Source organism: Gellertiella hungarica, assembly GCF_014197145.1.
In the GTDB taxonomy this organism is placed as follows: Bacteria; Pseudomonadota; Alphaproteobacteria; order Rhizobiales; family Rhizobiaceae; genus Gellertiella; species Gellertiella hungarica.
On record NZ_JACIEZ010000002.1, the window covers coordinates 280,701 to 388,987 of the forward strand.

The window sequence follows — 108,287 nt, forward strand, 5'->3', positions numbered from 1 at the left end:
CCCGACGTGACCGCCGTCTCTCCGGCAGCGGCAGGCGCCGCCTTCGCGGTCAAGGGCGACGTCGCCAATCCCGTGACGCTCAACGGCATTCTGCCGGACGCCTTCTACCGCATCATCGATCTCCGCGAGAAGATCGTGCACGGTTCCGCCGATCTTGCGCCGGGAGGCATCCTGATCGGCACCGCGCTCGCCAGCGACCTCGGGCTCGGCATCGGCGAAAAGATCCGCATCCGCACCAACCGCAGCTCCACCGCTGGCGGCGACCAGACCTTCACCATCGACGGCATCTTCGATCTCGGCAACAAGGACGCCAACGAGCGCAGCGTCTATGTCCCGCTCCGTTCGGCGCAATCGCTTCTCAATCTGCCGGGCGGCATCACCAGCCTGAGTGTGGACATCAGCGATCCCTATGCGGCCGAGACGGTCGCGGACGAGCTCCGCTCTGCGCTGGGGGTCAACGCGGAAAGCTGGGTGAAAACCTTCGAGCAGGTCTTCACCGCGCTCAGCACCCAGTCGGTCGCGAACTACACCATCCAGTTCTTCGTCGCCGTCGCGGTGGCGCTCGGCATATCGAGCGTCCTTGTGGTCTCGGTGGTGCAGCGCTCGCGGGAGATCGGCATCCTGCGCGCCATGGGGGCCTCGCGGGGACGGATCCTGCGCATCTTTCTCACCCAGGGTGCTTCGATCGGCTTCCTCGGTTCCCTTGCCGGCTCGATCCTCGGGATCTTCTTCGTTCTCCTGTGGCGCACCTTTGCCCGCAATCCCGACGGCACGGAATTCTTCCCCGTGACCATGGAGCCGTCCCTTTTCATCCGCACGATTCTCGCAGCGACGGTGACGGGTGTGATTACCGCCCTCCTTCCGGCGCTGAGCGCGGCGCGGCTCAACCCGGTGGATGCGATCCGTGGCTAGCGATATCTCCCCCGTCCTGCGCCTCGAAGGCGTGCGCAAGAGTTTCGGCATCGGCACGCCCGCCGAAACCGAGGTTCTGCATGGCGTCGACCTGGTTCTGGAGCGCGGCGAGTTCTGCGCCCTCATCGGACCCTCCGGCTCGGGCAAGAGCACGCTGCTGAACATCATCGGTCTGCTCGACCGGCCGACCGCCGGCCGCATGGATATCGAGGGACAGGACACCTCCCTCCTCGACGATGCGGGACAGACCCGGCTGAGGGGGCACAGCATCGGCTTCGTCTTCCAGTATCACCACCTGATCCCCGCCTTCACTGCCGCCGAAAATGTCATGATGCCCATGCTGGTGGACAAGGGATGGCCCTCGGCTGCAATGCGCCAAAGGGCGGAAGAGCTTCTCGATCAGGTCGGCCTGCTGCGCTGGAAGGACAATCTCTCCAGCCACATGTCGGGCGGGCAGCAGCAGCGCGTGGCGATTGCCAGGGCGCTTGCCATGCAGCCATCGCTCATCCTCGCCGACGAGCCGACCGGCAACCTCGACACCCGATCCGCCGAAGACGCCTTTCAGCTGATGCGGCGCGTCAACCGGGAGCAGAAGACCGCCTTCCTCATCGTCACCCACAATCTGGATCTCGCCCGGCAGACGGACAGGATCATCCAGATCGTCGACGGGCGGATTGTCGAGGGCAATACCGGCCTCCTCGCCTGATCCGAAAGGGACCTTGCATGGCATCGCGTATGGGAGACCGCCTCATGGCGCATCGGCAGAAGGCTCTGGTGGCAATCGCCGCAGCCGGCCTCACGACAGGCGGCATCCTGTTCTGGAATGGCCGGCCGGATCTCGCCACCATCGCCTTCATGGCCGCGACGATACCCGTTCTCGCGGCCCTCGTGGTGGAGATCGTCTCCTCGCTTCTGCGCGGGGAGGTCGGGCTCGACATCGTGGCGGCGCTTTCGATGACGGCGGGACTTGCCTTCGGAGAGCCCCTCGCGGCCAATGTGGTCGCCCTGATGTATGCCGGCGGGCAGGGGCTCGAAGCCTTTGCCGCGGGCCGGGCCCGACGGGAAATGACGGCGCTGATGGGTCGCGTCGCCCGCACTGCCCTCCGGCTGGAGGCGGATGCGCTTGTCGAGGTGCCCATCGAGACGATCAGACCCGGTGACCGGCTGATGATCCGCCAGGGCGAGGTCCTGCCGGTCGATGGCGTGGTGGAGGGCGAGGGCGCCCGGCTGGACCTTTCGGCGCTCACGGGCGAATCCGTGCCCGTCGCCGTGGGCGATGCGGGCGAAGCCCTGAGCGGGGCGACCTCCGTCGGGTCTGCCTTCGTACTCCGGGCGGTCCGCCCGGCGGCGGAAAGCACCTATGCGGGGATCGTCCGGCTGGTCGCCGCTGCCGAGGCCAGCAAGGCGCCGATGGTCAGGCTTGCTGACCGCTATGCCATCTGGTTTCTGCTGCTGACGCTGGCAATTGCCGGTGCAGCCTGGTGGATGACGCAGGACGTGCGCCGCGTGCTCGCGGTGCTGGTGGTGGCAACCCCCTGTCCGCTGATCCTCGCCGTTCCCGTGGCATGGATTGCCGGCATGTCCCGTTCTGCCGGCATGGGCGTGCTGGTGAAGGGCGGGGCGGTTCTCGAGGCATTGTCGCGGGTACGCACCGTCATTCTCGACAAGACCGGAACACTGACCCACGGCCAGGCGGACATCGTCGCGGTGCATGCCGCACCGGGCTTTACCGCCGACGAGGTGCTTTCTCTTGCCGCAAGCCTCGATCAGGCGTCGGGGCATGTGGTCGCCGATGCGCTGATCCGGGGCGCCCGCGAACGGGGCCTCACACTTGCCATGCCGGAGGCCGTGACGGAGGAGGCCGGCACCGGCCTCGAAGGCGTCGTCTTCGGCCGGCGGGTGCGGATCGGCGGCATGGATTACGTGCGGGCAGGCTGCCACGAGGCCGCACCGATGCCCCTTGCCCCGGATTTTCCGGGACTGCGGGTGGCTGTCGCCGTGGACGAGGTGCTTGCCGGCATCATCGAACTCAAGGACCGCATCCGGGGAGATGCGGATGCGGTTGTCGATCAGTTGCGCCGGGGCGGCGTGGCGGAGGTCATTCTCGCCTCGGGGGACCGGAAGGCGGTCGCCGAGGAAGTCGGCGCAACGCTCGGTCTCGACCGGGTGCTGGCGGAGCTGACGCCCGAGGCCAAGGTCGCGGCTGTCCGGGAGGCTGCAGCGCGCGGGCCTGTCATGATGGTGGGCGACGGCGTCAATGACGCGCCGGCACTGGCTGCGGCGGATGTGGGGGTGGCCATGGGCGCGCGCGGCACGGTCTCTTCCTCCGAGGCTGCAGGCGTGGTGCTCTTGCTCGACCAGCTCGAGCCCCTCGTGAAGGCAATGGCCGTTGCCCGTCGCAGCCGGCGCATCGCGCTCGAAAGCGTGATCGCCGGCCTCGGGCTTTCGGTTGCAGGCATGGTCGCGGCGGCATTCGGCTATCTGGAGCCCGTCGAGGGCGCACTGCTGCAGGAGGCCATCGATGTCGCCGTCATCCTGAATGCGCTGAGGGCACTGCGCTAGAAGCGGATCGTGACGTTGCCGATTGCCTTGCCGCCTTCCACGGCCTCGTGCGCTTCGGCAACGCGGTCAAGCGTGAACGCCGGCCCAAGGTGATGTTTCAGAAGCCCCGCCTCCAGATAGGCGCTGAGGCTGCGGATCATGTTGCGTCTCACCGCCGGCACGAGTTCGTACACGATGAAGAAGCGCACCGCCGCGCCGATCAGGATCATCGGGCCGAAATCCAGCGGAACCTGCGGCCTGCCCGAGCCATAGACCACGCAGAGACCGTCGCGTGCCACGATCTGGGGCAGCAGGGCGGCGTTGGCGGCGGCATCCACCTCCACGATCCGGTCCACGCCCTGTCCGTCGGTGATATCCCTTATCCGGGAAACCACATCCTCCTGGCGGTAGTCGATCACCTCGTCCGCCCCGAAGCTGCGGGCGATCTGCGCCTTCTCGGGCGAGCTGACCGTCGTGATGATCCGTCCCGCGCCCATCAGGCGGGCAAACTGCAGGGCATAGGCGCCGACGGCACCCGCGCCGCCGGAAACCAGGACCGTCCGGCCCGCAACATCGCCATCGACCGTCATGGCGCGGAGGGCTGTCAGCGCGGGAATTCCCAGGCATGCGCCTTCCTCGAAGCGCGTCGCATCGGGAAGCCGCACGGCCTGATCCGCCGGCAGCACGATGTGCTCCGCCGCGGTGCCGAAAGGCCGTTTCCACTGGCCGTTCCAGATCCAGACGCGCTCGCCGAGCCGGGAGGAGGATACGCCCGGACCCACATCGTCGATGACGCCGGCGCCGTCGCTGTGCGGCACCACCTGTGGCCCGGCAAGGGGCCGGCCGGCGCGCGACTTCACATCGGACGGATTGACGCCCGACACGGCAACGCGCACCCGTACCTCGCCCGGGCCCGGCAGCGGGTCGGGAAGCGTCCCCACCTGCAGGACCTCGCGGGCCGAACCGTTCTTCTCGTACCAGGCGGCAAGCATGGGCGTCTCCTTGGCTGTTGCTGCGGCTGCAGGGGAGGCCTATGAGCCCCGTGCATGGCAGACTTGATAAATGCTCAAACCTTCTTGAGATATATCACCTTTACCGCCCGGTGCAGCGGCTCCTATAGTCCGGGCGACTGATTTTCCGGCTTATGCCCCTCCCGACATTCAACGGGTGCCGCCCCTGCGGACCCGCCCATTCCCGAACGGATCCCCGACCGTGACCGATGCCGTCTGCACCGAGACCTTCGACGATTCCAACGCCCGCCCGCTGACGGTGCTGGAACTGACCCTCGTCATTCTCGCCCTTGCCTGTGGCGGCTTCGGCATCGGAACGGGCGAGTTCGCCATCATGGGCCTCCTGCCCGATGTGGCGCGCAGCTTTGCCGTTACCACGCCCCAGGCCGGCTATGTCATCAGCGCCTATGCACTCGGCGTGGTGGTGGGAGCGCCGCTCATCGCCATTGCGGGGGCCAGGGCCTCGCGCCGGAACCTGCTGCTCGTGCTCATGACGGTCTTCGCGCTCGGCAATCTGGCAAGCGCCGTAGCGCCGGATTTCTGGAGCTTCACGCTGCTGCGGTTCCTCTCCGGCCTGCCGCATGGTGCCTATTTCGGCGTTTCGGCGCTGGTGGCGGCATCGCTGGTGCCGGCCCACCGCCGCGCCCGCGCCGTCGGCCATGTGATGCTCGGCCTGACGGTCGCAACGCTTGCCGGCACGCCGGTGATGGCGCTCTTCGGGCAGTTTCTGAGCTGGCGGGTCATGTTCTTCGCCGTCGGCGGCATCGGCGCGCTGACCGTGCTCCTGATCTGGATCTACCTGCCGCGCGATCGCGCACCGGAGGGAGCCGGCGTGATGCGCGAACTCGTCGCCTTCACCCATCCGCAGGTACTCCTGACGCTTACGCTTGCGGCCACCGGCTTTGGCGGGATGTTCTCGATCTTCAGCTATATCGCCGGCACTGCGACCGAGGTGGCCTCCATGCCGGTATCCCTCATACCGTTGATCATGATCCTCTTCGGGATCGGGATGAACGTGGGCAATGTCGTGGGCTCGAAGCTTGCCGACATGTCGCTGATGGGGACGATCGGCGGAATGCTGGTGTTCAACATAGCCATCATGACCCTCTTCGGCCTGACGGCGGAAAGCCCGGTCATGCTGTGCATCTCGGTCTTCCTCGTGGGCTGCACCTTTGCGGCCGGCCCGGCGGTCCAGACGCGCCTGATGGACGTTGCCTCCGACGGCCAGACCCTCGCCGCGGCCTCGATGCATTCGGCCTTCAACATCGCCAATGCCCTCGGCGCCTGGCTCGGCGGTCTCGTGATCGCCCATGGCTATGGTTATGCGGCAACCGGCTATGTCGGTGCCATCCTCTCCTTCTTCGGCCTCTTCGTCTTTGGCGCATCGCTTCACCTGGAGCGCAAGGCGCGGAGCCACGCCTGAAGAAAACGTCGCGAAATGGAGCGTCGCCCCCTGCGGAACAGCGCTCCATTGCCGGACAATTAAGGATTCACGGCCATTATTGAGAAAATAGCGCATGAACGCTTCTCAAAAGCCGCTGGATGGAAAGCCCGACTAACGCACTTCTTGCCGTCATCGCATTGTTCGTCATCGCTTTCTGGGCGGCAGCGGGCCTGTTTTTCGCCGTGCTCGGCGTCATGGTCTGGATCTGAACGCGCCTGCCTTCCGTCTCCGGATGGGGAACCCCACCGCGCCCTGCCGGGTTGAACCTTCAATGACGGAAGGAGAAACCCATGTTTTCAACCGACACCTGGCTGCGCATCATCGTTTCCATGCAGTTGAATGCCGTACTCTTCGGTGCGGGTGCCATCACCGTTCTTTCGGTTCCCGCGCTCGCCGAGCGCGCTGCGCTCCTGTTGCCGCTCGTGGTCGTGGCGAGTTTCGGTCTTGCGCCGTTCCTCTCCAAGGCCTTCTTCCCCCGCCTGCGGTTGCGGAACTGGGGGCGGACCGGCTGGCGGCGCGGCGACCTGATCTCCGGCTGATGCCGCCCGTCCTGTTACGGGAAGGCGAGCGGCGGCTGCATCCCTCGCGCGCTTGACAAGGAGAACGCGCTTTGATGCCAATGGGTGCGGAAGGCCGCACCCTCGCAAGGGCCCGGCCGATCGTCAGCGAAAGGATTGAAGACAATGGAGTATCGTCTCCTTGGCCGTTCCGGCCTCAAGGTCTCGACCATCACCATGGGCACCATGACCATCGGCGGCAAGGGCTGGGCCCGGACTGTGGGCGACCTCGGCGTCGCCGAAGCCCGCCGCCTCGTCGACATGTGCCTCGATGCCGGTGTGAACCTCATAGATACCGCGGATGTCTATTCCGAAGGGGTTTGCGAGGAAGTCCTCGGCGAGATCATCGGCGGGCCTCGCCGCAATGGGCTGCTGGTGGCGACCAAGGCCCGTTTCCCGATGGGCAGCGATCCCAATGACGTGGGTTCTTCCCGCTACCATCTGGTCCGCGCCTGCGAAGCCAGCCTGCGCCGGATGAAGACGGATGTCATCGACCTCTACCAGCTTCATGAATGGGACGGCCAGACGCCGCTCGAGGAAACCCTCGAGGCGCTCGATCTCCTCGTCCGGCAGGGCAAGATCCGCTATGTGGGCTGCTCCAACTTTTCCGGCTGGCACATCATGAAGGCGCTCGGCATCAGCGAACGCGACCGGCTGCCCCGGTTCATCAGCCAGCAGATCCACTACACGCTCGAGGCGCGGGAAGCGGAATACGAACTGTTGCCGATCACGGTCGATCAGGGTCTCGGCGTCCTCGTCTGGAGCCCCATCGCCGGGGGGCTGCTTTCGGGCAAGCATCGCCGCAACCAGGAAGCGCCTGCGGGCACCCGCCAGTTCGCCGGCTGGACGGAGCCGCCGATCCGCGACGAGGACCGGCTCTGGAACATCGTCGATACGCTGGTCGAGATCGGTAACGAGCGCAATGTTTCGGCCGCGCGCGTTGCGCTTGCCTGGCTTCTCGGCCGTCCCGGCATCACATCCGTCATCGTCGGCGGCAGAACGCCCGAGCAGTTCGCGGATAATCTCGCCGCTGCCGAGCTGAAGCTCAGCGATGAGGAACGCGCCCGGCTGGACAAGGTCAGCGCGCCGCCGATCCTCTATCCCTACTGGCATCAGCTGAACACCGCGCGGGACCGGCTGGGCGCCGCCGACCGGGTACTCCTCGGTCCGCATCTCAGTCAGGGGTGAGCGAACTGCCCGGGCGCCTGAAATCCGGTGCCCGGGCGAAACGGGCGAGCGTCAGCGGACGAAACGTCTTGCCGCGCCGGCGACGAGCAGCCCTGCGACAAGGGCAATTGCGCCCCGCCAGATCCACGGCGACTGGTTGATCATGAAGCTGGAAGCCGGATAGGGAAACACGCCCGTTCCCTGTCCGATCCAGATGAGACCGAGGAGCGCGATCAGGAGCCCGATGAATGTCAGGGCGCGTCTTGCAAGAACCACTTCCACCTCCATCCTGGCTCACGTGCCAGGTCAACGTCGTTCAGGACCGGCTCTCCCTCCCGCTCAGGCATGGGGTTCGAGCATGTCGACAAGGGATAGCCGGACGCGCAGCTTCAGGGCAAGAAGGGCCATCCCGGTTATCTTGCGCTGCAGAAACATCTTATCCGGCGACGGCAACGCCCAGAGCGAACGGTCCAGGAAGATCGGCTGGGCGCGGGCTTGCACCGCAACCAGCGGGCCGCGATCGCTGAAATCCACCTGCCCGCCGGGCGCCTTCAGAACGTGGTCGAGCACGGTCGAGATCATCTCGTCCAGCGCCTTGCCATGGCGTGCGACCTGCGCCGGGGAAAGGTAGCGCATGTCGAGAAGCGCCCCGCGCACCCGCTCGATCTCGCCGCTCAGGGTCGCACGAAGCAGGGCACGATAGGCTGCGGCGCTTTCGGGCAGGACCGGACGCACGGCCCCGAAATCGAGAAGGGCGATGCGGCCGCTTTCCCGCTGCCAGAGATAGTTGCCCAGATTGGGATCGGTCTGCATGGCGCCGAACAGGAAGAGTTCGCGAAGCGCCAGCTCGGCGAGCGCCTGCATAGCCCTGTCCCGCTCGGCCTGCGGCGCGGTTCCCAGCCGCTCGAGCGGCACGCCCTCGACAAAGTCCATCGGCAGGACGCCAGGCCGAAGCAGCTCGTCGACGGGGAGGGGAACGACAAAGCGGGGATCGTCTTTCAGGAGCAGGTGGAACCGACGCATTTCATCGGCTTCCCGCAGGTAATCGGCCTCTTCGCGCAACTGCCGCTTGGCCTCTGCAAGATGGGCGGAAAGATCGAGATGGCGAGGCACGAGGCCGGACAGCCGGAGCAAGGTCGCGACGTTGTCGATATCGGAATCGATGCTTCTGGCGACCCCAGGATACTGAACCTTGACCGCCACCGGCCGCCCGGAAGAGAGCACGCCGCGATGCACCTGCCCGATGGAGGCCGCTGCGATGGGCGTCATGTCGAAATGGCGGAAGTGCCGACGCCAGTCGGGACCCCAGGCCTCTGCCAGGCACCGCCCAAGCTGGGCCTGCGGCATGAAATGCGCCGAAGAACCGAGGCTCGAGAAGATCGCCTGCAGCTCCGGCGTCAGCAGCTCTCCGGGTTCGAGCGCGATCATCTGACCGAGCTTCATGGCCGCGCCGCGCATGCGCGAGAGGTGCTCCGCCGTCTTGAGTGCGTTGGACGGGGTCAGCAGAAGATCGCGCAGATGCGGTCTTTCCCCCTGCGCCAGGCGGTTCAGCCCTTCGGACACCACGCCGGATGCGATGCCGCCGACAATCTGCCCGAGCGCGCCGAGCCTGCTCAGGCGTCCCTGCGGAACCGCGCGGAAACGATCGCGGTCTGTCATGAAAGCCATCTCTGCAGCCGGGGGCGAAGCCGGAGGAAGCCCCTATAGGCCAGTTCAAGGATCGGACGCGTGAGGGGCAGATCCGCCACCACGCCGAGCGGTCTGAGGAGCGGGATTGCCCTCCACATAGCTGCAAAGGCACGCGCCCCGGAAAACAGGCGGCCGTTTTCGGAGGCGTGAAAGCGGGCAAGCAGTTCGGCCCGGTCGATGGGGCAGGCCTGGGCGGCATCGGAAACATCGATGAATCGGATCGCTCCCCGGCGATCCAGCCGGCGGATCAGCGCAATCTCGCGGCGGCAAAGAGGGCAGCCGCCATCGAAGTATACGGTCAGGGCGGACGACATCTCAGGCTCTTCCCCCTTCCACGATCCCCGGGATCTTCTCCTTCAGCGCGAAGAAGCCCTTCCGGCAATGGGGCCAGGTTCGCCGATCCCAGTCGCGCAGGTGTTCGGTAAACACGATGCCGTGGCTCTTGGGCTCCTGCAACCTCGGCAGCAGGGCATCGGCCACCGGCCCGGCGGGAATAAAGGTGCTCGTGACCTGCGTGCAGCCGGCCTCTGCCGCGGCCTCGAACACGCCGGCGGGATCGAGAGCGCCAAGATCCCTTGCGCCCGGCCAGGCCTGACGCGCCCTCTCCATCCCGTCTGCCAGCGGTGCCCCATCCCAGCGGTTCTTGCCGTCAACACAAGCGATTGCCCTGACAGGAAGCGCGCGCAACGCCGGAATTTCTTCCATCGACAGGTCTTCGGTGGTCACGAGGAGCAGGGTCGGCGCTGCCCTGTCGGGAGACCTTCTTTCACGGATCCCGGAAGGCGGGGGCGTGGAGATGCTGTCTGCCGGAATGACCGCCGACCGCGCCAGACCCTTCGGTGCAAAACGGCCGTCCGTCATGGCACGAATGCGTTCCGGATCGGCCAGATAGGCCTTTCCGACCGTATGCAGCCCGGCCACCCAGCGCCAGGACAGGGTATTCGATGCCGGATCCGCATCGAGGAGCCTCTCGAAAAAGAGGTCCGCGCCGAGCTCCCAGGGAAGGTTCAGCGTAAAGATCCAGATCGAGGCGATCTGCATCCGCGACCAGTTGTGGAGATAGCCGGTCTCGGCCAGTTCCGTGATGCAGGCATCGAAATAGTCGATACCCGTGCGACCCTGAACCGCCATCTCATGCCGCGCCTTGAGTTCCGGCTTGTCGTCGAGACGCGCGCGCGCCCGGGACAGGGCGGTGCGATACCCCTGCCACATCGAGGGGCGCTGCTCGAGCCAGCCCTTCCAGTAGCTCCGCCAGAAGACCTCGCTCACGAACTTTTCCGCGGAGGCAAGATCGTGATGGCCAAGGACCGCCCGGACCACTTCTTCCTCGCTCACCAGCCGCCGGCGCAGGGAAGCCGACAGGCGCGAGACATGCCGATGTCCTCCCGGCCCTTCGTCCCGATTGCGAAGCCGCGCATAGGCGCTGCCGGCCTGCGGGAGAAAGGACTTGAGACGATGGAGCGCATCCGCGCGGTTGAGGGGAAAACCGGTTTCCATTGTGCTGCGACCAAAGCAATCGAAAGGGATTTCAGGACGGCATGACGAGGTTCTTGATCGGGCGTGCCCGCTCCGTTTGCTCCGGAGGGCGCGCCCGTTCCGACGAAAGATGTTCGGGCCTTTCGAAAAGACAAGTTCCGGAAGCGGAAGTCCGGCCCCTCGGGGCTGCGACATTTTGGACCGCAGTCGCTGGCCGGCGTCGAGGCGAGGTGCCACCGGACAGACCGGCGGAACCCATGGCCCCGGCTGCGGCGTCAGCACTGACTGATACAGCCGACGGTCGGGGCTCCCCGAATCTCCCCGGCGCTTAACTCTTGGAAAAGCTCGTGCGGATCGGCAGATTGTGCTCCAGTCCGAGCCAGGGCGGATTTTCCGCATACATGTCCTGGATGAGCTGCTTGACCAGTTCGATATGGGGAGAATTGTCGCCGGTGCGGTGGCTGAGCACGACCGGGGAGGTGGTGCGTTCGCCGGCGAGCAACCGGTAATGCACGTCCGACCGCAGCTTGCGTGCGGATGAAGGCACCACGCAGAGGCCGGCTTCGGCTGCAACGAGACCCAGGGCTGTCTGGATCTCGCTCACCTCCTGGACCTCTCCTGCCCGGACGTCGTGATCGAGCAGGACGCCAAGGACCTGATCGGCAAAGCTCGGCCGCGGCTCGCGCGGATAGACGATCAGCTTCTCCCCCGCCAGCGCCTCGACCGGAAGCGGATCGCTGCTGGCGGCAAGCGCGGTTCCCTCGGGAATGGCGACTGCCAGGCGCTCCTCGCGCAGCACCGTGCTCACCACATTCGGGTCACTGTGGCGCAACCGCCCGAAGCCCAGGTCGATCCGGCCCTCCTTGAGAGCGGGAAGCTGCTGGACAGACATCATTTCCAGAAGCTGGATATCCACCTCGGGCGCGTGCTGGCGCAGCTTGCGCACCAGTGCCGGAAGCCCGCCGTAAAGCGTCGATGCGACGAAGCCGATGGACAGCACGCTGTTCTGGTTCAGCCCGACACGGCGGGTGGCGTTGCGCATCTGCTCCACCCGGCCGAGGATTTGCAGCGCCTGCTCGTAGAAGACCCGGCCCGCTTCCGTCAGCCGGACAGGGCGGCTGGTGCGGATCAGCAATTCCACACCGAGCTCTTCCTCCAGAAGCTGGATCTGGCGGCTCAGGGGAGGCTGGGCGATGTGCAGAAGCTCGGCGGCGCGGGTGAAGTTGCGCTCCCTTGCCACTGCCACGAAATAGCGCAACTGCCTGAGATCCATCCCGGTCATCGCCGACAACCCCGCATTCTGAGCATAATGAACGATTATTTCCGTCACAAATCCGGAGATTCCGGAAGAGTTTTCAATCACTATACCCTAGCGGTATCATACGAAATGTAAATGGTGTTGGACGGTCGGGCCTGACGAACGCAATCATGCGGTCATGAACACGAACCCCGCTCCCACTCTTCCGGCGCTTTCGCCCGCCCCCGTCGTCGAACGGATCGAGACCATGCTGGTCGACCTGCCGACGATCCGTCCGCACAAGCTGTCCGTTGCGACGATGAACGGGCAGACCCTCATGCTGGTCAAGATCCATTGCAGCGACGGCGCCGTCGGCATCGGCGAGGGAACGACGATCGGCGGGCTGGCCTATGGCGGCGAAAGCCCGGAGAGCATGAAGCTCGCCATCGACCGCTATTTCGCGCCCGTGATGATCGCACAGGACGCAACCCGCGTGCAGGCGCTCATGGCCCGGATCGGCAAGATGGTGAAGGAAAACCGCTTCGCCAAGAGCGCGGTGGAGACGGCGCTTCTCGACGCCCATGGCAAACGCCTCGGACTGCCGGTCAGCGAACTCCTCGGTGGCCGTCGCCGCGATCGTCTGCCGGTGGCCTGGACGCTGGCTTCCGGCGATACGGCGCGCGATATCGCGGAGGCGGAGACAATGCTGGATCTCCGGCGTCACCGCATCTTCAAGCTGAAGATCGGCGCCCGTCCCGTGCGGGAAGACGTAGCCCATGTGGCCGCGATCAAGCGCGCGCTCGGGGAACGCGCGGCCGTCCGCGTCGATGTCAACATGGCCTGGACCGAAACCGAGGCCGGCTATGGCATGGCCGCTCTCGCGGAGGCGGGATGCGAGCTGGTGGAGCAGCCGGTCGCCTCGGCGAGAGCACTGTCGCGGCTCGCCCGCCGCTTCCCCGTCGCACTCATGGCGGATGAATCCCTGCACGGCCCCGAAAGCGCCTTCGAGATTGCGCGCATCCACGGTGCGGACGTCTTTGCCGTCAAGGTCGAGCAGAGCGGTGGCCTCTACAACGCGCTGCGGGTTGCGGCCATCGCGGATGCGGCCGGCATCGAGCTCTACGGGGGAACCATGCTCGAAGGTGCCTTCGGGACGATTGCCTCGGCGCACGTCTTCTCCACCTTCGCCCATCTGCAATGGGGCACGGAGCTCTTCGGCCCGCTGCTGCTGACCCAGGAAATCCTCGAAACCCCGCTCGACTACAGCGACTTTTCGCTTGCCGTACCCGCCGGTCCCGGACTGGGCATCGATCTCGACGAGGACAAGGTCTCGGCTTTCGTGCGCGAGGGCACCCGCAAGATCACCGGCATCAAGGATTGAGGAGACAGAAGGATGCTTTTCCACGTCAGGATGGATGTGAAACTGCCCCGCGATCTCTCTGCCGAGGAGGCGGTCGAGATCCTTGCCCGGGAAAAGGCCTATTCGCAGGACCTGCAGAAGAGCGGCAAGTGGCGCCATATCTGGCGGATTGCCGGCCAGTACGCGAATGTCAGCATCTTCGATGTGACCGACAATGCCGAGCTGCACGAGATACTCTCGGGCCTTCCCCTTTTCAAATTCATGGACATCGAGGTCATGCCGCTCGTCCGGCATCCTTCCGCTGTCCGTGGCGACGACAGCTGAACCCAGCGACGGGGCCGAGGCGCCCCGATCCGCGATCCAGAGGAGGACATGACATGACAGTCAAGATTTTCAACCGCCCCGACATCCAGGACTTCCTGAAGGTGCTGAGCGGCCTTGACCAGAACGGCGGGAATCCCCGCGTCAAGCAGATCATCCATCGCATCGTTTCCGACCTGTTCAAGGCGATCGACGATCTCGACATCACCCCGGACGAATACCGGACCGGCATTGCATGGCTGAACGAACTCGGCGCGGCAGGCCAGGCCGGGCTGATCTCGCCCGGCCTCGGCCTCGACCACTTCCTCGACGAGCGCCTTGATGCGATCGACGAGGCGCTGGGTATCAAGAACGAGACGCCGCGCACCATCGAAGGGCCGCTCTACGTGGCCGGCGCTCCGGAAAGCAAGGGCTTTGCCCGTCTCGATGACGGTACCGATGCGGACGGTCATCCGCTGATCATGCATGGCACCGTCTATGGCTCCGATGGCAAGCCCGCGGCGGGTGCGAAGGTCGAAGTATGGCACTGCGACACGCGCGGCTTCTATTCGCATTTCGATCCGACCGGCAAGCAGGCACCCTTCAACATGCGCCGGACGATCATCACGGACGAAAACGGCCGCTACAAGTTCCGCAGCATCGTGCCCCATGGCTACGGCGTACCGCCGGGCAGCCCGACCGAAAAGCTGCTGTCTGCCCTTGGCCGTCATGGCCAGCGCCCCGCGCACATCCACTTCTTCGTCAGCGCCGAAGGCCACCGCAAGCTGACCACCCAGATTAATATTGCCGGCGACCCGCTGATCAATGACGACTTCGCCTATGCGACGCGCGAAGGCCTGGTGCCGGATCTGGTAGAGCGTACCGACGAGGCGAGCATCAAGGCCAACGGTCTTGCCGGCCCCTTCGCCGAAATCACCTTCGACATAAGGCTGACCGCGCTCGTCAACGGCGTCGACAATCAGGTCAACGCCCAGCGCAAGCGCGCCGCGGCCTGATCCGGAATGGCGGGAGGCGGCCTGCCGCGTCCCGCCTGACCATCCCTCGTTCCATTTCCCATCGACATCGTTGCAACGGCCGGGCGGCTGAGCCCCCGCCGGGGCGGGAGAGAAACCATGTCCAAGATCATCAACAAGGCAGAGGCGCTTCGCGAGCTGCTCGCCAATGCGGTGGAGGACGACAAGGAAGCCGGTGTCTTCCGTTGCCGCCGCGACATCTTCACCAATCCGGATCTCTTCGATCTCGAGATGAAGTACATCTTCGAGGCGAACTGGGTGTACCTGGCGCATGAAAGCCAGATCCCCGCCGTCAACGACTATTACACGACCTCCATCGGCCGCCAGCCGGTGGTCATCACCCGCGACAAGACCGGCGCGCTTCATGCGGTGATCAATGCCTGCGCCCATCGCGGCGCGATGCTCTGCCGGCGCAAGCACGGCAACAAGGGCAGCTTCACCTGCCCCTTCCATGGCTGGACCTTCTCCAATACGGGCAAGCTGCTGAAGGTGAAGGACGAGAAGACGACGGAATATCCCGCCGGCTTCGCCAAGGACGGGTCGCATGACCTGACCCGCGTCGCCCGCTTCGAAAACTATCGCGGTTTCCTGTTCGGCAGCCTCAATCCCGATGTCGAGCCGCTGGAGGACTTCCTCGGCGAAACGAAGGTGATCATCGACCAGATCGTCGACCAGGCGCCCGATGGCCTCGAGGTGCTGCGCGGCAATTCCTCCTACATCTATGACGGGAACTGGAAGCTCCAGATGGAGAACGGCTGCGATGGCTACCATGTCAGCTCCGTCCACTGGAATTATGCCGCCACCATGGGCCGCCGCAAGGAAGAGGGCACCAAGGCGGTCGACGCCAACAGCTGGAGCCGCTCGGTCGCAGGCGTCTATGGCTTCGAGAACGGCCATATCCTCCTCTGGACCAACACGATGAACCCGGAGGTTCGCCCGGTCTTCAACCGGCGCGAGGAGATCGTCGGACGCGTCGGCGCGGAAAAGGCGGACTTCATCGTCAACCAGACCCGCAATCTCTGCATCTATCCGAATGTCTTCCTCATGGACCAGTTCAGCACGCAGATCCGGGTTACCCGCCCGATCAGCGTGGACAAGACGGAAGTGAGCATCTTCTGCTTCGCGCCGAATGGCGAAAGCGCTGCCGACCGCGCCGTCCGCATCCGCCAGTACGAGGATTTCTTCAACGTGTCCGGCATGGGCACGGCCGACGATCTCGAGGAATTCCGCGCCTGCCAGACCGGCTATGCCGGCACAGCGGCGCTCTGGAACGATCTGTCCCGCGGCGCACCGCTCTGGATCGACGGGCCCGATGACAATGCCCGCCGCATGGGGCTCAACCCGCTTCTGTCAGGCGAGCGCAGCGAGGACGAGGGCCTCTTCGTCCGCCAGCACGAATACTGGGCGCGCGTGATGCGCGAGGCGCTTGCCGCCGAAACCGAAGGAGCCGTCGCATGAGCGCCGTTCACGACACCATCTCTGCCTTCGTCTACCGCGAGGCCAGGCTTCTGGATGATCGCCAGTGGGACGAATGGCTGACCTGCTATGCCGAGGACGCCACCTACTGGATGCCGGCCTGGGACGACGACGACCAGCTGACCGAGGATCCGCAGAGCGAGATCTCGCTCATCTACTATCCGGACCGGAGCGGTCTGGAAGACCGGGTCTTCCGCATCAAGACCGAACGCTCCGGCGCCTCCACGCCGGAGCCCCGCACCAGCCACATGATCGCCAATCTGGAGATCCTGGACGATCGCGGGACCGAGGTCGATCTCCGCTACAATTTCCATACGCTGAACCATCGCTACAAGATCACCGATCACTTCTTCGGAACGGTGTTCCTCACGCTTCGGCGCCAGGGCGAGGGATTCCTGATCGCGGCCAAGAAGATCGTCCTCAAGAACGACTACATCCGCCAGGTCATCGACATCTACCACATCTGACCGCCCGGCAGGGCAAGGGAAAACCATCGGGAGAGGCGCACATGACGAGCTACCGGATCGCATTGAACTTCGAGGACGGCATCACCCGCTTCGTCGAATGCCGGGCGGGCGAGAAGCTGCTGGACGCAGCCTTCCGCCACCAGATCAACCTGCCGATGGACTGTTCGGATGGCGTGTGCGGCACCTGCAAGTGCCGCGCCGAAACCGGCAGCTACGACCTTGGCGACGACTATATCGAGGATGCGCTCACCGCCGACGAGGCGGCCAGCGGTCTCGTCCTCACCTGCCAGATGAAGCCCACGAGCGACTGCATCGTCTCGGTGCCGACCACGTCGGCCGTCTGCAAGACGGGCCAGCAGAGGATTGCCGCCGCCGTCGCCGGTGTTGCCCAGCACCATGACGCCGCCGTCGTGCTGGAACTCGATATGGAAGGGTCTGGCCTCGCTTTCCTCCCCGGCCAGTATGTCAACATCGACGTGCCGGGCAGTGGCGCCAGCCGCTCCTATTCCTTCACCACCGCGCCGGGCGAAAACCGCCTCGGTTTCCTGATCAAGAAGCAGCCGGGCGGGCTGATGAGCAGCTGGCTGTCGCACGCCAAGACAGGCGACCGCCTGACGCTGACCGGGCCGATGGGAAGCTTCTACCTGCGCGATACGGACGGCCCGCTGCTCTTCCTGGCCGGCGGGACGGGCCTTGCCCCGTTCCTGTCCATGCTTGAGGTCCTGGCCCGCAAGGGGTCGACCCAGCCGATCCATCTCGTCTACGGGGTAACCCGGGATCTCGATCTCGTGCTTGTCGATGCCCTTGACGCCTATGTCGCACGTCTTCCGGGCTTCCGCTACACGACCGTCGTTGCCGACAGCACTTCCGCCCATCCCCGCACGGGCTGGGTAACCGACCACATGCCCGAGACCCTGCTCGGGGACGGCACGATCGACATCTATCTCTGCGGCCCGCCGCCGATGGTCGATGCCGTGCGCAGCTGGCTCGGCGAGAAGTCCATCACGCCGCGCAGCTTCCATTACGAGAAGTTCACGCCGAACCTGATCCTGAAGGAAAGCGCATGAGCGACGCGGTCTTCGAAGGACGGTTTGCCGGCAAGGTGCTTGTTGTCACCGGCGCGGCGCAGGGCATCGGCCTTGCCGTTGCAGCCCGCGCCGTGGCGGAGGGCGGACGGGTGCTTTTCGTCGACCGGGCGGACTTCGTCCATGAGGCCGCCGCCGCCGCCGGGCCGAAAGACCGTGCGGATGCCTGTGCGGTCGATCTCGAAAATCATGCGGGGGCCGCTGCCGCCATGCAGCAGGCTGCCGACCGGTTCGGCGGGATCGACATTCTGATCAACAATGTCGGCGGCGCGATCCGCATGCGTCCGTTCGAGGCCTTCGAGCCCGCGCAGATCGATGCCGAGGTCCGTCGCTCGCTGATGCCGACGCTTTATGGCTGCCACGCCGTCATCCCGCATCTTCTGGCGCGGGGCGGGGGCACCATCGTCAACGTGTCGTCCAATGCGACGCGCGGCATCCATCGCGTGCCCTATTCCGCGGCGAAGGGCGGCGTCAATGCGCTGACCCAGTCGCTTGCCATGGAGCTTGCGGAGCGCAACATCCGCGTCGTGGCCACCGCACCTGGTGGCACGGAAGCCCCGCCGCGCCGCATTCCCCGCAATGCCGAAGGGGATACGACGGAAGAAAGGGCCTGGATGCAGGAGGTCGTGGCGCAGGTGAAGCAGTCGAGCTTCATGAAGCGCTACGGCAGCATCGCCGAACAGGTGGCTCCGATCCTTTTTCTCGCCTCCGACGAGGCATCCTACATCACCGGGTCCGTTCTGCCGGTCGCGGGAGGCGACCTCGGCTGACCGTGCCCATCCGACAAACGGGAGGAGTGACAATGCGCAAGATCGATGTGAGTGAGGCAATAGACAGCGGCCCCTTCGGCCGCTTCCAGTGGATGGTGGTGGGCCTGTGCGGCCTGCTGCTGATCGTCGACGGCTACGATGTCTTCGTGGCGGGAACGGTTCTGCCCAAGCTGATTGCGGAATGGGGCCTCACCAAGCCTCAGGCGGGCACGCTGCAGGCCTGGGCCCTGTTCGGAATGATGTTCGGAGCGCTCGTCTTCGGCCCCCTTGCCGATCGGATCGGCCGCAAAAGGGGCATCGCCATCAGCTTCATGCTTTTCACCCTCTCCACCGTGATGACGGGTTTTGCCCGCTCGCCCGACGAATTCAAGATCTTCCGCTTCATCGCCGGTCTCGGCTGCGGCGGTCTGATGCCCAATGCCGTGGCGCTGATGAACGAATATGCCCCGAAGCGCCTGCGCGGCACCATGGTCGCCCTGATGTTCTCCGGCTATTCGATCGGGGGCATGGTTGCTGCCGGCCTCGGGATCGCCATCATTCCTGCGCTCGGCTGGCAGTGGATGTTCTTCATCGCCGCGCTGCCGCTCGCCATGCTGCCGGTCATTCTCTGGCATCTGCCGGAATCGCTCGGTTTCCTCATCCGTCAGGGGCGCGAGGGAGAAGCCCGCGCCGTTTACGCCCGGCTGCTGCCCGAGGCTCCGCTCGCGGGGGACGACCAGCTGGTCTTCGTGGAAAAGAAGCCCGCCTCCACCACGGTCCTCGAACTGTTCCGCAACCAGCGGGGCCTGCGCACCGCCATGCTGTGGCTCGCCTTCTTCTGCTGCCTGCTGCTCGTCTACCTGCTGTCTTCGTGGCTGCCGAAGGTGCTTCAGGAAGCCGGTTATGCCGAACGAGCGAGCCTGCTCAGCCTCTTCTCGCTGAATTTCGGCGGCATGGTGGGGGCCATCGCCGGCGGCTGGCTGGGTGACCGCTTCGGCCTGCCGAAGGTCGTGGTCTGCTTCTTCGCCGCCGCCGCCATCTCGATCGCGCTCGTCGGTACGGGCCTTCCCGCCTTGCTGCTCTTCCTCGCGGTCTTCGTGGCGGGTGCGACCACCATCGGCACGCAGATCCTTCTCTATGCCAGCGTCGCGCAGCTCTACACGCTGTCGATCCGCTCCACCGGTCTTGGCTGGGCCTCCGGGGTTGGCCGCATCGGCGCCATCGTCGGGCCGACGTTCGGCGGGTTCCTGCTCGCGCAGGAACTGCCGCTCCAGCAGAACTTCGCGATCTTCGCCATTCCTGCAGTGATATCCACCCTGGCCATGCTGGTCTTTGCGCTGGCGCGTCCGCGCGCAGAGCCAGAGCCCGGACTTGCCGCTGCCTGAACCCGATCCACCGCCAGGACGGCCCGCGACCGGCGCGGGCCGTCTCTTCCGGAGACAGACGCCATGCCGATACTGACCCTGCCAGAGCACAGCCTGCATTACCGGATCGATGGCGCCGGCCCGGGACGGCCTTGGCTCCTGTTCTGCAATTCGCTGGGAACCACGCTCGAGATGTGGGATCACCAGGTCGAGGCGCTCGGCCGATATTTCCGGATCCTGCGCTACGACCGCCGCGGACATGGCCTTTCAACTTCGCCGCCGCGACCCTTCGCGCTTTCGGACCTTGGCGAGGATGTCCTGAAGCTTCTGGACAGCCTCGGGATCGAAAGAACGCACTTCTGCGGCCTCTCGATCGGCGGGCTCGTCGGCCAGTGGCTCGCGATCAACGCGCCCCACCGTCTCGATCGCATCGTGCTTGCCGCAACCGCGTCCCGCATCGGCACGGCCGAAGGCTGGCAGGCGCGCCGGGAGTCCGTCGAAAGGGACGGCTTGGAGCCGCTCCGGGCAGCGACCCTCGAACGCTGGTTTTCTCCCGCCTTTGCCGCAGCCAATGGCGATCTCGTCGCCCCCGTGCTCGATGCCTTCGTCAAGACGTCCGTAGCCGGTTACGCTGGTTGCTGTGCCGCTCTCTCAGATGCGGATTTCACGCAAGCGCTGACGACCATACCGCATCCGCTCCTTGCCATTGCAGGGGAGAGCGATCCGGTCTGCCCGCCTGCCGACCTGGAAAGCCTTGCCCTGGGTGTCCGCGACGGGCGCAGCATGGCGCTTCCCGGCAGGCATATCGTCAACATCGAAGCGGCTGATGCCTTCAATTCCGCGGTTCTGGCCTTCCTGCGCGGCTGCGTCGGCGCGGCGTCCTGCATCCCGGATCAGCCGGTCGGTCATCCCGCGAACAACTGAGACTGCGGGCTGTCCTGCCTTGCGAGGCAGGCGCCCCGATACAAGAAGGAGAAGCTCATGGACAAGACGGTTGGCAGCCTCGCCGAGGCCGTGTCCCGCATCGGCGACGGAGCGCATGTGATGATCGGCGGCTTCGGCGGCTCCGGCGCGCCGATCGAACTCATCCACGCGCTGATCGATCGCTATCGCGCGACCGGTCACCCGAAGGACCTGACGGTCATCAACAACAATGCGGGCAACGGCCATGTGGGCCTTGCGGCGCTGATCGAACAGCGGATGGTGAAGAAGCTGATCTGCTCCTTCCCGCGCTCGGCCGATCCGAAGGTCTTCACCGACCTTTATCTCGCCGGCGAGATCGAGCTGGAACTCGTGCCGCAGGGGACGCTTGCCGAGCGCATTCGTGCGGGCGGGGCGGGCATTCCGGCCTTCTACACGCCGACCGCCTATGGCACCGACCTCGCCAGGGGCAAGAAGATCGAGGAATTCGACGGGCGTCCCTATGTGCAGGAGCGGTGGCTGAAGGCCGATGTCGCCATCGTCAAGGCGTATCGGGCAGACCGGCACGGCAACCTCGTCTATTCGAAGGCCGCCCGAAACTTCAATCCGCTGATGTGCATGGCGGCCGCCCACACCATCGTACAGGTCGAGGAGATCGTCGAGCCGGGCGGCATCGATCCGGAAGTCGTCGTCACGCCCGGCATTTTCGTCCAGTCCGTCGTGTGCGTCACCGATCCGCAGCAGGAAGAAGACCTCAACCGCCAGGGAGCCCACCATCCATGATACCGAAGCTTTCCAACGCCCAGATCGCCTGGCGTGCCGCGCAGGACATCGAGGACGGCGCCTATGTCAATCTCGGCATCGGCTTTCCCGAAATGGTCGCCCGCTATCAGCCGGAGGGCCGCGAGGCGATCTTCCACACGGAGAACGGCATCCTGAATTTCGGTGAACCGCCGGCCGAGGGCACCGAGGACTGGGACCTGATCAATGCCGGCAAGAAGGCGGTGACGCTGAAGCCGGGTGCTGCCTTCTTCCATCATGCCGACAGCTTCGCCATGGTGCGCGGCGGGCATCTGGATGTGGCGATCCTGGGCGCCTATCAGGTGGCCGAGAACGGCGATCTCGCGAACTGGAGCGTCGGCGCGGGCGGCGTTCCGGCCGTAGGCGGGGCAATGGATCTGGTCCATGGCGCAAAGCGCGTCGCCGTCATCACCGAACATGTGACCAAGAAGGGCGAACCGAAGCTTCTCTCCCGCTGCACGCTGCCGCTCACCGGCGTCGCCTGCGTCACGCGGGTCTATACGAGCCTGGCTGTGATCGACATCGAGGGCGGCCGCTTTGTCCTGCGGGAAAAGTTGCCCTCGCTGTCGCTTGACGCCCTGCAATCCCTGACCGGCGGAGAGCTTCATGTTCCCGGCCCTGTCACCGACCTCATCGTCCCGGAGCTCTGATCATGACCGACGCCTTCATCTGTGATTACGTGCGCACGCCCATCGGCCGCTTCGGCGGATCGCTTTCGTCCGTGCGGGCAGACGATCTCGGGGCGATCCCGCTCAAGGCGCTGATGGCGCGGCATCCCGGGCTCGACTTCGCCGCCGTTGACGAGGTCGTCTTCGGTTGCGCCAACCAGGCGGGCGAGGACAATCGCAACGTCGCGCGCATGTCCCTGCTGCTCGCGGGACTGCCGCTTTCCGTTCCCGGAACGACGATCAACCGGCTGTGCGGCTCTGGCATGGATGCCGTCATCACCGCAGCCCGTGCCATCCGCGCCGGTGAGGCCGATCTCGTCATTGCCGGCGGCGTGGAAAGCATGAGCCGTGCGCCCTTCGTCATGCCGAAGGCCGAAGCGGCCTTTTCCCGAGCGGCCGAAATTCACGACACGACCATCGGCTGGCGCTTCATCAACCCGCTGATGAAGAAGCAGTATGGTGTCGATTCCATGCCGGAGACGGGGGAAAATGTCGCCGAGCAGTTCAAGGTCAGCCGTGAAGACCAGGACGCTTTCGCGCTGCGCTCCCAGGCAAAGGCCGCGGCCGCGCAGGAAAACGGACGACTTGCCCGGGAAATCGTCCCCGTGACCATTCCGGTCCGCAAGGGCGATCCCGTCGTCATCGACCGCGACGAGCATCCGCGTGCAACGACCATGGAAGCGCTCGCCAGGCTCGGCACGCCCTTCCGGAAGGACGGCGGGACGGTGACCGCCGGCAATGCATCCGGCGTGAACGACGGTGCCGCAGCCCTGATCATCGCCTCGGAAGCGGCGGCACGGGTCCATGGCCTGACCCCGATTGCCCGGATCCTCGGCGGCACGACCGCCGGCGTCGAGCCGCGCATCATGGGCATCGGTCCCGCACCCGCATCGCAGAAGCTGATGGCAAGACTTGGAATGACGGAGAAACAGTTCGATGTCATCGAACTCAACGAGGCTTTTGCCAGCCAGGGTCTTGCCACGCTTCGCCTGCTGGGGATAGCCGACGATGACCCGCGTGTGAACCGCAATGGCGGAGCAATTGCACTCGGTCATCCGCTGGGGATGTCGGGTGCACGCATCACCGGCACGGCAGCGCTGGAACTGCAGCTCTCGGGCGGACGATACGCGCTCTCCACCATGTGTATCGGTGTGGGCCAGGGCATTGCCGTCGCGCTCGAACGGGTGTGAAGGCCAGGGATCGGTTACCGCGGCGATCGCTGCGGTTGCCAGCGACTGCCGGAAGGAGTGGATTTGAAGCGAACGGGGCCGCTGCCGGGTCAGGCGGTTCCGTTCCCGCTCTGGTGCTCCCGGTGGCCGTGTGCTTCCTTCAAGGGGAGTGCGGCAACGGGGAGGATCATCGGATCTCTTGGTAATTGCGGCCTCACCCGCCGGTCTTGACAGGCACAAAGCATCCATTATTCTGGATATATGGATGAGAATAGCGCCATCGCGGCCCTTGCCGCCCTTGCCCAGCCGACACGGCTCCAGACCTTCCGTCTCCTTGTGGAACGGGAACCCGAGGGCGTTCCGGCCGGAGAGCTGGCGCGCATTGTCGGCGTTCCGCAGAACACCATGTCCGCGCACCTGACCATTCTCTCGAACGCAGGCCTGATCTCGGGCGAGCGCCAGAGCCGCTCCATCCTCTATCGCGCGGATCTCGAAGGTTTCCGCTCCGTCATGCTCTACCTGCTGCGGGACTGTTGCGGCGGCAATGCCCGTCTCTGCGCGCCACTCCTGGCCGACCTCATCCCCTGCTGCCCTCCCAAACAGGCCGTTCCGGCCCAAAGCTGAACCGACGAAAGATCGCGCCATGACCAGGAACCGCAACCCGGCCTTCCTCAGCCTTCCCCTCCGATCCATCGACAAGCTCGCAAGGCAGGCGAAGCCGCGGCAGATCGCGGTCATGCAGGGTGCGGCATCCACCGAAGGGAGGGCGGCGTGATGTCGACCTTCGAACGCTACCTCACCCTGTGGGTCGGTCTCTGCATCGTCGTCGGCATCGCCCTCGGTCATGTCTTCCCAGGCTTCTTCCATGCCGTCGGAGCCATGGAAGTCTCCAGGGTCAATATCCCCGTCGCCGTCCTCATCTGGCTGATGATCGTGCCCATGCTCCTGAAGATCGACTTCTCGGCGCTCGCCGAAGTCGGGCGGCACTGGCGTGGTATCGGAGTGACGCTTTTCGTGAACTGGGCGGTGAAGCCCTTCTCGATGGCCCTGCTGGGCTGGCTCTTCATCGGCTGGCTGTTCCGGCCCTATCTGCCGGCAACGCAGATCGACAGCTACATCGCGGGCCTGATCATTCTGGCGGCCGCGCCCTGCACGGCCATGGTCTTCGTCTGGTCGAACCTCACCAAGGGCGAGCCGCACTTCACGCTCTCGCAGGTGGCGCTGAACGACGCCATCATGGTGGTCGCCTTCGCGCCCATCGTGGCGCTCCTGCTGGGTCTCTCGGCCATCACCGTGCCATGGGATACGCTGGTGCTCTCGGTCATCCTCTACATCGTCATCCCGGTGATCGTGTCCCAGATCATGCGGCGGTCGCTGATATCTGGCGGATCTACCGCACGTCTGGACGCCCTGCTGGCCCGGCTCCAGCCGCTTTCGCTTGTCGCGCTGCTGGCAACGCTGGTCATGCTGTTCGGCTTCCAGGGAGAGCAGATCATCGCCCAGCCCGGCGTGATCGCCCTTCTCGCCGTGCCGATCCTGATCCAGGTGTACTTCAACTCGGGGCTCGCCTATCTGCTGAACCGCATCTCTGGCGAACAGCATTGCGTGGCCGGACCATCGGCGCTCATCGGCGCCTCGAACTTCTTCGAACTCGCTGTCGCCGCCGCGATCTCGCTCTTCGGCTTCAACTCGGGCGCAGCGCTCGCAACCGTCGTCGGCGTGCTCATCGAGGTGCCGGTCATGCTCTCCGTCGTCTTGATCGTGAACCGCTCGAAGGGCTGGTACGAAAGCGCTCCAGCCGTTGCTCGCAACTCCGCTCACTCAAGGAATGCCTGACATGGACGTCACCATCTACCACAATCCCGCCTGTGGCACCTCGCGCAACACGCTGGCGCTCCTTCGCCATGCGGGGATCGAACCGGTTGTCATCGACTATCTGGCACATCCGCCTTCGGTGGCGGAGCTGAAGACGATGATCGCGGATGCTGGCCTGACGGTCCGCGAGGCGATCCGCGAGAAGGGAACGCCCTATGCCGAACTCGGGCTCGCCGATCCTGATCTCTCGGACGAGCAGCTGCTGGAGGCCATGGTCAAGACCCCCATCCTGATCAACCGTCCCTTCGTCGTCACGCCCATGGGTACGCGGCTCTGCCGGCCGTCGGAAGCCGTTCTCGACATCCTGCCGGCCGATGCCTTCAGCAGCGCCTTCGTCAAGGAAGACGGCGAGCCCGTTCTCGACCCGCAGGGCAAGCGCCTTGGCTGATCCGGAGAGTCTTCCTGCTGCCGGGCCGCGCCATCAGCGCCAGATCGCCCGCCGATCTCGTCCCGCCCTCCACGGCGAGCGGAAGGCGAAAGCAAAACAGCGGGTGGGCGGGGCAGCCTGACATCCCCCGCAACCAGCCGCTCGCGCGCATTTGACCGAAGTCAAGGCACACTTGCCCCGAAGGTGAAAGACATGCCGGCGAGGGGGGCAGTTTGCCCCTTTCCCCTCTGCCGCATCGGAAGGAGTGTCGTCATGCTGGAATACAATGTCAGCGCCCGCCGGATCGACGGGCATGGAAGCGTCGCCTTTGCCAAGCAGGCGGAAGTCGTTCTCGACACCGACATGGCGGGGCGCCCCGACGCCTTCAATCCGGCAGAACTGCTTCTCGCCTCGGTCGCCGCCTGCATGATCAAGGGAATCGAACGGGTCACGCCCCTTCTGAAGTTCGAACTCAAGGGTGTGAGCGTCAAGCTGCACGGCGTTCGACAGGACAGCCCGCCCAAGATGATATCCATCGACTACGAGCTGATCGTCGACACGGACGAGACGGACCAGCGCCTCGAGCTTCTTCACAAGAATGTCAGGAAATACGGCACCATATCCAATACGGTCGCCGGCGCACTCGAACTGACTGGCACGATCCGCCGCGCGACCGCATCCTGACCTTTTCGCCCGCTATTTCCAAAGGTATGGAAATAGCGGTTGACGCGGTGCGCGATATCCGGCATGTTATTTCCATGGTTATCGAAGAAGCGGCCTCTCAGCTCGAGGCGCTGGGCAACGAGTCCCGGCTGAAGATCTATCGCGTGCTCGTGAGGGCAGGCCAGACGGGCATCCCTGTCGGTCAGCTGCAGGAGCGCGTCGGCATCCCGGCATCGACCCTCTCGCATCATCTGAAGCGACTGGTGGATGCGGGCCTGGCCTCGCAGGAGCGGCAGGCAACGACGCTCATCTGCCGGGCAGACTATCGGAGCATGCGCGCGCTGATCGGGTTTCTGTCGGACGAATGCTGTGCCGAGGAGGGCTGCGTGGCGAGCAGCCGCTAAAGCGAGGCGGCGGCCTGGCCGCCCCTTTTTTTAACGTTATATTTCGATATTTCTAGAATCACAAAAGGAGAGTGCCATGCAAGATCTGAAGCTTCCCGTCGCCGTCATAGGAGCCGGTCCGGTCGGTCTGGCCGCGGCGGCGCATCTCGTCGAACGCGGCCTGCAGCCGCTCATCCTGGAAAAGGGAACATCGGTCGGAGCCGCCGTTCTCGAGTGGGGGCATGTCCGGGTGTTCTCGCCATGGATGTACAACATCGACGATGCCGCCCGGCGGTTGCTCGAGACCCGAGGCTGGAAAGCGCCTGACGCCGACGTGCTTCCGACCGGGAGAGAGATCGTCGAGCAATACCTCGCTCCCCTCTCAAGGGTCCCGCAGATCGCCAGCGGCCTGAAGCTCGGCTCGACCGTCACGGCGATCACCCGCAGGGGGCTGAGCAAAGTGGGTTCGAAAGGCCGCGATGGCGCCCCCTTCGTCATCCGCTACGAGAGGGACGGCATCACGGAGAACGTGCTTGTCGGGGCCGTCATCGACGCGTCAGGCACCTGGGACCAGCCGAACCCGCTCGGTATCGACGGCCTGCCGATCCCTGGCGAGGGGTGGTCCAGCCATCTTTCCTACGGCATTCCCGATGTCACCGGCGCGCGCCGTGCGGAGTTCATCGGCAGGCGGACTCTGGTCGTCGGCAGCGGCCACTCGGCCATCAATGTCGTCATGGCGCTGATGGAGCTGCAGAATGCCGATCCTGCCACGAAGATCTTCTGGGCGCTCCGGCACGACGGTGTCGAACGCCTCCTGGGCGGGGGTCTGAACGACCGGCTGCCTGCGCGCGGAGCCCTCGGCCTGGCGGCGAAGAAGGCGATAGCCGAGGGCCGGCTGACCCTGCTGACATCCTTCTCCGCGGACGCGATCACGGCTGATGGCGGCCCTGCTGTGCTGGCGACTGCGAATGGCGAGGCAATCCGGCTGCATGTTGATCAGATCGTCGTCGCCACCGGGTTTCGTCCCGACTTCTCCTTCCTGCGCGAGTTGCGCATCGCGGTCGATCCGATCGTCGAAGCCCCGCCGGCGCTCGCGCCGCTCATCGATCCCAACCTCCATTCCTGCGGGACGGTGCCGCCGCACGGCGTCTTGGAGCTTTCCCATCCGGAGAAGGACTTCTACATCGTCGGCATGAAGTCCTACGGACGCGCGCCAACCTTCCTGATGAAGACCGGATACGAGCAGGTGCGTTCGGTCGTCGCCGACATCGCAGGCGATCATGAGGCGGCGCGCCGGGTGGAGCTCGTTCTGCCGGAAACCGGGGTCTGCTCGGTCACCCTTTCCTCCGGCTCATCGGCAGGATGCTGCGGCGGCCCGGCAACGACTCGGTCCGACGCCTGCTGCGTCGCCGACGCGGTCGCCAAGGACGAGGGGAAATCCGGTTGCGGCTGCGGCTCGAAGGCCGCGCCGGAAAAGGCCGTGGAGCGCGCATAACCATGCCGGATGGAAAACTGCCCGCATGGGCGCTGGCCGGACTGGGCGCGACCCAGATCGTCGGCTACGGCAGCCTCTACTACTGCCTGAGCATCCTCGTGCCCGACATCGCGCGCCAGTTCGCGGTGTCGGAGCAGTGGGTCTTCGGATCCTTCTCCCTGGCGCTGCTGGCCGGAGCGCTTGCGGCCCCGCTATCGGGCAGGTGTGCCGACCGATGGGGTGCCGGGCGGGTCATGACCTTGGGCTCGATCGGTGCAGCCGCAACACTGCTGTTGGCGGCGCTGGCGCCGGGGCCCTGGTTCTTCGCGGGGGCACTTGGACTGATGCAGGCGGTTTCCGCGGCCGTCCTTTACCCGATGGCCTTCACGGCCATCGTTCAGGCAGGTGGACGAAGCGCGCAGACGTCGATCGTCCATCTGACGCTGATCGCGGGTTTCGCCTCGTCGCTGTTCTGGCCGCTGACGACATGGCTGCATGCGGCCATGTCGTGGCGCGATGTGCTGCTGATCTATGCGGCGCTCCATGTCATGGTCTGTCTCCCCGTCCACGGGGCTCTGTCGCGGCTGACCTCCGGCGCCGCCATTGCCGGGCGGCGCGGCGAAGCGCCTGTGGAAGAGGCGGTCGCCCGCGCCAATGGCAGCGCCGTCTTCCTGCTCATGCTTCTTGGCTTTGCCATCGAGGGCTACGCGCTTTCGGCGATGCTGGTTCACATGGTGCCCCTGACAAAGGCTCTGGGACTTGGCGCTGCGGGCCTGGCGGTGGCCTCGCTCTTCGGTCCGGCGCAGGTGGCGAGCCGCCTGGTCAATCTCCTTTTCGGTGCCGACCTCCCGCAGGTCTGGCTTGCCGTCATCGCCGCCCTGCTCATGCCGGTTGGGGGCGTCGTCCTCCTCTTCACCACGCCGTCGTTTGCAGGCGCGGTCGTTTTCGCCGTCCTCACGGGCCTCGGTTCGGGACTGACGAGCATCGTGGGCGGGACGCTCCCGCTGGAATTGTTTGGCCGGCGGGGCTACGGGGCGCGGCTCGGGTGGTCAACCTCCGCAAAGCAGGTGACGTCTGCGCTGGCGCCATTCGCGATGTCGGCCTCGATGGCCGGGATGGGGGTGCCGTTTTCCTTGTGGGTCATCGTGGCTGCCGGACTGGCGGGCGCGGGGGCGTTCGCGCTGATTTCCATGGCGGCAGCGGTCGAGTACGAGAAGATCGCCCCTGATGGGTAAGCGGCTCACGAGGCGCGGAAGAGGGCTCTCTCGACCTTTTCCTGATGTCACAGGCACAGCGGGCCGCTTGCAGGCCTTTGCTCGCGTTGAACGCAGAACGGCGGTAGAAACCGTCATCAGCCCGCAATCCGGCCTGACTGGCAAACTCAACTCGTGAAGTCTTGGGAAAAATGGTGCCCGGAGGCGGATTCGAACCACCGACACGCGGATTTTCAATCCTAAAGCCTGTTCTTCACCACTCAGCCAACTTTGTTTACAAACCTAGCAGACACTAGGCATCACCTCCACAAACTCCAACATTCTCAATACGTTGTCAACAATTACGCCCCTCTTGCATGTTTCGCGGATCTCGGTCACGCTAGTTCCTACCTGCCTTTGTCAACCAATTTGCAAACGGTATGGAGACGGTATAGACCCCGACGACGGTATGAAGCGTATGGAGAAGCGATATGGCGACTGAGAGGCTGGTGATCACGGAGAGGGAGATTATCCGGGCGAGGAAGATGGCAGAAACGGGCGAGACACCCGACGGTAAGGTGTTCATTTTCACGGACACCAAGTTCACCGGCCTCGGCCTGCGGGTGCAGGGGAAGCGAGCCAGCTGGGTCGTGAAGTGGAAAGACGTCACCGTGACCATCGGCTATGTCCATCCGGTCGGTGACCGGACGATGACAGCTCCGAAGACGGTACGCGAGCTGGCTGCGACCGTGCTGAGCCTCATGAAAGAAGACGGTTCCAAAGTGAAGCCGTTTCTCGACGCCCACTGGTCGGGACAGAAGAAGGAAGACGCTCTTAAAGCCGTTCACAAGAAAGCCGACACCTGGACGCTGCGCGAATGCGTCGAGGCCACGATCGAGGGTAAGACGTCGGCCCACGCGAAAGCGAAGATTACTGCGAACACGGTCAAGGACTACCGCGGCACTTTCTCGCGCGAATGTTTCGCGAAGATCATGGAGAAGCCAGCCGCACTCATCACGCGCGGTGACATCGAGAGCGTCCGCGATTACGTCAAGAAGCACATCGGCACCAGCCCGGCGATCAAGATCATTGCCTATACGCGGGCCGTCCTAGATTACTGCGCGAAAAACCACGCCGGGCAGTCCGGATTGGATCGCGTGGATCCATGGTGGCAGTTCCTGAATGCGCCCTACGCTGTCCAGCCGCGCAACCGGCGACCCGAGGTTCAGGATATCGTGAAGACACTCATACTCGCCGAAGAATATCTGACGCGGCCGCTGCCCGGCCGCGCAGTCACGAAGCCCGGCGTAAATCCCGGTACTCTCGCCGGACTTTGGTGGCTCGTTCTGACGTGCCAGCGAGCGACGGCTGGCATGTCTCTGCTGGCGCACGACGTCGTTCCTGACACCCAGTCGGAGGATTTCATGGTCGCGGCGTGGGCAGAAGACGTGATGAAAGCCGGACAAGCACACGTTCTGCCGATTCCGATCCGTGCATGGCAGCATATCAATCGCTTTCGGGATCAGGGTCGGCACGCGGGATCTCAGGAGTGGGCCTTCCCGAGCGAGAGAAAGTCCGACGTCCATGCCACGTCTTCCGGCGTATACCGGATCCTGTCTCGACTAGGCGCACGCGACGCGTTGGAGCAACCCCCGAAAGGGAAGAAGCCCCCTGTGCGTACCGAACGCCGCGACCTGCTTACCGAGGCAGGTATTCCGTGGTGGTCACCGCACGACCTCCGGCGGTCGCTGACCGCTACGCTAGACGAACACGGCATTCCCGGAGGGGCAACCGTCATCCTCGCTCATGATATCCATGAAAAAGAGGCACTGGCCGTCGGAGCGACCGAGCGCGAGCGGGAGAACTTCGTGAAGTTGAGGACGGCACGCATCACCAAAATGGCTTACGGCGGCAGTCAGTACATCTCTCTTAAGAAAGAGGCGATGCGCATCTGGTGCGACGTCATTCTCGACGAGTACGAGCGGCAGAAAGCCGAGAAGGAACAACAGCAGGCGGCTTAGTGCCGCCTGCTTGGATCCAGCATCTCGATCACAATCCGGACTTCCTCCGGGTCAGCCTCACGCAGCCCGGTGCCGTGACCCGCCTCCAGTGCTGCGTGATAGACGTCCGTGCGACCGATCCGGAGAAAGTCCGTCACGACACGCATAGGCACGATGCCTTCGCTCCACATCCGGAAGATCTCGGCCTTCTCGACATCAGCGTCTTCGGCACGAAAATACAGCTCCGGGTGTCGATCGCGGTCAATCTCGCTCACCAGACCGTCCATTGGATGCCGCTCTCCGACCAGACAGGCATGATCTTCGCAAAGCATGCGCGACCGCCTCACACCGATCCGAAGCCGTCCATCCCGTCCACAGGCTTCGCAGGTCATCATGCTGACGACCCGCGCGATACGCTGGATCGCTCCGATTGTCGACGTCTGGTCCCCGAGTTCTTCGGAACTGTCAGGGAGGTTCACCGCGACGTCGACCCGGAGAAGTCCGTGCATCCGATCTGCACGCCGGAGCCGCGCGTTCCATGCATCTGGCAGCTGCGAGATCTTTAAGACCGCGTCTAGCACGAGCGGATACCATCCGCGGCCGACGTCAATTTTCATCCCACCACCTTGTCTGTTCGTGCCATCGCCGCCCCCACAGATAGCACCACCCGACGTCCTGCGCATACGCATACTGCCGATCCGACGTCACCCGCAGCAGCCGATGCCACACGCGATCCGAATCCGGCCGCACGTGATCGCAGTCAGGAACGTCTCCGGACAGTATCCAATGTGCCGGAGCATCCCCTTCCTGAACCAGCAGGACATCCCAGTCGACCAGCACCGTAGCCGACATCATCTCGTCGTCAGTCAGAGTGGCACTGGGTGACAGTCTGTACGAAGGATGCGGCCACAACCCTTCTGGATACGCCAGATCCAGCAGCCGTTTTCCAACCCGAAAATGCCATCCGACCCGCTGCACGAGCAGCCGCCCCGCAAACGCGGCGTCGTCTTTCGTGATGCGCCGCCGGCGCGGATCGCCGAGGCCAGCGCGTTCGAAAAATCCACGCAGATCCCGATACGCTACCGAAACCGCCAGTTCGAGTGACATCTCCTCCGGATCCGGAAGCCGGGATGCCACCTTCCACGCTGTCGGTTCCGGGTACGAGTGGCACTGGGTGACAATCTTCAGCATGATTAGCCCTCCTCGGCATCGGGGTCGTACGGCACGAAGGTGTCGAGGTCAGGATCATACGCTTCCCATCCTGTCCCCTCCGCGCTGCCGATCTGAACGCGGACCGGTGGATCCGTCGGCGGCTCGATAGTGCCGTCTTTCGCAGTGGCGTGCTCGTCGCATGCGACGTAGTACCAGCCGCGGCCGCGCAGTAGACCTGGCTGTCCGCACTTTTCACAGACGAAAAACGACCGAGCTTCCGCTAGCTCGCGGGCTTCGTCGATGGCGGCGAGAACGGCTTTGTCGTTTGTCTGGACGCTGTCGTAGATGCGGAGACCGCCGAATTTTTCCTTCACCTGACGGATGTCGTAGGTCGATGCCCGTTTCACATAGTGGTCGACGACCGCGAAATATGCGTCCAGGATGTCGGCCCACCCCTCGCCGTGCTCGAAATACATGCCGTGTTTCCCGAACAGCCGCTTATACTTCTCATTCAGCTCTTTCAGCGTCATCGCTTCCACCTCTCCGGGACATCTACCTCTTTCAGGCTGTCGCTCTCGCGATCGTACTCGTACCAGCGTCCTCTCATCGGCCATGCCGGTGGACGTCGCGGCGGTAGCCAGTCGCGCATGAGATCGGGCATGTGGTCCGGGCACAGGCATTTGCGCCATCCAGCCTGCCCCGGCGGCGGCAACCGGATCTCGCCGTCACGGCCGCAGATTTCGCACGCGTAAGCGCTCCGGCTCTCGGCCAGCCGCTGGAGCAGGACGACCTCGTCGACGTCGGAGTCGTGCAGGATCCGGAGGGCACCGAACTTTTCTTTCAGCTCGACGACCTGAAGAGCGGGATCGAGCGGCAGCGCGTCGGTGATGAAGCGCCGGATGATGTCGAGCCAGCCGATTCCGACGTCGACGTATTCGGCGCTTTCGAATACGCTGGGAAACTCCTCGCAGAGGTCGTCGCGTTTCAGCGTCGGGATTTTAGTGCTGGACATTTGTCACCCCCATCGCTTCCATGGTCCTCAGCGCGGCGTGATTCAGAGCCGGGACGCACTCCTGGCAGATCGGCCGGTCCCACTTCCATTTTTCCCGGCGGAAGCGCGGGTGGAGCTGCTCGGCTTCCCAGAGCGTGACCCCGTTCTGGCTGCCGCAGTGCTCGCAGGTGCTCAGGCTGCGGGTCACGTAGCCCTGGACGACGTCCTGCAGTCGCTTACGCCGCTTGAGATCAAGGACGTTTTCGCCGTCATAGACAACGCAGAGCCACGACCGCGCCGCGATGTTCAGGACGCGGACTTCCGGGAAGAGATATTTCAGCTCGAGGAGCATCTCTTCGACGAGAGCGAGCCATCCTTCCCGGATGCGGATGTCGCCGTCCGGATTGAAATTCGGGAAGCGGAGGATGAGGTCGGAGACTTTGTAGGTAGGGATATAGTCAGGATACATTGCGGAGCACCTCCGTGAAGTCGTCGGCAATCGTCAGGAACTCGGCCTCGGCGCGACACATGATGAGATGCAGATCCCGCGCGCGGCTGTGTCCGACCGGACTTCGCATCTCGAAATCGAGGCGAACGCGTTCGTCGGTGAGCGAGATCCCGGTAACGCGGATCTCACGGTGCAACCCGAGCTTCCGCATCGTGCGCAGCAACGACGACAAGACAGGCAGCATGTGAGCGGGAATACGGATGCGGTCGACGTCCGGCAGGTCGATGCCGTGCTCGGACAAGAGCTTGATGAAGACGGAGTCCTTCATGATGCGATTTCTCCACTGGATAAGACGAATGCGCTGCTTGCCGCCGGCCGGCGGCGGTCAGGCTATTCGTGCTATCGAGTGGAAAATCTGCATCGGGATCGCTCTCTCAGATGGAAACGGTGGCACGTTCTACACCATGCGGAGTCGCTTGAGAGCCCCGGAATTCTGGAAATTGACGTCGCGGTTAACAGGACGCGATCGATGCGAAAATCCCCGGTGTTGCCGGGGCTTGGATAGTTAAAGGGTCATGATGATCGGAGCGGTGCAGATAGTATTTCACTGATCAGACAGTGAACTTGGCTCTGCGTATCTCTTTCAGCTCCTGTTGCGCTGCGCGGACGTCCCCGACCGTGTACCCCATGAGGCGGTGCCCAACGTCGATGATCCACGACAGCGCCTCTTCATGAGTGAACAGGTGGTACCCCATCGCAGGTTCCGTGCGTCCGAAGACAGCGGCAAAGGGGTCCCCTTCACGCCGCGTGTAGAGACCGATTGGCGAGTCCTCGATGATCCGCACGAAGCAATTTCTCATCGGCAGCATGATCGCGTTCATCTGCTCCTTCGAGTAGCCTAAGCACTTGTGCATGATTCCGGTCATCTCGGCGATTTCCTGTCTATAGAAATAGATGACGTGTGAGCTTGGAGGCTCTTTCATGTTGTTGATGTAGCTCGCCAGTCTCTCCTTGAGGACTTCAAGACGGGCGCGGTAGTCGTCGAGATCATACGCGCTCTCTGCCTTGGCTTGCGAAGCGATGGCGGCGGCAAGTGCTTTCTTCGTGATCTTCATTTCAGGAACTCCGCTTCTTCAAAAATCTGGCTGTAGTGCGAGAACAGCATCTCAACGTCGGACTGCGAGCACGGCACGCGGAAGTCCTGGCTCACAACCGAGGTGCCTTCCTTCCACTCCAGTCGGAAGACCTTCTCGACCGATCCGGTCCAGCCGACCGTCCGCTTCAGGAATGGGATCACGTCCTTCTTTACGAACGCCGGGTCAGTCTCGTCCGTAAGACGCATCCGGATCACTGCCACTCTGTCGAAGTCGATCTCTTCTTCAGCCGTCTGCGACCATTCAAGGAACGCTTCGGTGGCTCCGACCTCGCGAATGCGCTTCTGGACTTCGGTGTCTGTCGAGACGGCATCGATCCACTGCGCGGCGAGAACGGTGACCGAGATCCCGCTGGCCGTCGCGGCTTGACGCAGCGCACTGTCGCCTGGCATCTCGTCGGCGATGTCGACCGTCCTGTCCTTGGCGCGGCGGCGCAGCTTCGTACGATCTGACTTCGACATCGGCGCAAGAGCAGCTTCCTCGATGACACGGCGCATCTCACCGACCGTGATCACGATAGCGGTCACCGGCCGTCCACGCGTCGGCGCATGGCGGTATTCGATTTCGATCCCGAAGCGGCGAACGTGAGCTTTAATGTCATCAATAACTGGACGCAGGCAGCGGCTCTCGAAGTTGGAGAAGCGGAACGCACCCGACGGCTTCCACCCGAGTTCGTCGGCGAGTTGCTCAGGAGTGTAGACCAGCGGATGACGGACGTCGCGCCCGGCGTAGAGCGCGAGCTTCGGGTAGATTCTGGCCGTGTATTTCGAGCTGAAGCGCGGGAACGCACCCAGCTCCAGATGCGTGTACTGCCGGGCTGCCGCGATCACTTTCCGGACGGAAGGATGCATCACAAAAGACAGGTGGCGGCTGCCGTCTTGCAGCACGACTTCCTCACACTGCATCAGCTGGATGCGTCGTCCGATGCGCTGAACCCCTTGATCGAGGAAGTCGTAGCTGACCCAGGTAGAGGAAAGAGCGTCGACGTATTCGCGGATGCGCGAGGATTTCTCGACGCCGAGATAGGCCTTCACGTCTGCGAAAGAGATCAGGTGCTCGTCGCGCTCTTTCATTTCGAGCCGTGCGTGCGCCATCGCGTATTCATAGAGAGCCGCCGCGTTTGCTGTCATAGCGTCTGCAGGCGTATCGGCTTCGCGGTCGCCGTAGTATTTTACGGACGTAATCAGCTCTGCTGGCTTCTCGACCATAGGCTCTTCGCGGATGTCAGGACGCTCGGTTGCGAGTACCTTTTTGAGATCGCCACGGACGCCGCGGCGCTGTAGCCCGTAGCTTTCTTCACGGGAACGAAAGTGTGTGACCGCTTTCTGTCCCTCGGATCGCTCGACGCGTTGTTTGAAGTAGGTTGAAGACATTGAGTTCCCCTTTCGTTCATTCAATGCTGCCTGCCGGCGGAAACAGGGACAAGGTCTTCGCTACATTTTGTCCGACGCGTAGCCGAGACATCGAGAGGAGCGGGGTCGGCATGACAAAGTGTGACAGAGTCACTCGGCTACAGATCGGCCGCCGTGTAGCTCAAAGGTCAAAATGTAGCTGAGACGTGGCTGTGAGCGGTCAAAATGTAGGCAAGACAAGTTGACGAGCGCAGTTGGCGTAAGGCCGCTCGGCTCCGGAGGCCGATGGAATACTAAAGGAATAGAAAGGATGCTGCCGCTCACGTAGTGATGAACGTGGTGGTCCGGTGGATCCCGTAGTGACGGTGACGCGGGGGATGAACGGTGTTTCGGACGCACGGCGGACAAAATGTAGCTGAAAGGTCAAAGTGTAGCTAAGACGTGCCGTTTGGCGGTCAAAGTGTAGTAAAGACAAGTTGACGGCGGCAGGTGCCGTCTGGTCTCCCGGCGACGACGGCTCATGGAATTCTAAGAGAATAGAAAGGGTGCTGAAAAGGCGCGTCTTGAGCCGAAGCGGCGACACCGTGGCTGGTGTTTTTTCTTTCTCCTTGCGGAGACGTGATACGCTACGCGCTGCTCCGCTCGATCAGCTGCCGCAGCTTCACCTCGACCGTCGAGCGTGCCGCCGGCGCATCTCTTTTGTCTCTTGCATCGCCGTACGCGAGACTTCCCGTAGTGATGGGAGGTGGATCATGCCAAGACGTGCAGACGAGAGGAACGAGACTGGACGTGCCGCGACGGAGCGGTGGAGGAAGGGTCTGCGCGCGCGTGGTGCTCCTGAAGCGTGTCACGTCGATACGGCCGTTGCGGCTGCGGTTGCCGTGGCACTGGCAAAGGCCCAGTCCGAAGGACACGACGTTCCTGCCGCGCTCAAGTGCGTGATCGCAGACGCGCTCAAGCTCCTCAAGTCCCGCGGCTATGACAGCGGACTTTCCACCAAAGCCGCGATGAGACGTCTACTCGCACGTCGCGACCGTTCCGCGCTCGTGTCGGCAGTGTCCGGCAAGCTCAAGCGCTTCTCTACGAAACCTGAATCAACGGACGTCTCTCCGCATTACTTCTTACTTGAGAAACGAATTTCTGACGATTCACGTAGTGACGGGGAGGAAGCGTGATGAGGTATAACCCTTTCGCAATTCGCCGCTCCGTCGATCCTCGGCACCCAGCCGTCGTAGAAGCACTACACGTCCTTGCGATGGTCGCCGCGGAAGATGCGGATTATGCTAAGGCACAGAACGGCGTTGGTTTCAGCAAGTCCGACTCTCCGAAAGGTCACAGCTTCGCGCAGCTCAGCCCTGAGCAAGTCCTCTCATCGGACACGCTCACGTCCGACGTTCTCCGCCTCGCCGCGCGCTACCGACGGCAAGCCAGTCGCGTTGGTCAAGGAACGCTGCTGTAACGTGCGGGTAAATCGTCTCAAGTTGCGTACATCCGATTCAGCCCTTCCACTCTCTCCGCCGCCGGCGATTGAATCTTTCACCAGATCCTCCTGAAATCATCGCAGGAGGATTCACATGACTATCAAATCCGCAGAGCCGCACACGATCGCACCACGTCTCGGGTATCTCGAAGACAAAGTCGACTATCTTGCTTCGCGTTCCGGCGGCGACGGTGGCACGGATCCTTCGCCGCTGCTCGAAAAACTCTGGAAAGCCACGCTGCTCGGCGCCACGACGGACGGCTCTTTCTCAGAAACGCCGTGGAATGACCCGCCGCTCTACGATCCGGAAACGGTCGGCTCGCTGCACATGACTGTTTTCGGGGCGGTATACGGTTCCCAGAATGCGCAGGCCTGCCAAGATGGCTACGGCATGTACGGCAAGATTTTCGGACTCATCTCGCCGGAGTGGTCTCCATCCGCGCTCGGTTTCCGACCTCTGGTCGAAGACATCTATTACGGCGGCCCCGACGTTGGCAGCTTCCGATCCGCTGGAGTATCTCTCAGCCGATCAATCTGGCACGACGACGCCTCGATGCTCGGATCCGACCGTCCCTCGACCATCATCGGCCGGATCGAAGCCCTTCGCGCCGACCTTGAGCAGCTTGCGAACAGTATGGAAGCCGAGATCGAACGTCTCGACAATGCGATCAGCGGAATGCACTGACATGAACCGCACTGACCGCACTCTCATCATCTCGACGTCCGTCGCCGCCGCCGCGCTCCTCGTTGCCTACGGCGTGGTTCCGGCTGTCTGTGCGGTCCTGCTTGCTCTTTATGCCCGTGAGCACATGCTCCGCACCGCCGCGACGTCGGCTCTCCGTCAGCTGGCCGTGCAGCTCGAGTACGAGGCCTCATCGCGCCGCCGCCTAGAAGACATGCTCGAGTCCAGGTTCCTCATGCGCGGCCTAAGTGACATCTTCGGAACCGACGACAAAGGGAGCCTGCACTGATGAGCGACTTCACGCCCAGACAGGCAGTAGACGCGTACCTCGGCGGCGAAGCGCTCGACCCGTTCGTCCTGCGCGCTGCCGTTGCGCAGCTGGTCGCGGCGTACGACGAGGTAACCGATCTCGCATTCGACGCGGTAGACGACCCCATGAACGCGAAAGCCTTCGGCGAGCTCGCGACCGAACTGCTGCACCAGCAAACGCTGCTCGAGGATTTCTTGGTCTCGACCGACGCTGTCACTGCTCTGCCGGATCTCATCCGGAGTCGTCCGACACGGAAAACGACGCGAGTTTGAGAATGTGCTTGCGCCGGTGAGCGCCGACAGCAATCATCAGAAGGCACAAAGTCCTTGTGCGCTTCCGAACTGCCCCCGTCGAGCGACCCCAAGCGCTCCGGGGGCTATCTTTTTTCTAGGGAGTACGCACATGGAATTTACGTTCGATACACGACAGCTGCAGTTCGCTTTCACGAAGCTGGAGAAGAAAGCACTTCCCGCTGCACAGGCAGGTTTCCTGAACGGCATTGCCTTCGCGGCTCGCAAACAGCTGCTGTCGCACGCCGACAAGACCATCGAAGGAAAACCTACCCCGTGGACGAAGAAAGGATTCGTCGTCGACAAGGCCGTGCCGGGCAAGGCTCCTGAGGCCGCGGTACGTATCCAGCCGCAGCAGGCCGCGTACATGACCTACCTGATCAGTGGCGGCACCCGGCATGCCGGAGATCCGGGTGCGACGAAATTCGACGTCCGCGTCGAGGGCGCGAAAGACGGCCTAAACTCATTCGGCAACATGAAGAAGAACTACCTGCGTCAGGTGGCTCGGAAGGCGAAGACTGAGAAGACAAAACGAGCGCGGCTTGCCAAAAAGCGTGAAAACCTCCGAAAAAAGGGACTGTCCACGGCACCGGCCCGGTGGATGAACAACAACCCTTCGGGCAAGCCGGGCATCTTCTTCGGCAAGATCGGAGCCAAGCGAGGCTACTGGGAGCGTGCGCGAATGCATGACGGAGACTACAAGATCAAGTTGCTGGTCGCGTTCTCCGACGACGCGAAGTATCGTCCGACTTTCGCGTGGAACGACGAGATCATGAAGTCGATCAGGATACAGAACACAACCAAGCTGTTTGATGCTGAGCTGGCGAGAGCGCTGAAGACGATCTCTTAGCGTTTACCGATCCCTAATGCCACACGAGATATGTCTCTCACTGATACAACAGTGGGAGACATACCATGCCGCTAGTCGAAGGCAGATGGTTGGGTTGGCGCCGTGATCCCGCTCCGAAGGAACCGACACCGAAGCCGCCAGCCATGCGCGTCGTCGAAGTCTACTCCGGACTGGGTCTCGGCATCGGGCTTGCCGCGGGTGGCATGCGGGTTATCCAAGGATTCGATGTCGGCCTCACGCGGGACATCCTGCTGCGCTCCGGTGTCGAAGTCCAAGACTTCGCGAGCCTGAGTACCGTGGCGGATACCGTGCGTCTCGCGAGAGCAGACGTCGTCGCCGGGTATCTGCTGACGGAGCGCCAAGCATCGGATCTCTTATACCTTGCAGGCATGACGCGCACAGAGTGGATCATCGCGATCTCGCCTGCCCGACGTGTGTCCGACATCAGCCCTTGGCTATGGCAGTACGGCTACGGCGTGACGTCGCTCCGCTGCCGCGCTACTGCATACGGATCCGGTGACGGTGGAGAATACGATATCACGATCGCTAGACAGCTCGACCGCGACCAGTCGCTGCTCGACAGCCTGCTTCGGAGGCAGACAAAGGATCCGGTAAAGTTGCCTCCGCACCTGCTCCATGCATCGTCCGTTGAACGCATAGCGGCGCGAAAGGGCCTTCCGAGAGGCATTTCCCTTCAGCGGACTGAATCCGAACTGGCTGTCGTTGAAAGTGCATGCCCTACGATGCTGCCATATCAGATCTCCCAGATTGTCATCGCCCGACACGATGGTGTCGACATGCCATTGCCGGATCGCGCCACCTATGACGGCTTCATAGCTGAGACTCTGGCCAAGTCGGAAGGAAAGCCGAGGGACATCACGGACAGAACGCTCGCGAATTTCTTTTCACGCCTGAGAAACGGGCGCGATTTGCTGCGCGGCCGCACATATCATCGGGAATCGGACGAAGAAGAGGTGCTGGAAGCCGCTGTCGTCGAGTTCAACGCGTGGTTCGAAAAGCAAGACCCGCCGCCGCCGAAGCTGAAGTCGATCTCACCTTCTGTCATGTCGGACTACAAGTCGGCTTTGAGGTGGGATCGTCGATTGTGGGAAAGCCAGCATCCATCTGACCGAAAAGATCCGCCGCCTCCGGCAGGACAGAAACCTAAGCGTCGCATGGCGCCCAGCTGGTATTCATTCTCATTTAGTGAACGCTTCATCCCTCCGCCTCCGCCGCGCGAGCCTGGCAAGCCACTGAACTTTAATCGTCTCCTCAGTTCATCATCGACACCGGAGGACGATATCGACGACGTCTACGCAGACGATGATGGATATGAGATCAGAAACGGGAAGTTGAGGCGCAAGGGCACGAAGCGCGGTCGTCCACCCGGCAGCCGGAACAAAGCGAAGCCGAAAACTTGAGACATGCGCCGCCGGCGCGGATCCTTGTGGTTACAAACCGCGTGGAGGCCGCCGTTGCAGTCCATACCTAACATCGAATCCTTCCCGATATGGGATACGACACCCGCCCCGCGGCCTCGCCGCACTGACTGGGTGACAGTCGGCTCATCGTACGACGTCGCGCTGCTTATCCAGTTGTGGTCGCGCGTCATGCAGAGCCGCCTGTGGGAGATCCCTGATTCTGACAGCATAGCCTGGGATCTGGCCGACGTCCTGCTCCAGGGCTACCGCCGAGACACCGTTCGCGTCGTCGACGGCATGCTCCAGATCGACCGCCGTCATCTGCGAGAGCTGCGCGATCAGGCTGATTGGCTCCTGGACTACATCACCGACGAACATGGCGACCATCGGTACGTCTGGTGCCGCGATGTCGGCGACTACGTGCGTGTGAGCGACGAGCAGCCGGTGACCGATCTCGATGATGCGAGAAGGGTGATCCCGACGATAGAGGGTATCCGCGAAGTCGCGGCCGAGAACGTGATCAAATTCCAGAAGAGAGTGTGACCATGGCGAAGAGAAGCACGAAAACCGTACCAGCCCCAGTCGAAGCCGCCCCAGCTCCGGAGACGACCTATCTCCCTTCGCCGGTGGCCACGCTCCTGAGCACTCCGAAGACGCGCGCGGAGATCGCGCTGCGCGATGCCGTACGTTCACGTTTGCTGGCCGTCGAAGCGTCTGTTGGAGAATTCATCCAAGAGAAGCAGGCAGAAGGATTCAGCATGCAGGAGATCGATCAGCTGTATGCGGTCGAGCTTCCCATCTCGCTTGCGTATCAGACTGACGGCGGACGCATCCGTGTGCGGTGCGACGCCCAGATCGTCGAGCGGGCATCGTAGCTGCTCACAGTCTGCCAACCTTGTAGCAACGCGTAGCCGCCCACGAGGCGGCTATACTATTTTCGCGAATGTAGTATAACGGCTTTCATGAAGCCGCTCGATTTCATGTTTCAGACCCTCCTCGCGGAACTCGGTCAGCAGCTCGCCGACGTCGCCCCCACGAACTGGCCGCTGTCATCGCGCGTGGTGCCGGTGACCGTCCGCGGAGCGAAATACTGGTATCTCGATGACAAAGGCACGAGGACGTATCTCGGCCCTGCTTCCGATGCCGACCTGACCCAGCGCGTCGAAGCCTTCCAGCGGGAGAAAGACGGCTACCGCCAGCGGAAGCGCCTAGTGGCTACGCTAGTCCGTCAGGCATACCTCCCGACCGTCCCGGCCGACAACGCGGCGCAGGTTCGTGCGCTGCCGTCAGGCTCGGTGATCGACGGCGACGTCGCTTATCTTGTCTATAGCGGCCTTCTAGGCATGCGGCTACCGCCGCTCCAGCGCGATCCCGTTCTTGAGACGACCGAGGAGCCGTTCCTGGTCGAAGAGCGCGTGCGCGGCATTCTGCTGGCCGACGGCGGCATTGGCGTGCTGGTTCCGGATCCCGCGCGGTGGGGCGTGTGGCAGCGTGAACGCGGAAACGCCCGCGGCGAGGTTGTGCTGCGGGCGATGGAGGCGGTGAGGATGGGGTATGAGATCGAGGCCGCGGAAGAGGCTTACGGCGTGTATGTGAAAGCAGGTTCGCGCTCGAGCAGCGGACCGTAGAAGTCGGCCAGCTCGTCGACGACCTCGCCCAGATCCTGTGGCATTCCGGTGATCCTGTTCTTCGTCAGGTGGCGCTGCCAGTCGACCTGCCGCATGTCCGCGTATTCGCTAGAAAGACCTACCGGAAGTCCTTCAGGAAGGTCGGTGGAGCGCTGACGGAAAGTATGCTCGATGGCAGCCCGGATCGTCTCCCGGTCGAAGCCGCGGCGGGACAGGACGAGGAGGTCTCGGTAGTCCTTCAGGCGCGTGTTCGTGAGGCCGCGTACGACGATGGAGTGCAACTTCTCGGCCATGGAGTATTCGAACGGCTGTGCCTTGATCGTCTGCGACGACTGCCCCTCGATCTGGGGGCGGATACGAAGCTCGCGCAGCCCGACCGGAGGCTCTCCGCCGATGCCGACGTCTGCATACGTCGACACGCGCACCTTGCCGAGATGGCCGACGATGTGAACGCGCAGCCCGTTGTGCTCTCCGTGTTCATGCTCGAGGACGGAAGTCTTCGAGACTTCGAAGACCCAGCCGTCGTTGTCCTCGATCTGGAATGCCTTCCGGAAGAGAGACAGGATCTCGTCGTGCGTCTCGCCCTCATAGGAATGCAGGTCGATGTCGGCCGTGGGGCGGTTCATGTCCGCCATGTTTGGGCACCAGTGATAGAGGCAGCCCCCGGTGACGACTAGGTGTTCGGACTCTTCGTATGCATAAAGACGGCATGCGATCCGCTCCTGTGCGAGCTTCTGCAGCGCCTGCGGGACGTCCTGTCCGCGTGCCTTGGCCTTTGCCTTGACCTTCTCCGCTATTCGATCTCCAAGTGCGACTTCGTGCGACATGACGTTTCTCCTCCCAAGCGATCCCGTAGTGATCGTGAGAGGATGTTTCGTCGGCGGCTTGCATGGGACAAAGCCGCCGGCCGGCGGCGGTCAGTCGTCTTCGTTATCGGCGCGCAGTTCGGCTACGTCTGCTCGAGCGCGATCCGACAGATGATGCCTGATCTCGTCGAGAGCGGCGGGACTACGCGCGCTGGCTCGCTGCCGGACGACCGTCATATCCGGAGGTGTCTCGGACAGGTCTACGGCACCTTGAAAAGCCTCCGAGACGTCGTCTCCGTATCCTGCGTGCAGTGAGTGCACGGCGAGCTCGATCAGCGTCCGCTCCGGAGATGCGATGCGGTATGGTCTGCCGTCAGCATCGATCCGGCACTCAACACCCCAGGGCAGTCCGTCGGTCTCGAACCACTCCAAGTCAAAGTTTTCCCACTTCTTCGGCTTCTGGAGCCGTGTAGGCTGTGCGAGCTGGCGGAATCCGTTGGAGTTAGCGCTCGTCCAGCCGCGCGCGATCGCGGAAGACATGCACGTGATGTGGGCTAGCGGGAATGCCTCGCAGATGGCGGCGAAGTCGGCCTGGGCAGCATACGAGTCCAAGTTCAGCGCATCTTCGCCGCCGGTGACCCGCGTCGACCGGATCCACGCTTGAGCACGTTCGGCGATGCCGTCTTTCACGCCGACTTCTTCTGTCCGGATGCGCTTGACGGTTCTCTCGGAGATGCCGAGCACGGCAGCAGCTTGCGGCGCCGAAAGCCCGGACGCAGAGAGCCACCGATGGAAATCCGCGTTGTTCCACACCCGCTTGACCATGTGCCGCCTCCATTCCGTTCTGTCACTGGGTGACAGAATAGTGTCACCCAGTCAACGAAATGTTAAAACGCCGATCCGCGCTTCAGATCCCGGTGATACCGCGCCACAATCTCGCGTGCCGCCCAGTCATGGAACGAGTAGGCCAGCCGCCGCATGATCTCGCGGCTGCGCTCTCGCCCTTCGGCAGGGAGGTTGTCTTCGCCGATGCAGTATGACACCAGCCCTGGCCTCACCGCCTTGAAGTCGCCGCTTCCCGCGAAGATGCGGATGTCAGGAGGGCTGTGTAGGGACACGACGATCTTCATCCCGGCATCGCGTGCGACGTCGAAGAAGTCGACAGGCTCTCCGATCGGATGCGCGATAAGCCGCGGTGGTGGGATCGGCGAGACGTCCAGGTAGCCAAGGGCGTGGAGGTGCGCGATTTTTTCGGCGGTGGTAGCCGTTACGTGGATATCGGTCATCGGCTCCTCACATTTGGTATCCGCTTCCTCACCACCGTAGCTAGCGGCAGGATGCACATCAACCGCGAAATCGCATGCGGATTGGAAGATGCGCCGCCGGCAGGCACGCTTGCTCTTAGACACCATCAGAAGGAGGATTTGATGTCTGAGATCACAAAAGAGGAAGCGATCAGGCGTACCGTCGTCGCGCAGATGATCGTTGCGGAGTGCCAGGCGGCTGAAGCGCTGCGGGATCAGCAGCCGCGCGGAGCGTCGACGGTAAACGACGACAATCTGTTCGAAGGGGTTGACTATACCCCAGAGCGCGGCTGGAGCATCCCGCAGGGTGACGATGGCAATGAGCTTCAGCCGACGACGGTGACTACCCTGCCGGAAGGTTGTGATCTTCCAAACGGCTCGCCAGTGACCGAGATCGTCACTCCTCCAGGATACGAGATCACAAGCCATGAGGCCGAGATCACAGGGCTGATCTGGAAAGTGCTTCCGGACGAGGGCGATGCCGCGGGCAGCAAGAATGCAGGTGTTACTGGTCTCAGCGGTGACACTGGACCCAAAGGCATGCCTGGAAAGTACGCACTCAGTCTCATCAGAAAGTACCCGGACGGCACGTTCGAACGCATCTCCTGACGTCGCCGATCCAAAAACGGGATCGATCAGTCCACCAAATGGATCACAGCCGCCTCTCCGGGCGGCTTTTTCGTGCCCGAGCGCTGCCGGCGTTTTGAGGGTGCGCCGCCGGCAGGCATGCTGAGTAGGAATTGTAGGAATTCGTTGGGAGGCGGCGATGGGTGTGATCAGGTGGGTGGATCTTAGTGTTGGACGTAAGGTGGAGGTTGAGGGTTACCTCGGCGCACGCAGGATCTGCAAAGTCGTGAATTTCGGCGAAAGGCCTGCACACAACCGCATTTTCCGTCTGATAATCGAAACCGAGTTCCCCAGAGACAGGGTGGAGTTCGGGGACGGGTGGCTCCTCTGTGACAGTGTGGAAGACGGCAAGAGCCGAGCCGAAGACATTCTTTATGACTGGATGGAGGAGGCAGGTCTCGCTTCGCAGGAAGATCTCGATGCAGCGAGAGACGCTCTCGCAGAGTACGGCGAAGAGGTCATGGCGATGGGCTATCTCGAGCAGAAAGTCGACGCACTCAAGCAGAGCAACGAGGATCTGAAGAAGGAGATAGAATACGCCAACAGGCGGTACGCCACTCTGCACGAGACCTACCTCAAGCGAATGGATCACCTTATCGCACGGTACGAAGACGTCGCGCGTCTGGAGGCTGAGAACGAGCGTCTCAGGGAGGAGAATTCGGTGCTGCGTAGAAGCTCGGCATTCGCTAGTGCCAGAGCGCAGAGATACGCCGGGACGTGGGAGCAGTGGATGAATCCTGTGAGCAAATGCGGCCCGGCAGGTGATGTATGAAGCTCGTAACATGGCACGAATTCATCTCCATGCCAGCCGGAACGGTCTACAGCCGAGCGAGCATTGACATCGAGGATCTGCGGATCAAGGGCGACACGCTCGATACGCAGGACTTTCACGAGACCTCTCTTCTGCCCGGCATCTACGACGCTTACGCGGTAATGGATGTCCCAGTAGGCGGTTCAGATGACCCCGATCTGGTCATGACGCATCCGAGCGGATGGGGGCGTGACGGCATGTGGGAAAAGAACGCTCGCTTCTTCATCTGGGAGAAGGAAGACCGCGAACGTCTCGCGCGCTGGCTGCTGGATCCCGAGGCTTTCGCGGACAGCGACGAGGTCAACGAGGACAACGTGCGCTGGATGGGCGCGTGGGGAGACATCAAGGGAGGTAGGGCATGACACCTGAGCTGTGGATGATCGAAGAAATGAAGAAGATCGAGCAGTCCTGGGGCAGAGGAAAGTTCCTGAATATTGAACGTCGTGCGGCAGATGCGGCCAACCACCTCCTCGGCGAGGAGGTATGGGAAGACCTGCGTGTAGTGACACTGATACACGACGCCGAAAGGCTCGGAGACGATGATTTCTGCACGTTCGTAGAAAACTATTCCTCGCCGTCAACAGAATAGCGCCGCCGGAGGCTCCTGAGGGGGTTGGCGGCGTGCGGGTAATTTGCGACCGCAGGCTGTCTCTCGGTGCGAAAATTTTTCCAAAGCTTCAACATCAGCACCCCCTCAGCTACTGAATTGAATCTTGCAGACGACGGCCTTCCAATGACCTTGGAATCATTGGGAGTTTTGCGTTTCATGGCGCGTAGAAAATCAAAGGATCCGATCCTGCAGGATGCGAAAAGCGAGCAGGAAAGCGAAGACATCGTCAGCATCCCCCCGGATGACACAGCACCCCTGACGTCGAAAAGCGAAGCGGCGAAGCTCCGGCTCGTTTCTGTAAAGCAGTGTGCAATGCTGCTCAACCGAGACCGGAACACCATCCAGAAATGGCTCGACCAGGGCTGTCCATTCGTAACCAAGGCTGACCGCGACCGCGGCATTGCATGGGAACTGGACGTCGCCGACGTCGTGAAATGGTTGGAGGAACGTGCTGCCAAGAGCGTTGCCGAGAAATTTGGTGATCCGAACGACAAGACGTCCAAGGAAGAGGGAGATCGCCGCAAGTCGGTTGCTGCCGCGGTCATGGCAGAGCTGGACATGCTCGAGCGGCTGAAGTCAGTGGTTCCGGTCTCGTCTGTGCTTGAGCTGTGGTCGAAGGACTACAACGAGGTACGCGCGAAGGTGATGAGCCTTCCTGAAATTCTGGCCGTGAACGTGGATCCATCGATCGCCGGTGCAGTGCGCGTACTTGCCGACAAGCACTGCCGCGCCGTCCTCGAAAAGCTGAAGACGAAGGACACGATCCTGAAGTGGAAGTGAGCCGATGCTCCAACTCGATCACTCCATCATCGCCGGAGACGTCCTCGTAGACCTAGAGGACGGCATCGTGGCTCTGTATTCGGGTGTCGCCGACTTGCGCGCGAACATCCTGCAGCCTCCCGCGGCTATGGATCCGGTGACCTGGATCCGCAAGAACATCGATCTTCCGAAATCGAAGACCGAGAAGCAGGGAGAACTTATCCTTACGGGGTACCAGCGCGAATTCGTTCGTCTGTATTTCGAAGAGGAAACCACCGAAATCGTGGTCACGAAGGGCACCCGCGTGGGGATGTCGCTGCTCCTGTCTGCGATGGCCGCCTACATCATCTGCTACCTCGGCGAATCCGTCACGATTGCGCAGCCGACGGAGAAGGACGCAGAGCAGTATTACAAGGAGCGCATCGAGCCGCTGTTCGAGATGTGTGAGGCTCTCGGGGCTCTCCGAAGGAAACCACGCCGTGGAGAGAGACAGGATACATGGGATCTTATCGAATTCAGCAACGGCGCTGTACTCCGCCTCGTCGGAGCGGCCTCTGACGACAACTTCCGCCGCTATGGCTCGAAGCACAACTGGGGGGACGAGTACTCTGCGGAAGGATGGGCGCCTACCGCGAAGTCCCAAGGTGAGAAGGCGGAACTGTTCAAGGAGCGTGGAGGCGAGTTCACCAACCCCAAGCTCGTCCTTATTTCGTCGCCTCTCGGCAAGGACAACTGCCGTACCACGGCACGCTATGCCGAGTCCGACCAGCAGGATCCGCACGCATGCTGCCCCCACTGCAACCATGCCCAGATCTTCGAATGGGGAGACAAGGACACGCCGTACGGTTTCAAGATCATTCGCGATGCCCATGGCTTCGTCGACAAGGTCTACTACGAGTGCGTCAACTGCCACGAGCCGATCTATGAACACACGCAGTTCCCCGAGCCGGTGACTGTGGGCGACAAGATCTGTCTGTCTCACAAAGACTATCTGGACGCCACGCTTCACTACAAGCCGTCGACACCTTGGAAGAAGAAGGGTCGCAGAGGGATGTACATCCCCCAATGGTTTTCGCCGAATGGTCGCGCTACTTGGAAAGTCATCGCTGAAGAGTTTCTCGCGAAGAGAAACAATCCCGACGAGATGAAGACGTGGGTCAACAACGCTAAGGGCGTGGCCTACGATGACTTCACGACTTCCTCAATGGATGCCTCCGCAGCCGCCGACATGATCCGGCCTTATCCGGCAGAAGTACCGGACGACGTCGTGCTGCTCATTCTTGCGGGAGACACTCAGACGAACAAGGAAGGCTCCCATCTCGAGACCGTCGCATCCAGGGAATGCACGGGCATGGGCTTCAACCGCTACGGGCAGGTCAGGATCATTGGACACTGGATCATTCCCGGAGAGCCAGGCGATCCGGCGGCAGATGCTGAAGTTACCAAGCTCATGACCCGGAAGTTTAAAAAGCGCGACGGAAGTGAGTGGGGCTTCATCGCGAAGGTTTTTGACATGGGCGGAGACTATCCGGATGAGATCCGGAAGTTCTGTAACAGCTTCCCACGCAGCATGAACGTATGGGCGATCAAGGGCAACAACGGTGTCAAAGGTACCCGCAAGGCAACCGTTTGGCCGAAGAAGGTTTCGAAGAATACCGCGACTGCTGCCGAGCATTACACCATCGACTCCCATGGTGCTCGCGACGCCGCATTTCGATTGCTGATGATGCGTGGCGATAAGGCCATGTGGATCCCGCAGTCCATGCCGCTGGATTATCACACCAAGTTGTTCTGCGAGGAGCGCAAGCGCATCAACGGAGGGCTGTGGTGGAAGCCGAAGCCGAAACGAAGAGCCGAGGAAGAGTGGATGTGTTTGGCTTACGGCGTTGCTGCTCTGAAGGGACTGCAGACGTCTTATCTCCGCTGGCGTGATTTGAATCTTGCAGCCAAGCAGCTCGGAATCCCGGAAGTGCCGCACGATCCTGAGACGGGCGAAATCTACGAGGACTATACAGGCCCGGATCTTTCCGCCCACGCGATCGAGCTGCTGAGCGCAGGTGTCGCTCTTTCGAAAGCTGCCGTAGGCGCACCGCTTCCGAAGTCCTCACCCGCGCGATCGGCGAAAGCGCAAGCCGCGGATCGAGTGGTTGATCCGCCTCAGGCTCCGGTCGCGCAGCCGCCTAAGAGTACGCCTGTCGAGGTACAGCCTCGCCGGGTCATGAAACAGATCAAGGCGCAGTGGCCGCGGCGGTAACGAGGGAAACATGGCGAGCAGGAAATTTGAGTTCTGGAGTGCGCTGGAGATCCGGGAGGCGATCATCGCTCTCGAGCAGGGCATCTCCACCGGAGCAGCATCGGTATCGACACAAGGCCCCGGCGGCGGCTCGGTAACGTGGACGTCGCGAGAGAACTACAACGCGCTGCTTGATGAACTCTACGCGGCGTGGGATCGCAAGAACGGCGCCGACACCAAGCCCGCCCTTACCCAGTTCCGTCAGATCTCGAAGAGAGGGTACTGATCATGGCTACCCGCTCGACGCCACGTCCCGTCAAGACCCCGAAGATCGCCAAGCGCTCGCCGACTGTATCACCTGCTCGCATCGGGTCGATGAAGCAAGTGAGGTACGATCTCGGCTACGGAGGCTTCGGAGCCTCCCGCTCCTACTACGAAGCCGCCAGCAACAGCCCATCCTTCGAGTTTGCACCCGACTACGGCCCGAACTCCGCTAACGGCGAGCTGGAGAAGATCCGCCGCCGGTCCCGCTGGACGTTCGCCAACGACGGCTTCTATGCCAACGCATGCCGTCAGATCGCGAACAATGTGATCGGCTACGGTATCAAGCCGCGGATCAAGGATCCGGTTCTCCGCAAGCTGTGGCGGAAATGGGAGAAGGAAGCAGACGCGCGCGGCGTGCTCGACCTTCACCTCATGGCCCACGCGCTCTGGGTTTCGACGCCGCGCGACGGCGAAGTCTTCGTTCGCGTTCGTCCACGCCGCAAGGAAGACATGAAGTCCGGCGTGCCGTTCCAGCTTCAGATCCTTGAAGCGGACTACGTCCCGATCGAGAAGAACGAAGTCGCTCCAAACGGGAACCTGATCATCTCCGGAATCGAAAAAGACCAGATCGACCGGGTGCAGGCTTACTGGATGTACGACTATCACCCCAAGGATTTCGCGCGTCTCGACAAGCGCAGTCTGCTTCCGAAGCGGGTTCCGGCGAACGACGTTCTGCATGTATACCGTCCCGACCGCTTTGAAGCTATGCGCGGCGTGCCTTGGGGTGCTCCAGCCCTCAACAAAGCCGAATCCCTGAAGACGTACGATGAGGCAGAGGTCGAGCGGAAAAAGGGGCAGGCCATGCATGGCGGCTTCATCACGCCTCCGGTCGGCGAAGACGGCAAGGCTGTCATGTCGGTCGACGGCCAGGACGCTGCAGGCATTGATTTCCACGGTATGTCACCGGGCACGTGGACGATCACGCCTGCCGGATATCAGATCACGCTGTCGCAGCCACAGGGAAACGATGCCAACTACCCCCTTTTCCGCAGGGAGGGCATGACCGAGGTCGCCGTTAGCTTCGGCCTGTCCGTCGAGCACGTCACGCTCAACTTCGAGAAGCTTAATGACCGCCAGTGGCGTGCCAACAATCTCGAAGTGACGCGCGCCATCGAGTCCTATCAGGAGATTGCGATCTCGCAGTTCTACCGCCCGATCTGGCAGCGGTTCGTCGAAGCCTGCTACCTCGCAGAACTCTGGCAGCCAGAGGCTGGCAAGACCGTCGCCGACTACTACGACATCGAATACATGCCACCGGCACGCGGTCACATTCATCCAGTTCAAGAAGTCGCCGCCCTCAGGGAGGCAATTCGGATCGGAGTACTGAGCCGCAAGCGAGTTGCTTCCATGTACGGCGACGACGTCGAGGACATCGACGAAGAGAACGCGCTCGACCAGCAGAGAGCTATGAAGCTGGGTCTTCGTTACGACGTGTATAGCGCACTCGAAGGGATGGACTTCAATGCCATCCTGCAGTCGACACTGATCGAGGACACGCTCGAAGAACTCGATACCAGTGGCGCTTCCGACCCCGGCTCGATCATGTCGGCTGGATAATCCCAAAGTTTCTTCAAAAAAAGTTTGCGGACCGGAGCAAAAGGGCACCGGTCCGCTTCTTCTTGGAATCCTTAAATAATCGATTTACACGAAATTTTCAGTGGAAATGGGATTCCTAGTTTTGACGTTTTAGTAAGCATTTTCAATGGCAAAGCCTGTTGACAACGCACGATTTCACGCGTCATCGTCGGCCGTCATCAACGCCAAGTACGGAGTTAAAATGGCTTTGATCCCTCTCGACTACCTGCCTGTCCTCGACACCATCAGCCACGCTCAGTCTCTTTCGGATGCCGTCAAAGCGAGCACCGCCGATCTCATTCAGTACCTCCAGGAACTCGTCGACGATGGCGGCGACGGACCCCTGTTCGACTACGCCAAGCAGGCGGCGCTGGTGATCGACTGGTCGGACACCAGCCCGAGTTTTCCGGAGGTTCACTTCGAAGAAGCGCCCGGAGATCTCGGACGTCAGGGGGTCGTCTTGCACCGCGCCGCAGTCCGGTTCGACGTTATGGATCTCGTCCGCGGCACCGCTTTCGACGGAGACTTGGTCGATATCGTTGTCCTCCTGCAGGGCGAGCGCTGGACGAGCATCTGCGAAAACATGGCGCTGCTGCACTACGGCGGCATGCTCGCGGACTTCTACAACATGACCGCCAAGAAGGAGGCCGCGTAATGGCTATGCACTCTAAGTCCAAGCCGTTCGTCGGTGTCCACGTCCTGATCGGGAAGGTCGACGATGACGTCCTGCGCAAGCTCTCGCTCTGCCTGAGCGATTTCCTTCTTGACCGCGATGTCGCTGAAGGAGAGCGGATCTGCACGGGGCAGTTGTCCATCTTCGTCTCCGCGCGTGAAGCGAGCGAGGGCATGTTGTGGGTCGAGATGACCGTCTGCCACCAGCAGCGCGCCGACGAGATCAGCGATGTCGTGTACAGGCACGACGTTCGCGAGCGGTCGTCTCTTTTTCACATCGCGGACTTCTTGGAGACCCGCGAATGGGCTGACCAGTTCTTTAAAATCGCTGCCGCCGTGCACGGCTAAGCCTCCCAAGAAGCCCCCACACCGGGGGCTTCTTCTTTTTCCGGGTGTCGTCTCGAATCTTGCAGACACCTGCCGCAGGCTCGTCTCAGCATCCAAAACGAGACGACGTATGCCACGATCCGCCACGACATCGCAGAAGACTGACCAGCGTGCCACCGCACCTGGCCACGTCCGCGCGTTTGCGGGTGCGCCGACCTCCGTCGACGAAGCCACGCGCAGTTTTGACATCGTGATCACGACCGAGACACCCGTTGTGCGCTGCATTCCGGATCCCCGTGTTCCGCGTTCTTCCGACCCCTTCTCCGGCACGTACATCGAAGTCGGCGAGGTTCTGGTAGCGGCAGGCATCGACCTGAGCCGTGCTCCGCGCATGCCGTTTGTCGACTGTCACGACACGTATACGAGCATCGACAAGATTCTCGGCAAAGTGGACGACATCCGTGTCGAAGGCACTGCCATTGTCGGCCGCGTGACGCTGACCCGAAAGCGTGCCGACCTGCTGCCGGACATCGTCGACGGTTTCTACGGTCAGATCTCCGCCGGGTACTTCTACGACGACAAGGACACCGAACTTGTCGAGCAGCCCGACGGCGGCATGCCGCTCCTGTTGGTGAAGCGCTGGACGCTTACCGAAGCCTCCGCAGTTCCCGTCGCCGCCGATCCCAACGCTTTCATCCGGAGCCTTGGCTCCCGAGCTGCTCCTGAAGCGGCAGCCCCCAGTGAGGAGAAACCCATGGACATCGAAGAAATCATCGCCGCTGCAGAAGAGGCGGCAGCCGCTGCCGACGCCGCCCTCGAAGCCGCTGAAGAAGCAGTCGGCGCCGACGGCACTGCAGAAGAGCTGGTTGAGCGCGTCAAGGCTCTGCGAGGCAAGCGTACCGAGGAAGACACCGCTGCCGCTGCAGAAGACGAGCAGAAGCCGAAGCCGGAAGACACCGCCGCAGAGGGCGAGCGTGCCGACGATGCCGAGATGACCGACGAAGAGAAGAAAGACGTCGAAAACGTCCGCAGCATCGCCAAGGGCTACGGCCTCGACGGTCTCGTCAGCGATCTCCGAGCACTGGGTGCCAAGCCAGCTCAGATCCGCGCAGCCGTCTCGAAGTCCATCGCCGAGCGCGGCGCCCCGGCGGCTTCCGATCCCGTCGTCGTCAAGACCCCGGTTCGGTCGGCAGTCGAAGCCTTCAACCCATCCGCCGTCTACGCGGCCAGAAACAAGCGCTAAGCGGCGCTCAAACCCAGGAGAAATCACATGGCTACTGTACTCACCCAGGGCAAGGCTGACGAAGGCTTCATCGTCGGACAGCTCGAACACGGCCTGAGCCGTGAAACCGTCAAGCTGGCAGCTGGCAGCTACGCACCCGGATCCGTCGTGATGTCCGACGAAGGCGGCAACTACGTCCTTGCCACGCAGACCCTTGTCGATGCGGACGTAGACGGCGACGCGACCTATGCGGTCGTCCTCCGCGCATGCTCCGGCACTTCTGCCTTTGACGCTGCCGTCCTCGCCGACGTTGCCGCGGTCAAGGATTCGGAACTGGTGCTCGGTGCCGGTCTCACCGTCGCGGAAGTGAAGCCGCTTCTCGCCAAGTCCAAGATCAAGATCCGCCACGCCGTCTAAGCGTTGCGAGAACAAAACACGAACAGGAGTTCAAAAATGAGCCTCGCAAACGTCTTCAAGAGCGACATCTTCAGCTTCACTTCGCTGACTGCCGCCATCAACATGGTGCCCCCGCAGCCGACTTCGGTTGACGGCTTCGCGACTTTCGCTGAGTCCGGCGTGAACACGCTGACCGTGACCGTCGAAGAGAAGGATGGCCGTATCGGCATCGTGAAGTCCGCTCCACGCGGCTCCGTCGGCCGTGGCATCTCCTCCAAGCAGCGCCGCGCACGCGCTTTCACCGTGCCGCACTATCCGACCTATGACCAGATCCTCGCTTCCGAGATCCAGGGCGTTCGCGCCTTCGGCAGCGACAACCAGATGGAAACGGTCGAGGCCAAGCTGGCCGAGAAGCGCGGCGACATGCTCGCCGACCTGAACAACACGATCAACATGGGCAAGTGGGGTGCCATCGCAGGCGTTCTCTACGATGCTGATGGCTCGGTTCTCTACGACTGGCACTCCGAATTCGGAGTTGCCCGCAACGAGATCTCGATCGATCTCACGAACCCGAACCTCAACCTTCGCGACGAGATGATCAAAGCGAAGCGCCAGGCTGAGAAGGAACTCGGCGGTTACACTTTCAGCAAGTTCACCGTCGCTCTTCCGGCTGGTGTTTTCGACGCCTTCGTGTCGCATGTCTCCCTGAAGGAGGCCTACGATCGTTGGCAGGACGGTGCCTTCCTCCGTGCCGACAACCGCAAGGGCTTCATGATCGCCGACAACATCGAGATCAAGAGCGTCGACATCACCGACCTCGGCAACGGCCTGACGACCATTCCGGACGATGAAGGCTACATGATCCCCGACGCAAACGGCCTCCTGAAGGTCAACTACGCTCCGGCCGACACCATGGAAGCCGCGAACACCATCGGTCTTCCGTACTACGCGATGTCCGAACCGATGCCGTTCGGCAAGGGTGTCGAACTCGCCGCCGAGACGAACTTCATCGCCTACGCCGAGAAGCCCCGCGCCATCGTCCGCATCCTCTTCTCGTAACCGAGGAGAGCATAGCCAGCGGGAGGTTTGCCTCCTTCTCCTCCCGCTGGCTCCCCTATTCCTTCCATCTCGGAGCGCTCCCATGACCAATACCATTGACACCGCTGTCAGCACCGTGGGCGACGCCTTCCAGGCTCTCACGCTCGATAGCGCAAAAGTTTCCACGCACTCCGTCGCCTCTCTTTCTTCGGATACGCTGCACGATCTAGCGGAGGACACCACGCTCATCATGATCTCGGTTGGCACCGAAGGATCCGGCGTGCTCGTCTACCGCGGCGATGCTTTCACGACCTCCAAGAGCTGGCATCTCCGCCCCGGAGACCATCCATTCAACGTACCCGGCGGCAGCCGCACGCTGCGTTTCCGCGCCGTCGACGAGCTGACGACCGTCAAGATCATGGAGAACTGAGATGCTCGGCCCGTCTCTCATCATTGGCGGAGGTAGCGGCGGGACAGGTTCGGGTGAAGCCGGGCCTCCCGGCAAGAGCGCATACCAGCTTGCCGTACTCGATGGTTTCGTCGGCACTCTTGAGGAGTGGCTGGCTTCGCTCGTCGGTCCTCCGGGTGCCACCGGTCCTCAGGGGCCTCAGGGACTGAAGGGCGACAAGGGAGATATCGGCCCTGCTGGTGCCACCGGCCCCGCTGGGGCGAAAGGCGACACCGGAGCCGCAGGTGCTGCCGGAAAATCTGCGTATCAGCATGCCATCGACAATGGATTCGTCGGCACCGAGAGCGCTTGGCTTGCGAGCCTGAAGGGCGCAAAGGGAGACACAGGCGAACAGGGTCCGCAGGGCCCGGTTGGCGCAACTGGCCCTGCGGGTCCACAGGGGCCGCAGGGCATTCAGGGCGTTGCTGGACCTCAGGGTGCCACCGGTCCCGCAGGTGCGCAGGGTGCACAAGGAAATCCCGGCAAATCTGCGTACCAGCATGCCGTCGACAATGGCTTCGTCGGCACCGAGAGCGCTTGGCTTGCGAGCCTGAAGGGCGCAAAGGGAGATGCCGGAGTCCAGGGGCCGCAGGGTCCTCAGGGCATTCAAGGCCCGGCCGGAGCGACAGGCCCGGCCGGGTCGAACGGTGCTGCCGGAAAGTCCGCCTACCAGTCGGCTGTCGACGGTGGGTTCGTCGGCACTGAAGCCGCGTGGATCGCCAGTCTTAAGGGCGCGAAGGGTGACACGGGGGAGCAAGGGCCTGCAGGTGCTGCAGGGGCGACTGGACCACAAGGCCCGGCTGGTGTCGATTTCAATCCGGCAACATCGACCGTGAAGATCAGGGAGCGCGTCCTCAAGAACACGTCTACGGGTGCGAACCATGTCATGTTCACGACCTCTGGCACCACGAACAAGGCGACGCTTCTGGCTCTCGTCAAGTCGTCTTTCAACGTCGTCGACCCGACTAAGGTGTTCGCCGAAAACATCAAGCTGCGGATTGCCTGCTGTGGTGGTGGTGGAGGTGGCGCGTACGGATCGAGAAACGCGTATGGAGGGTTTCCGGGGTCTCTTCAAGTGCGGGAATGCATGTTGTCCGATTTTCCGGACACCGATATCTCCTACACCGTTGGAGCAGGCGGTGTAGCAGGCGGTGCAGGTGGCTCGACCCAGTTCGGGACAGTTGGATCGGACCTTGGTGCACCTTATTGGACTTTCGCCCTTTCAGGCTCTGCCGGCGGAGCGGATACAGCGACGCAGGCAGGCTCACACGAGTACTGCCTTAGCCGCGGCATGGATCCGACGACATACCGTATGCACGCGTACGTACCAGCCTCGTTTACAGCCCTCGACAGGCAGAGTGCATGGTTCGGTCCAGGCGGCGGCGGACCATCTGCAACAACTCGTGGATACGGGGGTGTCGGATCGCGCGGATCCATCTCCGACCTGACTGCGGGAGGCTACCCAAGCGCCAACGAAGCAACCAAGACCGCTGCCAACCACAACGCGCTGTACTTCGACTCATGGGGTGGCGGCGGCGGCGGAGCCGGAGGTGGCAGCTATGGCGGCAATGGCGGATTCCCCGGTGGCGGCGGTGGAGCTTCGTTCAACGACCCAACCTCCTTCAACGCCAGTAAGGGTGGCGCTGGAGCCATCAAGATTCAGTTCATCATCAGGGAGTGGGTGGCATGAGCGATACGCATTTTCTCATTGATCCGGACGGCGTGGTCGAAAACATCATCGTCGGAAGTGTCAGCATTCCAGGCTACGCCTGCATTCCTCAGACGCCGGAACTGGTGCGGGTCGGCATCGGGTGGGTCTACGATCCTGCGCATGACGCATTCGTCGACCCGAGAGCACCCGCGCTTACAGGACACGACCCGGATGTTCAGCAGAACGAGTTCGTCTGGTCGCCGGAACATGGAACCTACGTGAATGCGGCACTCGCCGCGCAGGAGTCGTCGAATGCTTAATCCGAGCCTCATCATCGGCGGCAGCGGCTACGGTCCCGGCGGTCAGGGAGCGCCAGGACTGTCGGCATATCAGGTGGCCGTCCAGAACGGGTTCTCGGGCACTGTCGAGGAGTGGCTTGCGTCTCTCGAAGGCCCGGCGGGTCCTACTGGCCCGCAAGGGCCTCAGGGCATTCAGGGACCAGTAGGCCCTCAGGGGCCGCAGGGAGTTCCTGGCCCTGTCGGCCCTCAAGGTCCGCAAGGGCCGCAGGGTATCCAAGGCCCCGCTGGCAGTGCTGATCCCTCCACCGTCAAGTACGACGCCGCGGGCAACATCGAAGGCCACTACATCTATGCCGGGCGCATGTCCGACGACGGCAACGGCAACTACATCAGCAACGGTGGCGGTATCGTCATCGGCGGCAAGACTGGTGTGCGCTACCGCCATGAGGGCTTCTATTCTCACTATGACGAAGGCTCGATCGCGTCTTATCCGAATGTCGCGAACCGCGCCAACAGACTGGCGCTGTGTCCTTCCGGCGAGCCGGAGAACATCATGGGTGAGGACACGGCATCACTCGCCCTGCAGCACAAGAACGGCAGCTACGAGCAGCGCTTCTGCCTCATCTCGAAGAAGGCCGGAGAGTACCGACTCGCATCTGTCGCGACTGGTATTGGCACGAACTTCCCGATCACCATCGCGCCCGGTGACTACCGCACCGTCCGCTTCCAAACGGATTTCTCGACCGTCTTCACGACGCAGGCGCTGAACGGCGGCGGCTACAAAAATACGGTCATCAAGATCGAGCAGCCTGCGGTCTCGCAGTTCATGCGGCTGTTCGGCAGAACCGACGGCAAGTTCGGGTTCGAATATGTCAACGGTTCGGCGACGATGGAATACCGCCTCAACGGCGTCGGCTTCTCTGTCGGTGCTGCCGATGCCGTTGCCAAGCTGCATGCTCACATCACGGAGTCGGCAGTGCCAGGCTTCTACGCGAAAGCTACCGCCAGCGACTACTCCGGTCTCGTACACCAGATCGAGGTCAACCGTGCGGCGAACAGTGCCTACGCGTTCTTCGTCGCACGTTCAAACGCTGGTGCCACGATGGACACCGAGTTTAATTTGCGCGGGGACGGCAACGGCTACGCCGATCTCGCATGGAATGCCAATGGCGCGGACTATGCCGAGCTGTTCGAGTGGGCTGACGGCAATCCGGATGCCGAAGACCGCGTCGGCCGCAGCGTCGTCCTTGTCGGTGAGAAGATCCGTCTCGCTTTGCCCGGCGAAGATGCTGTCGGTGTCATCTCGGCATCTCCCTCCGTCCTTGGCAACGCAGCGTGGAATTCGTGGCAGGGCAAGTACCTCCGCGACGACTTCGGTCGTGAAGTCAAGGGTGCCGATGGCAACTCGATCCTGAACCCTGCCTACGATCCCGCTAGCGAATACGTGCCGCGCGAGAACCGTCGCGAATGGTCGCCTGTCGGCCTTACCGGTCGGCTGCGCATCCACAAGGGCCAGCCGACCGGATCGCGCTGGATCAAGCTCGTTGATGTGAGCGAAGCCGTAGAGGAGTGGCTTGTCAGATGACCCTAGCCCGCGTTTTCCAGCCCATCCCGCGCATCCTGACCCGCACGTTCGCGGTGCCGTCTCCTGCTATCTGGATCCGGCACCGGGACGACGGGACGACGGCTTCGGATGAGCTGAAAGTGCTGTTCAATGCCGCAACTCTGACTGTCAGTTCCGACGGACTCGAGACGACGATGGGCGGCATCCGTGCACGCTGCGCGGTAGCCGACGCACTTGCTCTGGAACCTTCCCGCGCTGCGAACCTGGACTCGCTTTTCAAGGACAACGGCCGCGACCAGCTCGTCGTCGACAGCACGGAGTACGAGATCGAATCTTGCAGCGTCGATGGGTACGGTATGTGCGAGATCTCGCTTTACAGGAAGAAATCATGAGCCACATCCGGACAACCGTTCGCAACGCCGTAGTCGAGAGACTGCGCGATGTCGGTGGTTTTGGTCTGGTTGAGCCCGCGCTGCGCATCCTGCGCGGCTTTCAGGATGACCATTACCCGGTCGCCTTCGTATCTGTTTCTGATGCCGGAACACCTGTCGGCCGCAACCCGCCCGGCAGCCGCCCGCTGCAGCGCAGCCTGACGGTCACCGTATCCATCGGATCGATCGACGACCCGGAGAGGCTGGATGAGACGCTCGACGCTCTCGCGGCGAAGGTTGAAATTGCCCTGTCAGATCCGACCACAATGACATTCGGTAAAGTGCTCGACTGGTCGTACGTGGCAACCGAGTGGCCGGATCCCGCAACCGTAGAGGAGTACGGCTTTGCCGTCGCCAAGGTCGTCTTCCGAGGCACAGTCACAACCCCGGAAGGTCAGCCTTCCGTCAACCAACACCAGTAATTTTGGAGAGAACAAATGGCGAACAAACTTCGCGGACTTACGAATGACAACTATGCCAAATGGTCGCTCCAGGGCGTGTTCACCCCGCACGGCGAAGAAGGCGGCATCAACCTGGGCGACATCGAAGCGCTCGGCTATACGCCGAACCTGACCGAGATCGAGCGCTACACGAAGGAAACGCCGGAGAAGACGCTGGCACGCACCGATGTCATTCAGAAGGACGCCACGCTCAACCTCACGCTCAAGTCGATCACGTCGCTCGTCCGGGCCGCGCTCTTCATGGACGACCCCGAGCAGTATCTGACCCAGTCCGCTACCACGAAGACCGTGACCTTCGCGAAGCTCGTGAAGGGCCGCGTCTACGCCACTGGTCTCAAGGACATCACTGTCACCAGCTTCGAAGGCGACGCCGTCACTTTCGTTGAAGGCACGCACTTCCGCGTGATCTCGGAGACCGGCCACATCGAGTGGATCGGAGACACCGTCGCCACCGGCGGCGAACTCGACGTCTCCGGTGCCGCGATCACCGTGACATCCGGGAAGCAGCAGTTCGGCCTGATGGCTGGCAACGGCCTCCGCGGAAAGCTCGACCTTTTCGGTTCGAACGAAATCGGAGTGCCGATGCACATCGAATTCTGGGACGTCAAGCTCACGCCGTCTGGCGAAGTCGCGCTGCAGGGTGGTGACGACTACACCGAGGTTCAGCTCACTGGCCGCGTCTACGCCGACCTGTCCCGCGACGCCCGCTTCCGCTTTGGCTGCGTCACCGAACTGTCCGCCTAACCCATCTTTCGGAGCCGGATCTCTCCGGCTCCTCCCACCCACGCCATCCAAGGAGGAAATGAATGGCTACCCCTAACAAAACCGCACCGTTTTCCGGCGTGAAGGCACTGATGGCCGCCGCCGGCCACCAGTACGAAGATTTCATCTTCGACCATGAAGGTGAGCAGATCATCGTCCCAATGCGGGCCATCACTGTGTTTCAGATGCTCCGTCTTTGCCGACGCTTCCCGCAGCTGCTGGCCATTTTCGACGGCGGCGAGAAGGGCCTGATGCAGACGATCGTCGAAGCGGGTGATGCCGCCGTTGCTGCCGTGATCGCGTGCTCTGCGGATGCCGAAGACGACACTGAATTTTATGCGTGGCTTCTGACCGCACCGGACGACGTCGTCCTCGATCTGATGAAGTTCGCTGTTCGCATGACTTTCCGCGACGAGGACCCGTCCGTTTTTTTTCTCAAGCTCGTGGCGCGTCTGGAGGCTCTCGGGCTGTTCAAAGCGGCTCCGGAGACCGAGGCCGCGTGACGCACTGTGCCGACGGCCTCGCAGTTGACGGCAACCTCGCGGCGCTGGTGAAGCTGGCCCTGGAATACGAGGTCGTCACCGGGAGGAGCGGCATGGACTTCACCCCGACCGAGTTGGTGTGGCGGACAAGGGTGATCGCGGAGCGCGAGAAGCTCGCCACTTTCAGCACGGCGCGAGCCGTCGCTGTCGGAATGAGCGGTGACGAGAAAGCGTGGAAGACACTGGAGTGATGTGATGGCAGGCGTGCAGGCAGAAATCAAAACCCGGTTTACGCTCGGCGGCATTAAGGAAGCCGCCGCGGGCCTGCGCGGCTTTGCCCAGAGACTGAACTCCAGCTTCGAGGAAGTGAAGAAGAAGACGCGACCCGTCTTCGATCCCATGAAGCGCTCGCTCGACGCCGTCGAAAACAAGTTGAAGTCAGTCGGGAAGACTGCCGCCACCGTCGGCGGCAAGACGGCATTCCACGGAATTCGGCTCGGCGCACTCGGCGCGAGCGTTGCCGTCGGCGGCCTGACAGCGAAATTTTCGGCTATGTCGGCAGCCGCTCTTAGCACCGCAAAAGAGACCGCCAGTGCTCTCAAGGGTCTCAGCCTCGACGCGCAGCGCATCGGCGGCAGCACCGAAGATGTCTCCGTCCTTGGCTTTGCTGCGGACCAGATGGGCACCGACCGCGACGAACTCGTCACGCAGATCTCCACGCTGTCTAGCGAATTCCTGACGCTCAAGGAGAACATCGCCGCGGCCGACAAGAACTTTCAACGCTTCCTCAGCCGCAAGGCCGCAGATCTCACGCTCGCGAGAGATGCCGGAGACGGCGCTGCTTTCTGGGCCACGTACAACGGCATGAGGGACGACATTTCAGCCGAGCGCATGAAGTCGATCTCAGCTATCGACGCGCGACTTGCACAGATCGAAGCGAATGCCAACCGGATCGAAGCCTCTGGTGGCGTGTCCAACCGCGCCTCTGAGCTCGTGAAGCGTGTGCAGGATCAGAAGCTGGCGCAGGAGATCTACGACCTTCAGGAAGCGCGGAAGCAGATCGTGGCCAGCCAGTCGCCGCAGGGGCAGGCTTTCTTCGAGCTGCAGAGCTTCGGCCTGGATCAGGAGGCCGCGTCGAAGGGAGGCATCGAATCTCTGCTCGCGATCTCCGACGCTTTCAAACGCGTTCAGAACGAGAGCCAGAAGGCACGTATCGCGGCCAAGTTGTTCGGCGAGGACGCGGGCCCGAAAATGATTCCGCTGCTCAACGGTGGCCGCGAAGCGATCGAGAAATACCGTGCGGCACTCCGTGAATCCGGTGCCATCGCGTCGCCCGAAGACATCAAGGCTGCCGAGCAGTACACGCTCTCTATCCAACGGCTCAAGCTGGCGTTCGACGGCGTGAAGCTCACGGTCTCGCGCACGCTATGGCCCGACATGACGCGATCTTCCGACCAGCTCGCCGACTTCCTGATGAGAAATCGTGACGCGATCGCAAGGTACGTTTCGGAAGTCTACCTCGCGACCGAGCAGCTCGTGAAGGATGTCTACGCCGCCTTCAACGGCGACCTGTCCGAGATCAAGACGAAGTGGTTCGACAAGTTCATCCACAAGGCAATCGCCGCGCGGGACTACCTCGTCGCGCTCTGGGAGGACGTGCAGAAACAGTACCAGCTGCTGTCCGACGGCAAGGATAGCGACTACGGCTGGATCAACGCGATCCGCGACGGGTTCCTCGTCGTCCGATCCGTCGTGGTCGACGTCGTCAAGCAGATCTCCGCCCTCGCGGCCGGACGCGACACGGACTATCCGTGGCTCAACAAGCTGCGCGATGGAGTCGTGGCGTTCGCAGAGCATTTCAGCAAAGCGTTCGAACTCGTGAAGTCGGGCCTCAAGATCATCAGCGAGATGCTCGATCCCATCCTTTCCAAATGGGGCGTGGACATCATGACCCTCGGGATGGCGGTCGGCATGGCTCGCATGCTTGGCGTTTTCAAGCTCCTGACGACGGCTGCCGGCGGCCTGTTCGGTACTCTGACGAAGGTCTTCTCCCTTGGAGGCGGTGCCGCAGGAGCTGCTGGTGCTGCCGCTGCCGGAGCCGCTGAGGCCGCAGGAGCTGCCGGAGGAGCCGCAGCTGGTGCCGCTGCGACCGCCTCCGGTCTGGCGGCGTCCCTGATCCGTGTTGGAACGGTAATTTCCACGGTGATCAAAGGAGCCGCACTGCTTGGCGTGACGCTCGCAGCCGCATTCGAGGCTGGGCAGAAAGCCGCAGAGTACATGTACGAAAACACACAGAAAGCCTACGACGAACTCTTCAAGGCGCAGGCACAGCTGATCGCGGCGCAGGGGAACGAGGCGGCCGACAAGGCTCTTAACGACCGCTCGGGGAGATGGCTCGAATACCAGCAGAAAATTCGGAAAGCACAAGGCATCCAGATTCACCAGCTCACGCCCGAGCAGAGATACACAAGCGGCCGCCGCGCTATCAATCGTTTCCTCGGATGGGATGAAAACTATCAGCCGGAATCCGACGAAGAAAAAGCTGCGATGATCGAAAAGTATCGGAAGGACGACGAGGCGTACTACCGCAAGTACTATCCGCAGCAAGCGGCTCAGACACAGAAGCCGCAGGCGACCATCCGCTACGACATCAACATCAACGGCACGAAGGCCACGGCTACCGGCGGCCCTGACGTCGCACGTGCGCTTGATCAATTGAACAGGAATCCGTGATGACGTACGAAGCACCCACGAAAATCCTCGCTCCCGATCTCGGCATCGGATGGCAAACGGGCTTCGAGCTGTCTGTCGAGATGTCGCCGATCGCGCAGTCAGCAAACATCATCCGCAACTGGAACGGTGTCGCGAAGAACTTGGCCGAGGAGGAGTTCCGGCTCTTCGCGATCAAGATCAACAGCAACGCGGACTTCAGGCCACCCGCGCTCGCGAACATGTGGCCTGGTACCGTCTTCAGCCTGGTGCCGCCGAACGAAGTCTGTGTGATCATCCCGGTCGGCGGCACGACCGCCGTGTTTCCGCGCAATGTCCACGAAGCCCGAGCACTGACCATGGCTTTCGACGACGTCGGTCATACGGTCTCCGGCAAAACTGTCACCCTGTCGGCTCCCGCCATCGTTCCTGTGCGGGTCTACGCACGGCTCGAATACACCGTGATGGTGACCGAGCCATGGAGCGAGACGTACCAAGAAGCCACCGCGGACAGCCAGTGGCAGCTATCGACTGAAGAACTGGGGGGGCTCTACTGATGCTCGGACTCCAGTTCATCCCGACCTACGACGCAGCTTTTGATCCAGCGGCGGCTGCCGATAGTGCCTTCTTCGTGCTCTCCGGCGGCATCTATGAGAGCCGCGTCGGCAAGCGCATCGAACCCTATTTCAAAGTCACCGTAGAGAACCCTGGTGTCTCCGGGTGGATGCCGACGGCCAACAGATATGCGATCCTATGGGAGAAGCGGGCCGAAGACACGCAGCCGATCCTGCTCGCCCGTGGCCGTCTCGTTCCGCTGCCGACAGGCATGGCCGGAAGCACGATCGAGCTGACCTTCCGATGCTTGCCGCCGAACGCCGACGATATCCTCAAAGCCGCCGCCAACTTCCTGCGGACCGGCGAAGCCGTCGATTACGATCCCGACTCTCCGCTCGCCGACCGTCTCGATGCCGAATACTACGATCCCGTTTTCTACGGTGCCGGAGCGGAAGACGACCCCGAAACCGCTCTTTCCGCACGGCCCGAGGTCTGGCACTGGGATCGCCGCACGCTCACGGTCAGCCGTACGCATCTCGTCGACAGCGCGATCACGCATGACGTAGGCTATGAGGGCATCGGCGAGCCGCCGTCGCTGAGCATCAGCCAGCCGCCGCGGCCGATCAGCAAGGTACGCGTGACCGCGGCGTGGACGCAGGTCGCGAAAGGCAAGCAGAGCGTCGCCAACAACGACAGCGTGGAGACGTTCACCTTTGAGGACTTCCTCAATTCGTTCCCCAAGCCCGGCACGGCTATCGGTGCGAACACAGGCTGGACGCTTGATGAGGCCAAGATCAATTCCGTAAGCGACGGCAGCTCGAGTTGGCTGACGGTGTCCGGGTCGAAATTCGGCGCCGCGAGCGGCGGAAAGCTGCAGGTGCGTCCGAAACTCATCGACTTCACCCTCCGCGCGGCATACGACTATCAGCAGCAAAGGCAGGAGATCCTGACGATCTCGATGCCGTCTGGTCTTCAAGACCTGCCTGCAGAGGACGACGAAGTCGAGGTTGTGGAAACGCTTAACCTGTCTTCGCTCAACATCGACAGCTCGACAGCCGAGTGGATCTACGAAGACGAGACCACGCTCGAGCCAAAGACCTACGCTATCGGAGACGAAGTCCTCGCGAACGGAAAGGCGTGGACATGCCTTGTGGCGCACACCGCGACCGAGAATTTCACACCGCGCGATCCAGCTACGGACGTGCAGCTCTGGCAGATCCGTGAGAAGCGAGCGCCGATGCGCGACTCCGCGTCGTCGCGCTACTTCGATTCTGCACGCGGCATCCGGTCTGTCCGGCACGCGATCCTGCGCCTCGCCCGCACGAACCTCGAGCGCAGCCAGTGCGGGGAGGTCACGTTCGACATTCCGTGGCTGCTGGGTCGCGAGATGACCTGTGCTGACAGTGTCAGGATCGCGCACCGCCGTCTGCCGGGTGGTGAGCTGGTCGGCAAGGTCGTCGGTCTGGAACTGCTCATCGAAGAAGGCGGTAAGCGCAGTGCACGCGTCACGCTCGCGTCGATCCCCGGCACGAACGCGGCGGTACCCACGCCCGGTGCCGGACAGTCGCAGACCGGGTCTGTCGTCTACTCCACGAGCTACGCTGGTGTCCGCACTCCCGTGAACGCAGCCGCGCTGTCCGTCGCCGCCCCGCGCGTCTACGCATTCGAGAACGTCTGGTCGGAGCAGCTGCTCGCCGCGAGCGGTCAGCCGGATCCCATCGCCGTAATCGGCTCGATGCCGACGAGGCTCAAAATCGCATTCACGCCGCTTCGTGAAGAGGACATCCTGACGCGCAGGATGTCGGTCACGTGCGAGCCGCTCGCGCTGCCGCGGCAGATCAACCTGCGTCCGGACATGGGAGGTGCATGATGTCGAGAAAAATCCAGACCGCGCTCACGGCATTCGTCCAGAAATCTATTATCGGAAGTCAGCAGGCCCCGACATTGGTATCGGTCGACGTGATGGCGCGTTGGGACGTGGACAGCGAAAACGGGCTGGTGATCGGCAGCGAGGCGGCGGTCGACGCGACGTCGTGCGTGGTGCAGACGGACGTCTCGTATACGCCTCCGGCGGGGTCAGCATGACACTAATTAGATGTCTTTCTTCGACACTAATTTGATGCTTTTCATGAACATCTAAAGTTAGATCTCGCACTCGAATCTTGCACCGTCGTCATGTCTGCTCGTGTTGTTGACACCTCCAGCGCACGAGTATCCGTATGCCCGATCATTCCATCTTTCCCTCCAGCGATCAGTTCCTGAAATTGGTCGAAGGGCAGGCTCGTCTTGAAGCGAAATTGGATGCATTTTTTGCCGCGCAGACGACGATGAAAACCGAGATCGACGGAATGAAGACCGATATCGCTGCGGTCAAGTCCGACGTCGCCGAAATCAAGTCCCAGCGCCGGGCGACAAAATCCTATCTCGCGGGAATCGCCGCCGTCGCCGGCGGCATCTCGTGGGTGGCAAGTCAGTTTCTCGACCCCCTCATGAAAAAATTCTTCGGAATTTGATGCGTCCGAACTGCGGACACACTCTGTGTTTGTCAACGAAATTGGCAATAGCCGTTTACAAACAGAGACTTAGCGACTTGCGCCCGGCTCCGCCGACAGCAATCCTTGAATTACCCAAGACTAAACTTGGGGTTTTTTAGGGAAGCGTACATGCAGAAAATCATCCGAAATGCGAAGCTCGCGACGTCCGGCAGACCGCTCGTTGAAGACTATTCCGCAGTCAAAGAACTCCTTGAGCAAGGCCTTGGCCATCGCGCGATCGCCGAGAAACTGTCCATCTCAAAAGATCGCGTCAAGCGCATTAGAAGGCTCATCGAAGAAGCCTCTTTCATCTCCAGCGACACCGACACGGTCGCATCCCCCTCCGAAAAGGACGATATCAAAGAGCGCATCGCGACCGCCGAGCTGACGGTGCCGTACTCCAACTGGATCGGCGACGGCTGGATCCGCGAATGCGCAGATCCGCAGGAGGTCTACGAGACCGACGAAGAAGGCGAACAGGTGCTGGTAGGCGTGAAGCTCGATCCCGGCGTGATGTGGCCGGAGGGGTGGCACGGAGCGAAGACACTCGAGGAAATTTGCATCTCCCCCGACGTTCCGAAGCCTCGCAGCACACTGAAGACCGGGTATTTGCTCACTGGCATGCAGGACAAGACCCCCGCGCACGGGCCTCTCCTGATTAACATGTGTGCGTTGGCAAGCGCCCGCGGCTACGACTACATCGAAGCCGGAGTTTTCACCTACGGCAAAGGGCTGTTCGCGAGCGGAAAGAAGAAAGATCTCGTCGAGGTCGCCGACTGGTCATCTCTGCTGACTGATATCGTGACGCGCAGCCGCCGCCATCTTGCGAAAGACGTCCAGGCGTGCTTCGAGATGAACATGAGCCCGACGAAGGCGAATCCTCTCACAGGCCTGAACAGCTACGTCCGTGGCAAGACCAGCATCTTCGCGCATCCCCGCCGCGCCGTTCAGTCGGTTCCGCGGCCGCAGACCTCAGACCCAGTGACGCTCTGGACAACTGGCGCATGCACGGTGCCGAACTACGTACTCCGCGAAGCCGGATTGAAAGCCCTCCAGAGGCACACGATCGGTTTCCTGATTGTCGAGATCGACGACCAGGATAGGGTCTTCATCCGAAACATTGATGCGGATCCAGAGACAGGTAACTTCTTCGACCTCGACCTCTTCGTCAGCGCCGGAAACGTCTACACCGTCGACGAAGTGATCGAGATATCCGAAGGACAAGTGGATCGCCCCTTCCTCGGTATTCCTTGCACACACCGGAAAGACATCCACGCCCCCTACGCCCGTGCCTACTGGGGTTACGGCGGAAACCCTGAGAACGACATCCCCCTGATCGACCTCGCGAAGCCTAAGGGTCAGGCTTTCAACGACCTTCTCGACGGGAAGGCAATCAATCACCACGAGGACAAAACGCCAATCCTCGTCTACAAGCGCCATGCACGGCAGGATCAGCATCTCGAGGAAGAGCTGAAGCAAGCAGCCGACTTCCTGATCGAGACGTCGCGCCCCTTCTGCAAGACCTACGTCACCTACTCCAATCACGATGACTTCGTCGCTCGGTGGCTCCAGCGGCCGTCGACCGAGATCGCGGTTGAGAACCAGAAGATCTGGCACTTGGCCAACTTCGAGTGGCGCGAAGCTATCGACAAGGGTGAAAAGTTCGACGTCTTCGAGTGGCTGCTGAGACGCGCGAATTCGAACGCAGCGTTCGAGATCGTGAATGCCGACACGCCGCTCGACGTCTACGGCGTGAGGTATGAATTTCACGGCGACAAGGGGCCGAACGGCTCGCGTGGATCGACAGCGGGGCTGGCGAAACTTGGTCTCAAGATCTCGAAAGCGCATGACCACACGATCGCATGGGTCGATGACTGCGTGAGCATGGGCAATCTCATCCACTCGGCCGACTACGCCACCGGCCCGACGTCGTGGGTTGGAGCATGGTGTCTCGGACATGCGGACGGAAATAGGCAGCTGGGGCTGCTGGTCGGCGACAAGTACCGGGCGTGATCACGAAGACAGGGCGGCATTAGCCGCCCTTCTTGTTTCTTTCAGCGCTGCCGGCGGCTGGAGATTTGCAACGTTATGTTATTACATTTCATGAACGCTTTTCGGAGTTCATGAATGGCAGCCACCTACATCCCCGAACCGTACAAATGCGTGACAGCGTCCGAAATCGAGGACGCTATGGCCGCGGCGATCCTCGACCGCATCGAGCAGCGCGGCCTGACTGCCGCCGAGATCAGCCGCCGATACCCATCAATCCGATCCGGCCACATCGCCAAGCTCCAACGCGGCGACATGCTTGGTTTTCGAATGCTCTCCGCTCTCACAGAAGCCGTCGGCCTCCGTGTCAACATTGAGGTCACCCCGTGAAATCTACTTTTCCCCGCGCTATGAGCTGTCTCTCCGTCTCCGAAGGAGGCTACGTCAACCACCCCAAGGATCCCGGAAAGGGCACCAACCGCGGTGTCACACAGGCCACTTACGATGCCTACCGGACGAAGAAGCACGTTGCCAAACGCGACATCCGCCTGATCACGGACGCGGAAGTCGCCGACATCTACCGCACGCTCTACGCCGACCCCATCCGCTACGACGATCTCCCGGCCGGAGTGGACTACGCCACCTTCGACGCGGCTGTAAACAGCGGTGTCAGCCGGGGCGCGAAGTGGCTCCAGTCGTCACTGGGTGTCACTTCCGATGGAAAAGTCGGCGACGGTACCGTAGCTGCCGCCGCGAAGGCCGACGCGATCAAGACCGTGAAGGCCATCTGCTCGAAGAGACTGTCGTTCCTGCGCGGCCTCGGAACCTTCAGCACTTTTGGTAAAGGGTGGACGTCGCGCGTCGCCCGTGTCGAGGCCGAGGGCGTTTCGATGGCCATGCAAGCCCGCGGCATCTCTAAGGCATCTCTACCGATTGCGCTGTCCTTGGAGTCTCGCCGAGCATCTGAAGACAGTGCAGTGACGAATGGTGTCGCGAAGGCGACCGGCACGGCCGCAACGGGATCCGCTGCATCCACCGCGGTCTCGAATCTTTCAGACACCCAGCTAATCCTGATGGCAGTCGCCGCTGCCGCACTCGCTGGACTGGCGGTCTATCTCATTCACCGCAGCCGGATCCACCGCGAGAGGGCGGCTGCTTACGCCTCACTCGCGGAAGGAGCATCCGAATGAACGCACTTTACGGACCTCTCGTCACGATCCTCGCTATCATCATCCGTCACTCGCTAACCGCGGTCGGCACGGGCATCCTCTTCGAGAACATGACCGACACCGCGGTCGCCGACTTCACCACCCAGCTCGCGGGTGTCGTTGTCACGGTGGCGGGTATCGCTTGGTCGATCTACGAGAAGAGGAAGTCAGGACAGCTGTCAACGAAGAAGGGTTCCGAATGATCACGCTCCTCATCTGGTTCACGTCGTCGATCGGGAAGACCGTCATGAAGTGGACGTCGTTCGCCGCGGTCGCCATCGCAGTCTACTGGAAAATCTACGCCGACGGTCAGGCTGCCGAACGTGCCAAGCAGGTAGCGAAGCAGATGGACGCCGTGCGCGAACGGGAAAGGATTCGAGATGGGGTTTCGCAGATGCCTGATGCTGATGTTCGTCGCGAGCTTCGTGACTGGGTGCGCGACGACCGCTGACTGGTGCGCCGTCAATCGCCCGATCCGGCCGACCGCGGCCGATGTCGAGACGATGTCAGACGGAACGGCCCGGCAGCTGCTCGAGCATAACCGGACCGGTGCCGCGATGTGTGGTTGGAAGCCGTAAACGACAAGGCCGGGAGATGATCCCGGCCTTGTGTTAAAGGAGCTGCCTCTGTCCGGCGAGTTCCCTTTGGATGTGTTCCTCGACGGAACCGGGGCGGCTCCAGTCAGGGCCAAGACCCTTCAGGAACTGTCTCTCGTCGCGGACGAGTTCGCCGCGTTGTTCATCCCACCGCCAGCGAACCCATTGGGGCTGGCGGGTGTTGGCGGAGGTCTGAGGCCGGGCGGATTCGTATCGCTGCTGCCGATCTTTCGACGTCGTTCTCATGCTGCGAGTCCTTCGACGAGCGCGGCGTGCCGACGGATCGCTTCGTCGGCCATTCGGTTCAGCTTCGTGAGACGATCCGGGCCGATGTGGCGACGGTTCTGGCCGCGCGACCAGTACGCTTTGAGCGTTCGCTCCGAGACACCGATAGCCGAAGCGGTCACCGCGTGGCTGATACCGCAGCGCCTCAGCGTCCTGACGACATCGCGGACGCGAACCGCGATGTCGTCGTAAAGTTCATCTGACCTAGTATCCATCACGCGGCCACCTTCTTCATTTCGGAAAGGCCAAGGTTGTCGAACGCGCGGCGAACGGCAGAGATCTGAGCGAGGCAGTCATCGACGGCGCGATGCAGGACACCTTTGTGCTGCACGCCGCCGAGATCGAGCACGGTTCGAGTATCGCGACCCGCGTTGTATGCCCACGGCTTCTGCAGTCCGCATGCGGCGTACGCGTGATTCAGGATCGGCTGGTCGAAGTCCATGCCGTGCGACCACACTCGCGCGCTCGTCGTACCGCACTCGTCACCGGGAGCCGCCGTAGACATCCAGCTCGAAAGGGCAGTGAGTGCATCACGCAGATCCGCTTTACCGCCGAATGCTTCCGCTCTCGCTTCATCCGACTGCTGCTGCCACCATGCTTCCGTCTTCGGATCGACGAACAGGCCACGATCGACGCAGGTCTGAAGGTCGATGCGAGCGAAGAACTGAGTTTCAAGCGACATCTCCTGATGTTCGAGCGAGAACGGCGCCCGCGGGTCGAAAGAGACGGCACCGATAGACAGGATCGCGCATCCCGCGCGTGTTCCGAGTGTCTCGATGTCGATCATGAAATCCGTGGCGACAGAACGTCCGGAATGTATGGTGGCGTGAATGTCGCCAACAGTAAGCTGATACATAGTAATCCTCCTCGTTTGGATAGCTCGGCTACCGCGACCCCCTCCTACTGGGGGTTTCGCCGCCAGCCACGGCGGCATCATCAGGCGGATTCGATGGACGGCATTCCCTTTTCTATGGCGGCATCATCAAAGCGTGAAACGATCTCGCGGTTGAGTTCGGACCAGTCCACTTCGTACCGCCATGCGACATCCGCCGCGATTTCTTTAGCCGTCTCCTTCGCCCAGGCAGACCACTCAGGACAGTCCCAGTTAAGTCCATCCTCGTACTGGATGGCTTCGATCACGTCTTCCGGCCCGACCCATCCGAGCGCATGCGTACCGTAGGCATCCGTTATAATGCCGAGCAGTGCTCCAGTAGGTGCGTGCCCTTCTTCTTCGATCGCGGCCTTCAGCTCGGCCAATGCTGCTTCCATCCTTGCACTCATATCTGCGCTCCATCTTTATCTGTAAGCGGATTTGGCTACCGCGACCCCCTCCTACTGGGGGTTTCGCCGCCAGCCACGGCGGCCTCATCAGGCGGCTCAAAGCGTGACGTGTTCGCATTGGGTGTTAAGCTGGGCTTCAAAGATCTCGTCGTCCGTGAACGCGCTTCTCCAAAACTCGCTCTCACACCGACGAAGATGGCGCTGCCAAGCCATGCAGTGTTCCGCTGGCTTAAGCAGGACTGGCCCAAGGAGATCCGTATCTTCCGACAGCCACGCGGCTAAATCGCCATCGTAGGGACGTGCGCTGATGTAGACGTCGAGCGTGTGCTCGGTGGCCTCGTCGACCTCTGTGAGGTCGTAGATCCAGCCCGTGCGCTTCGTGGCGTCGTTCCTGAGCGTGCGGAACAGGGACATGACGATCTTGCCGCCATTCTGCCCTTCAGCCTGGCCGACGATCTCGCCCTCGCGATTGAATGCATATGCGTAGTACATGATATCCTCCTCCCTCTTCAGAGACCGCCTCAGGCGGCCTCCTCCTCGTCGATGGCAGCTTCCTGAACGATGATGCGACCGGTCACCGGAGCCTCGTCGCCTTCGCCTTCCTGCACTCGGAAGAGCCAGTCGCCTTCGCTCTTGCTGTACCCGGCGTATTCCTCTTCCCAGGTGTAAGTGGTGCCACCGATCTTTCCGAGTTCGGACACGGCCGCGTCGATGGCGGCCTTCTTGTCGATGCCGCGGCCTTCCACGAATTCAATTCCCGTGGAGTCGTTGATGAGTACTACGGTAACGAGGGCGGTATTTTCGATTGCCTTAGACATGTGAGCTTCCTTTTGCTTTGTCTTCCCGTCAGCTCGCTGCTGACAAAATAATGATGTGTACTTTTCACAAGCACCGCAACCCCCTATTTCAAAAAATCTATTGTCAACAATTAGTTAGCTAGAATTTCACGAGCGCCGTAAACATATTTTCACTGAGAATTTCGTGAAATCGTCGGCGGATTTGTCACTCGCGGCCGCCGGCGAGATCCTGAAAGTCGAATTCAGGAGGAGATCACATGAGGAAATTCTTGAAACTGTTGCTCCAGGCGTTAGGCGAGACGCTTGAAGGCATTCTCGTCTTCTTCGGCTTCATGAAGAGACGTCCGCCGCAGGATCATCATGACGACCTGAGCAAGGCCGACGTCGCCGCCGCCGAAGCCGAGGCACGCTCGGACGCCGCAGCCGCCGATCTGCTGTCAGTCCTGCGCGCACCGGAGTCCGTCGTGCACGAGTACGCGATTTCACCCAGTGACACACGCGCGGCCATCGACCTGAGTCCGCTATCGCCGGAAGAGCAGGACTGGCTGCTCGGACTATCCGACGGCGACCTCGCGATGCTCGGGGCTTCAAGCGTGGAAGCGTGCAGGAAGTCACTCGACGCGAGGAAGGTGACGGTAAACATTCGGCGACTGCGGGAGCGACAGGAAGCCGATATGAAAAATCGGGCACCCCTTCTGCGGATCACGTATCAAGATAGGGACGAAGACAAGTGGAGACACATCTCGGATGTGATCCGGGAGCGCTATCCTCACCTAGTCGGAGGTGGCGGCGGTGGACCGGTACTGAAGCCGCGTTGCCGGGCATGACAACCGGAAGCCGCCAGGAGCGATCTGGCGGCTTTTGTATTCACGCATACGGATGGCCACGAAGAGCTGGGGTTCTTCATGCAGGATGTCGCCGAAGCGAGCGACCAGTCCTTCGTCACTGAGATCGAGTTGGTCGCTCATGCCGTCGCTTTCTGGCTGCGCATGCGGTCGATGTGCGCCTGTCGCTGAGCCAGCGCAGTCTTCAGCCGACGGACCTCGGCTTCGAGCGATGCGACATGGCGAACCGCGCGGATGGCGACACGCCCCAGTTCGTCCGCGCGGCCCCTCGCTTCGTTGAGTTCACACGCATATTTGTAAGCCGCACGCTCCTCACGGCGCGCATCCGCGGCTTGGCGACCAGCCGCCGCCGCTTCCGCGAAAGACGAGACAAGGTAAGCTGCGATCAGACCGAGTTCGCCACCGGCTCGCATCGCCGGATCACGGCTGTCGAAAATCGTCATGCCCATACTCGATACCTCCTGAACAACGGAGGTGCATACGATCGGGACCGAGAGTCGACGTCAATCTCGCTGCGAGAAATATCTGAGGGCGGGGTTAACGTTTCACTGATTGATCAGTGGAAATCAGATGCAAGCGTACTGCTCGGAGGTATGACGGCAGCGGTCGCACATGCGATGCCCGGCATGCTCTGAGCGGATCGGACGGCGGCATGTGATGCAAGGACGCGTCTTCACGGTGGTAGTATTGCTGGCAGTCCGCACGCCAAGGCGCGATGCCATTGTCTCGAGCGAGCGATGAGACCGTCCCGCGATCTCGATGTCTCTCACCGGAACGCCCGCGGCGATCCCGGCGACGAGGAGCGCGAGTTCGGACTGACTCCAGGCGCGTGGGTTCGGGTGGTAGCTGGAGGACTTCCGTGGATGCTGCTTGTCGGTGAGCTTGAGACGGCAGGCGCGTGTCTGGATAGACGACGACGAGCGGTGAGGCAGCCAGATTTCGGTTGTCTTCTTTCCAGCTGCAAGCTGGTCACGAATGAGCTGATCTTCTTCTGCCGTCCACCTTCTATGTCCCGCTACCATCGTCTGCATGTCGCCGCTCCCGTTTCAGGGAAATCATGTGACGTCGCGCCGCCGGCCGCAACGCGGCCTCATCTTGGAAGAGATTGGTAGTCGAGCCTGTTGCCGTGCCGATTCTGACACCCAGTGCATCTCAGCGCCTTCTGGATATTGAACAGAGACACGGTGCCGCCGAGTTTCTTAGTCACTAGGTGACGGTTTACCTCCGCGCGGTGGCTACAGACTGGGCAGGTGGCGACGAGGATGCACCAGCTCGGGAGATCGGCGAGCACGACGTCGGTGATCGGCAGCGCCTTCGGCGACGTCCGGGAGTGAGGAATCAGGTCAATGGAACGGCGGTGCTGCATGCCGCGTATGAGAACAGAACAAGAACGTTCTTGTCAACATTTGTCAGGCCTACTCGGCGGCAGCAAGATCCGAAAGCGACTTGGCTTCCTGCGCCTTCAGCGCCGCCATCAGCCTGTGGCCTACCCATTCGGCGACCGGCGGCGTTACCGAGTTGCCTACGGCGTGGTAGCGCAGACTGTCGATCTTGTCGGCCTGCCGCTCGTCGAAATGACGCGGCCGCGTCCAGTCGGCCGGAAAGCCCTGCGCGAGTTCTGTCTCCGTCGGCAGGAACCGCCGGACCCGGCCGTCTGGGTACCAGACGTAGTTCCGCGACCAGTCCGTTCCCGTGTGCCGGGCAGACTCGGCGTAGATGCAGTGAGCAATCGACTTTACGAGGGGTCCCCGCTCAGGATCTCCAAGGATTGTCTGAAAGAGGGAGGGAGATTTCTTCCCATCCTGTCGACGCGGCGCAGGATCCCAGTCGCCGCGTTCGGGCTCAAAAAGTACTTCTGCTGGACTTCCCCAGCCTCGATGCATGGCAACAATGTAGACTCGACGGCGCTGTTGGGGGACTCCGAAGAACTTACTGTCAAGCACACGCCACGCGACGTCATACCCGCACTCGTCCAGCGCCTGGAGAACGATTGCGAAGTCTCTTCCTCCGTGGGAACTGAGAAGGCCGTGGACGTTTTCGAGGATAATTCCCCTCGGGTTGCGCGCTCGTACGAGACGCATAAAGTCGTGAAAGAGTCCAGATTGTGCCCCTCGAAGCCCAGATCTTGGCCCCATGCGCGCAAGGCTGAGATCCTGGCAGGGGAACCCGGCTGCCCAAACGTCAGATTCAGGGATTTTTGCGTCATCGAGAGTCCTGATGTCCTTGTCGAGAGGAAGTCCCGGCCAGTGCTGCTCGAGGATCTCCCTGCAGAACGGCTTCACTTCGCACTGGAAGACGACCTTGAAGCCCGCACGCTCCAGCCCGAGGTCCAGTCCCCCGATACCACTGAAGAATGACGCGACTTTATAGCTCAAGGAGGCACCTAATAAATGCGGAACAGAATGAGAACGGCTTAAGCTTAAAAGCCGATTCCGTCAATGGTGATCAGACACTCGAAATGTGTCAGTGTCTACGCCATCGTGGGCGATTCGATGGGGATAAGGGAAATAGATGGCGACATGTTCTGTCCGGTGGCGGTCGTCCGGTGGCCGCGGCGAGTTCGAATACGTTCCGGCCGACAGCCTGCTTGATCGCCAGATCGAGATCTTTCTTGAGGACATGAACCTGACGATCCCGGCCGAAGTGTACGGCATGAAGGCGCAGGGCAAGCCACGCCTCCGGAAGCAGGACAGCAACAACCGCTCGAAGCTCCACCTGCCGCAGCTGGTCATGGCAATAGCCCGGCTGCCTTCTCCCGCACGCGAAGACCTCACGCATACCGTCACGTTTCCGCTTCGCTCCGGCTCCTTCGTGATGGACGTCATGGATTTCGAGATCATCGCCGACGACGGCATGACAGCCACGCTGGAGCCGCTGCGCGTGTCGGTGCGGAACTCGGACTACAGCATCAACCTGCAGGACCGCATCAAGGCGATAGCCGCCGACCTGAGCAACCTCGCCGAGATCCGCGCAAAGCACCCTGCTCTCGCCGCCGCCATCGAAGCACACGGTGCGGCTCTGGCAGCGCAGGAGAACTCGTCCCTCATCCGTGAGACGGCCGACCAAGTGAACGAACTGCAGGAGGCCATCTTCGGCCTCACCAACGCGGCTTCCGCTACGGAGATGGAGAAAGCAGAAGCCGAGCCACCGGTCGAGGAGGAGGAGGTCTTTGGGGTCGAGGGGAGACTGCTCGCGCGCATTCACGTATACAAGGAGCGGGACAAGGGCTTCGCGCTGCGCGTGAAAAAGTACTACAAGACGAAGAACGGCGGAAAGCTCGTATGCGAGGTCTGCGGCCTCGACCCGGTTGCCAAGTACGGAGCCAACGGAGAGCGCTGCCTGGAAGCCCATCACAAGATCCCGATCGAGCAGCTTCAGCCCGACAGTGTCACGCGTGTCGAGGAGATGTCCGTCGTATGCGCTTCATGCCACCGGATCATCCACTCCCAGAAGCCGTGCATCCCGGTCGAGGATCTTGCCGCGGCTCTTCGCGCGGCGACTGCGGCGACACCCTAAGCAACCCCGAACGACGTATCGAATCTTGCAGCCGGAAGGGCGAAGGTGGGAGACGGTATGAAAACGGTATAAGGCTCCTTTATCAATTTTGTGGACAAACCCTGATGGTGCCTGATCAAACCAAAAACGGTATGGAAACGGTATAGTCGGCGCAACAAGAGTGAAATTACAGCGCCTTAGCTACCGCACCACTCTGTAAGTAACTGTATTTCTTGAACAAAAATGGTGCCCGGAGGCGGATTCGAACCACCGACACGCGGATTTTCAATCCGCTGCTCTACCAACTGAGCTATCCGGGCATCCTGGCTTTCGCCTTCCGGTCCGGTGACCGGCGGGGGTGTGTTTCCCCCGGAAGCGAGCGGGGTTATAGCATCCCCACCGGCGATGTCCAGCACCTCATGACACTTTTTTCAAAGAAAAAACATGCGGGCTGCATTTAATGTCTCTGGCGCCCTATCGTCTTGGGAAACAAGAAGAAAGCGGCCGAGGGGCGACAGGTGGCGGGGCGTGCGCGTCAGCGCTCGTCCTCGCCTCCGGCCTTTGTTTCGTCCTCCACCACCGGGATGGCATAGGAGCCGGAAAGCCAGCGCGAGAGATCCACGTTGCGGCAGCGTTCCGAGCAGAAGGGGTAGCTCTCCCGCGTGGAGGGGCGGCTGCATTCGGGGCAGGGGCGGGGTTTTCGCAAGGGTTCCACCTTGGCGGAACCGGTCTTTCCATCGGACATGGTATCAGGCGTCCAGCCAGCCGGTCATGACGTCGAAACCCTCTCCGGCAAGCATCTGTGCGGTTTCGAAGAGGGGCAGTCCGACGACATTCGTATAGGAACCGGACATTTTCTGGACGAAGACACCGGCAATGCCCTGGATGCCATAGGCACCGGCCTTGCCCTGCCACTGGTTGGAGGCGACATAGGTGTCGATTTCCTTGCGGGACAGGCGCTTGAAGCGCACCTTCGTTTCGACGACCTTCTGCCGGTACTGGCCAGACGCCGTCACCACGCAGACCCCGGTATAGACCCAGTGGCTGCGCCCTGACAGCAGATGCAGTGCCGCGCGGGCATCTTCCGAAAACTCCGCCTTGCCCAGAATACGCCGGCCGACGGCCACGACCGTATCGGCCGCAAGAATGAAACTGCCCTGCCAGGCCGGGTCGCCCTTGATCGCGCCGAGAGCGGCTGCGGCCTTTTCGCCGCTGAGCCGCCGGGCGAGCGAGCGCGGATGCTCGGCCCGCTTCGGCGTTTCGTCCACATCCATGGGCATCAGCCGCGCGGGTTCGATCCCGATCTGCTTCAGGAGATCGAGGCGGCGCGGCGAACCTGAGGCCAGGATCAGCTTCTGTTTCAGCACGGGCGTTATCCTGGGTAGCGGAGCCAGACGGTCACTTGAAGCGGTAGGTGATGCGGCCCTTGGTCAGGTCGTAGGGCGTCATTTCGACCAGCACCTTGTCGCCGGCGAGAACGCGGATGCGGTTCTTGCGCATGCGGCCGGCGGTGTGGGCGATGATCTCGTGGTCGTTCTCAAGCTTGACGCGGAAGGTCGCGTTGGGCAGGAGTTCGGTGACGATGCCGGGGAATTCGAGGACTTCTTCCTTTGCCATGCAGTCGGTGTCTTCCTTTGGATGGGCCTGCGGGTGTCGCATTGGCCTCGGTAAAAATTTTGGCGGAAACTACACAATCGGCAGGGCTTTGTGAACCTTGCTGTTTGCCTTTCTGCCATGAAATGCGGGCGTAACCGTCAGCCGGGCCCCTGCGGGGCGGGGCGGCGGGCGAGAAAACGGTCCCGGATCATCCTTTCCAGGCTGTCGCGAACGTCGCGATAGGCGGAAAGAACCTGCTCCCGGCTTCCCGAGACGGCGCTCGGATCGGCTGCGGGCCAGTAGATCACCTCAACGGCGCTCGATCGCGTCAGTTCCAGCGCCTGGTGGTGGGCCTCCGGAGACAGGGTGATCACGAGATCGAAGTAGTCGTCCTCGAGATCCTCCAGGGTCTGGGGCTCGCGCTTTCCGAGCGACAGACCGATTTCCTCCAGCACCGCATCGACGAAGGGATCGCGGTCTCCGCGCCGGACGCCTGCAGATGCGATGTAGACCTGCGGCAGCAGCGATTTCGCAATGGCTTCCGCCATGGGCGAGCGGATCGCATTCATGGCGCACATGAACAGAATGGCACCGGGAACCCTCTGGCGATCGCTGGCGCCATCCGCTTGATCCATGGGCAGCCTATCCGCGCCAGTAAAGTACGCAGACGAGCGTGAAAAGACGCCGCGCCGTATCGAAATCGATGCGGATCTTGCCTTCCAGCCGGTCCATCAGCGTCTGCGAGCCTTCGTTGTGAATCCCGCGGCGACCCATGTCGATGGCCTCGATCTGGCTGGGCGTCGAAGACCGGATCGCCTCGTAATAGCTCTCGCAGATCATGAAGTAGTCCTTGATGATCCGCCGGAAGGGCGTCAGCGAGAGAATGTGGGTCGCCACGTCGTCGCCGGTTTCCGTCTTGATGGAGAAGACGAGCTTGGAATCCACGAGCGAGAGGTAAAGCTTGTAGGGCCCGCCCGCATGGCCGACCGGCTCGAAGCTGTTTTCCTCGATGAGGTCGAAGATCGCAACCGCGCGCTCATGCTCCACATCAGGCGTGGAACGGCCGATGGTTTCATCGAGGATGACATCGCAAAGCCGATGGGCACCCTTCGCGTTCATCCTCAGTTCCCTTCGTTGGTCCGGATGGCAACGGAGCGGGCATGGGCGTCCAGTCCCTCGCAGCGGGCAAGCGTGATCGCCGCCGGCGCAAGCTGCCGCAGCTGTTCCGGCCCAAGCCTCAGAATGGAGGTGCGCTTCACGAAGTCGAGCACCGAAAGCCCCGAGGAAAAGCGGGCGGACCGGGCCGTCGGCAGCACATGGTTGGAGCCGCCCACGTAATCGCCGATCACTTCGGGCGTATGGCGCCCGACGAAAATCGCGCCCGCATTGCGGATGCCGCGGATGAAGGGCTCGGGATCGGCCATGGCAAGCTCGAGATGCTCGGCCGCGATGCGGTTGGCAATGGGCATGCCATCCTTCAGGTCACGCACCAGGATGACCGCACCGAAGTCGCGCCAGCTTGCGGCAGCCGTCTGGTTGCGCGACAGCGTCTTCAGCTGGCGCTCGACGGCGTCCTCGACGGCCTTCCCGAAGGCGGCATCGTCGGTGAGGAGGATCGACTGCGCTCCCTCGTCATGCTCGGCCTGGGCCAGCAGATCGGCGGCGATCCAGTCCGGATCGTTCTCGCCATCGGCTATGACCAGCACCTCGGAAGGTCCGGCGATCATGTCGATGCCGACGGTTCCGAAGACCTGCCGCTTTGCGGCCGCCACATAGGCATTGCCCGGGCCGGTGATCTTGTAGACCGGGGCGATGGTCCGTGTGCCGTAGGCCAGGGCAGCCACCGCCTGCGCACCGCCGATGCGGTAGATTTCGGTCACGCCGGCGATCTTCGCCGCCGCCAGAACCGCGGGATTGATGGCGCCTTTGAGTGCGGGCACGACCATGACGATGCGTTCGACGCCCGCAACCTTTGCCGGCACCGCATTCATCAGCACCGAGCTCGGATAGCTCGCCGTGCCACCGGGCACGTAGATGCCGACCGCGTCGATCGCCGTCCAGCGGGAGCCGAGGCCGACGCCGATCGCGTCTTCGTAGATATCGTCCTTCGGCATCTGCCGGGCATGATGGGATTCGATGCGCTGTGCCGCGAGCCGCAATGCGTCGACGATCTGCGGGTCGACCGAGGCCAGCGCCTCGTCGAGCTCCGCCTCTGTGACCCGCATCGGCTTGTCGTTGAAATCGAGACCGTCGAAGCGGCGGGTATAATCGGCCAGCGCCGCGTCACCCCTCGCGCGCACATCGTCGATGATGGCCTTGACCGTCGCGTTGACGTCTTCCGAGACCTCCCGCTTGGTGGTCAGGAATTCCGCGAAACGCGCTTCGAAATCGTCCGCTGCGTGATCAAGCCAGATCGCCACGTGCCCTCAGTCCCCTTGCATGCCATTTCAAATCGATATGCCCCGCGCCCCCCGCGCGGAATCAGCCGTCCAGCGGATGTTGGGGCATGGTTTTGGTTTCCCACGCTCCGCCCGTATCCGCAAGCTGTCCTTCGATACATTCCACATCGAGGGCGATCGCGCCACCACCGGCGAGCACCAGTTCAACCGTGCCCTCGGGGCCATCGCCCCTCTGTTCGAAGCGAATGGCGAGAAGCGCCAGCACGGCCTCGCGGTCGGTCCTGTCGAAACCCATGCTGCGCACGGCCTTCACGCGCTTGAAGCTGAGCGCTGCACGCCGGCGCTCGAAGCCGCTTGCGGACGTGCCGGCCGTTTCCCAGGCAAAGCGGTTGACGGCTGCCGCGAAGACGCCGGTGCGGGGCGAATAGGTGAGGTCGCCCACCTTCAGCACGCTGTCCTGCAGATGCGCCGAGAGAATGGAGAGATCGTCCGTATCGAGAGCCAGAAGCTTCAATGCGCTCATTTCACGTCACCTGATGGCCTTGCGGGCCACCCGTGGCCCGCCTCCACCCCGAAATAGGATGTTGCAGCGCAAAAAACCAGCCTTGTTCTCCGGCTATTTCGCTTTGCCGTCCGGTTTCGGTGCGTCAGTCGCTGACGCGCTCCACGATGGCCCCGCAGCGGGTCAGTTTTTCTTCCAGCCGTTCGAAGCCGCGGTCCAGATGGTAGACGCGGTTGACCATGGTTTCGCCCTCGGCGGCAAGGCCGGCGATGACGAGGGAAACGGAAGCGCGCAGATCCGTTGCCATCACCGGCGCGCCGCGCAGCCGTTCCACGCCCTCGATCTTCGCCGTCTGGCCGGAGAGCGAGATCTTCGCGCCGAGACGTGCCAGCTCCTGCACATGCATGAACCGGTTCTCGAAAATGGTTTCGGTAATGTGGGACACGCCGTTCGACCGGGTCATGAGCGCCATGAACTGCGCCTGGAGATCGGTCGGGAAGCCGGGAAAGGGATCCGTCACCACATCCACCGGCTTGATGACGCCGCCGGACCGGACCACGCGGATGCCCGACGCAGTGGACGTGATTTCCGCGCCGGAACGGCGGATGGCTTCGAGTGCCGTCTCGAGAAGGTCCGCACGGGTGCCTTCGAGCGTCACGTCGCCGCCGGTCATGGCAACGGCCATGGCATAGGTGCCGGTTTCGATGCGGTCGGGCAGAACGCGGTGGCGGGCGCCGGAGAGCGAGGTCACGCCCTCGATGGTGATGGTCGCCGTGCCGGCACCGGAGATCCGGGCGCCCATGGCATTGAGGCAGTCGGCGAGGTCCACCACCTCCGGCTCGCGGGCCGCATTGCCGATCACGGTGGTGCCGCGGGCAAGCGCGGCCGCCATCATCAGCACATGGGTGGCGCCGACCGACACCTTGGGGAAGGTGTAGCGCGCGCCGATGAGGCCGCCCTTGGGGGCTTTCGCATTGATGTAACCGCCGTCGATCTCCATCGTGGCGCCGAGCGCGGTCAGGCCTTCGATGAAGAGATCGACCGGGCGGGTTCCGATGGCGCAGCCGCCGGGAAGCGAGACACGGGCATGGCCCTCGCGGGCGAGAAGCGGCCCGATCACCCAGAAGCTCGCACGCATCTTCGAAACCAGCTCGTAGGGTGCGGTCGTGTCGACGATCGTGCGGCAGGTGAAATGCACGGTGCGGGAATAGCCTTCGCCCTGGCTCTCGCGCCGGCCATTGACGGAGATGTCGACGCCGTGATTGCCGAGGATGCGGATGAGCTGCTCCACATCGGCCAGATGCGGCACGTTTTCCAGCGTCAGGGTATCGCTCGTCATCAGCGAGGCGATCATCAACGGCAGGGCCGCATTCTTGGCGCCCGAGATCGGGATCACGCCCTTGAGTTCGTTGCCGCCGACAATCCTGATACGATCCATGGAATTCCCCGGTTTTCCCGCATGACTTCAAAGCGCGGGTCTTAGAGCAAAAAAAGCGCGGCTTCAATTCAGAAAGCCTGATGGCCGGTTGCGCTCGACTGACTGGCGCCGCTTGATGCTTTTTTTATGGCAGGCAGGCGAAAGGGGAAATCGATCGCCGTGTGGCTGTCAGGCGTCGCCTGGTTCATCGGGGCCGGTGCTTGCCGGCAGACCCAGGCCCGTTTCCGCCTCTCCCTGACGACGGGCGCGCACCTGCTGCTTGCGGCGCATCAGGTTCTCGCGCAGCTTTTCGGCGGCCCGCGCCTTGCGCCGGTCCGCCTCCAGCTGCCGGTTTGCCCGGCGTTCGCTGATACCGGCGCTTTCCGCCGCCTTTTTTTCTTCGTCTTCCGACATCGTCCGGATGGCCTTTGTCTCCAGGATAGGGAATGGCGTTCCGCATGCGCTGCTGGCGGCGGATTGCGCGGGAAAACCGGGTTTCGACCGCGCCATGCCACGGCTTTTCGTTAGCGCAATTGCGGATGCAAGCGAAGACCGTTTTTCAACATCGCTCCGCAAAGAAGTTGAAAATGCGGCTTGCGCTCGTCCGAATCCTGTGGCATTAGCCGCCTCGCTCCGGCACGAAGCCATGCTTCAACGCCGATCAGGATGCTGCTATAGCTCAGGGGTAGAGCACTCCCTTGGTAAGGGAGAGGCCGAGAGTTCAAATCTCTCTAGCAGCACCAGTCTTCCTCCCCTAAATGATATCGATGAACGACGCTGGCGCGCGTGTGCGTCGGCCATCACTGGAACCGTGTTCGGGATTGGCATGGAAGAGCCGGACGACAATATTGCTCAGGATAGTGCGGCGGGGGCCGGAACGCTGACACCGCGGATGTTTGCATGGGCGAAAAACTCCAGCCTCTACCGTCTCAACCGGCGCATGATGTCCGAGCACGAGCTTTTCGAGGCGCTGCGGCGAAAGGCGCTTTCCAAATTCGAGGATGTGGGGGAGGAGGGCGCACGCAAGCTTGCCGAGCACGGCGTCGCCTTCTGCCGGGAGCATGGTTTTCTCGACGACCGGCACTATGCGGAGATCAAGGCTGCGAACGGGGCGAGGAGCGGGCGCTCCCGGCGGCGCATCGCCCGCGACCTGGGCATCAAAGGCGTTGCCCGGCCGCTGATCGAGGAAACGCTGGAGGAGGTGGACGATCTCGGCTCCGCCATCGCCTTCGCCCGCAAGCGCGCCTTCGGGCCCTTTCGCAAGGTGGAACTCGACGAAAAGCGCAAGCTCAAGGAGTTCTCCGCCTTCGCGCGCAACGGTTTTTCTTCCGATGTGGCGCGCAAGGTTCTGTCGCTGTCCGAAACCGAACTGGAGGAAATGGAGGATGCGCTGCCTCGCAGGCTCTAGCGCGGCTGTCTTCTTTTTCCATCCGGAGCCTTGACGGGGATCAAGGCGTGCCGTTTCCATCTCCGCCATCAGCGGGCATGCCCATGCGCAGAAAAAGGAGCGGCGGATGAAGATCAGGTTCGATACGGTTCGGGTTGCCGCCGGTCTGCTGGAGCGGGCAAAGGCCAAGCCGGGGATCCGCACGGCGGTGGTCCATCCCTGCAGTGCCGATGCACTCGGCGGCGCGATCGAGGCTGCCGGCCTCGGGCTGATCGAGCCGATCCTCGTCGGTCCCGAAGCGAAGATCCGGGAAACCGCGGAGGCTGCGCACCTTTCCGTCGCCGGGTTCAGGATCGTCGATGCGCCCCACAGCCATGCGGCCGCCGCGCTTTCGATGGAACTCGCCCGCACCGGCGAGGCGCAGGCGCTGATGAAGGGCAGCCTTCATACGGACGAGCTGATGGGCGAGGTGGTGAAGAAGGAAAACGGCCTGCGCACCGAACGGCGCATCAGCCATATCTTCGCCATGGCCGACGACAGCTACCACAAGCCGTTCATCATCACGGATGCCGCAATCAACATCGCGCCCGACCTGATGACCAAGCGGGACATCCTCCAGAACGCCGTCGATTTCCTGATCGGCATTGCCGACAAGCCGATGACCCCCAAGGTGGCGGTGCTTTCCGCGGTCGAGACGGTCAACCCGTCGATGGTCTCCACGGTGGATGCCGCCTGCCTTTCCAAGATGGCGGATCGCGGCCAGATCCAGCGTGCGCTCGTGGATGGGCCGCTGGCCTTCGACAATGCGATGAGCCGCGATGCCGCGCGCACCAAGGGCATCGTCTCGGTCGTCGCCGGCGATGCGGATGTCCTGCTGATGCCGGATCTGGAGTCGGGCAACATGCTGGCCAAGCAGCTGATCCTGCTCGGTGGCGCGGTCTCCGCCGGGCTCGTGCTGGGCGCGCGCCTGCCCATCATCCTCACAAGCAGGTCGGACGGAACGGCCTCCCGCATCGGATCGGCGGCGCTGGCGGTGCTGATGGCGGATGCGCAGGCAAACGGCCGCCTCGGCTTTACCCGGGAGGGCTGAGCACGAAACGAAAAATGCACCGGCAGGCCGGTGCATTTTCCTCGTGCATGCATGTCAGGTCCGCCGCATGCCGGCCGTGCCGCAGAGATTGCCGCAAGGTCCCGCAGGATGTGCCCGGGCGATGGGAGCGTTCCGTCTTGGGTCAGAACACCTTCATCAGGGCCGAGCGCCCTTTCCATTCTATGTTCAGCAGCAAGGTCATGGCCAGCAGGGTGAGGCTGGTGATCAGCGCGACGCTCATTCCGAGAACAATCATTGTTCGGCCCCTCTCGACGGTCCATTCCATCTGCACCTCCAGAAGTAGTCCTTCATCCTTGCGTGAGCCTTGTCTTGGTTAAGTCTCGCTGAAGAACCTGCTGGCGGAGGTGAACGGAATGGTCGAGAAATAAGGATGCATGCCGCCAGGCAATGCAATCGGCGGTATGTTTGCTCCCGCCCGAATCCCGTTTGCCACAGGGGATTTGTTTCATTTGAGCCGCATTGACAGGACCATTAACCTTCAGGCAAGGAATTAACCATAAACATTTAAGCAGACGGCGGAATGGGATGTTGCGCGAAGCTCCCAGGGCATGAATGCCGGCCCGCCGTACCGGTAGCGACCCGGTATTCTTCCTCACAGTTCAGTCCCGGAACCCCGACAGGGGTCATGCCGCCCTTTGCGGCTCTGGCGCGCCCGTCGGCGGCGAGGTTCCGGATATCCGTTGTTTCGGCATGCCATGTGGCTGCCGGGGTGGTTTTGAGGTCGGTCTTGGGGCACGATACGACATCCGATCAGGCCAGGAGGGCACAGGCGGGCAGCCTGCGCGACCGCTTGCGCTTTGCCGGGCTTGCCGAAGACCAGTGCAACCTCGTCCGGCAGCACCGTGCGCTGCTCCAGCCTCTGGTGCGCAACGGCCTGCGTGATCTCTTCGAACGCTTCCAGTCCCATGCCGATGCCGCGCAGAATTTTGCCAGCGACCGGCAGCTCGACCGTCTCCACGATCTCTACGCGTCCCACTGGGATGTGCTGACCGATGCCCGTTTCGACAGCCTCTATGCCGAGCGCGTCAAGGTGCTGTCCGATGCCCAGTCGAAGATGGGGCTTGATCCGCGCTGGCACATGGCGAGCCACGCCGTCGTGCTCGAACATCTCGTCGTCGGCCTGATGGCGGAGGCCGGCAGCGGCTGGCTTCCCGCAAGCCGCAGACGTGCCCGGGACATGCGCGACCTCATCGCCGTCGTGACCCGGCTGGCGATGGTCGATGCCGAAATCGCCATGTCGCTGCGCTTCAACGCTCTCCGGCGCGACCATCGCGACGATCTTCTTGCCGCGCAGGAAACCGAGCAGCGCGAGGTTTACCGCGTCTTCTCCGACAGCATCGCCGCCCTGCGCGACCGCGACCTGACCTCGCGGCTCCCCGACGATATCCCCGATGCCTATGCCAGCCTTGCCGGCGGGCTCAAGGAGGCCATCGAGTCGCTGAGGGAAACCTTCACGGCCATGGCGCGCCAATCCGGTGAGGCCGGCTTTGGCGTCCGGCGCCTGAACGAGAAGGTCCAGGCGGAGCTTCACGCCACCAGCGACGGAGCGGCCGAACTGCGCGCGACGGTTTCCGATCTCGCGGGTCTCGTCGACCGCGTCCGTGGAAATGCCGAAGCCACGCGCTCTGCCGAAACCGCGTCTGCGGCGACCCGCTCGGCCGCAGAGGAAAGCAGCCAGATCGTCGGCCGTGCCATCGAGGCCATGGCGGGCATCGAGAATTCTGCGGAACAGATCGGCCAGATCATCGGCGTCATCGACGAAATTGCCTTCCAGACGAACCTGCTCGCGCTCAATGCGGGCATCGAGGCGGCACGGGCCGGCGACAGCGGCCGCGGCTTTGCCGTCGTTGCGCAGGAGGTCCGGGCGCTTGCCCAGCGTTCGGCCGATGCGGCCCGCGAAATCAAGACGCTGGTGACAGGCACCAAGGCGCAGGTGGATTCGGGCGTGCAGATGGTGGCCCGCACCCAGGAAGCCATCGCCACCATCGCAATCCAGGTTACGGGGATCAACGGCGCGATCGCAGGTATTGCGGTCGAGACGGCGGAGCAGGCCCGCGGGCTCGAGGATCTCAGCCGGTCCATCGGGGGCATCGGGGAGCGGCTTGGCCATCAGGCGGCCGCCGCGCAGGCCTCCGGCAGCGAGGCCGACCACCTTCACAACGTCATTCTGGAACTTGGCGAAACCATCCGCACCTTCCGCATCGAGCGGCAGGAGGCGGAGCGGCGCGCAGGTCTCCATTACGAACCCAGACGCGCCCCGTCCCTGCCGGCAGCGCCGGTGGCGGATGCGCACTGGGCACCGGCTGTCGAGGACGACCATGAATTTCCCGCCTATCTCTCGGCCCTTGGCCGATAGGAAAGCGGAGCGGAACGACGAACAGGAAGACCCTGGATGCCGGTCACGGCAACGGAACAAGGCAAGGATTGAACAATGGCCTCGAGTGGCAGTGCACATACCCTCAAACTCAGTCCGGTTCTCGATCTGAACGAGGCCGTCGGGCTCCACGGCCAGCTTCTGGCCATGCGCGGCCGCGACCTCGTTATCGATGCCTCCGCTGTCCAGCGATGCGGAACGCAGTGCGTGCAGGTGCTGATCTCGGCCGCCCGCACCTGGGAAGAAGACCACAAGAGCTACCGCATCACCGGTGTTTCCGATGCTTTCGGCAAGACGATGCAGCTGATCGGCGTCGACATCGACCATTTGCTTGTCAAGGAGAATTAAGCAATGAAGAAAAAAGTCCTAACCGTGGATGACAGCCGCACCATCCGCAACATGTTGCTCGTGACCCTCAACAATGCGGGTTTCGAGACGATCCAGGCGGAAGACGGCGTCGAAGGCCTCGAGGTTCTCGAAGAGGCCAATCCCGATGTCATCGTGACCGACATCAACATGCCGCGCCTCGACGGCTTCGGCTTCATCGAGGGCGTTCGCCGCAACGAGAAGTATCGCGCCATTCCGATCCTGGTTCTGACCACGGAAAGCGATGCGGAGAAGAAGAACCGCGCCCGTCAGGCTGGAGCCACCGGCTGGATCGTGAAGCCCTTCGACCCGACCAAACTGATCGATGCCATCGAGCGTGTAACCGCCTAACGGGATCTTCTCCTATGGATATGAACGAAATCAAAGAGATCTTTTTCCAGGAATGCGAGGAACAGCTCGCCGAACTGGAATCCGGTCTTCTGAAGTTGAATGACGGTGATCGTGATCCGGAAACGGTCAATGCCGTTTTTCGCGCCGTTCACTCCATAAAGGGCGGAGCAGGGGCTTTCGGTCTGGACGATCTGGTTGCCTTTGCCCATGTTTTCGAAACGACGCTGGACTGCGTGCGCTCCAACAAGCTGGAGCCGACGCAGGATGTGCTGAAGGTGATGCTGAAGTCGGCCGACGTGCTGGCCGACCTGACGAATGCTGCCCGTGACGGCGGCAGCGTCGACGAATCGCGCAGCCGGGCGCTGGTGAAGGAACTCGAAGCACTCGCAAACGGACAGCCGCTCTCCCACGCTGCTCCCGATGCGCCTGCCGCCGCAGCACCGGCTGCGGCCCCGGCCGCCGCCGCGCCCGCACCGACCGATCCGAGCGGCTTCCAGCCGATCCCCTTCTCCTTTGACGATTTCCCCGCCTCTGCCGACGAGGAAAAGGATGCCCCGAACTTCGAGGTCACCTTCAAGCCCCGTTCCGATCTCTACGCCAAGGGCAACGACGCGACGCTGCTTCTGCGCGACCTCTCCCGCCTGGGGGAAATGACCATCTATTGCAACACGGACAGCCTGCCGACGCTCGACAAGCTGGACCCGGAAGCCGCCTACTTCCACTGGGTGATCTCCATCGCCACCGACAAGGGTGAGGACGCGATCCGCACCATGTTCGAATTCGCCGAATGGGATTGCGACCTGCAGGTCAAGCCGCTGACCGAGGTTGCCGCGGTCAGCGAAGACCAGCCGATGGTGCCGGTTCCCTTCGACCTGTCGATCCTGGATGATGAACCGGCCGCTCCGGAACCGAAGGCGGAGCCTGCGCCCGCAGCGTCGCCCGCCGCCGAAACCGTTGCTGCCGCCAAGACTGCGACCGCCGTCATGGAGGCGGTGAACACCGCTGTTGCCGCCAAGGCCGAAAAGAAGGAGGCCGCCGCACCCGCTCCTGCCGCCGCGAACGCAGCCGCCCAGGCCGCCGCCAACAGCGCGGCCGGCATGGCCCAGACGATCCGCGTCGATCTCGACCGCGTCGATCGCCTGATCAACCTGGTCGGCGAGCTTGTCATCAACCAGGCGATGCTCTCGCAGAGCGTCATCGAGAACGACAACAACGGCGCTTCCTCCATCAACATGGGTCTCGAGGAGCTGCAGCAGCTCACCCGAGAGATCCAGGACAGCGTGATGGCGATCCGCGCGCAGCCGGTGAAACCGGTCTTCCAGCGCATGTCGCGAATCGTCCGCGAAATCGCCGACATGACGGGCAAGTCCATCCGGCTCATCACCGAGGGTGAGAACACCGAGGTGGACAAGACGGTCATCGACAAGCTGGCCGAGCCGCTCACCCACATGATCCGCAATGCCGTGGACCACGGGATCGAAACGCCCGAGAAGCGCGCCGCGATCGGCAAGAATCCGGAAGGGACCGTCCGCCTAACCGCAAAGCACCGTTCGGGGCGCATCCTCATCGAACTGGCCGACGACGGCGCGGGCATCAACAGCGAACGCGTGCGCCAGAAGGCCATCGACAACGATCTGATCAATGCCGATGCCAACCTGTCCGACGAGGAAATCGACAACCTGATCTTCCTGCCGGGCTTCTCGACCGCCGAAAAGCTGTCCGACATCTCCGGCCGTGGCGTGGGCATGGACGTGGTGAAGCGCTCGATCCAGGCGCTCGGCGGCCGCATCAACATTTCCTCGAAGCCGGGGCAGGGCTCCGTCTTCACGATGAGCCTTCCGCTGACGCTCGCCGTTCTCGACGGCATGGTGGTCACCGTGGCCGGCCAGACACTGGTCGTGCCGCTGACGGCCATCGTCGAGACGCTGCAGCCGGAAGCCTCCGCGATCCATTCCTTCGGTGCCAACCAGCGCCTGATCTCGATCCGCAACTCCTTCTGCCCGCTGGTGGATGTCGGCCGGATCCTGAACTTCCGCGCCACCCAGGCCAACCCCGTCGAGGGCGTGGCGCTGCTGGTGGAATCGGAAGGCGGCGGCCAGCGCGCCCTGATGGTCGATGCGATCCAGGGCCAGCGCCAGGTGGTCATCAAGAGCCTCGAAGCCAACTACACCCATGTCCCGGGCATCGCCGCCGCCACCATTCTGGGTGACGGACGCGTGGCGCTCATCCTCGATGTCGATGCGGTGGTCGCCGCATCGCGCGGTCAGTCCCTGAAACCTGAAATGGCATTCGCATCAGCTGGATAAAGTCATGTCGTACACAGCAAAGAATCTGCACCAGGGGAGTCGCGAACTGATCGCCTTCCGCATTGGCGATCAGGAATTCTGCGTGAATATCATGTCGGTCCGGGAAATCCGCGGCTGGACGCCGGCGACGGCGCTGCCCCATTCCCCCTCCTACATGATGGGCGTGATCAACCTTCGCGGCGCCGTCCTGCCGATCCTCGACCTGTCGGCCCGGCTCGGAATGAAGCCGGCCGAACCGACGGCGCGGCACGTGATCATCGTCGCACAGGTGAAGACCAAGGTCGTCGGCCTGCTGGTGGATGCCGTGTCCGACATCCTGACTGTCACGGACGAGAACATCCAGCCGACGCCGGAAGTCTCGTCCGAACTGGAACGCCAGTTCGCCCGGGGCATCCTGGCGATCGAGAAGCGGATGATCTGTCTGATCGAACTGGAAGCGCTGTTTGCCGATACCGAGAGCGAGGCTGCATGAGTGCATTGAGCATGAGCGATCTGAGGCAGAACCCCGACGAGGTCATGGCGAGCGGGGAATATCCCCTCACGCGCCGCGATCTCTCGCAGATCGCGTCCATGATCTATTCCGATGCCGGAATATTCCTCAACGACTCCAAGGCGTCGCTGGTCTATTCACGGCTTTCGAAGCATATCCGCCAGCTCGGGCTGTCGGGCTTCCGCGAGTATTGCGAGCTCGTGTCCTCACCTCAGGGTGCGGCCGAGCGCAAGGAGATGCTCTCCTTCCTGACGACGAACTTCACCCGCTTCTTCCGGGAAAACCACCATTTCGAACACCTGAAGAACGAGGTTCTTCCCGATCTAGTGGCCCGTGCCAAGGCGGGGGGGCGGGTGCGCATCTGGTCTGCGGCCTGTTCCGACGGGCAGGAGCCCTATTCGATCGCGCTTACCGTGCTCTCGGTCCTGCCGAACGCGGCCGATTACGACTTCAAGATCCTCGCCACCGATATCGACCCCAAGATCCTGGCTCTGGCACGCGCCGGCGCCTATGACGAGGCCGCGCTGGAAACCGTTGCGCCCGCCATGCGCAAGCAGTGGTTCTCCGAGGTGCAGGTGAACGGCCGTCACAAGTGGCAGGTCGACGACAAGCTCAAGCGGCTGATTACCTTCAACGAGCTGAACCTCCTCGGCAACTGGCCCTTCAAGGGGCCGTTCGACGTCATCTTCTGCCGCAACGTCGTGATCTATTTCGACGAACCGACGCAGATCCGCATCTGGTCGCGCTTCGCCGAGCACCTGCCCGTTGGCGGTCACCTCTATATCGGTCACTCCGAGAGGGTCGCGGGCGACAGCAAGGACTACTTCGACAATATCGGAATCACGACCTACCGGTATCTGGGCAAGGGAGGCAAACGCTGATGGCTCCCGCACGCGTCCTCGTCGTCGATGACTCCCCCACCATGCGCGGTCTGATCACCGCCGTGCTGCGGTCCGATCCGGAAGTGTCCGTTGTCGGCCAGGCCGGCGATGCGCTTGAGGCCCGCGAGGCAATCAAGCAGCTCAACCCCGATGTCGTGACCCTCGACATCGAAATGCCCAACATGAACGGCCTCGACTTTCTCGAACGGATCATGCGGCTGAGGCCCATGCCCGTTATCATGGTCTCGAGCCTTACCCATCGCGGGGCGGAAGCCACGCTGGCCGCGCTGGAAATCGGCGCCTTCGATTGTGTCGGCAAGCCCGTGCCGGGCGACACCCGCCCCTTCGTCGATCTCGCCGAGAAGGTGAAGGCTGCGGCCCGCTCCATGCGCGAGCGGTCTGCCGGTCGTCCGGGAACGGCGATGTCGGCTGCGCCCGTGGCACCGGTATCGGCGGCCGCGAACTATCGGGTAGGGCGCAAGATCGTGGCGATCGGTTCGTCCACCGGCGGTGTCGAGGCCCTCATCACCGTGCTTCAGAACTTTCCGGAGAACTGCCCGCCGACGGTGATCACGCAGCATATGCCGCCCACCTTTACCCGCAGTTTTGCCGAGCGGCTCAACCGGCTTTGCCGCCCCGTCGTCCAGGAGGCAACGGACGGCGCGCGGCTCGAGGTCGGGAAAATCTATCTTGCACCCGGTGGCGAACGCCACTTGCAAGTCACCAATTCTGCAGCGCCCTGCTGCCGCCTTGTGGAGCGGGACCCGGTGAACGGCCACAGGCCGTCCGTCGACGTCCTGTTCGATTCGGTGGCGGAGCTTGCCGGTCGCAATGCCGTGGGAGTGATCCTGACGGGCATGGGACGGGACGGTGCTGCGGGATTGCTCAAGATGCGCCACGCCGGTGCGCGCACGCTTGGGCAGAACGAAAAAACCTGCGTTGTCTACGGGATGCCGCGCGTCGCCTACGAACTGGGCGCCGTGGAACAGCAACTCCCGCTTGGGGCTATCGGGGAAGAAATACTGAAAATCACAGCCGCCCGAAAAGAAGGGAGCGAATAAAATGTCTCTGGCCGAGAAAATCAAAGTTCTGATCGTCGACGATCAGGTTACCAGCCGCCTGCTTCTGAGCGATGCACTGACGCAGCTTGGCTTCAAGCAGATCACCGCCGCCGGCGATGGAGAGCAGGGGATGAAGATCATGGAGCAGCAGCCCCATCATCTCGTCATTTCCGACTTCAACATGCCGAAGATGGACGGCATAGGCCTGCTGCAGGCCGTGCGATCCAATCCGACGACGAAGAAGGCCGCCTTCATCATCCTCACCGCGCAGGGCGACCGTGCGCTGGTGCAGAAGGCGGCACAGCTCGGGGCGAACAACGTTCTGGCAAAACCCTTCACCATCGAGAAGATGAAGGCGGCCATCGAAGCCGTGTTTGGAGCCTTGAAATGACGAACGCAGGGTTACCCAAGAGGGTCAACATCATTCAGGGCGAATACAAGGTCTCTAAAGATCCTGACGTGGTCCTGACGACCATCCTTGGGTCCTGCGTCGCGGCGTGCATGCGCGATCCCGTTGCCGGGGTCGGTGGCATGAATCATTTTCTGTTGCCGGGTTCCGCCACCTCGATGGCTGGAGGAGGAGACGCAACACGGTACGGCGTGCACCTGATGGAGCTGCTCATCAACGGGCTGCTCAAGCAGGGCGCGCGGCGCGACAGGCTCGAAGCGAAGATCTTCGGCGGCGCCAAGACAATCGCGACATTCTCGAATGTCGGCGAACAGAACGCCCTCTTCGCGGAGCAGTTTCTCCGCGACGAAGGAATCCCGATCGTGGGCAAGAGTACGGGCGGCGAGTTCGGCCGCAAGCTGGAGTTCTGGCCGGTCAGCGGCCGGGCCCGGCAGTATCCGCTCACGGGTGCCGAGACCCAGAAGACCGTCGTGCAGGAGCAGCGCCCCGTACCGGTTTCCAAGCCGGTCGAAAGCAGTATCGAGTTCTTTTGAAAGCCGAGCACATGGGTTCGCCGGAGCATAAAATGGAGCAGAGCATGGATGAGGCATTGCCTGAAGTTCTGATGCGCATTGTCTCGGAACTGCACGATGTGGCGTATCTGATCGAGCGCATCGAGCCACAACTCCTCGACCTCGTGGATGAGGTCGCGGTACAGTCTGCAGATTGCATGAAGGTCCTTCAGGGCATCGATCTGGCCGTGCAGAAGACGCGGGGCCTGGCGGAATTCATCGACACCGTCACGAGCGGCATTTCCGATGACTGGATGGTGGATGTCAGCACGGCTGTCAGCCTGGTGAAGCTGGCCGACATGCAGAAGGCGCTCGCCGGAGGCATACGGCACGGTCACTCGCAGCCGTTGAGCAAGGCAGCCGGCGATTTCGATTTCTTCTGAGCCGAACGGCTCGGACATGGCATGAAAACGGGGCGGAACCGCTGGGTTCTGCCCCGTTTCGCTTCCGCGCCCTGGCTGTGGTGCACGCGCTCCGCGAAACGTTCGCGCAAGCTTCGATTCCTAATGTCCGACACAGTGTCACGGGAATATTCCCTCTGATTGACGGTGCGGGACAGAATGAATCTGTTAAATCAATTAATTCAGGTTTCAAAGAACCTAGCGGGGCTGGGACAGGCCAAGCTGATGGCACTGATAGGCGTGGGCATCGTTTCCATCGCCCTCGTGCTTTTCGCCGGGTTCTACGTCAACAAGCCAGCCTATGAAACGCTTTATGTGGGGCTGGAAACCACCGATCTCAATCAGATCAGCGTGGCGCTTTCCGAAGCAAACATGGATTTCCAGGTCGGGACCGATGGCACCAGCATTCAGGTCGCTGCCGGAACCACGGGTCGTGCGCGTCTTCTTCTCGCCGAGAAGGGCCTGCCGAACAGCTCGAATGCCGGTTATGAACTTTTCGACAATGTCGGCTCCCTCGGCCTCACGTCCTTCATGCAGGAAGTGACCCGCGTGCGCGCCCTGGAAGGTGAGATCGCCCGCACGATCCAGACCATCCAGGGTATTTCCGCAGCCCGGGTTCATATCGTTCTGCCCGACGTCGGCAATTTCCGCCGCGGCGAACAGAAGCCGACTGCCTCGGTAATGATTCGTGCAACGAGCCAGGCCGGCCGCAAGGCTGCTCCGTCCATCCGCCACCTGGTCGCTTCCGCGGTCCCCGGCCTCGAGGCCGACGACGTGACCGTGCTCGATTCGACCGGGCAGCTTCTCGCCTCCGGTGAGGAAGGCGGAAACGGCACGATCGCCAAGAACCTCGGCGTGGTCCAGCAGGTGCAGGAAGAGGTCGAAACCAACATCGACAAGGCGCTGGCACCCTTCCTCGGCATGGACAACTTCCGCTCCAGCGTGACGGCGCAGCTGAACACGGACCTGCAGCAGATCCAGGAAACCACCTACGATCCGGAATCGCGCGTGGAGCGCTCCGTCCGCATCACCAAGGAAGCGCAGAAGTCCCAGTCGAAGCAGTCCGACAACGCCACCACCGTCGAGCAGAACGTGCCCCAGGGCGCGCCCGCAAGCGGCGGCGGCGGACCGGAATCGTCCGACCAGCAGGACAAGAAGGAAGAGCAGACCAACTACGAGATCAACAGCAAGACCATCGCCACGACCCGCAACAGCTTCCGCGTCGAGAAACTCTCCGTCGCCGTCGTTGTCAACAAGGGCCGTCTTGCCAAGATGGTCGGCGAGCCGGCCGATCAGGCCAAGATCGATGCGTATCTCGCGGAGATGCAGAAGATCGTCAGCTCCGCTGCCGGCCTCGACAAGAACCGCGGCGACGTGGTGACCGTCACTGCCATGGACTTCCTGGACGAACAGCTGCTCGACGAGGCCGCCACCGGACCGGGCGTCATGGACATGCTGAGCCGTAACCTCGCCGGCATCATCAACTCGCTTGCCTTCCTGGGTGTCGCCTTCATCATCATCTGGATGGGTGTCCGCCCGATCGTCCGCGCCGTCAGCGCCACGCCGCCGGCCACCGTGGGTGCCGAGGGCGAGGAGACCACGCTGGAACTGCCGGACTTTACCCCCAACATGGGGAATGCCGGGGGCGGGCTCATGGACGGCTTCGGTTCGGACTTCGGCTTCGACAGCGCCGACGAGGTGCTTGGCCTGGACGACGGCGATGCCTTCAACCGGAAGGTCAAGGAAGGTCCCGAGAAGCGGCTCGCCCGCATGGTCGAGATCAGCGAGGAACGCGCCGCGAAGATCCTCCGCAAATGGGCAGCAGAAAAGGCCGCGTAAGCGGCCTTTTCCCATTCTGGGCCACGGCCTCGCAGCCCCTGGCCGTTACTGTGTTTCGCAAAGCCTACCGCCGCACTGTGCGCTGTCTCGTCCCGCGATGCGCAAGCACAGCGCAGGTGCTGCTGGCCCGTTCCGGATCAACAGTGCCGGGGAAGGCTGCACGGGGCCACCCCTCCCGTGAAATACAAAGGGTTTATGATCGTAATTCTCTGAAAGTGTCTCGGTTTTTCCGAAGATTTACAGATGGTTAAACCTTGTTTGCAGCATTTGGTATTGGCATTAACATATGCTCAATTTGCGAGAATTTCTGTTTTTGTCCAATTGTATTGCGCGCGTCTTTCTGTGTTCAGTGCCGCAGAAATAGGCTGCCACGTTTATTCCATTTCGAAACTCATCATGGATGAACTGAATACCATTCCCTGCATATCTATTGCATTGCGCAAAACCTTTTGCTGCTGCGTCCTTAATACTAAAATAGGCAATGAATTTTAGCTAAAGGATGTTGCCGCGAATCGTGGTCTGGACTATTCTCCCAAGACGGATTGGTGGGCGACTGCTTCGTGGTAACAGAAAATCAGCCGTCGCGGTGCGCGTTGCCCTGCCTGTCCCCGTAGGCGAGAGTTGCGTATCGGTCTGCTGGTTATGCAGTTCTTCCATATTCAGGCAATTGGTTGTCACTGCTTTATTACATCGAATTCGAGCCGGCCGGTGCGGGGAAGGGGCATTCCCGAGGGCGGTGAGGGGGCACTTGAATGGAGATGGAGATTTTGCAGGCTGAGCAGGCAGCACGAGGCAGGGCGCAGACAGGGCGCGGTGCCACCCAGAAGGCGCCGACCCGCACGCAGGTCATCACGCGCCTGGCAGGCATGACCAAGCCGGTCCAGCTGGGAGCGGCTCTCGCCCTTCTGGCCGAATATGCGGGCGCTTCCCACTATCTGCTGATCCGCTGCGACCTGATTCAGGACCCGGGCCTCGATTTCGTCGTTTCCTCGAACTGGCCGTTCGATCTTGTCCGCACCATTTCCGGCGTCATTTCCAACGATTATGCCCGCAGCACGGAACTCGAGAAGTGCATGTCGCTGCTGCAGCCGAACTTTGCCCTGTTCCCCGACGAGGTGGATCTGCCCGCCGAGACGAGCCGGCAATATTGCACCGTGAATTTCAATGTCGGTCGCACGCGCCTTGCCCTGATGCTGATCTATGTCGACGGCTTCATCCTGTCGCCTGACCGTCTGCGCGACGTGGGCCTCATGACGGCCTATCTGCGCAGCTTCGCGGAAGCCTCCGTCCAGAAGGGCGAGCGCGATTGCGATCTGACCGAGCGCGAGATCGAGTGCCTCTACTGGATCGCGGAAGGCAAGACGAGCGACGAGATTGCGGTTATCCTCGGGATATCGCGCAATACCATCAACAACTATATCACCAGCGTGATGCGCAAGACGGCGACAAAGACCCGCTCCGAAGCTATTGCCTACGCAGTCAGGAACAACCTTGTTTAAGGGGTCAGCCATGGGATTTCCGCAAGACAACGGGGTGGACAATGCGGCGGGCGTCACCACCCTTCGGGTGTCGCGGTTCTCCAGCCGGTCCGATCTCTTCCCCCGCCTCGTCCTGATGCAGAAATCCATCAATGCCCGTCATTTCGCCGTTCTGAGGGTCGGCGGCTCGGGCGCCGTCAACAAGCGCAAGCTCGTCTGCGAACTCGAGAATTTCGGCCCCAACAACCTGTCGATCACCAAGCAGCTCTTCGAAACCTTCGGCGAGCAGCTGCTGCAGCACATCGAGCAATCGCTCCTGCCACTGATGTGGAATGGCCGCGATGATGCAAGCACTGCGGAAGCGCCGGAATTCGCACTGCTTTCGGTCCGTCTGAAGGGACGCACGCTGCCCTTTTCGGGCATTGCGTTTCCGGTGCGCCTTGGCGCGGTCGGCAACGGCTATGTGCTATTCACGGCACCCTATCTCGATCTAACCGGCGATGCGATCATCGATCTGCACGGCAAGGCCTGCCAGCTGATGACCGATCTGCTGTCGCTGGACGACCGGCGCCAGAACACCTCCGAGGCGCTGAGCGAGCGCGAGATCGCCTGCCTGCAACTGGCCGGGGACGGCCGCATCAGCGAGGAAATCGCCGAGAACCTCGGCCTCTCGGTGCATACGGTCAATGCCTATCTCGGCTCGGCGACCGACAAACTCGATGCGGTGAACCGCATCCAGGCGATCGCCAAGGCGATTCGCCTCGGCTTCATCAGCTGAAGCCTCTCTGGCCGGTTCTATTGAACGCAAAACCCGGTCTCCAAGCGCCCCTGCCTTGACGAAGGCCCCTGCGGCGCGCCTTTTCCTTCAAGGCTCTGTTCATACTAAAATCATTTAATTCCATACCTGTTTTGCCGGTGTTCATTTTGTGCATGATAGGCAATGTCCAGTACCCGACGGATCGGGAGTTGGAGGGTTTCATGAAACGCGCATTTGCCTTGCTTGCCGTCGCTGTCTTCGCCATTCATTCGGCGGGCGCCGTGCTTGCGGATGATGTTCTTTTCAGGATCCACGGCAAGGACGGCAGCCATGCGCTCGATGTCACGGCCTCCATGCTTGGCGAGATGGACAACCACCGCTTCAAGGCCGTTCTGCCCGGCGGGACCGGCACCGTGCAGGAGGTTTCAGGCCCCCTGGTGCGCGATCTCCTGAAGGCGGCCGGCCTCGAAGGCAGCAAGGTGGTCGCAAAGGCTCTCGACGGATACGAGATGGACATCCCCATGTCCGACATGACCGATTTCGACGTGATCGCCGCGACGCGGGTGGATGGCAAGCCGCTTTCGGTGCGCGACCGCGGGCCAGCCTGGATCGTCTACCCGAATGTCGATCGAGCCGACCTGAAGGACGCGCTCTATGAGGCGCGCAGCGTCTGGCAGGTGAAGGAGCTCATCGTCGAATGACCGGGCACACGCTCCGTCGCCTGCTGCCGCTCATCCGCTTCCCCGTGATCATCGCCCTGCTCGCGGGGATGCTGGTGTGGAGCGAGATGGGCCTCAGCCAGGTCGCCTCGAGCATCAGCCAGCGGCTGCACTACTCCGGACGCCTGGAGGAGAGCGCGCGCTTCGAGACGGAAGTGAACCGCTTCTTCGAGATTGCCGAGCTTTACGCCACGGGCATGCAGGGCGTGATCCTGGATGACGTCAATCTGGCGCTCAACCTGATGTGGAGCCGCGCCACGGTCATGAACACGCCGTCCTTCCGCGAGGCGATGCCCGCGGATCGGCCGGACCCCAACCTCATTCCCGACATCGTTGCGGATCTTCCGGCCTTTGACCGGGGTGTCCAGCGTCTCCGGAACGGCGATACCGCGAGCTTCGCCGAAATCGACGCGCTGCGCCGTCGCTATTCCCAGCGTCTTACGGTCTTCGGCGAGCTTGCGTGGAATGCGCGGCAGATGCGCATGGCCCAGAGCGTGGAAACAAGCCTGGAAAGCGTGAAGTCGCTGCGCTGGATCCAGACCGGTTTCGGCGCCGTGAGCGTGCTGGCCATTCTCTACGTGCTGGCGGAGCTGGTGCTGTCGCGCCGGCTGAATGGCCGGCTGAACAAGATGGTTGCGGAAAAGCAGAGGCTGCTGCGCACCGACCAGCTGACCGGCATCAGCAACCGCTTTCATTTCGAGGAACTGCTGGCCGATCGCTTCGGGCGCCGCCTCATGGATTTTTCGGTCATCTACTTCGATCTGGACGGCTTCAAGAAGGTCAACGACGAGCATGGGCATGCCGCCGGAGATGCGCTGCTGCGGCATGTGGCACTGATCCTTCGCGCCGGCCTTGGCGAGGACGATGCGGCTGCCCGCTTCGGAGGCGACGAATTCGCCGTGCTGCTTACCGGCGATCTCTCGCGGGCGGAACGCTTTGCCGCGCGCGTGCTGGCCGAGATTGCCCGGGAGAACGTGGAGGATCTGCCGAAGCTCTCCGTTTCCGCGAGCGCCGGCATCTGTCACGCCGCCCAGCTCGAGGCGGACGGCACCCCGGATGTCCTGAAGCGGCGGGCCGATGTGGCCCTTTACAGCGCCAAGGGTGCGGGGCGAAACTGCGTGCGGACCTTCGTGCCGGACATGCTCAGCGATTACGAGCGCCGGCGCATTCTCGATGGCGACATCGAACGGGCGGTGGCGGAAGGGCTGCTCTCGGTTGCCTATCAGCCGGTCGTGCGGCTGGCGGACAGGCAAACCCGGTACGTGGAAGCGCTGGTGCGCTGGGACCACCCGGCCCTCGGCCAGGTCCCTGCGATGGACATCGTCGACAGCGCGGTGCGCCGGCAGATCATCCAGTCCCTGACGATGCACGTTCTGCGCCAGGCACTGGCCACATACAACATGCTTCGCCACGGCGGACATGCGGTGCCGATGTGCGTGAACGTGACACCGGCCCTTCTTGCGACCCCGACGTTCGGGCCTGCCGTTGCGGCGCTGCTTTACGATTTCGGCCTGCCGCACGGAGCCCTTTACCTGGAGATCACCGAAGACGGCGAACTGCACGATACCGAGGTGATTGAAGATAACCTGCGCATCCTCCGGCTCGCCGGCGCCCTGATGGCGGTGGACGATTTCGGACGGGCCTATTCCAACGTATCGCGCCTGACCTCGCTCGACTTTCGCATGCTGAAGCTCGACAAGGTGCTGACAGAGCCGGTCGCCCGCTCGGATCGCGCGCGCCAGATCATCGAGAGTACGGACCGCATGGCTGTGGCGCTGGGTGCCGAAACGGTCTGCGAAGGCGTCGAGACCGAGGCGCAGGCGAAGGCTCTCTCGGAGATCGGCATCGAATTCGGTCAGGGCTTCCATCTCGGAGCGCCCATGCCCGCACAAGATCTGCATGCCTTCCTGGCCGAAAGGGCAGGCCGCAGCGATCTCGCACCGCCTCCCGCGCCATGAAAAAAGCCGCGCTGGCGGGCGCGGCTCGAGTGCAGGCAGATCATGCCAGACGTTATGCCGTTAGGCAGCCTCGGCTACCGGTCGGGTATAGCGGGCGTCCTCCAGGCTCTTCTTGAGGAAGGCCGTATTGACGTTCGGATCCTCCGACGGCTCCTGGAAGGCGATATGGTTGATCTCGATCCCCGCTTCCTTGTCCTTCAGCAGCAGCCGGGCATAGACCGTCAGCCCCTTGGGCTTGATCTCGAGGTCAAGCGTCACCTCCGGACGGCCATTCCATTCGAGGGCGTAATCGCCTCCCGCTCCGAAATTGATGGTACCGGGATGGAAGAACATCTCTGCCGCCGAGGAGACGAGGTCGGCAAGACTGCCGTAACACTCGAATCGCAGCATCGAAATCAGGTCGGCCGCATCGACGAGACGAAGCTCGGTCGCGACGGGGCTGATGGCTTCGGCAATGATCTGTTCGCGGGCGGCGGAGAATGCGCAGGTCTTCATCTCGCTTAATGGATCCGTCTGGTCTGTGGCTTGGCGGAGTAGACCCTGTGAATCAGTTCCGCGACGGCCTTGTAAAATACCGATGGGATGACGCTATCCACCGAGACTTGCGCAAACATGGAGCGGGCGAGCGGCGGATCTTCGAAGACGGGAATTCCGTTCTCTTCCGCAATCTCGCGAATTTTCAATGCGATAAGGTCCTGGCCCTTGGCAACGACCACCGGTGCGTCATCTTCTTCGCGCACGTAGCGCAGGGCGACGGCATAGTGCGTCGGGTTGGCAATCACGAGCGTTGCGCGGGGAACATTGGCGATCATGCGGCGGCGGGCGCGGTCGCGAGCTATCGAGCGCTGGCGCGATTTCACGATCGGATCGCCCTGGCTCTGCTTGAATTCTTCCTTCACTTCCTGCTTCGTCATCTTCAGCTGGGTGAACCAGTAATGACGCGTCCAGAAGAAATCGATGGCCGCGACGACGGCGGTCGACAGCAGGATAACGATCATGATGTGCTTCATGACCGTCGCAAGCTTCACGAAGATCACCTGCGGGTCGGAGAACATCGCGTCGATCGAGCTGTAGAACTCGCCGCGCAGCGTGAAGAACATGATGGCCGACACCACCACGATCTTGAAGATCGCCTTGGCGAATTCCACGAGCCCCGTCACGCCGAACAGCCTCGACCAGCCCTTCATCGGCGAGATGCGGGATATCTGCGGCCTGATTCGTTCCAGAACCGGGGTCGGCATGTTCTGCAGCACGGACGAGCCCACTCCGAAAACGATCAGCAGGATGAGGATCGGGGCGACGACGCTCGAGGCTGCCCAGCCGAGATTGGTGAAGAGCGACAGCGCGTCGACGCTGGATTCCAGCTTCCACTGGTCGGGCTGCTCGAAAAAGTCGCGCAGCGATTCGGCGGTCACCGATATGCGGCCCGGCAGGAAGAACACCAGATAGACATAGACGGCGAGGGATGAGGCAAAGACGGTGACCTCACGGGAGAACGGGACGTTACCTTTCTCGGCAGCGTCCCTTATCTTTTTCTCTGTGGGGTCTTCTGTCTTGCTGTCCTTGTCCTGTTCGTCAGCCATGGGCACCGGACCTTCAGATAAAGCGCGCCGGGCCAGGCAGGCCGGGCGATGGATGAGGCCAATCTAAAGGAAAGCGGCGGAACGGGAAACCCTCGAGGCCTGTGGAAAGGGGGGCGGTCGCCTCCTTTCCCGCCCGCGCGGCCCGCGGCAGGCCCGAAACGAACGAAGCCGGCCGCCGCGGGATGCGGGTGCCGGCTTCCTGAAGGGCTCGGGGATGCGAATCACCCAAGGAGAGACGATACGGCTCAGGCTGCTTCCTGAGACTTTTCGGCTTCCTTCTCCTTGAGCTCGATCTGGCCTGCGTTGGCCAGACGGATCGCTTCCTGGGCGACGGCACGGCGGGCAATCGCGATCTCGCGCGGATTGACGCCCTGGGTCCCGGAGGCGAGGTCGGATTCGATCATGCGGCGTGCGCGCGGGCTGATGGCGGAGAGCACGGCTTCGCGGATCTCGTTCGGCGCACCCCGCAGTGCCATCGTGACGATATCGCCGGCGATATCGTTGAACAGCATGACACGGCTGCGCTGCGGCATGTAGAGCAGGTCGTCGAAGAGGAAGATCTTCGGGCGGACCTTGTTGACGGCTTCCTTGCTGATCGATTCGAGCGAGCTCAGCAGGGTATCGACCTGCGGCTTGTCGAGTTCGTTCATCAGTTCTGCCACCTTGTTGGTGCCGATGGAGTTCTTCTCTGCCTCGATCTCGCCGATCAGCTCGATGACGCGGTTCTCGATGATCTGCGCGGCCTTCGGGCTCACTTCCTTCATGTTGACGGTACGGTTCATGATGTCCGCACGACGGCTGTCGGGCAGCTGGAGCAGAACCTTGGCGCCGAAGGACGAGGGAAGCATGGACAGGATATAGGCGATGGTCTGCGGATGCTCGCGCACGAGGAACTTGCCGACGAAGGCCGGATCGGCGTCCTGCAGGCGGTCCCAGATGGAGGATTCGTAGGCCTGGAAGGCCGCGCGCCGGCCGAGCAGACCGTCGACTTCTTCGGGGGTCAGGCCTTCCTCGAGGATGCTTTCGATGGCCTTCGCGTTGTCCATCAGGCCGGCACCTTCGGTGAACAGGTCCTCGAACTCGGCAACGAGCTGCGCCAGTTCGTCCGGCGGGATGGTGCGGAGGGTCTGGGCGGAGGCAATGATGACCTGCAGCTCTGCCTGCGTGAAATATTTCAGCAGCCGGCCGGCAACGGTCTTGCCCATGGCCAGAAGCACCGCTGCGGCCTTGTCGGCCTGCGAAAGCGGCTTGTCTGGGAGATTTCCGCCGAAATCGTCAAAGTCCATCATGGTCTTTCACCCTCGCTGTCCCTGTCATGGGGATCAGCCTTTTCTTGTACTCATGACCTCGATCAGCCGGACGCCAAATCGCGTATCGTCATTCTCCATTACCGTGATCTCGCCACGGGCGATCCGACGCCCGTTGACCATGATGTCGACGGGTTCACCGATCTTCTTGTCGAGCGCGATGGTCGCGCCCTCGTTGAGATTCATAAGGCCCGAAACCTGCATGCGGCTTGTGCCGAGAACGATCTGGACGTCGATCGGGATATCCATGATCAGGTCCAGATTGGAATTCAGCGCGCTGCCGGGTGCCTGCGTCCTGGGGCTGGCATCCTGCCAGCCGCCACCTGCGGGGGCCTTCGCGGAGAAATCCTGGCCGCCGAAGGAGGAAAGGTCCGTCCCGCCGGCCGCGGTGGCGCCGAAGTCGCCACCGAATTCGCCGAGCTCGGGCATCGTGCCTTCGGCATCGTTTTTCAGAACGCCGCGAAGGTCGTCGATGGCGTTCTCCAGATCGGCATCGCTGCCGATCGCGTCCATCGAAAAGTCGGAGTCCTGTGGGTTCTTTTGAGTAGCCATGAATATACTATTCCATCTGAAACTTGCGTCAAACTGCCTTCGCCCGCGAGGACGGCCTCAGCTCATCAGGTGACGGAGGATTTCATCGTCGCTGCTGACATTGTCCTTCACGCGGACCATGTAGTTTGCGCCGGATTTGCCGAACTCGCAGACATACATTTCCTTGCCGTTGGCGCTCACGTCCACATGCACGTCTTCCGTATCGAAGAAGGGGATGACATCGCCGGCGGCCAGTTTCGAGATGGTGCGCAGGGTCAGGGTCTGAAGCTTGATTCGCGCTTCGAGAGTGACCTGGGAGCGCCGCACCTGTTCGCCGATCTGCTCGGCCCATTCCTTCTGCGCCTTGCCCTGCTGGCCCTTGGACTTCGGGAAGACGACCGTGGTCTTCAGGAGAGCGCGCTGCGGCACGATCAGCGAGAACTCGGTCTCGACCGGGCCGAGGGCAATGCTCATGCGGAAGGCTGCGGCATACTGGTCCGGCTCGTCTTCGGCCGGCTTCGGCCGGTCTTCCGCATTGACGGGACGTTCGATGATCGCCTCGAAACCGCCGGGCGCATTCACCCCCGACTTCAGCACGCTGGCAATCTTCTCGAAGACCATCACGGCCATGTCGATCTCGATTTTCGACAGCGGCCGCTGGACCGGCTCCTCGATGGTGTCGGCGGTCGCGCCGAGCATGTGCTCCATCAGTGTGATGACGAAGGCGTTGCCGCAGGTCAGCAGAAAGCCGGGGCACCAGTTCCGGAGCGACGCATCGGCCACCACGCAATCGTCGCCGATTTCCGCGATGAGATCGCTCATCAACCCCATCTCGCATCCCGCATAGCCCACCTGCACGTTGAGATGGGTCTCGCTGTGGAAGACGTCGGGGAGGAAATCGGAATAGAGCTGACCGAAGTCGGCGCAGATCTTCTCGATGGTCCGTCGGTCGCCGAGCCCACCCGTCAGGCGGGCCAGCAGGGCGGGGTCCATGCGCGATGCGGAGGTGGTTGCGGGTGCTTCTGTCATAGTCGTCACGCTGCCTTGTTTTCACCGCCAGGATTCATCATTTCCTGTTCAACGGCGTCGATGGAAGGACGTTCGTAGGAGGAGATCGTCTTGCGGCCGTATTCGAGGGCCACCTGCGGCACGGAGCCGTTCATGTAGGCGAGGAGCGTCTGCTTCACCACGACGTAGAGCCGGTGCTGCTTGGTGCGCACGCCCTTGATCTGGGCCACGATGGGGTTGCACACGGAGTAGGAGAGCAGGATGCCGAGGAAGGTGCCGACGAGCGCCGAGCCGATGAGGTGACCGAGCACTTCCGGCGGTTCGTTGATGTGCGCCATTGCCTTGATAACCCCGAGAACGGCCGCCACGATACCGATGGCCGGGAAGCTGTCGCCCATCGAGGTGACGGAATGATACGGCTTCATCTTGTCGTAAAGCATCGTGTTCATTTCCTCGTCCATCAGCGCCTCGATCTCGTGGCTGCGGGCATTGCCGATGATGATGAGGCGGACATAGTCGCAGATGAAGGCGGTGAGGTCCTTGTTCTTGAGAACCGAAGGAGCCACCTGGAAGATGGAGGATTCCTCGGGGTTGTCGATGTGGGCCTCGATCTCGTTGCGCGACTTGGTGCGCAGGTCGCGCATCAGGGAGTAGAGCACGCCGAGCACGTCGAGATAGTCGCGCTCCTTGGGTACCGACTGCTTGAAGGCCTCGCCGATCGCCTTGCCCGTGTCCTTCACGACCTTCATCGGGTTCGCCATGATGAAGCCGCCGAGGCCGGCGCCGCCGATGATCACGAATTCGAAGGGCTGGAACAGCACTTCCAGATGGCCGCCCATGGCCATGAAGCTGCCGATGATGCAGCCGGCGGTGATCACGAGTCCAATGATAATGTTCATGACAAGCCCATACTCGGTGATTGAATGTCAGGGTCTGGATAAGATTCCAGGCTTGCGTGAGGCTGTTTGTTATGGGCCGGGCAGACGGCAGGCCCATGAGCCAGTTTCGCGCAAGCATTGTTCCGCACATTCGGCCGAACAGGGCGATCATGCCCGGGGTCATTATGACGGTACCCTATGAGGACCGCGTTAACGCAACCCGCTTCCTTCTGTGCAGGTTCGGCACAGAAACGCGGAGGGCAGCCCGGAGCAGTCGTCCATCCCTGGGATCATTGCGGAGAAACCCGACCGTGCAGTCCGGCCTTTATGTATCGCTTTCCTCGCAGATCGCCCTCGAGCGGCGTCTGACCACCATTGCCGACAACATGGC

130 protein-coding genes and 2 tRNA genes (2 of these 132 cut by a window edge) are annotated in these 108,287 nt (G+C 62.3%); 89 read left to right on the top strand and 43 right to left on the bottom strand.

The genetic code is table 11. The features are described 5' to 3' along the window. The 3 genes in view from GGR23_RS05820 to GGR23_RS05830 are tightly spaced (at most 17 nt apart) and all read left to right on the top strand, a layout consistent with a single transcriptional unit that may run on beyond the window. Positions 1–912, top strand: the 3' portion of a protein-coding gene (locus tag GGR23_RS05820; RefSeq protein ID WP_183365200.1) for an ABC transporter permease. Its footprint begins 327 nt before the window's first position; only the last 912 of its 1,239 coding nucleotides appear in the window; its start codon lies off the left edge, out of view; the stop codon is at positions 910–912. Positions 913–916: 4 nt separating this feature from the next. Further along, a complete protein-coding gene (locus GGR23_RS05825; RefSeq protein WP_183365765.1) occupies positions 917–1,618 on the top strand; it encodes an ATP-binding cassette domain-containing protein in 702 nt (233 codons plus the stop codon). 17 nt (positions 1,619–1,635) lie between these two features. After that, positions 1,636–3,474, top strand: coding sequence for a heavy metal translocating P-type ATPase (locus tag GGR23_RS05830; RefSeq protein WP_246364990.1), 1,839 nt, complete (start codon positions 1,636–1,638; stop codon positions 3,472–3,474). Here the strand turns inward: GGR23_RS05830 and GGR23_RS05835 are convergent. Next, a complete protein-coding gene (locus tag GGR23_RS05835; protein ID WP_183365202.1) occupies positions 3,471–4,445 on the bottom strand; it encodes an NADPH:quinone reductase in 975 nt (324 codons plus the stop codon). The genes GGR23_RS05830 and GGR23_RS05835 overlap by 4 nt on opposite strands. Positions 4,446–4,716: 271 nt before the next feature. Between GGR23_RS05835 and GGR23_RS05840 the strand changes: the two genes are divergently transcribed. The 3 genes from GGR23_RS05840 to GGR23_RS05850 all read left to right on the top strand — a co-directional run bounded on the left by GGR23_RS05840 (position 4,717) and on the right by GGR23_RS05850 (position 7,652). After that, positions 4,717–5,886, top strand: a complete 1,170-nt coding sequence (locus GGR23_RS05840) for an MFS transporter (RefSeq protein ID WP_246365085.1) — start codon at positions 4,717–4,719, stop codon at positions 5,884–5,886. 311 nt (positions 5,887–6,197) lie between these two features. After that, positions 6,198–6,446, top strand: coding sequence for a hypothetical protein (locus GGR23_RS05845; protein ID WP_183365204.1), 249 nt, complete (start codon positions 6,198–6,200; stop codon positions 6,444–6,446). Positions 6,447–6,590: 144 nt separating this feature from the next. Further along, positions 6,591–7,652: an aldo/keto reductase gene (locus tag GGR23_RS05850; protein WP_183365206.1), complete on the top strand. Its 1,062-nt coding sequence runs from the start codon at positions 6,591–6,593 to the stop codon at positions 7,650–7,652. 51 nt (positions 7,653–7,703) lie between these two features. Here the strand turns inward: GGR23_RS05850 and GGR23_RS05855 are convergent, their stop codons facing one another. From GGR23_RS05855 to GGR23_RS05875, 5 genes are all read right to left on the bottom strand, one after another. After that, positions 7,704–7,907: a hypothetical protein gene (locus tag GGR23_RS05855; RefSeq protein ID WP_343066609.1), complete on the bottom strand. Its 204-nt coding sequence runs from the start codon at positions 7,905–7,907 to the stop codon at positions 7,704–7,706. Positions 7,908–7,970: 63 nt separating this feature from the next. Further along, entirely contained in the window at positions 7,971–9,290 is a 1,320-nt protein-coding gene (locus GGR23_RS05860; RefSeq protein ID WP_183365210.1) for an ABC1 kinase family protein, read from the bottom strand. Further along, on the bottom strand, positions 9,287–9,634 hold the full coding sequence (locus GGR23_RS05865) for a thiol-disulfide oxidoreductase DCC family protein (protein WP_183365212.1): 348 nt from the start codon (positions 9,632–9,634) through the stop codon (positions 9,287–9,289). Before GGR23_RS05865 ends, GGR23_RS05860 begins: the two co-directional genes overlap by 4 nt. A gap of 1 nt (position 9,635) precedes the next feature. Beyond that, positions 9,636–10,817, bottom strand: coding sequence for an FAD-binding domain-containing protein (locus GGR23_RS05870; protein WP_183365214.1), 1,182 nt, complete (start codon positions 10,815–10,817; stop codon positions 9,636–9,638). Positions 10,818–11,124: 307 nt separating this feature from the next. Beyond that, positions 11,125–12,069: a LysR family transcriptional regulator gene (locus GGR23_RS05875; RefSeq protein ID WP_183365768.1), complete on the bottom strand. Its 945-nt coding sequence runs from the start codon at positions 12,067–12,069 to the stop codon at positions 11,125–11,127. Positions 12,070–12,232: 163 nt separating this feature from the next. Between GGR23_RS05875 and GGR23_RS05880 the strand changes: the two genes are divergently transcribed. The 21 genes from GGR23_RS05880 to GGR23_RS05975 all read left to right on the top strand — a co-directional run bounded on the left by GGR23_RS05880 (position 12,233) and on the right by GGR23_RS05975 (position 31,403). Then, positions 12,233–13,414, top strand: coding sequence for a muconate/chloromuconate family cycloisomerase (locus GGR23_RS05880; RefSeq protein ID WP_183365216.1), 1,182 nt, complete (start codon positions 12,233–12,235; stop codon positions 13,412–13,414). Positions 13,415–13,426: 12 nt separating this feature from the next. Beyond that, a complete protein-coding gene (gene catC / locus GGR23_RS05885; RefSeq protein WP_183365218.1) occupies positions 13,427–13,717 on the top strand; it encodes a muconolactone Delta-isomerase in 291 nt (96 codons plus the stop codon). 53 nt (positions 13,718–13,770) lie between these two features. Then, a complete protein-coding gene (gene catA, locus GGR23_RS05890; RefSeq protein WP_183365220.1) occupies positions 13,771–14,709 on the top strand; it encodes a catechol 1,2-dioxygenase in 939 nt (312 codons plus the stop codon). A gap of 117 nt (positions 14,710–14,826) precedes the next feature. Next, the gene (locus GGR23_RS05895) at positions 14,827–16,185 is read left to right on the top strand and encodes a Rieske 2Fe-2S domain-containing protein (protein WP_183365222.1); all 1,359 of its coding nucleotides are present in this window, start codon (positions 14,827–14,829) and stop codon (positions 16,183–16,185) included. Next, a complete protein-coding gene (benB, locus tag GGR23_RS05900) occupies positions 16,182–16,670 on the top strand; it encodes a benzoate 1,2-dioxygenase small subunit (protein WP_183365224.1) in 489 nt (162 codons plus the stop codon). The genes GGR23_RS05895 and benB overlap by 4 nt, the downstream gene beginning before the upstream one ends. A gap of 41 nt (positions 16,671–16,711) precedes the next feature. Then, positions 16,712–17,737 (top strand): benzoate 1,2-dioxygenase electron transfer component BenC, encoded by a 1,026-nt coding sequence (gene benC, locus GGR23_RS05905; protein ID WP_183365226.1) that lies wholly within the window; start codon positions 16,712–16,714, stop codon positions 17,735–17,737. Continuing rightward, positions 17,734–18,525 (top strand): benzoate diol dehydrogenase BenD, encoded by a 792-nt coding sequence (gene benD, locus GGR23_RS05910; RefSeq protein WP_183365228.1) that lies wholly within the window; start codon positions 17,734–17,736, stop codon positions 18,523–18,525. Before benC ends, benD begins: the two co-directional genes overlap by 4 nt. Positions 18,526–18,557: 32 nt before the next feature. Then, positions 18,558–19,889 (top strand): MFS transporter, encoded by a 1,332-nt coding sequence (locus GGR23_RS05915; RefSeq protein WP_183365230.1) that lies wholly within the window; start codon positions 18,558–18,560, stop codon positions 19,887–19,889. 63 nt (positions 19,890–19,952) lie between these two features. Then, a complete protein-coding gene (gene pcaD, locus GGR23_RS05920) occupies positions 19,953–20,792 on the top strand; it encodes a 3-oxoadipate enol-lactonase (RefSeq protein WP_183365232.1) in 840 nt (279 codons plus the stop codon). Positions 20,793–20,849: 57 nt separating this feature from the next. After that, positions 20,850–21,572 carry a 3-oxoacid CoA-transferase subunit A gene (locus tag GGR23_RS05925; RefSeq protein ID WP_183365234.1) on the top strand — a complete coding sequence of 241 codons (723 nt, stop codon included), beginning with the start codon at positions 20,850–20,852 and terminating at the stop codon, positions 21,570–21,572. Beyond that, a complete protein-coding gene (locus GGR23_RS05930) occupies positions 21,569–22,240 on the top strand; it encodes a 3-oxoacid CoA-transferase subunit B (RefSeq protein ID WP_183365236.1) in 672 nt (223 codons plus the stop codon). Before GGR23_RS05925 ends, GGR23_RS05930 begins: the two co-directional genes overlap by 4 nt. Before the next feature lie 2 nt (positions 22,241–22,242). Next, entirely contained in the window at positions 22,243–23,448 is a 1,206-nt protein-coding gene (gene pcaF, locus GGR23_RS05935; RefSeq protein WP_183365238.1) for a 3-oxoadipyl-CoA thiolase, read from the top strand. 240 nt (positions 23,449–23,688) lie between these two features. After that, positions 23,689–24,051, top strand: a complete 363-nt coding sequence (locus GGR23_RS05940) for an ArsR/SmtB family transcription factor (RefSeq protein WP_183365240.1) — start codon at positions 23,689–23,691, stop codon at positions 24,049–24,051. Positions 24,052–24,070: 19 nt separating this feature from the next. Continuing rightward, positions 24,071–24,202, top strand: coding sequence for a hypothetical protein (locus GGR23_RS23400; RefSeq protein WP_281375666.1), 132 nt, complete (start codon positions 24,071–24,073; stop codon positions 24,200–24,202). Beyond that, complete coding sequence (gene arsB, locus GGR23_RS05945) at positions 24,202–25,263, top strand: ACR3 family arsenite efflux transporter (RefSeq protein WP_183365242.1); 1,062 nt, start codon at positions 24,202–24,204, stop codon at positions 25,261–25,263. The genes GGR23_RS23400 and arsB overlap by 1 nt, the downstream gene beginning before the upstream one ends. A gap of 1 nt (position 25,264) precedes the next feature. Next, on the top strand, positions 25,265–25,690 hold the full coding sequence (gene arsC, locus GGR23_RS05950; RefSeq protein ID WP_183365244.1) for an arsenate reductase (glutaredoxin): 426 nt from the start codon (positions 25,265–25,267) through the stop codon (positions 25,688–25,690). Between the two features lie 252 nt (positions 25,691–25,942). Then, the gene (locus tag GGR23_RS05955; protein ID WP_183365246.1) at positions 25,943–26,353 is read left to right on the top strand and encodes an OsmC family protein; all 411 of its coding nucleotides are present in this window, start codon (positions 25,943–25,945) and stop codon (positions 26,351–26,353) included. Positions 26,354–26,427: 74 nt separating this feature from the next. Continuing rightward, the gene (locus GGR23_RS05960; protein ID WP_183365248.1) at positions 26,428–26,736 is read left to right on the top strand and encodes an ArsR/SmtB family transcription factor; all 309 of its coding nucleotides are present in this window, start codon (positions 26,428–26,430) and stop codon (positions 26,734–26,736) included. Positions 26,737–26,812: 76 nt separating this feature from the next. Further along, positions 26,813–28,210, top strand: a complete 1,398-nt coding sequence (locus tag GGR23_RS05965; protein WP_183365250.1) for an FAD-dependent oxidoreductase — start codon at positions 26,813–26,815, stop codon at positions 28,208–28,210. Between the two features lie 2 nt (positions 28,211–28,212). Further along, on the top strand, positions 28,213–29,424 hold the full coding sequence (arsK, locus tag GGR23_RS05970; protein WP_183365252.1) for an arsenite efflux MFS transporter ArsK: 1,212 nt from the start codon (positions 28,213–28,215) through the stop codon (positions 29,422–29,424). A gap of 449 nt (positions 29,425–29,873) precedes the next feature. Further along, positions 29,874–31,403, top strand: a complete 1,530-nt coding sequence (locus GGR23_RS05975; protein WP_183365254.1) for a site-specific integrase — start codon at positions 29,874–29,876, stop codon at positions 31,401–31,403. Here GGR23_RS05975 and GGR23_RS05980 read toward each other — a convergent pair. From GGR23_RS05980 to GGR23_RS06015, 8 genes are all read right to left on the bottom strand, one after another. Beyond that, positions 31,400–31,999, bottom strand: a complete 600-nt coding sequence (locus GGR23_RS05980) for a hypothetical protein (protein ID WP_183365255.1) — start codon at positions 31,997–31,999, stop codon at positions 31,400–31,402. The genes GGR23_RS05975 and GGR23_RS05980 overlap by 4 nt on opposite strands. Next, on the bottom strand, positions 31,989–32,573 hold the full coding sequence (locus tag GGR23_RS05985) for a hypothetical protein (RefSeq protein WP_183365256.1): 585 nt from the start codon (positions 32,571–32,573) through the stop codon (positions 31,989–31,991). The genes GGR23_RS05980 and GGR23_RS05985 overlap by 11 nt, the downstream gene beginning before the upstream one ends. A 2-nt stretch (positions 32,574–32,575) precedes the next feature. Then, on the bottom strand, positions 32,576–33,064 hold the full coding sequence (locus GGR23_RS05990) for a hypothetical protein (RefSeq protein WP_183365257.1): 489 nt from the start codon (positions 33,062–33,064) through the stop codon (positions 32,576–32,578). After that, positions 33,061–33,546: a hypothetical protein gene (locus GGR23_RS05995; protein ID WP_183365258.1), complete on the bottom strand. Its 486-nt coding sequence runs from the start codon at positions 33,544–33,546 to the stop codon at positions 33,061–33,063. The genes GGR23_RS05990 and GGR23_RS05995 overlap by 4 nt, the downstream gene beginning before the upstream one ends. After that, complete coding sequence (locus GGR23_RS06000; RefSeq protein ID WP_183365259.1) at positions 33,533–33,994, bottom strand: hypothetical protein; 462 nt, start codon at positions 33,992–33,994, stop codon at positions 33,533–33,535. The genes GGR23_RS05995 and GGR23_RS06000 overlap by 14 nt, the downstream gene beginning before the upstream one ends. After that, the gene (locus GGR23_RS06005; protein ID WP_183365260.1) at positions 33,984–34,301 is read right to left on the bottom strand and encodes a hypothetical protein; all 318 of its coding nucleotides are present in this window, start codon (positions 34,299–34,301) and stop codon (positions 33,984–33,986) included. The genes GGR23_RS06000 and GGR23_RS06005 overlap by 11 nt, the downstream gene beginning before the upstream one ends. A gap of 283 nt (positions 34,302–34,584) precedes the next feature. Beyond that, positions 34,585–35,088, bottom strand: coding sequence for a hypothetical protein (locus tag GGR23_RS06010; RefSeq protein WP_183365261.1), 504 nt, complete (start codon positions 35,086–35,088; stop codon positions 34,585–34,587). Next, positions 35,085–36,500: a replication initiation protein gene (locus tag GGR23_RS06015; RefSeq protein ID WP_183365262.1), complete on the bottom strand. Its 1,416-nt coding sequence runs from the start codon at positions 36,498–36,500 to the stop codon at positions 35,085–35,087. Before GGR23_RS06015 ends, GGR23_RS06010 begins: the two co-directional genes overlap by 4 nt. A 731-nt stretch (positions 36,501–37,231) precedes the next feature. Here GGR23_RS06015 and GGR23_RS06020 point away from each other — a divergent pair. From GGR23_RS06020 to GGR23_RS06060, 9 genes are all read left to right on the top strand, one after another. After that, on the top strand, positions 37,232–37,654 hold the full coding sequence (locus tag GGR23_RS06020) for a hypothetical protein (protein WP_183365263.1): 423 nt from the start codon (positions 37,232–37,234) through the stop codon (positions 37,652–37,654). A gap of 399 nt (positions 37,655–38,053) precedes the next feature. Then, positions 38,054–38,644: a hypothetical protein gene (locus tag GGR23_RS06025; RefSeq protein ID WP_183365264.1), complete on the top strand. Its 591-nt coding sequence runs from the start codon at positions 38,054–38,056 to the stop codon at positions 38,642–38,644. 1 nt (position 38,645) lies between these two features. Continuing rightward, a complete protein-coding gene (locus GGR23_RS06030; RefSeq protein ID WP_183365265.1) occupies positions 38,646–38,930 on the top strand; it encodes a hypothetical protein in 285 nt (94 codons plus the stop codon). Further along, positions 38,930–39,223 carry a hypothetical protein gene (locus GGR23_RS06035; protein WP_183365266.1) on the top strand — a complete coding sequence of 98 codons (294 nt, stop codon included), beginning with the start codon at positions 38,930–38,932 and terminating at the stop codon, positions 39,221–39,223. The genes GGR23_RS06030 and GGR23_RS06035 overlap by 1 nt, the downstream gene beginning before the upstream one ends. A 130-nt stretch (positions 39,224–39,353) precedes the next feature. Continuing rightward, positions 39,354–40,091 carry a hypothetical protein gene (locus tag GGR23_RS06040; RefSeq protein WP_183365267.1) on the top strand — a complete coding sequence of 246 codons (738 nt, stop codon included), beginning with the start codon at positions 39,354–39,356 and terminating at the stop codon, positions 40,089–40,091. Between the two features lie 65 nt (positions 40,092–40,156). Further along, complete coding sequence (locus tag GGR23_RS06045; protein WP_183365268.1) at positions 40,157–41,512, top strand: hypothetical protein; 1,356 nt, start codon at positions 40,157–40,159, stop codon at positions 41,510–41,512. 189 nt (positions 41,513–41,701) lie between these two features. Further along, positions 41,702–42,055, top strand: a complete 354-nt coding sequence (locus GGR23_RS06050; protein WP_183365269.1) for a hypothetical protein — start codon at positions 41,702–41,704, stop codon at positions 42,053–42,055. A gap of 2 nt (positions 42,056–42,057) precedes the next feature. Next, positions 42,058–42,387, top strand: coding sequence for a hypothetical protein (locus GGR23_RS06055; RefSeq protein WP_183365270.1), 330 nt, complete (start codon positions 42,058–42,060; stop codon positions 42,385–42,387). 87 nt (positions 42,388–42,474) lie between these two features. Next, on the top strand, positions 42,475–43,140 hold the full coding sequence (locus tag GGR23_RS06060) for a nucleotidyltransferase family protein (RefSeq protein WP_183365271.1): 666 nt from the start codon (positions 42,475–42,477) through the stop codon (positions 43,138–43,140). Here the strand turns inward: GGR23_RS06060 and GGR23_RS06065 are convergent. From GGR23_RS06065 to GGR23_RS06075, 3 genes are all read right to left on the bottom strand, one after another. Continuing rightward, on the bottom strand, positions 43,092–43,967 hold the full coding sequence (locus tag GGR23_RS06065; RefSeq protein ID WP_183365272.1) for a nucleotidyl transferase AbiEii/AbiGii toxin family protein: 876 nt from the start codon (positions 43,965–43,967) through the stop codon (positions 43,092–43,094). The genes GGR23_RS06060 and GGR23_RS06065 overlap by 49 nt on opposite strands. A gap of 90 nt (positions 43,968–44,057) precedes the next feature. Further along, positions 44,058–44,771 carry a helix-turn-helix domain-containing protein gene (locus GGR23_RS06070; protein ID WP_183365273.1) on the bottom strand — a complete coding sequence of 238 codons (714 nt, stop codon included), beginning with the start codon at positions 44,769–44,771 and terminating at the stop codon, positions 44,058–44,060. 62 nt (positions 44,772–44,833) lie between these two features. Continuing rightward, the gene (locus GGR23_RS06075) at positions 44,834–45,232 is read right to left on the bottom strand and encodes a hypothetical protein (RefSeq protein WP_183365274.1); all 399 of its coding nucleotides are present in this window, start codon (positions 45,230–45,232) and stop codon (positions 44,834–44,836) included. Between the two features lie 141 nt (positions 45,233–45,373). Between GGR23_RS06075 and GGR23_RS06080 the strand changes: the two genes are divergently transcribed. From GGR23_RS06080 to GGR23_RS06235, 32 genes are all read left to right on the top strand, one after another. Further along, positions 45,374–45,859, top strand: a complete 486-nt coding sequence (locus GGR23_RS06080) for a hypothetical protein (protein WP_183365275.1) — start codon at positions 45,374–45,376, stop codon at positions 45,857–45,859. 157 nt (positions 45,860–46,016) lie between these two features. Next, positions 46,017–46,649, top strand: coding sequence for a hypothetical protein (locus GGR23_RS06085; protein WP_183365276.1), 633 nt, complete (start codon positions 46,017–46,019; stop codon positions 46,647–46,649). After that, positions 46,646–47,050, top strand: a complete 405-nt coding sequence (locus tag GGR23_RS06090; RefSeq protein ID WP_183365277.1) for a hypothetical protein — start codon at positions 46,646–46,648, stop codon at positions 47,048–47,050. Before GGR23_RS06085 ends, GGR23_RS06090 begins: the two co-directional genes overlap by 4 nt. After that, positions 47,047–47,277 (top strand): hypothetical protein, encoded by a 231-nt coding sequence (locus GGR23_RS06095; RefSeq protein WP_183365278.1) that lies wholly within the window; start codon positions 47,047–47,049, stop codon positions 47,275–47,277. The genes GGR23_RS06090 and GGR23_RS06095 overlap by 4 nt, the downstream gene beginning before the upstream one ends. A 177-nt stretch (positions 47,278–47,454) precedes the next feature. Continuing rightward, positions 47,455–48,078 (top strand): terminase small subunit, encoded by a 624-nt coding sequence (locus tag GGR23_RS06100; protein ID WP_183365279.1) that lies wholly within the window; start codon positions 47,455–47,457, stop codon positions 48,076–48,078. A gap of 4 nt (positions 48,079–48,082) precedes the next feature. After that, complete coding sequence (locus GGR23_RS06105) at positions 48,083–50,311, top strand: terminase gpA endonuclease subunit (protein ID WP_183365280.1); 2,229 nt, start codon at positions 48,083–48,085, stop codon at positions 50,309–50,311. Between the two features lie 10 nt (positions 50,312–50,321). Beyond that, positions 50,322–50,576, top strand: a complete 255-nt coding sequence (locus tag GGR23_RS06110; protein ID WP_183365281.1) for a hypothetical protein — start codon at positions 50,322–50,324, stop codon at positions 50,574–50,576. Between the two features lie 2 nt (positions 50,577–50,578). Next, a complete protein-coding gene (locus tag GGR23_RS06115) occupies positions 50,579–52,171 on the top strand; it encodes a phage portal protein (protein ID WP_183365282.1) in 1,593 nt (530 codons plus the stop codon). Positions 52,172–52,391: 220 nt separating this feature from the next. Further along, positions 52,392–52,844: a hypothetical protein gene (locus GGR23_RS06120; RefSeq protein ID WP_183365283.1), complete on the top strand. Its 453-nt coding sequence runs from the start codon at positions 52,392–52,394 to the stop codon at positions 52,842–52,844. Next, positions 52,844–53,209 (top strand): hypothetical protein, encoded by a 366-nt coding sequence (locus tag GGR23_RS06125; protein WP_183365284.1) that lies wholly within the window; start codon positions 52,844–52,846, stop codon positions 53,207–53,209. The genes GGR23_RS06120 and GGR23_RS06125 overlap by 1 nt, the downstream gene beginning before the upstream one ends. A gap of 109 nt (positions 53,210–53,318) precedes the next feature. Beyond that, positions 53,319–54,431 carry a hypothetical protein gene (locus GGR23_RS06130; RefSeq protein ID WP_183365285.1) on the top strand — a complete coding sequence of 371 codons (1,113 nt, stop codon included), beginning with the start codon at positions 53,319–53,321 and terminating at the stop codon, positions 54,429–54,431. A 27-nt stretch (positions 54,432–54,458) separates the two neighbouring features. Beyond that, a complete protein-coding gene (locus GGR23_RS06135; protein ID WP_183365286.1) occupies positions 54,459–54,827 on the top strand; it encodes a head decoration protein in 369 nt (122 codons plus the stop codon). Between the two features lie 36 nt (positions 54,828–54,863). Further along, entirely contained in the window at positions 54,864–55,865 is a 1,002-nt protein-coding gene (locus tag GGR23_RS06140; protein ID WP_183365287.1) for a major capsid protein, read from the top strand. An 82-nt stretch (positions 55,866–55,947) separates the two neighbouring features. Continuing rightward, on the top strand, positions 55,948–56,274 hold the full coding sequence (locus GGR23_RS06145; RefSeq protein WP_183365288.1) for a type 2 periplasmic-binding domain-containing protein: 327 nt from the start codon (positions 55,948–55,950) through the stop codon (positions 56,272–56,274). Between the two features lies 1 nt (position 56,275). After that, on the top strand, positions 56,276–57,982 hold the full coding sequence (locus GGR23_RS06150; RefSeq protein ID WP_183365289.1) for a glycine-rich domain-containing protein: 1,707 nt from the start codon (positions 56,276–56,278) through the stop codon (positions 57,980–57,982). Further along, the gene (locus GGR23_RS06155) at positions 57,979–58,263 is read left to right on the top strand and encodes a hypothetical protein (protein WP_183365290.1); all 285 of its coding nucleotides are present in this window, start codon (positions 57,979–57,981) and stop codon (positions 58,261–58,263) included. Before GGR23_RS06150 ends, GGR23_RS06155 begins: the two co-directional genes overlap by 4 nt. Then, positions 58,256–59,827: a peptidase G2 autoproteolytic cleavage domain-containing protein gene (locus GGR23_RS23405; RefSeq protein WP_210296882.1), complete on the top strand. Its 1,572-nt coding sequence runs from the start codon at positions 58,256–58,258 to the stop codon at positions 59,825–59,827. Before GGR23_RS06155 ends, GGR23_RS23405 begins: the two co-directional genes overlap by 8 nt. After that, the gene (locus GGR23_RS06165) at positions 59,824–60,198 is read left to right on the top strand and encodes a hypothetical protein (RefSeq protein WP_183365292.1); all 375 of its coding nucleotides are present in this window, start codon (positions 59,824–59,826) and stop codon (positions 60,196–60,198) included. The genes GGR23_RS23405 and GGR23_RS06165 overlap by 4 nt, the downstream gene beginning before the upstream one ends. Further along, positions 60,195–60,659, top strand: a complete 465-nt coding sequence (locus tag GGR23_RS06170) for a hypothetical protein (protein WP_183365293.1) — start codon at positions 60,195–60,197, stop codon at positions 60,657–60,659. The genes GGR23_RS06165 and GGR23_RS06170 overlap by 4 nt, the downstream gene beginning before the upstream one ends. Positions 60,660–60,674: 15 nt before the next feature. Continuing rightward, positions 60,675–61,442: a phage tail tube protein gene (locus GGR23_RS06175; protein ID WP_183365294.1), complete on the top strand. Its 768-nt coding sequence runs from the start codon at positions 60,675–60,677 to the stop codon at positions 61,440–61,442. Positions 61,443–61,504: 62 nt separating this feature from the next. Continuing rightward, positions 61,505–61,963 carry a hypothetical protein gene (locus tag GGR23_RS06180; protein WP_183365295.1) on the top strand — a complete coding sequence of 153 codons (459 nt, stop codon included), beginning with the start codon at positions 61,505–61,507 and terminating at the stop codon, positions 61,961–61,963. Next, entirely contained in the window at positions 61,960–62,193 is a 234-nt protein-coding gene (locus GGR23_RS06185; protein ID WP_183365296.1) for a hypothetical protein, read from the top strand. The genes GGR23_RS06180 and GGR23_RS06185 overlap by 4 nt, the downstream gene beginning before the upstream one ends. A gap of 4 nt (positions 62,194–62,197) precedes the next feature. After that, complete coding sequence (locus GGR23_RS06190) at positions 62,198–64,675, top strand: phage tail tape measure protein (RefSeq protein ID WP_183365297.1); 2,478 nt, start codon at positions 62,198–62,200, stop codon at positions 64,673–64,675. Further along, positions 64,675–65,208 carry a hypothetical protein gene (locus tag GGR23_RS06195; RefSeq protein ID WP_183365298.1) on the top strand — a complete coding sequence of 178 codons (534 nt, stop codon included), beginning with the start codon at positions 64,675–64,677 and terminating at the stop codon, positions 65,206–65,208. Before GGR23_RS06190 ends, GGR23_RS06195 begins: the two co-directional genes overlap by 1 nt. Beyond that, positions 65,208–67,076, top strand: a complete 1,869-nt coding sequence (locus tag GGR23_RS06200; protein ID WP_183365299.1) for a carbohydrate-binding protein — start codon at positions 65,208–65,210, stop codon at positions 67,074–67,076. The genes GGR23_RS06195 and GGR23_RS06200 overlap by 1 nt, the downstream gene beginning before the upstream one ends. Next, complete coding sequence (locus tag GGR23_RS06205; RefSeq protein WP_183365300.1) at positions 67,076–67,291, top strand: hypothetical protein; 216 nt, start codon at positions 67,076–67,078, stop codon at positions 67,289–67,291. The genes GGR23_RS06200 and GGR23_RS06205 overlap by 1 nt, the downstream gene beginning before the upstream one ends. 134 nt (positions 67,292–67,425) lie before the next feature. Then, the gene (locus GGR23_RS06210) at positions 67,426–67,719 is read left to right on the top strand and encodes a hypothetical protein (RefSeq protein WP_183365301.1); all 294 of its coding nucleotides are present in this window, start codon (positions 67,426–67,428) and stop codon (positions 67,717–67,719) included. Positions 67,720–67,869: 150 nt separating this feature from the next. Then, positions 67,870–69,753, top strand: coding sequence for a hypothetical protein (locus GGR23_RS06215; protein ID WP_183365302.1), 1,884 nt, complete (start codon positions 67,870–67,872; stop codon positions 69,751–69,753). A 114-nt stretch (positions 69,754–69,867) separates the two neighbouring features. Next, positions 69,868–70,119, top strand: a complete 252-nt coding sequence (locus GGR23_RS06220) for a hypothetical protein (protein WP_183365303.1) — start codon at positions 69,868–69,870, stop codon at positions 70,117–70,119. Further along, on the top strand, positions 70,116–70,919 hold the full coding sequence (locus GGR23_RS06225; RefSeq protein WP_183365304.1) for a glycoside hydrolase family 108 protein: 804 nt from the start codon (positions 70,116–70,118) through the stop codon (positions 70,917–70,919). The genes GGR23_RS06220 and GGR23_RS06225 overlap by 4 nt, the downstream gene beginning before the upstream one ends. Continuing rightward, positions 70,916–71,140, top strand: a complete 225-nt coding sequence (locus GGR23_RS06230) for a Pam3-gp28 family putative phage holin (protein WP_183365305.1) — start codon at positions 70,916–70,918, stop codon at positions 71,138–71,140. Before GGR23_RS06225 ends, GGR23_RS06230 begins: the two co-directional genes overlap by 4 nt. Beyond that, on the top strand, positions 71,137–71,388 hold the full coding sequence (locus GGR23_RS06235) for a hypothetical protein (RefSeq protein ID WP_183365306.1): 252 nt from the start codon (positions 71,137–71,139) through the stop codon (positions 71,386–71,388). Before GGR23_RS06230 ends, GGR23_RS06235 begins: the two co-directional genes overlap by 4 nt. A 387-nt stretch (positions 71,389–71,775) precedes the next feature. Here GGR23_RS06235 and GGR23_RS06240 read toward each other — a convergent pair whose 3' ends face one another. From GGR23_RS06240 to GGR23_RS06260, 5 genes are all read right to left on the bottom strand, one after another. Beyond that, a complete protein-coding gene (locus tag GGR23_RS06240; RefSeq protein ID WP_183365307.1) occupies positions 71,776–72,033 on the bottom strand; it encodes a hypothetical protein in 258 nt (85 codons plus the stop codon). Then, positions 72,033–72,674 carry a 3'-5' exonuclease gene (locus tag GGR23_RS06245; protein WP_183365308.1) on the bottom strand — a complete coding sequence of 214 codons (642 nt, stop codon included), beginning with the start codon at positions 72,672–72,674 and terminating at the stop codon, positions 72,033–72,035. The genes GGR23_RS06240 and GGR23_RS06245 overlap by 1 nt, the downstream gene beginning before the upstream one ends. 80 nt (positions 72,675–72,754) lie before the next feature. Continuing rightward, a complete protein-coding gene (locus GGR23_RS06250) occupies positions 72,755–73,087 on the bottom strand; it encodes a hypothetical protein (protein WP_183365309.1) in 333 nt (110 codons plus the stop codon). A 108-nt stretch (positions 73,088–73,195) separates the two neighbouring features. After that, positions 73,196–73,591: a hypothetical protein gene (locus GGR23_RS06255; protein WP_183365310.1), complete on the bottom strand. Its 396-nt coding sequence runs from the start codon at positions 73,589–73,591 to the stop codon at positions 73,196–73,198. 29 nt (positions 73,592–73,620) lie between these two features. After that, complete coding sequence (locus tag GGR23_RS06260; RefSeq protein WP_183365311.1) at positions 73,621–73,917, bottom strand: hypothetical protein; 297 nt, start codon at positions 73,915–73,917, stop codon at positions 73,621–73,623. A 236-nt stretch (positions 73,918–74,153) separates the two neighbouring features. On the opposite strand from GGR23_RS06260, the gene GGR23_RS06265 reads away from it, so the two are divergent. Then, positions 74,154–74,723 carry a hypothetical protein gene (locus tag GGR23_RS06265; protein WP_183365312.1) on the top strand — a complete coding sequence of 190 codons (570 nt, stop codon included), beginning with the start codon at positions 74,154–74,156 and terminating at the stop codon, positions 74,721–74,723. On the opposite strand, the gene GGR23_RS06270 is transcribed toward GGR23_RS06265, so the two are convergent. The 4 genes from GGR23_RS06270 to GGR23_RS06285 all read right to left on the bottom strand — a co-directional run bounded on the left by GGR23_RS06270 (position 74,670) and on the right by GGR23_RS06285 (position 77,116). Beyond that, a complete protein-coding gene (locus GGR23_RS06270; RefSeq protein ID WP_183365313.1) occupies positions 74,670–74,864 on the bottom strand; it encodes a hypothetical protein in 195 nt (64 codons plus the stop codon). The two genes, GGR23_RS06265 and GGR23_RS06270, sit on opposite strands and share 54 nt — an antisense overlap. Next, positions 74,861–75,190 (bottom strand): hypothetical protein, encoded by a 330-nt coding sequence (locus tag GGR23_RS06275; protein WP_183365314.1) that lies wholly within the window; start codon positions 75,188–75,190, stop codon positions 74,861–74,863. The genes GGR23_RS06270 and GGR23_RS06275 overlap by 4 nt, the downstream gene beginning before the upstream one ends. Before the next feature lie 117 nt (positions 75,191–75,307). After that, positions 75,308–75,772, bottom strand: coding sequence for a hypothetical protein (locus GGR23_RS06280; RefSeq protein ID WP_183365315.1), 465 nt, complete (start codon positions 75,770–75,772; stop codon positions 75,308–75,310). Between the two features lie 384 nt (positions 75,773–76,156). After that, positions 76,157–77,116: a DNA cytosine methyltransferase gene (locus GGR23_RS06285; protein WP_183365316.1), complete on the bottom strand. Its 960-nt coding sequence runs from the start codon at positions 77,114–77,116 to the stop codon at positions 76,157–76,159. 136 nt (positions 77,117–77,252) lie between these two features. Here GGR23_RS06285 and GGR23_RS06290 point away from each other — a divergent pair, with 136 nt between their 5' ends. Continuing rightward, entirely contained in the window at positions 77,253–78,257 is a 1,005-nt protein-coding gene (locus GGR23_RS06290; RefSeq protein ID WP_183365318.1) for an HNH endonuclease, read from the top strand. Between the two features lie 223 nt (positions 78,258–78,480). Here the strand turns inward: GGR23_RS06290 and GGR23_RS06295 are convergent. From GGR23_RS06295 to GGR23_RS06340, 10 genes are all read right to left on the bottom strand, one after another. After that, a tRNA-Phe gene (locus tag GGR23_RS06295) sits at positions 78,481–78,556 on the bottom strand. Between the two features lie 215 nt (positions 78,557–78,771). After that, a complete protein-coding gene (yacG, locus tag GGR23_RS06300) occupies positions 78,772–78,981 on the bottom strand; it encodes a DNA gyrase inhibitor YacG (protein WP_183365319.1) in 210 nt (69 codons plus the stop codon). 4 nt (positions 78,982–78,985) lie between these two features. Next, the gene (locus GGR23_RS06305) at positions 78,986–79,603 is read right to left on the bottom strand and encodes a Maf-like protein (protein ID WP_183365320.1); all 618 of its coding nucleotides are present in this window, start codon (positions 79,601–79,603) and stop codon (positions 78,986–78,988) included. 31 nt (positions 79,604–79,634) lie between these two features. Further along, positions 79,635–79,853 (bottom strand): translation initiation factor IF-1, encoded by a 219-nt coding sequence (gene infA / locus GGR23_RS06310; RefSeq protein ID WP_183365321.1) that lies wholly within the window; start codon positions 79,851–79,853, stop codon positions 79,635–79,637. Between the two features lie 137 nt (positions 79,854–79,990). Further along, entirely contained in the window at positions 79,991–80,467 is a 477-nt protein-coding gene (locus GGR23_RS06315; RefSeq protein WP_183365322.1) for an arsenate-mycothiol transferase ArsC, read from the bottom strand. A gap of 7 nt (positions 80,468–80,474) precedes the next feature. After that, positions 80,475–80,951: a UPF0262 family protein gene (locus GGR23_RS06320; protein WP_183365323.1), complete on the bottom strand. Its 477-nt coding sequence runs from the start codon at positions 80,949–80,951 to the stop codon at positions 80,475–80,477. A gap of 2 nt (positions 80,952–80,953) precedes the next feature. After that, positions 80,954–82,252 (bottom strand): histidinol dehydrogenase, encoded by a 1,299-nt coding sequence (gene hisD, locus GGR23_RS06325; RefSeq protein WP_183365324.1) that lies wholly within the window; start codon positions 82,250–82,252, stop codon positions 80,954–80,956. A 61-nt stretch (positions 82,253–82,313) separates the two neighbouring features. Beyond that, on the bottom strand, positions 82,314–82,754 hold the full coding sequence (locus GGR23_RS06330; RefSeq protein WP_183365325.1) for a DUF2948 family protein: 441 nt from the start codon (positions 82,752–82,754) through the stop codon (positions 82,314–82,316). A gap of 124 nt (positions 82,755–82,878) precedes the next feature. After that, positions 82,879–84,171, bottom strand: coding sequence for a UDP-N-acetylglucosamine 1-carboxyvinyltransferase (murA, locus tag GGR23_RS06335; protein WP_183365326.1), 1,293 nt, complete (start codon positions 84,169–84,171; stop codon positions 82,879–82,881). Positions 84,172–84,339: 168 nt separating this feature from the next. Further along, the gene (locus GGR23_RS06340; protein ID WP_183365327.1) at positions 84,340–84,564 is read right to left on the bottom strand and encodes a hypothetical protein; all 225 of its coding nucleotides are present in this window, start codon (positions 84,562–84,564) and stop codon (positions 84,340–84,342) included. A 254-nt stretch (positions 84,565–84,818) separates the two neighbouring features. Between GGR23_RS06340 and GGR23_RS06345 the strand changes: the two genes are divergently transcribed. From GGR23_RS06345 to GGR23_RS06355, 3 genes are all read left to right on the top strand, one after another. Then, positions 84,819–84,893: transfer RNA gene (locus GGR23_RS06345), tRNA-Thr, on the top strand. A gap of 83 nt (positions 84,894–84,976) precedes the next feature. After that, entirely contained in the window at positions 84,977–85,558 is a 582-nt protein-coding gene (locus GGR23_RS06350) for a regulatory protein RecX (protein ID WP_183365328.1), read from the top strand. A gap of 106 nt (positions 85,559–85,664) precedes the next feature. Next, positions 85,665–86,627: a bifunctional enoyl-CoA hydratase/phosphate acetyltransferase gene (locus tag GGR23_RS06355; RefSeq protein ID WP_183365329.1), complete on the top strand. Its 963-nt coding sequence runs from the start codon at positions 85,665–85,667 to the stop codon at positions 86,625–86,627. A gap of 142 nt (positions 86,628–86,769) precedes the next feature. Here GGR23_RS06355 and GGR23_RS06360 read toward each other — a convergent pair whose 3' ends face one another. After that, positions 86,770–86,913: a hypothetical protein gene (locus GGR23_RS06360; protein ID WP_183365330.1), complete on the bottom strand. Its 144-nt coding sequence runs from the start codon at positions 86,911–86,913 to the stop codon at positions 86,770–86,772. 462 nt (positions 86,914–87,375) lie between these two features. Between GGR23_RS06360 and GGR23_RS06365 the strand changes: the two genes are divergently transcribed. The 15 genes from GGR23_RS06365 (at position 87,376) to GGR23_RS06435 (ending at position 102,589) form a co-directional block, all read left to right on the top strand. Further along, on the top strand, positions 87,376–89,004 hold the full coding sequence (locus GGR23_RS06365) for a globin-coupled sensor protein (RefSeq protein WP_246364995.1): 1,629 nt from the start codon (positions 87,376–87,378) through the stop codon (positions 89,002–89,004). A gap of 75 nt (positions 89,005–89,079) precedes the next feature. Beyond that, entirely contained in the window at positions 89,080–89,370 is a 291-nt protein-coding gene (locus GGR23_RS06370) for an STAS domain-containing protein (protein ID WP_183365332.1), read from the top strand. Between the two features lie 3 nt (positions 89,371–89,373). Then, positions 89,374–89,739, top strand: a complete 366-nt coding sequence (cheY1, locus tag GGR23_RS06375) for a chemotaxis response regulator CheY1 (RefSeq protein ID WP_056316210.1) — start codon at positions 89,374–89,376, stop codon at positions 89,737–89,739. 14 nt (positions 89,740–89,753) lie between these two features. Then, positions 89,754–92,045: a chemotaxis protein CheA gene (locus GGR23_RS06380; protein WP_183365333.1), complete on the top strand. Its 2,292-nt coding sequence runs from the start codon at positions 89,754–89,756 to the stop codon at positions 92,043–92,045. A 4-nt stretch (positions 92,046–92,049) separates the two neighbouring features. Beyond that, on the top strand, positions 92,050–92,517 hold the full coding sequence (locus GGR23_RS06385; protein WP_183365334.1) for a chemotaxis protein CheW: 468 nt from the start codon (positions 92,050–92,052) through the stop codon (positions 92,515–92,517). Continuing rightward, positions 92,514–93,416 carry a protein-glutamate O-methyltransferase gene (locus GGR23_RS06390; RefSeq protein ID WP_183365335.1) on the top strand — a complete coding sequence of 301 codons (903 nt, stop codon included), beginning with the start codon at positions 92,514–92,516 and terminating at the stop codon, positions 93,414–93,416. The genes GGR23_RS06385 and GGR23_RS06390 overlap by 4 nt, the downstream gene beginning before the upstream one ends. Next, positions 93,413–94,477, top strand: a complete 1,065-nt coding sequence (gene cheB / locus GGR23_RS06395) for a protein-glutamate O-methylesterase CheB (RefSeq protein ID WP_183365769.1) — start codon at positions 93,413–93,415, stop codon at positions 94,475–94,477. Before GGR23_RS06390 ends, cheB begins: the two co-directional genes overlap by 4 nt. A 1-nt stretch (position 94,478) precedes the next feature. After that, a complete protein-coding gene (locus GGR23_RS06400) occupies positions 94,479–94,868 on the top strand; it encodes a response regulator (protein WP_183365336.1) in 390 nt (129 codons plus the stop codon). Next, positions 94,865–95,419 (top strand): chemoreceptor glutamine deamidase CheD, encoded by a 555-nt coding sequence (gene cheD / locus GGR23_RS06405; RefSeq protein ID WP_183365337.1) that lies wholly within the window; start codon positions 94,865–94,867, stop codon positions 95,417–95,419. Before GGR23_RS06400 ends, cheD begins: the two co-directional genes overlap by 4 nt. A gap of 11 nt (positions 95,420–95,430) precedes the next feature. Continuing rightward, positions 95,431–95,820, top strand: coding sequence for a chemotaxis protein CheT (cheT, locus tag GGR23_RS06410; RefSeq protein WP_183365338.1), 390 nt, complete (start codon positions 95,431–95,433; stop codon positions 95,818–95,820). Between the two features lie 177 nt (positions 95,821–95,997). Continuing rightward, on the top strand, positions 95,998–97,677 hold the full coding sequence (fliF, locus tag GGR23_RS06415) for a flagellar basal-body MS-ring/collar protein FliF (RefSeq protein WP_183365339.1): 1,680 nt from the start codon (positions 95,998–96,000) through the stop codon (positions 97,675–97,677). Between the two features lie 752 nt (positions 97,678–98,429). After that, positions 98,430–99,176 (top strand): transcriptional regulator VisN, encoded by a 747-nt coding sequence (gene visN / locus GGR23_RS06420; RefSeq protein ID WP_183365340.1) that lies wholly within the window; start codon positions 98,430–98,432, stop codon positions 99,174–99,176. A 10-nt stretch (positions 99,177–99,186) separates the two neighbouring features. Further along, positions 99,187–99,933 (top strand): transcriptional regulator VisR, encoded by a 747-nt coding sequence (visR, locus tag GGR23_RS06425; RefSeq protein ID WP_183365341.1) that lies wholly within the window; start codon positions 99,187–99,189, stop codon positions 99,931–99,933. Between the two features lie 200 nt (positions 99,934–100,133). Next, positions 100,134–100,613 carry a putative pterin-binding protein gene (locus GGR23_RS06430; RefSeq protein ID WP_183365342.1) on the top strand — a complete coding sequence of 160 codons (480 nt, stop codon included), beginning with the start codon at positions 100,134–100,136 and terminating at the stop codon, positions 100,611–100,613. Then, positions 100,610–102,589 carry a putative bifunctional diguanylate cyclase/phosphodiesterase gene (locus GGR23_RS06435; RefSeq protein WP_183365343.1) on the top strand — a complete coding sequence of 660 codons (1,980 nt, stop codon included), beginning with the start codon at positions 100,610–100,612 and terminating at the stop codon, positions 102,587–102,589. The genes GGR23_RS06430 and GGR23_RS06435 overlap by 4 nt, the downstream gene beginning before the upstream one ends. A gap of 60 nt (positions 102,590–102,649) precedes the next feature. Here GGR23_RS06435 and GGR23_RS06440 read toward each other — a convergent pair whose 3' ends face one another. The 6 genes from GGR23_RS06440 to motA all read right to left on the bottom strand — a co-directional run bounded on the left by GGR23_RS06440 (position 102,650) and on the right by motA (position 107,917). Further along, positions 102,650–103,084, bottom strand: coding sequence for a hypothetical protein (locus tag GGR23_RS06440; protein WP_183365344.1), 435 nt, complete (start codon positions 103,082–103,084; stop codon positions 102,650–102,652). A 5-nt stretch (positions 103,085–103,089) separates the two neighbouring features. Beyond that, positions 103,090–104,172: a flagellar biosynthesis protein FlhB gene (gene flhB, locus GGR23_RS06445; protein ID WP_183365345.1), complete on the bottom strand. Its 1,083-nt coding sequence runs from the start codon at positions 104,170–104,172 to the stop codon at positions 103,090–103,092. 245 nt (positions 104,173–104,417) lie between these two features. Continuing rightward, positions 104,418–105,461 (bottom strand): flagellar motor switch protein FliG, encoded by a 1,044-nt coding sequence (gene fliG, locus GGR23_RS06450; RefSeq protein ID WP_183365346.1) that lies wholly within the window; start codon positions 105,459–105,461, stop codon positions 104,418–104,420. A gap of 33 nt (positions 105,462–105,494) precedes the next feature. Beyond that, positions 105,495–106,031 carry a flagellar motor switch protein FliN gene (fliN, locus tag GGR23_RS06455; RefSeq protein WP_183365347.1) on the bottom strand — a complete coding sequence of 179 codons (537 nt, stop codon included), beginning with the start codon at positions 106,029–106,031 and terminating at the stop codon, positions 105,495–105,497. A 57-nt stretch (positions 106,032–106,088) separates the two neighbouring features. After that, a complete protein-coding gene (locus GGR23_RS06460; protein WP_183365770.1) occupies positions 106,089–107,039 on the bottom strand; it encodes a FliM/FliN family flagellar motor switch protein in 951 nt (316 codons plus the stop codon). Positions 107,040–107,044: 5 nt separating this feature from the next. Then, complete coding sequence (gene motA, locus GGR23_RS06465; protein ID WP_183365348.1) at positions 107,045–107,917, bottom strand: flagellar motor stator protein MotA; 873 nt, start codon at positions 107,915–107,917, stop codon at positions 107,045–107,047. 290 nt (positions 107,918–108,207) lie between these two features. Here motA and flgF point away from each other — a divergent pair, with 290 nt between their 5' ends. Then, positions 108,208–108,287, top strand: the start of a protein-coding gene (gene flgF / locus GGR23_RS06470; RefSeq protein WP_183365349.1) for a flagellar basal-body rod protein FlgF. 655 nt of this gene lie beyond the right edge of the window; the window shows 80 of its 735 coding nt (coding positions 1–80); its start codon is at positions 108,208–108,210; its stop codon lies off the right edge, out of view.

Excerpts from the sequence above, each read along its gene's own strand:
- GGR23_RS05830 (WP_246364990.1), top strand. The coding sequence starts at position 1,636 with ATGGCATCGCGTATGGGAGACCGCCTCATGGCGCATCGGCAGAAGGCT.
- GGR23_RS05835 (WP_183365202.1), bottom strand. The coding sequence starts at position 4,445 with ATGCTTGCCGCCTGGTACGAGAAGAACGGTTCGGCCCGCGAGGTCCTG.
- GGR23_RS05845 (WP_183365204.1), top strand. The coding sequence starts at position 6,198 with ATGTTTTCAACCGACACCTGGCTGCGCATCATCGTTTCCATGCAGTTG.
- GGR23_RS05850 (WP_183365206.1), top strand. The coding sequence starts at position 6,591 with ATGGAGTATCGTCTCCTTGGCCGTTCCGGCCTCAAGGTCTCGACCATC.
- GGR23_RS05860 (WP_183365210.1), bottom strand. The coding sequence starts at position 9,290 with ATGACAGACCGCGATCGTTTCCGCGCGGTTCCGCAGGGACGCCTGAGC.
- GGR23_RS05865 (WP_183365212.1), bottom strand. The coding sequence starts at position 9,634 with ATGTCGTCCGCCCTGACCGTATACTTCGATGGCGGCTGCCCTCTTTGC.
- GGR23_RS05870 (WP_183365214.1), bottom strand. The coding sequence starts at position 10,817 with ATGGAAACCGGTTTTCCCCTCAACCGCGCGGATGCGCTCCATCGTCTC.
- GGR23_RS05875 (WP_183365768.1), bottom strand. The coding sequence starts at position 12,069 with ATGGATCTCAGGCAGTTGCGCTATTTCGTGGCAGTGGCAAGGGAGCGC.
- GGR23_RS05880 (WP_183365216.1), top strand. The coding sequence starts at position 12,233 with ATGAACACGAACCCCGCTCCCACTCTTCCGGCGCTTTCGCCCGCCCCC.
- catC (WP_183365218.1), top strand. The coding sequence starts at position 13,427 with ATGCTTTTCCACGTCAGGATGGATGTGAAACTGCCCCGCGATCTCTCT.
- catA (WP_183365220.1), top strand. The coding sequence starts at position 13,771 with ATGACAGTCAAGATTTTCAACCGCCCCGACATCCAGGACTTCCTGAAG.
- GGR23_RS05895 (WP_183365222.1), top strand. The coding sequence starts at position 14,827 with ATGTCCAAGATCATCAACAAGGCAGAGGCGCTTCGCGAGCTGCTCGCC.
- benB (WP_183365224.1), top strand. The coding sequence starts at position 16,182 with ATGAGCGCCGTTCACGACACCATCTCTGCCTTCGTCTACCGCGAGGCC.
- benC (WP_183365226.1), top strand. The coding sequence starts at position 16,712 with ATGACGAGCTACCGGATCGCATTGAACTTCGAGGACGGCATCACCCGC.
- benD (WP_183365228.1), top strand. The coding sequence starts at position 17,734 with ATGAGCGACGCGGTCTTCGAAGGACGGTTTGCCGGCAAGGTGCTTGTT.
- GGR23_RS05915 (WP_183365230.1), top strand. The coding sequence starts at position 18,558 with ATGCGCAAGATCGATGTGAGTGAGGCAATAGACAGCGGCCCCTTCGGC.
- pcaD (WP_183365232.1), top strand. The coding sequence starts at position 19,953 with ATGCCGATACTGACCCTGCCAGAGCACAGCCTGCATTACCGGATCGAT.
- GGR23_RS05925 (WP_183365234.1), top strand. The coding sequence starts at position 20,850 with ATGGACAAGACGGTTGGCAGCCTCGCCGAGGCCGTGTCCCGCATCGGC.
- GGR23_RS05930 (WP_183365236.1), top strand. The coding sequence starts at position 21,569 with ATGATACCGAAGCTTTCCAACGCCCAGATCGCCTGGCGTGCCGCGCAG.
- pcaF (WP_183365238.1), top strand. The coding sequence starts at position 22,243 with ATGACCGACGCCTTCATCTGTGATTACGTGCGCACGCCCATCGGCCGC.
- GGR23_RS05940 (WP_183365240.1), top strand. The coding sequence starts at position 23,689 with ATGGATGAGAATAGCGCCATCGCGGCCCTTGCCGCCCTTGCCCAGCCG.
- GGR23_RS23400 (WP_281375666.1), top strand. The coding sequence starts at position 24,071 with ATGACCAGGAACCGCAACCCGGCCTTCCTCAGCCTTCCCCTCCGATCC.
- arsB (WP_183365242.1), top strand. The coding sequence starts at position 24,202 with ATGTCGACCTTCGAACGCTACCTCACCCTGTGGGTCGGTCTCTGCATC.
- arsC (WP_183365244.1), top strand. The coding sequence starts at position 25,265 with ATGGACGTCACCATCTACCACAATCCCGCCTGTGGCACCTCGCGCAAC.
- GGR23_RS05955 (WP_183365246.1), top strand. The coding sequence starts at position 25,943 with ATGCTGGAATACAATGTCAGCGCCCGCCGGATCGACGGGCATGGAAGC.
- GGR23_RS05960 (WP_183365248.1), top strand. The coding sequence starts at position 26,428 with ATGGTTATCGAAGAAGCGGCCTCTCAGCTCGAGGCGCTGGGCAACGAG.
- GGR23_RS05965 (WP_183365250.1), top strand. The coding sequence starts at position 26,813 with ATGCAAGATCTGAAGCTTCCCGTCGCCGTCATAGGAGCCGGTCCGGTC.
- arsK (WP_183365252.1), top strand. The coding sequence starts at position 28,213 with ATGCCGGATGGAAAACTGCCCGCATGGGCGCTGGCCGGACTGGGCGCG.
- GGR23_RS05975 (WP_183365254.1), top strand. The coding sequence starts at position 29,874 with ATGGCGACTGAGAGGCTGGTGATCACGGAGAGGGAGATTATCCGGGCG.
- GGR23_RS05980 (WP_183365255.1), bottom strand. The coding sequence starts at position 31,999 with ATGAAAATTGACGTCGGCCGCGGATGGTATCCGCTCGTGCTAGACGCG.
- GGR23_RS05985 (WP_183365256.1), bottom strand. The coding sequence starts at position 32,573 with ATGCTGAAGATTGTCACCCAGTGCCACTCGTACCCGGAACCGACAGCG.
- GGR23_RS05990 (WP_183365257.1), bottom strand. The coding sequence starts at position 33,064 with ATGACGCTGAAAGAGCTGAATGAGAAGTATAAGCGGCTGTTCGGGAAA.
- GGR23_RS05995 (WP_183365258.1), bottom strand. The coding sequence starts at position 33,546 with ATGTCCAGCACTAAAATCCCGACGCTGAAACGCGACGACCTCTGCGAG.
- GGR23_RS06000 (WP_183365259.1), bottom strand. The coding sequence starts at position 33,994 with ATGTATCCTGACTATATCCCTACCTACAAAGTCTCCGACCTCATCCTC.
- GGR23_RS06005 (WP_183365260.1), bottom strand. The coding sequence starts at position 34,301 with ATGAAGGACTCCGTCTTCATCAAGCTCTTGTCCGAGCACGGCATCGAC.
- GGR23_RS06010 (WP_183365261.1), bottom strand. The coding sequence starts at position 35,088 with ATGAAGATCACGAAGAAAGCACTTGCCGCCGCCATCGCTTCGCAAGCC.
- GGR23_RS06015 (WP_183365262.1), bottom strand. The coding sequence starts at position 36,500 with ATGTCTTCAACCTACTTCAAACAACGCGTCGAGCGATCCGAGGGACAG.
- GGR23_RS06020 (WP_183365263.1), top strand. The coding sequence starts at position 37,232 with ATGCCAAGACGTGCAGACGAGAGGAACGAGACTGGACGTGCCGCGACG.
- GGR23_RS06025 (WP_183365264.1), top strand. The coding sequence starts at position 38,054 with ATGACTATCAAATCCGCAGAGCCGCACACGATCGCACCACGTCTCGGG.
- GGR23_RS06030 (WP_183365265.1), top strand. The coding sequence starts at position 38,646 with ATGAACCGCACTGACCGCACTCTCATCATCTCGACGTCCGTCGCCGCC.
- GGR23_RS06035 (WP_183365266.1), top strand. The coding sequence starts at position 38,930 with ATGAGCGACTTCACGCCCAGACAGGCAGTAGACGCGTACCTCGGCGGC.
- GGR23_RS06040 (WP_183365267.1), top strand. The coding sequence starts at position 39,354 with ATGGAATTTACGTTCGATACACGACAGCTGCAGTTCGCTTTCACGAAG.
- GGR23_RS06045 (WP_183365268.1), top strand. The coding sequence starts at position 40,157 with ATGCCGCTAGTCGAAGGCAGATGGTTGGGTTGGCGCCGTGATCCCGCT.
- GGR23_RS06050 (WP_183365269.1), top strand. The coding sequence starts at position 41,702 with ATGCAGAGCCGCCTGTGGGAGATCCCTGATTCTGACAGCATAGCCTGG.
- GGR23_RS06055 (WP_183365270.1), top strand. The coding sequence starts at position 42,058 with ATGGCGAAGAGAAGCACGAAAACCGTACCAGCCCCAGTCGAAGCCGCC.
- GGR23_RS06060 (WP_183365271.1), top strand. The coding sequence starts at position 42,475 with ATGAAGCCGCTCGATTTCATGTTTCAGACCCTCCTCGCGGAACTCGGT.
- GGR23_RS06065 (WP_183365272.1), bottom strand. The coding sequence starts at position 43,967 with ATGTCGCACGAAGTCGCACTTGGAGATCGAATAGCGGAGAAGGTCAAG.
- GGR23_RS06070 (WP_183365273.1), bottom strand. The coding sequence starts at position 44,771 with ATGGTCAAGCGGGTGTGGAACAACGCGGATTTCCATCGGTGGCTCTCT.
- GGR23_RS06075 (WP_183365274.1), bottom strand. The coding sequence starts at position 45,232 with ATGACCGATATCCACGTAACGGCTACCACCGCCGAAAAAATCGCGCAC.
- GGR23_RS06080 (WP_183365275.1), top strand. The coding sequence starts at position 45,374 with ATGTCTGAGATCACAAAAGAGGAAGCGATCAGGCGTACCGTCGTCGCG.
- GGR23_RS06085 (WP_183365276.1), top strand. The coding sequence starts at position 46,017 with ATGGGTGTGATCAGGTGGGTGGATCTTAGTGTTGGACGTAAGGTGGAG.
- GGR23_RS06090 (WP_183365277.1), top strand. The coding sequence starts at position 46,646 with ATGAAGCTCGTAACATGGCACGAATTCATCTCCATGCCAGCCGGAACG.
- GGR23_RS06095 (WP_183365278.1), top strand. The coding sequence starts at position 47,047 with ATGACACCTGAGCTGTGGATGATCGAAGAAATGAAGAAGATCGAGCAG.
- GGR23_RS06100 (WP_183365279.1), top strand. The coding sequence starts at position 47,455 with ATGGCGCGTAGAAAATCAAAGGATCCGATCCTGCAGGATGCGAAAAGC.
- GGR23_RS06105 (WP_183365280.1), top strand. The coding sequence starts at position 48,083 with ATGCTCCAACTCGATCACTCCATCATCGCCGGAGACGTCCTCGTAGAC.
- GGR23_RS06110 (WP_183365281.1), top strand. The coding sequence starts at position 50,322 with ATGGCGAGCAGGAAATTTGAGTTCTGGAGTGCGCTGGAGATCCGGGAG.
- GGR23_RS06115 (WP_183365282.1), top strand. The coding sequence starts at position 50,579 with ATGGCTACCCGCTCGACGCCACGTCCCGTCAAGACCCCGAAGATCGCC.
- GGR23_RS06120 (WP_183365283.1), top strand. The coding sequence starts at position 52,392 with ATGGCTTTGATCCCTCTCGACTACCTGCCTGTCCTCGACACCATCAGC.
- GGR23_RS06125 (WP_183365284.1), top strand. The coding sequence starts at position 52,844 with ATGGCTATGCACTCTAAGTCCAAGCCGTTCGTCGGTGTCCACGTCCTG.
- GGR23_RS06130 (WP_183365285.1), top strand. The coding sequence starts at position 53,319 with ATGCCACGATCCGCCACGACATCGCAGAAGACTGACCAGCGTGCCACC.
- GGR23_RS06135 (WP_183365286.1), top strand. The coding sequence starts at position 54,459 with ATGGCTACTGTACTCACCCAGGGCAAGGCTGACGAAGGCTTCATCGTC.
- GGR23_RS06140 (WP_183365287.1), top strand. The coding sequence starts at position 54,864 with ATGAGCCTCGCAAACGTCTTCAAGAGCGACATCTTCAGCTTCACTTCG.
- GGR23_RS06145 (WP_183365288.1), top strand. The coding sequence starts at position 55,948 with ATGACCAATACCATTGACACCGCTGTCAGCACCGTGGGCGACGCCTTC.
- GGR23_RS06150 (WP_183365289.1), top strand. The coding sequence starts at position 56,276 with ATGCTCGGCCCGTCTCTCATCATTGGCGGAGGTAGCGGCGGGACAGGT.
- GGR23_RS06155 (WP_183365290.1), top strand. The coding sequence starts at position 57,979 with ATGAGCGATACGCATTTTCTCATTGATCCGGACGGCGTGGTCGAAAAC.
- GGR23_RS23405 (WP_210296882.1), top strand. The coding sequence starts at position 58,256 with ATGCTTAATCCGAGCCTCATCATCGGCGGCAGCGGCTACGGTCCCGGC.
- GGR23_RS06165 (WP_183365292.1), top strand. The coding sequence starts at position 59,824 with ATGACCCTAGCCCGCGTTTTCCAGCCCATCCCGCGCATCCTGACCCGC.
- GGR23_RS06170 (WP_183365293.1), top strand. The coding sequence starts at position 60,195 with ATGAGCCACATCCGGACAACCGTTCGCAACGCCGTAGTCGAGAGACTG.
- GGR23_RS06175 (WP_183365294.1), top strand. The coding sequence starts at position 60,675 with ATGGCGAACAAACTTCGCGGACTTACGAATGACAACTATGCCAAATGG.
- GGR23_RS06180 (WP_183365295.1), top strand. The coding sequence starts at position 61,505 with ATGGCTACCCCTAACAAAACCGCACCGTTTTCCGGCGTGAAGGCACTG.
- GGR23_RS06190 (WP_183365297.1), top strand. The coding sequence starts at position 62,198 with ATGGCAGGCGTGCAGGCAGAAATCAAAACCCGGTTTACGCTCGGCGGC.
- GGR23_RS06195 (WP_183365298.1), top strand. The coding sequence starts at position 64,675 with ATGACGTACGAAGCACCCACGAAAATCCTCGCTCCCGATCTCGGCATC.
- GGR23_RS06200 (WP_183365299.1), top strand. The coding sequence starts at position 65,208 with ATGCTCGGACTCCAGTTCATCCCGACCTACGACGCAGCTTTTGATCCA.
- GGR23_RS06205 (WP_183365300.1), top strand. The coding sequence starts at position 67,076 with ATGTCGAGAAAAATCCAGACCGCGCTCACGGCATTCGTCCAGAAATCT.
- GGR23_RS06210 (WP_183365301.1), top strand. The coding sequence starts at position 67,426 with ATGCCCGATCATTCCATCTTTCCCTCCAGCGATCAGTTCCTGAAATTG.
- GGR23_RS06215 (WP_183365302.1), top strand. The coding sequence starts at position 67,870 with ATGCAGAAAATCATCCGAAATGCGAAGCTCGCGACGTCCGGCAGACCG.
- GGR23_RS06220 (WP_183365303.1), top strand. The coding sequence starts at position 69,868 with ATGGCAGCCACCTACATCCCCGAACCGTACAAATGCGTGACAGCGTCC.
- GGR23_RS06230 (WP_183365305.1), top strand. The coding sequence starts at position 70,916 with ATGAACGCACTTTACGGACCTCTCGTCACGATCCTCGCTATCATCATC.
- GGR23_RS06235 (WP_183365306.1), top strand. The coding sequence starts at position 71,137 with ATGATCACGCTCCTCATCTGGTTCACGTCGTCGATCGGGAAGACCGTC.
- GGR23_RS06240 (WP_183365307.1), bottom strand. The coding sequence starts at position 72,033 with ATGGATACTAGGTCAGATGAACTTTACGACGACATCGCGGTTCGCGTC.
- GGR23_RS06245 (WP_183365308.1), bottom strand. The coding sequence starts at position 72,674 with ATGTATCAGCTTACTGTTGGCGACATTCACGCCACCATACATTCCGGA.
- GGR23_RS06250 (WP_183365309.1), bottom strand. The coding sequence starts at position 73,087 with ATGGAAGCAGCATTGGCCGAGCTGAAGGCCGCGATCGAAGAAGAAGGG.
- GGR23_RS06255 (WP_183365310.1), bottom strand. The coding sequence starts at position 73,591 with ATGTACTACGCATATGCATTCAATCGCGAGGGCGAGATCGTCGGCCAG.
- GGR23_RS06260 (WP_183365311.1), bottom strand. The coding sequence starts at position 73,917 with ATGTCTAAGGCAATCGAAAATACCGCCCTCGTTACCGTAGTACTCATC.
- GGR23_RS06265 (WP_183365312.1), top strand. The coding sequence starts at position 74,154 with ATGAGGAAATTCTTGAAACTGTTGCTCCAGGCGTTAGGCGAGACGCTT.
- GGR23_RS06270 (WP_183365313.1), bottom strand. The coding sequence starts at position 74,864 with ATGAGCGACCAACTCGATCTCAGTGACGAAGGACTGGTCGCTCGCTTC.
- GGR23_RS06275 (WP_183365314.1), bottom strand. The coding sequence starts at position 75,190 with ATGGGCATGACGATTTTCGACAGCCGTGATCCGGCGATGCGAGCCGGT.
- GGR23_RS06280 (WP_183365315.1), bottom strand. The coding sequence starts at position 75,772 with ATGCAGACGATGGTAGCGGGACATAGAAGGTGGACGGCAGAAGAAGAT.
- GGR23_RS06290 (WP_183365318.1), top strand. The coding sequence starts at position 77,253 with ATGGCGACATGTTCTGTCCGGTGGCGGTCGTCCGGTGGCCGCGGCGAG.
- yacG (WP_183365319.1), bottom strand. The coding sequence starts at position 78,981 with ATGTCCGATGGAAAGACCGGTTCCGCCAAGGTGGAACCCTTGCGAAAA.
- infA (WP_183365321.1), bottom strand. The coding sequence starts at position 79,853 with ATGGCAAAGGAAGAAGTCCTCGAATTCCCCGGCATCGTCACCGAACTC.
- GGR23_RS06315 (WP_183365322.1), bottom strand. The coding sequence starts at position 80,467 with ATGGATCAAGCGGATGGCGCCAGCGATCGCCAGAGGGTTCCCGGTGCC.
- GGR23_RS06320 (WP_183365323.1), bottom strand. The coding sequence starts at position 80,951 with ATGAACGCGAAGGGTGCCCATCGGCTTTGCGATGTCATCCTCGATGAA.
- GGR23_RS06330 (WP_183365325.1), bottom strand. The coding sequence starts at position 82,754 with ATGAGCGCATTGAAGCTTCTGGCTCTCGATACGGACGATCTCTCCATT.
- murA (WP_183365326.1), bottom strand. The coding sequence starts at position 84,171 with ATGGATCGTATCAGGATTGTCGGCGGCAACGAACTCAAGGGCGTGATC.
- GGR23_RS06340 (WP_183365327.1), bottom strand. The coding sequence starts at position 84,564 with ATGTCGGAAGACGAAGAAAAAAAGGCGGCGGAAAGCGCCGGTATCAGC.
- GGR23_RS06350 (WP_183365328.1), top strand. The coding sequence starts at position 84,977 with ATGGAAGAGCCGGACGACAATATTGCTCAGGATAGTGCGGCGGGGGCC.
- GGR23_RS06355 (WP_183365329.1), top strand. The coding sequence starts at position 85,665 with ATGAAGATCAGGTTCGATACGGTTCGGGTTGCCGCCGGTCTGCTGGAG.
- GGR23_RS06360 (WP_183365330.1), bottom strand. The coding sequence starts at position 86,913 with ATGGAATGGACCGTCGAGAGGGGCCGAACAATGATTGTTCTCGGAATG.
- GGR23_RS06370 (WP_183365332.1), top strand. The coding sequence starts at position 89,080 with ATGGCCTCGAGTGGCAGTGCACATACCCTCAAACTCAGTCCGGTTCTC.
- cheY1 (WP_056316210.1), top strand. The coding sequence starts at position 89,374 with ATGAAGAAAAAAGTCCTAACCGTGGATGACAGCCGCACCATCCGCAAC.
- GGR23_RS06380 (WP_183365333.1), top strand. The coding sequence starts at position 89,754 with ATGGATATGAACGAAATCAAAGAGATCTTTTTCCAGGAATGCGAGGAA.
- GGR23_RS06385 (WP_183365334.1), top strand. The coding sequence starts at position 92,050 with ATGTCGTACACAGCAAAGAATCTGCACCAGGGGAGTCGCGAACTGATC.
- GGR23_RS06390 (WP_183365335.1), top strand. The coding sequence starts at position 92,514 with ATGAGTGCATTGAGCATGAGCGATCTGAGGCAGAACCCCGACGAGGTC.
- GGR23_RS06400 (WP_183365336.1), top strand. The coding sequence starts at position 94,479 with ATGTCTCTGGCCGAGAAAATCAAAGTTCTGATCGTCGACGATCAGGTT.
- cheD (WP_183365337.1), top strand. The coding sequence starts at position 94,865 with ATGACGAACGCAGGGTTACCCAAGAGGGTCAACATCATTCAGGGCGAA.
- cheT (WP_183365338.1), top strand. The coding sequence starts at position 95,431 with ATGGGTTCGCCGGAGCATAAAATGGAGCAGAGCATGGATGAGGCATTG.
- fliF (WP_183365339.1), top strand. The coding sequence starts at position 95,998 with ATGAATCTGTTAAATCAATTAATTCAGGTTTCAAAGAACCTAGCGGGG.
- visN (WP_183365340.1), top strand. The coding sequence starts at position 98,430 with ATGGAGATGGAGATTTTGCAGGCTGAGCAGGCAGCACGAGGCAGGGCG.
- visR (WP_183365341.1), top strand. The coding sequence starts at position 99,187 with ATGGGATTTCCGCAAGACAACGGGGTGGACAATGCGGCGGGCGTCACC.
- GGR23_RS06430 (WP_183365342.1), top strand. The coding sequence starts at position 100,134 with ATGAAACGCGCATTTGCCTTGCTTGCCGTCGCTGTCTTCGCCATTCAT.
- GGR23_RS06435 (WP_183365343.1), top strand. The coding sequence starts at position 100,610 with ATGACCGGGCACACGCTCCGTCGCCTGCTGCCGCTCATCCGCTTCCCC.
- GGR23_RS06440 (WP_183365344.1), bottom strand. The coding sequence starts at position 103,084 with ATGAAGACCTGCGCATTCTCCGCCGCCCGCGAACAGATCATTGCCGAA.
- flhB (WP_183365345.1), bottom strand. The coding sequence starts at position 104,172 with ATGGCTGACGAACAGGACAAGGACAGCAAGACAGAAGACCCCACAGAG.
- fliG (WP_183365346.1), bottom strand. The coding sequence starts at position 105,461 with ATGATGGACTTTGACGATTTCGGCGGAAATCTCCCAGACAAGCCGCTT.
- fliN (WP_183365347.1), bottom strand. The coding sequence starts at position 106,031 with ATGGCTACTCAAAAGAACCCACAGGACTCCGACTTTTCGATGGACGCG.
- GGR23_RS06460 (WP_183365770.1), bottom strand. The coding sequence starts at position 107,039 with ATGACAGAAGCACCCGCAACCACCTCCGCATCGCGCATGGACCCCGCC.
- motA (WP_183365348.1), bottom strand. The coding sequence starts at position 107,917 with ATGAACATTATCATTGGACTCGTGATCACCGCCGGCTGCATCATCGGC.